The 97,840-nt window shown below is 70.4% G+C and carries 91 protein-coding genes and 1 tRNA gene (1 of these 92 running past the window's edge); 42 read left to right on the forward strand and 50 right to left on the reverse strand.

Annotated features, from left to right (window positions below; translation table 11 throughout):
• The 6 genes in view from AB4079_RS14685 to AB4079_RS14710 are tightly spaced (each overlapping or abutting the next) and all read right to left on the reverse strand, a layout consistent with a single transcriptional unit that may run on beyond the window.
• Nucleotides 1-175 carry the 5' portion of a sensor histidine kinase gene (locus AB4079_RS14685; protein ID WP_441788050.1) on the reverse strand. The gene continues 1,604 nt to the left of window position 1, outside the view, so 175 of the gene's 1,779 nt are visible here — the first part of the coding sequence; the start codon lies at nt 173-175; the stop codon falls past the left edge of the window.
• Nucleotides 172-579 (reverse strand): response regulator, encoded by a 408-nt coding sequence (locus AB4079_RS14690; RefSeq protein ID WP_441788051.1) that lies wholly within the window; start codon nt 577-579, stop codon nt 172-174. The genes AB4079_RS14685 and AB4079_RS14690 overlap by 4 nt, the downstream gene beginning before the upstream one ends.
• Nucleotides 572-730 carry a hypothetical protein gene (locus AB4079_RS14695; RefSeq protein WP_441788052.1) on the reverse strand — a complete coding sequence of 53 codons (159 nt, stop codon included), beginning with the start codon at nt 728-730 and terminating at the stop codon, nt 572-574. The genes AB4079_RS14690 and AB4079_RS14695 overlap by 8 nt, the downstream gene beginning before the upstream one ends.
• Nucleotides 727-1,527 (reverse strand): PHP domain-containing protein, encoded by an 801-nt coding sequence (locus AB4079_RS14700; protein ID WP_441788053.1) that lies wholly within the window; start codon nt 1,525-1,527, stop codon nt 727-729. Before AB4079_RS14700 ends, AB4079_RS14695 begins: the two co-directional genes overlap by 4 nt.
• Complete coding sequence (locus tag AB4079_RS14705; RefSeq protein ID WP_441788054.1) at nt 1,524-2,537, reverse strand: ATP-grasp domain-containing protein; 1,014 nt, start codon at nt 2,535-2,537, stop codon at nt 1,524-1,526. Before AB4079_RS14705 ends, AB4079_RS14700 begins: the two co-directional genes overlap by 4 nt.
• The gene (locus AB4079_RS14710; RefSeq protein WP_441788055.1) at nt 2,534-3,616 is read right to left on the reverse strand and encodes a response regulator; all 1,083 of its coding nucleotides are present in this window, start codon (nt 3,614-3,616) and stop codon (nt 2,534-2,536) included. Before AB4079_RS14710 ends, AB4079_RS14705 begins: the two co-directional genes overlap by 4 nt.
• Before the next feature lie 118 nt (nt 3,617-3,734).
• On the opposite strand from AB4079_RS14710, the gene AB4079_RS14715 reads away from it, so the two are divergent.
• Both AB4079_RS14715 and AB4079_RS14720 read left to right on the forward strand, forming a co-directional pair.
• A tRNA-Met gene (locus AB4079_RS14715) sits at nt 3,735-3,811 on the forward strand.
• 98 nt (nt 3,812-3,909) lie between these two features.
• Nucleotides 3,910-5,064 carry an ROK family protein gene (locus tag AB4079_RS14720; protein WP_441788056.1) on the forward strand — a complete coding sequence of 385 codons (1,155 nt, stop codon included), beginning with the start codon at nt 3,910-3,912 and terminating at the stop codon, nt 5,062-5,064.
• Nucleotides 5,065-5,077: 13 nt separating this feature from the next.
• Here the strand turns inward: AB4079_RS14720 and AB4079_RS14725 are convergent, their stop codons facing one another.
• The 4 genes from AB4079_RS14725 to AB4079_RS14740 form a co-directional block, all read right to left on the reverse strand.
• Nucleotides 5,078-5,563 (reverse strand): hypothetical protein, encoded by a 486-nt coding sequence (locus tag AB4079_RS14725; protein WP_441788057.1) that lies wholly within the window; start codon nt 5,561-5,563, stop codon nt 5,078-5,080.
• Entirely contained in the window at nt 5,563-6,756 is a 1,194-nt protein-coding gene (locus AB4079_RS14730) for an ROK family transcriptional regulator (RefSeq protein ID WP_441788058.1), read from the reverse strand. Before AB4079_RS14730 ends, AB4079_RS14725 begins: the two co-directional genes overlap by 1 nt.
• 21 nt (nt 6,757-6,777) lie before the next feature.
• Nucleotides 6,778-9,765, reverse strand: coding sequence for a UPF0182 family membrane protein (locus AB4079_RS14735; RefSeq protein ID WP_441788059.1), 2,988 nt, complete (start codon nt 9,763-9,765; stop codon nt 6,778-6,780).
• A gap of 106 nt (nt 9,766-9,871) precedes the next feature.
• Nucleotides 9,872-11,011, reverse strand: a complete 1,140-nt coding sequence (locus tag AB4079_RS14740; protein WP_441788060.1) for a YlbL family protein — start codon at nt 11,009-11,011, stop codon at nt 9,872-9,874.
• Between the two features lie 172 nt (nt 11,012-11,183).
• On the opposite strand from AB4079_RS14740, the gene AB4079_RS14745 reads away from it, so the two are divergent.
• Both AB4079_RS14745 and AB4079_RS14750 read left to right on the forward strand, forming a co-directional pair.
• Nucleotides 11,184-12,548, forward strand: coding sequence for a zinc-dependent metalloprotease (locus AB4079_RS14745; RefSeq protein WP_441788061.1), 1,365 nt, complete (start codon nt 11,184-11,186; stop codon nt 12,546-12,548).
• Between the two features lie 88 nt (nt 12,549-12,636).
• Nucleotides 12,637-13,443 carry a hypothetical protein gene (locus tag AB4079_RS14750; RefSeq protein WP_441788062.1) on the forward strand — a complete coding sequence of 269 codons (807 nt, stop codon included), beginning with the start codon at nt 12,637-12,639 and terminating at the stop codon, nt 13,441-13,443.
• On the opposite strand, the gene AB4079_RS14755 is transcribed toward AB4079_RS14750, so the two are convergent.
• Together AB4079_RS14755 and nudC are read right to left on the reverse strand one after the other, a co-directional pair.
• The gene (locus AB4079_RS14755; protein WP_441788063.1) at nt 13,388-15,214 is read right to left on the reverse strand and encodes an ATP-dependent helicase; all 1,827 of its coding nucleotides are present in this window, start codon (nt 15,212-15,214) and stop codon (nt 13,388-13,390) included. The two genes, AB4079_RS14750 and AB4079_RS14755, sit on opposite strands and share 56 nt — an antisense overlap.
• On the reverse strand, nt 15,211-16,230 hold the full coding sequence (nudC, locus tag AB4079_RS14760) for an NAD(+) diphosphatase (protein ID WP_441788064.1): 1,020 nt from the start codon (nt 16,228-16,230) through the stop codon (nt 15,211-15,213). The genes AB4079_RS14755 and nudC overlap by 4 nt, the downstream gene beginning before the upstream one ends.
• Before the next feature lie 61 nt (nt 16,231-16,291).
• Here nudC and AB4079_RS14765 point away from each other — a divergent pair, with 61 nt between their 5' ends.
• Nucleotides 16,292-17,365 carry a phosphotransferase gene (locus tag AB4079_RS14765; protein WP_441788065.1) on the forward strand — a complete coding sequence of 358 codons (1,074 nt, stop codon included), beginning with the start codon at nt 16,292-16,294 and terminating at the stop codon, nt 17,363-17,365.
• Here AB4079_RS14765 and AB4079_RS14770 read toward each other — a convergent pair.
• Entirely contained in the window at nt 17,296-20,667 is a 3,372-nt protein-coding gene (locus AB4079_RS14770) for a UvrD-helicase domain-containing protein (protein ID WP_441788066.1), read from the reverse strand. The genes AB4079_RS14765 and AB4079_RS14770 overlap by 70 nt on opposite strands.
• Nucleotides 20,664-23,831 carry a PD-(D/E)XK nuclease family protein gene (locus AB4079_RS14775; RefSeq protein WP_441788067.1) on the reverse strand — a complete coding sequence of 1,056 codons (3,168 nt, stop codon included), beginning with the start codon at nt 23,829-23,831 and terminating at the stop codon, nt 20,664-20,666. Before AB4079_RS14775 ends, AB4079_RS14770 begins: the two co-directional genes overlap by 4 nt.
• Before the next feature lie 126 nt (nt 23,832-23,957).
• Here AB4079_RS14775 and AB4079_RS14780 point away from each other — a divergent pair, with 126 nt between their 5' ends.
• Complete coding sequence (locus AB4079_RS14780) at nt 23,958-24,182, forward strand: DUF3107 domain-containing protein (RefSeq protein ID WP_441788068.1); 225 nt, start codon at nt 23,958-23,960, stop codon at nt 24,180-24,182.
• 10 nt (nt 24,183-24,192) lie between these two features.
• Nucleotides 24,193-24,495, forward strand: a complete 303-nt coding sequence (locus tag AB4079_RS14785) for a hypothetical protein (protein ID WP_441788069.1) — start codon at nt 24,193-24,195, stop codon at nt 24,493-24,495.
• Nucleotides 24,496-24,590: 95 nt separating this feature from the next.
• On the opposite strand, the gene AB4079_RS14790 is transcribed toward AB4079_RS14785, so the two are convergent.
• Nucleotides 24,591-25,307, reverse strand: a complete 717-nt coding sequence (locus tag AB4079_RS14790) for a ferritin-like fold-containing protein (RefSeq protein WP_441788070.1) — start codon at nt 25,305-25,307, stop codon at nt 24,591-24,593.
• Between the two features lie 125 nt (nt 25,308-25,432).
• Here AB4079_RS14790 and AB4079_RS14795 point away from each other — a divergent pair, with 125 nt between their 5' ends.
• The gene (locus tag AB4079_RS14795; protein ID WP_441788071.1) at nt 25,433-26,914 is read left to right on the forward strand and encodes a DEAD/DEAH box helicase; all 1,482 of its coding nucleotides are present in this window, start codon (nt 25,433-25,435) and stop codon (nt 26,912-26,914) included.
• Nucleotides 26,915-27,015: 101 nt separating this feature from the next.
• Here AB4079_RS14795 and AB4079_RS14800 read toward each other — a convergent pair whose 3' ends face one another.
• Nucleotides 27,016-28,089, reverse strand: coding sequence for a hypothetical protein (locus AB4079_RS14800; RefSeq protein WP_441788139.1), 1,074 nt, complete (start codon nt 28,087-28,089; stop codon nt 27,016-27,018).
• A gap of 107 nt (nt 28,090-28,196) precedes the next feature.
• Complete coding sequence (locus tag AB4079_RS14805) at nt 28,197-29,069, reverse strand: PHP domain-containing protein (protein WP_441788072.1); 873 nt, start codon at nt 29,067-29,069, stop codon at nt 28,197-28,199.
• Nucleotides 29,070-29,102: 33 nt separating this feature from the next.
• Here AB4079_RS14805 and AB4079_RS14810 point away from each other — a divergent pair, with 33 nt between their 5' ends.
• Nucleotides 29,103-30,614, forward strand: a complete 1,512-nt coding sequence (locus AB4079_RS14810) for an aminopeptidase P family protein (protein WP_441788073.1) — start codon at nt 29,103-29,105, stop codon at nt 30,612-30,614.
• Nucleotides 30,615-30,718: 104 nt separating this feature from the next.
• Here AB4079_RS14810 and AB4079_RS14815 read toward each other — a convergent pair whose 3' ends face one another.
• Nucleotides 30,719-31,360, reverse strand: coding sequence for a general stress protein (locus AB4079_RS14815; RefSeq protein WP_441788074.1), 642 nt, complete (start codon nt 31,358-31,360; stop codon nt 30,719-30,721).
• A gap of 77 nt (nt 31,361-31,437) precedes the next feature.
• On the opposite strand from AB4079_RS14815, the gene AB4079_RS14820 reads away from it, so the two are divergent.
• From AB4079_RS14820 to AB4079_RS14830, 3 genes are read left to right on the forward strand one after another with little or no spacing between them, the layout of a single operon-like run.
• A complete protein-coding gene (locus tag AB4079_RS14820) occupies nt 31,438-32,760 on the forward strand; it encodes a magnesium transporter MgtE N-terminal domain-containing protein (protein WP_441788075.1) in 1,323 nt (440 codons plus the stop codon).
• On the forward strand, nt 32,747-33,268 hold the full coding sequence (locus AB4079_RS14825) for a DUF1003 domain-containing protein (protein WP_441788076.1): 522 nt from the start codon (nt 32,747-32,749) through the stop codon (nt 33,266-33,268). The genes AB4079_RS14820 and AB4079_RS14825 overlap by 14 nt, the downstream gene beginning before the upstream one ends.
• Nucleotides 33,261-34,427 (forward strand): Mrp/NBP35 family ATP-binding protein, encoded by a 1,167-nt coding sequence (locus AB4079_RS14830; RefSeq protein WP_441788077.1) that lies wholly within the window; start codon nt 33,261-33,263, stop codon nt 34,425-34,427. The genes AB4079_RS14825 and AB4079_RS14830 overlap by 8 nt, the downstream gene beginning before the upstream one ends.
• 87 nt (nt 34,428-34,514) lie before the next feature.
• On the opposite strand, the gene AB4079_RS14835 is transcribed toward AB4079_RS14830, so the two are convergent.
• The 3 genes from AB4079_RS14835 to AB4079_RS14845 are packed head-to-tail and all read right to left on the reverse strand — an operon-like array spanning nt 34,515 to nt 37,784.
• A complete protein-coding gene (locus AB4079_RS14835; protein ID WP_441788078.1) occupies nt 34,515-36,011 on the reverse strand; it encodes a pyridoxal phosphate-dependent decarboxylase family protein in 1,497 nt (498 codons plus the stop codon).
• On the reverse strand, nt 35,998-37,365 hold the full coding sequence (locus tag AB4079_RS14840; protein WP_441788079.1) for an MFS transporter: 1,368 nt from the start codon (nt 37,363-37,365) through the stop codon (nt 35,998-36,000). Before AB4079_RS14840 ends, AB4079_RS14835 begins: the two co-directional genes overlap by 14 nt.
• A 53-nt stretch (nt 37,366-37,418) precedes the next feature.
• Nucleotides 37,419-37,784, reverse strand: coding sequence for a Sec-independent protein translocase TatB (locus AB4079_RS14845; protein ID WP_441788080.1), 366 nt, complete (start codon nt 37,782-37,784; stop codon nt 37,419-37,421).
• 98 nt (nt 37,785-37,882) lie between these two features.
• Here AB4079_RS14845 and AB4079_RS14850 point away from each other — a divergent pair, with 98 nt between their 5' ends.
• Nucleotides 37,883-38,515: an O-methyltransferase gene (locus AB4079_RS14850; RefSeq protein ID WP_441788081.1), complete on the forward strand. Its 633-nt coding sequence runs from the start codon at nt 37,883-37,885 to the stop codon at nt 38,513-38,515.
• Nucleotides 38,516-38,602: 87 nt separating this feature from the next.
• Here AB4079_RS14850 and AB4079_RS14855 read toward each other — a convergent pair whose 3' ends face one another.
• The 3 genes from AB4079_RS14855 to dapE all read right to left on the reverse strand — a co-directional run bounded on the left by AB4079_RS14855 (nt 38,603) and on the right by dapE (nt 41,212).
• Nucleotides 38,603-38,776: a DUF3117 domain-containing protein gene (locus AB4079_RS14855; protein WP_310128484.1), complete on the reverse strand. Its 174-nt coding sequence runs from the start codon at nt 38,774-38,776 to the stop codon at nt 38,603-38,605.
• Nucleotides 38,777-38,844: 68 nt separating this feature from the next.
• A complete protein-coding gene (locus AB4079_RS14860) occupies nt 38,845-40,146 on the reverse strand; it encodes a hypothetical protein (protein ID WP_441788082.1) in 1,302 nt (433 codons plus the stop codon).
• Nucleotides 40,115-41,212 carry a succinyl-diaminopimelate desuccinylase gene (gene dapE, locus AB4079_RS14865; RefSeq protein ID WP_441788083.1) on the reverse strand — a complete coding sequence of 366 codons (1,098 nt, stop codon included), beginning with the start codon at nt 41,210-41,212 and terminating at the stop codon, nt 40,115-40,117. The genes AB4079_RS14860 and dapE overlap by 32 nt, the downstream gene beginning before the upstream one ends.
• Before the next feature lie 17 nt (nt 41,213-41,229).
• On the opposite strand from dapE, the gene dapD reads away from it, so the two are divergent.
• A complete protein-coding gene (gene dapD / locus AB4079_RS14870) occupies nt 41,230-42,219 on the forward strand; it encodes a 2,3,4,5-tetrahydropyridine-2,6-dicarboxylate N-succinyltransferase (RefSeq protein WP_441788084.1) in 990 nt (329 codons plus the stop codon).
• 97 nt (nt 42,220-42,316) lie between these two features.
• Here the strand turns inward: dapD and AB4079_RS14875 are convergent, their stop codons facing one another.
• The 3 genes from AB4079_RS14875 to pdhA are packed head-to-tail and all read right to left on the reverse strand — an operon-like array spanning nt 42,317 to nt 45,905.
• Nucleotides 42,317-43,738 (reverse strand): dihydrolipoamide acetyltransferase family protein, encoded by a 1,422-nt coding sequence (locus AB4079_RS14875; protein WP_441788085.1) that lies wholly within the window; start codon nt 43,736-43,738, stop codon nt 42,317-42,319.
• Complete coding sequence (locus tag AB4079_RS14880) at nt 43,738-44,748, reverse strand: alpha-ketoacid dehydrogenase subunit beta (protein ID WP_441788086.1); 1,011 nt, start codon at nt 44,746-44,748, stop codon at nt 43,738-43,740. The genes AB4079_RS14875 and AB4079_RS14880 overlap by 1 nt, the downstream gene beginning before the upstream one ends.
• A complete protein-coding gene (pdhA, locus tag AB4079_RS14885) occupies nt 44,745-45,905 on the reverse strand; it encodes a pyruvate dehydrogenase (acetyl-transferring) E1 component subunit alpha (protein WP_441788087.1) in 1,161 nt (386 codons plus the stop codon). Before pdhA ends, AB4079_RS14880 begins: the two co-directional genes overlap by 4 nt.
• A gap of 185 nt (nt 45,906-46,090) precedes the next feature.
• Between pdhA and AB4079_RS14890 the strand changes: the two genes are divergently transcribed.
• A complete protein-coding gene (locus AB4079_RS14890; RefSeq protein ID WP_441788088.1) occupies nt 46,091-46,555 on the forward strand; it encodes an Lrp/AsnC family transcriptional regulator in 465 nt (154 codons plus the stop codon).
• Between the two features lie 74 nt (nt 46,556-46,629).
• On the opposite strand, the gene AB4079_RS14895 is transcribed toward AB4079_RS14890, so the two are convergent.
• The 4 genes from AB4079_RS14895 to AB4079_RS14910 form a co-directional block, all read right to left on the reverse strand.
• Nucleotides 46,630-48,918 carry a polyribonucleotide nucleotidyltransferase gene (locus tag AB4079_RS14895; protein ID WP_441788089.1) on the reverse strand — a complete coding sequence of 763 codons (2,289 nt, stop codon included), beginning with the start codon at nt 48,916-48,918 and terminating at the stop codon, nt 46,630-46,632.
• Nucleotides 48,919-49,281: 363 nt separating this feature from the next.
• Nucleotides 49,282-49,545: a hypothetical protein gene (locus AB4079_RS14900; RefSeq protein ID WP_441788090.1), complete on the reverse strand. Its 264-nt coding sequence runs from the start codon at nt 49,543-49,545 to the stop codon at nt 49,282-49,284.
• Nucleotides 49,546-49,626: 81 nt separating this feature from the next.
• Nucleotides 49,627-50,385 (reverse strand): fructosamine kinase family protein, encoded by a 759-nt coding sequence (locus tag AB4079_RS14905; protein ID WP_441788140.1) that lies wholly within the window; start codon nt 50,383-50,385, stop codon nt 49,627-49,629.
• 18 nt (nt 50,386-50,403) lie between these two features.
• On the reverse strand, nt 50,404-50,841 hold the full coding sequence (locus AB4079_RS14910; RefSeq protein ID WP_441788091.1) for a VanZ family protein: 438 nt from the start codon (nt 50,839-50,841) through the stop codon (nt 50,404-50,406).
• Nucleotides 50,842-50,859: 18 nt separating this feature from the next.
• Between AB4079_RS14910 and AB4079_RS14915 the strand changes: the two genes are divergently transcribed.
• Nucleotides 50,860-52,065 carry a low temperature requirement protein A gene (locus AB4079_RS14915; protein ID WP_441788092.1) on the forward strand — a complete coding sequence of 402 codons (1,206 nt, stop codon included), beginning with the start codon at nt 50,860-50,862 and terminating at the stop codon, nt 52,063-52,065.
• Between the two features lie 12 nt (nt 52,066-52,077).
• Here AB4079_RS14915 and AB4079_RS14920 read toward each other — a convergent pair whose 3' ends face one another.
• The 5 genes from AB4079_RS14920 to pdxR all read right to left on the reverse strand — a co-directional run bounded on the left by AB4079_RS14920 (nt 52,078) and on the right by pdxR (nt 57,443).
• The gene (locus AB4079_RS14920; RefSeq protein ID WP_441788093.1) at nt 52,078-53,955 is read right to left on the reverse strand and encodes a family 43 glycosylhydrolase; all 1,878 of its coding nucleotides are present in this window, start codon (nt 53,953-53,955) and stop codon (nt 52,078-52,080) included.
• Between the two features lie 143 nt (nt 53,956-54,098).
• Nucleotides 54,099-54,368 carry a 30S ribosomal protein S15 gene (gene rpsO, locus AB4079_RS14925; protein ID WP_441788094.1) on the reverse strand — a complete coding sequence of 90 codons (270 nt, stop codon included), beginning with the start codon at nt 54,366-54,368 and terminating at the stop codon, nt 54,099-54,101.
• Nucleotides 54,369-54,502: 134 nt separating this feature from the next.
• Nucleotides 54,503-55,270, reverse strand: a complete 768-nt coding sequence (locus AB4079_RS14930; RefSeq protein ID WP_441788095.1) for a VOC family protein — start codon at nt 55,268-55,270, stop codon at nt 54,503-54,505.
• Between the two features lie 54 nt (nt 55,271-55,324).
• Nucleotides 55,325-55,927 (reverse strand): acyl-CoA-like ligand-binding transcription factor, encoded by a 603-nt coding sequence (locus tag AB4079_RS14935; RefSeq protein ID WP_441788096.1) that lies wholly within the window; start codon nt 55,925-55,927, stop codon nt 55,325-55,327.
• A 7-nt stretch (nt 55,928-55,934) separates the two neighbouring features.
• Entirely contained in the window at nt 55,935-57,443 is a 1,509-nt protein-coding gene (gene pdxR / locus AB4079_RS14940; RefSeq protein WP_441788141.1) for a MocR-like pyridoxine biosynthesis transcription factor PdxR, read from the reverse strand.
• A gap of 42 nt (nt 57,444-57,485) precedes the next feature.
• Here pdxR and AB4079_RS14945 point away from each other — a divergent pair, with 42 nt between their 5' ends.
• Entirely contained in the window at nt 57,486-57,926 is a 441-nt protein-coding gene (locus AB4079_RS14945) for a carboxymuconolactone decarboxylase family protein (protein WP_441788097.1), read from the forward strand.
• Between the two features lie 83 nt (nt 57,927-58,009).
• On the opposite strand, the gene AB4079_RS14950 is transcribed toward AB4079_RS14945, so the two are convergent.
• Both AB4079_RS14950 and AB4079_RS14955 read right to left on the reverse strand, forming a co-directional pair.
• Nucleotides 58,010-58,384 (reverse strand): FKBP-type peptidyl-prolyl cis-trans isomerase, encoded by a 375-nt coding sequence (locus AB4079_RS14950; RefSeq protein WP_441788098.1) that lies wholly within the window; start codon nt 58,382-58,384, stop codon nt 58,010-58,012.
• Nucleotides 58,385-58,548: 164 nt separating this feature from the next.
• Nucleotides 58,549-59,946, reverse strand: a complete 1,398-nt coding sequence (locus tag AB4079_RS14955) for an FAD-binding oxidoreductase (RefSeq protein WP_441788099.1) — start codon at nt 59,944-59,946, stop codon at nt 58,549-58,551.
• A 91-nt stretch (nt 59,947-60,037) separates the two neighbouring features.
• Between AB4079_RS14955 and AB4079_RS14960 the strand changes: the two genes are divergently transcribed.
• The 6 genes from AB4079_RS14960 (at nt 60,038) to AB4079_RS14985 (ending at nt 65,092) form a co-directional block, all read left to right on the forward strand.
• Nucleotides 60,038-61,573 (forward strand): DNA-3-methyladenine glycosylase 2 family protein, encoded by a 1,536-nt coding sequence (locus AB4079_RS14960; RefSeq protein WP_441788100.1) that lies wholly within the window; start codon nt 60,038-60,040, stop codon nt 61,571-61,573.
• Between the two features lie 186 nt (nt 61,574-61,759).
• On the forward strand, nt 61,760-62,581 hold the full coding sequence (locus AB4079_RS14965; protein WP_441788101.1) for a glycosyltransferase: 822 nt from the start codon (nt 61,760-61,762) through the stop codon (nt 62,579-62,581).
• A gap of 55 nt (nt 62,582-62,636) precedes the next feature.
• On the forward strand, nt 62,637-63,512 hold the full coding sequence (locus AB4079_RS14970) for a fumarylacetoacetate hydrolase family protein (protein WP_441788102.1): 876 nt from the start codon (nt 62,637-62,639) through the stop codon (nt 63,510-63,512).
• Between the two features lie 36 nt (nt 63,513-63,548).
• Complete coding sequence (locus AB4079_RS14975) at nt 63,549-64,454, forward strand: alpha/beta fold hydrolase (protein WP_441788103.1); 906 nt, start codon at nt 63,549-63,551, stop codon at nt 64,452-64,454.
• An 82-nt stretch (nt 64,455-64,536) separates the two neighbouring features.
• Nucleotides 64,537-64,749: a hypothetical protein gene (locus AB4079_RS14980; RefSeq protein WP_441788104.1), complete on the forward strand. Its 213-nt coding sequence runs from the start codon at nt 64,537-64,539 to the stop codon at nt 64,747-64,749.
• A 58-nt stretch (nt 64,750-64,807) separates the two neighbouring features.
• Nucleotides 64,808-65,092 (forward strand): hypothetical protein, encoded by a 285-nt coding sequence (locus tag AB4079_RS14985; RefSeq protein WP_441788105.1) that lies wholly within the window; start codon nt 64,808-64,810, stop codon nt 65,090-65,092.
• Between the two features lie 170 nt (nt 65,093-65,262).
• Here AB4079_RS14985 and AB4079_RS14990 read toward each other — a convergent pair whose 3' ends face one another.
• The 4 genes from AB4079_RS14990 to AB4079_RS15005 form a co-directional block, all read right to left on the reverse strand.
• Nucleotides 65,263-66,837, reverse strand: coding sequence for an aspartate ammonia-lyase (locus AB4079_RS14990; RefSeq protein ID WP_441788142.1), 1,575 nt, complete (start codon nt 66,835-66,837; stop codon nt 65,263-65,265).
• A gap of 164 nt (nt 66,838-67,001) precedes the next feature.
• Nucleotides 67,002-68,384: an aldehyde dehydrogenase family protein gene (locus tag AB4079_RS14995; RefSeq protein WP_441788106.1), complete on the reverse strand. Its 1,383-nt coding sequence runs from the start codon at nt 68,382-68,384 to the stop codon at nt 67,002-67,004.
• Nucleotides 68,385-68,405: 21 nt separating this feature from the next.
• Nucleotides 68,406-69,089 carry a tRNA (guanosine(46)-N7)-methyltransferase TrmB gene (gene trmB, locus AB4079_RS15000; protein WP_441788107.1) on the reverse strand — a complete coding sequence of 228 codons (684 nt, stop codon included), beginning with the start codon at nt 69,087-69,089 and terminating at the stop codon, nt 68,406-68,408.
• 26 nt (nt 69,090-69,115) lie between these two features.
• Entirely contained in the window at nt 69,116-70,441 is a 1,326-nt protein-coding gene (locus AB4079_RS15005; protein ID WP_441788108.1) for an NCS2 family permease, read from the reverse strand.
• A gap of 241 nt (nt 70,442-70,682) precedes the next feature.
• Here AB4079_RS15005 and AB4079_RS15010 point away from each other — a divergent pair, with 241 nt between their 5' ends.
• Nucleotides 70,683-71,960 carry a uracil-xanthine permease family protein gene (locus tag AB4079_RS15010; RefSeq protein ID WP_441788109.1) on the forward strand — a complete coding sequence of 426 codons (1,278 nt, stop codon included), beginning with the start codon at nt 70,683-70,685 and terminating at the stop codon, nt 71,958-71,960.
• 69 nt (nt 71,961-72,029) lie between these two features.
• Here the strand turns inward: AB4079_RS15010 and AB4079_RS15015 are convergent, their stop codons facing one another.
• The 3 genes from AB4079_RS15015 to AB4079_RS15025 all read right to left on the reverse strand — a co-directional run bounded on the left by AB4079_RS15015 (nt 72,030) and on the right by AB4079_RS15025 (nt 76,306).
• The gene (locus AB4079_RS15015) at nt 72,030-72,362 is read right to left on the reverse strand and encodes a peptidase (protein ID WP_441788110.1); all 333 of its coding nucleotides are present in this window, start codon (nt 72,360-72,362) and stop codon (nt 72,030-72,032) included.
• Nucleotides 72,359-73,573 carry an anion permease gene (locus AB4079_RS15020; RefSeq protein WP_441788111.1) on the reverse strand — a complete coding sequence of 405 codons (1,215 nt, stop codon included), beginning with the start codon at nt 73,571-73,573 and terminating at the stop codon, nt 72,359-72,361. Before AB4079_RS15020 ends, AB4079_RS15015 begins: the two co-directional genes overlap by 4 nt.
• A gap of 135 nt (nt 73,574-73,708) precedes the next feature.
• Entirely contained in the window at nt 73,709-76,306 is a 2,598-nt protein-coding gene (locus AB4079_RS15025) for a DEAD/DEAH box helicase (protein WP_441788112.1), read from the reverse strand.
• 43 nt (nt 76,307-76,349) lie between these two features.
• Here AB4079_RS15025 and AB4079_RS15030 point away from each other — a divergent pair, with 43 nt between their 5' ends.
• The 9 genes from AB4079_RS15030 to AB4079_RS15070 all read left to right on the forward strand — a co-directional run bounded on the left by AB4079_RS15030 (nt 76,350) and on the right by AB4079_RS15070 (nt 84,904).
• Nucleotides 76,350-77,876, forward strand: a complete 1,527-nt coding sequence (locus AB4079_RS15030) for a molybdopterin-dependent oxidoreductase (RefSeq protein WP_441788113.1) — start codon at nt 76,350-76,352, stop codon at nt 77,874-77,876.
• Nucleotides 77,877-77,916: 40 nt separating this feature from the next.
• Nucleotides 77,917-79,047, forward strand: coding sequence for a ThiF family adenylyltransferase (locus tag AB4079_RS15035; protein ID WP_441788114.1), 1,131 nt, complete (start codon nt 77,917-77,919; stop codon nt 79,045-79,047).
• A gap of 47 nt (nt 79,048-79,094) precedes the next feature.
• Entirely contained in the window at nt 79,095-80,324 is a 1,230-nt protein-coding gene (locus tag AB4079_RS15040) for a molybdopterin molybdotransferase MoeA (protein ID WP_441788115.1), read from the forward strand.
• Entirely contained in the window at nt 80,321-81,328 is a 1,008-nt protein-coding gene (gene moaCB, locus AB4079_RS15045; protein WP_441788116.1) for a bifunctional molybdenum cofactor biosynthesis protein MoaC/MoaB, read from the forward strand. Before AB4079_RS15040 ends, moaCB begins: the two co-directional genes overlap by 4 nt.
• Nucleotides 81,325-81,738, forward strand: a complete 414-nt coding sequence (locus AB4079_RS15050) for a molybdenum cofactor biosynthesis protein MoaE (protein WP_441788117.1) — start codon at nt 81,325-81,327, stop codon at nt 81,736-81,738. Before moaCB ends, AB4079_RS15050 begins: the two co-directional genes overlap by 4 nt.
• 61 nt (nt 81,739-81,799) lie before the next feature.
• Entirely contained in the window at nt 81,800-82,204 is a 405-nt protein-coding gene (locus AB4079_RS15055; protein ID WP_441788118.1) for a TOBE domain-containing protein, read from the forward strand.
• Nucleotides 82,201-83,016 (forward strand): molybdate ABC transporter substrate-binding protein, encoded by an 816-nt coding sequence (gene modA, locus AB4079_RS15060; RefSeq protein ID WP_441788119.1) that lies wholly within the window; start codon nt 82,201-82,203, stop codon nt 83,014-83,016. The genes AB4079_RS15055 and modA overlap by 4 nt, the downstream gene beginning before the upstream one ends.
• 29 nt (nt 83,017-83,045) lie before the next feature.
• Nucleotides 83,046-83,846, forward strand: a complete 801-nt coding sequence (locus AB4079_RS15065) for an ABC transporter permease (RefSeq protein WP_441788120.1) — start codon at nt 83,046-83,048, stop codon at nt 83,844-83,846.
• Entirely contained in the window at nt 83,843-84,904 is a 1,062-nt protein-coding gene (locus AB4079_RS15070) for a sulfate/molybdate ABC transporter ATP-binding protein (protein WP_441788121.1), read from the forward strand. The genes AB4079_RS15065 and AB4079_RS15070 overlap by 4 nt, the downstream gene beginning before the upstream one ends.
• Nucleotides 84,905-85,000: 96 nt before the next feature.
• On the opposite strand, the gene AB4079_RS15075 is transcribed toward AB4079_RS15070, so the two are convergent.
• Nucleotides 85,001-85,246: a MoaD/ThiS family protein gene (locus AB4079_RS15075; RefSeq protein WP_441788122.1), complete on the reverse strand. Its 246-nt coding sequence runs from the start codon at nt 85,244-85,246 to the stop codon at nt 85,001-85,003.
• The gene (gene moaA / locus AB4079_RS15080) at nt 85,239-86,351 is read right to left on the reverse strand and encodes a GTP 3',8-cyclase MoaA (protein ID WP_441788123.1); all 1,113 of its coding nucleotides are present in this window, start codon (nt 86,349-86,351) and stop codon (nt 85,239-85,241) included. The genes AB4079_RS15075 and moaA overlap by 8 nt, the downstream gene beginning before the upstream one ends.
• Before the next feature lie 46 nt (nt 86,352-86,397).
• Here moaA and AB4079_RS15085 point away from each other — a divergent pair, with 46 nt between their 5' ends.
• From AB4079_RS15085 to AB4079_RS15095, 3 genes are read left to right on the forward strand one after another with little or no spacing between them, the layout of a single operon-like run.
• Complete coding sequence (locus tag AB4079_RS15085) at nt 86,398-86,991, forward strand: sulfite oxidase-like oxidoreductase (protein ID WP_441788124.1); 594 nt, start codon at nt 86,398-86,400, stop codon at nt 86,989-86,991.
• A gap of 14 nt (nt 86,992-87,005) precedes the next feature.
• Nucleotides 87,006-87,770 carry an FAD-binding oxidoreductase gene (locus AB4079_RS15090; RefSeq protein ID WP_441788143.1) on the forward strand — a complete coding sequence of 255 codons (765 nt, stop codon included), beginning with the start codon at nt 87,006-87,008 and terminating at the stop codon, nt 87,768-87,770.
• Nucleotides 87,767-88,033 carry a DUF6510 family protein gene (locus tag AB4079_RS15095; RefSeq protein ID WP_441788125.1) on the forward strand — a complete coding sequence of 89 codons (267 nt, stop codon included), beginning with the start codon at nt 87,767-87,769 and terminating at the stop codon, nt 88,031-88,033. Before AB4079_RS15090 ends, AB4079_RS15095 begins: the two co-directional genes overlap by 4 nt.
• 167 nt (nt 88,034-88,200) lie before the next feature.
• Here the strand turns inward: AB4079_RS15095 and AB4079_RS15100 are convergent, their stop codons facing one another.
• Nucleotides 88,201-90,261, reverse strand: coding sequence for an amino acid transporter (locus AB4079_RS15100; protein ID WP_441788126.1), 2,061 nt, complete (start codon nt 90,259-90,261; stop codon nt 88,201-88,203).
• Nucleotides 90,262-90,295: 34 nt separating this feature from the next.
• The gene (locus tag AB4079_RS15105) at nt 90,296-91,798 is read right to left on the reverse strand and encodes an SDR family NAD(P)-dependent oxidoreductase (protein ID WP_441788127.1); all 1,503 of its coding nucleotides are present in this window, start codon (nt 91,796-91,798) and stop codon (nt 90,296-90,298) included.
• Between the two features lie 29 nt (nt 91,799-91,827).
• On the opposite strand from AB4079_RS15105, the gene AB4079_RS15110 reads away from it, so the two are divergent.
• The 5 genes from AB4079_RS15110 (at nt 91,828) to AB4079_RS15130 (ending at nt 96,579) form a co-directional block, all read left to right on the forward strand.
• Nucleotides 91,828-92,253, forward strand: a complete 426-nt coding sequence (locus AB4079_RS15110) for a DUF1622 domain-containing protein (protein ID WP_441788128.1) — start codon at nt 91,828-91,830, stop codon at nt 92,251-92,253.
• A 234-nt stretch (nt 92,254-92,487) separates the two neighbouring features.
• Nucleotides 92,488-93,522: a YVTN family beta-propeller repeat protein gene (locus tag AB4079_RS15115; RefSeq protein WP_441788129.1), complete on the forward strand. Its 1,035-nt coding sequence runs from the start codon at nt 92,488-92,490 to the stop codon at nt 93,520-93,522.
• A 63-nt stretch (nt 93,523-93,585) separates the two neighbouring features.
• Entirely contained in the window at nt 93,586-94,221 is a 636-nt protein-coding gene (locus tag AB4079_RS15120; RefSeq protein ID WP_441788130.1) for a hypothetical protein, read from the forward strand.
• On the forward strand, nt 94,218-95,327 hold the full coding sequence (locus tag AB4079_RS15125; RefSeq protein WP_441788131.1) for a DNA glycosylase AlkZ-like family protein: 1,110 nt from the start codon (nt 94,218-94,220) through the stop codon (nt 95,325-95,327). The genes AB4079_RS15120 and AB4079_RS15125 overlap by 4 nt, the downstream gene beginning before the upstream one ends.
• The gene (locus AB4079_RS15130; RefSeq protein ID WP_441788132.1) at nt 95,314-96,579 is read left to right on the forward strand and encodes an MFS transporter; all 1,266 of its coding nucleotides are present in this window, start codon (nt 95,314-95,316) and stop codon (nt 96,577-96,579) included. Before AB4079_RS15125 ends, AB4079_RS15130 begins: the two co-directional genes overlap by 14 nt.
• Nucleotides 96,580-96,781: 202 nt before the next feature.
• Here the strand turns inward: AB4079_RS15130 and AB4079_RS15135 are convergent, their stop codons facing one another.
• The gene (locus AB4079_RS15135; protein ID WP_441788133.1) at nt 96,782-97,174 is read right to left on the reverse strand and encodes a DUF5997 family protein; all 393 of its coding nucleotides are present in this window, start codon (nt 97,172-97,174) and stop codon (nt 96,782-96,784) included.
• Between the two features lie 33 nt (nt 97,175-97,207).
• Here AB4079_RS15135 and AB4079_RS15140 point away from each other — a divergent pair.
• Nucleotides 97,208-97,840 (forward strand): LysR family transcriptional regulator substrate-binding protein (locus AB4079_RS15140; RefSeq protein ID WP_441788134.1); only part of this gene is annotated, 633 nt, incomplete at its 3' end.

The following is a 97,840-nucleotide window of genomic DNA, read 5'->3' on the forward strand; positions in this document are numbered from 1 at the left end:
CGACCGCGACGAGTGCGATGCCCGCCACGAACACCGGGCCGTTGCTGACGGGGACGCCATTCGGCACGGCTGCGATGATCGCCGCGATGGCGAAGCCGAGAATGGTCGGCACCTGCTTCATGAAGACCGACGGCGAGTCGATCGGGATGCGGCTGAGCCACCGGTCGAGGGTCATGCGGGCTCCCCCAGTTCGAGCATCTCGCGGATGCGGATCGACAGCAGTCGCGGACTGAACGGCTTCACGATGAAGCTGTCCGAGCGGTCGGCGACCACCCCGTGGTCGGTCAGCAGCTGCACGGACGCGGAGACCATCAGGATCAGCGTCGACCGGGTCAGCTCGTCGGCGCGGATCGCCTCCGCCACCTGCACCCCGTTGAGGCCGGGCATCGAGATGTCCAGGACCGCCAGGTCGACGCCCCCGCTGCGGACGGCGTCGAGCGCGGCCGTCCCGTTGTCGACGGCGGCCACGATCTCGACTCCTGCGCGGTTCGCGGCGATCGTCATCAGCCCGCGGATGTCGTCGTCGTCGTCCGCGATCACCACGCGCTTGCTGCGGAGGCCGCTCGTCGGCTCAGACATGCAGGAACACCACCCGCACGACCACGATCGCGGCGCAGATCAGCAGGGCGATGCCGCCGTAGAGCGGCAGCCGGTACTCCCACCGGCGGTTGCGCTCCAGTTCGTCCTGGATGCGCTCGCGCAGCTCGGTCGGCGGTTCGACGGGACTCATCGCGCTCCCTCCCTCGAGGTCGGCTCCCGTTCGCCGCCGACCAGGGCGGCTGCCGCGTCGAGGAGCGCCGGTACGCGCTGGTAGCGACCGACGTCGGTCGCGAGGTGGCTGTCGGTGGAGGCAACGATACGCGCACCGGCGCGCAGCAGGGCTGCGATCGCGGCCGGGCCGGGGCACTCCCACTTCTCGTTGACCTCGACGATGGTTCCGGTCGCTGCGGCGGCCTGCGCCCACGCGAGCAGGCGCTCGTCGCCCAGTTGCGCTTCGTCCAGGCCCACCTTGGGCAGGATGGAGAACCAGTGCGCGAGCTGCGCGTGCGGCGTCCCCCTCATCGTCCGGATGCTCGACTCGATAAGCAGGTCGAGAGCGTCGTCGTCGGAGAGGCCGGCGTCCAGTCGCTCGCGCGTGGCGCGCGGAGACCACGGGCCGTCCGTGCCGGGGAACTGGTGGTCGCCGATGACGACCGCATCCACCCCACCCGGTCCGACGACCAGATCGGCCGGTGTGTCCACCGCGCCCGAGGCGTCGAGCAGCTTGGCCTCCACCCCGGTCACGATGGCCAAACCCGCGGGGATGCGCTCCGCGGCCACTGCGGTGAGGAACTCGGGCACCCAGGTGGTCGAGGCGCGGACATGGTCGGTCAGCCGCACCGTCCTGAGCCCGGCCGCGGAGGCCGCGGCGATGTTCTCGGCCAGGGTGCTCCGTGCGTCGTCGGAGAACGTCGAGTGGACGTGGAAGTCGCCGAGCAGCAGGTCGCCCAGCGGGCCGGTCGGCCGGTCGGCCTCCGTTCCGCTCACTCCTCGGGACCCTCCGAGTGCGCGGCGTTCTCGGAGACGAGCACATCGCCCGGACGCAGGAAGACATCCTCGAGGAAGCGCACGTTCGCCAGCTCCTCGAAGTCGACCGCCGACGGGACCGGCCGGCCGAGCACGAGGTCGAGCAGCAGCGACGGCATGTCCACCCCCGAGGCGATGGTCAGCGGCATCGCCCCGGGGAAGCGCGGGTTCACCTCGAGCAGCGCGGGGACGCCGTCGGTGCTGTAGCGCAGCTGGACGTTCGCGACGCCGGTCAGGCCGATGGCGCGCGCGACGTCGGCGGCGGTATCCGACAGCTCGGGCCGGCGCACGGTGCGACCGGCGATCGAGACGCCGGAGTCGACGCGTTCACGGGATCGCGGAACGGCGGCGATCACGTCGCCCGTAAGGCCGGCGAGCACGTCCACCGAGAACTCCTCGCCCGGCAGGTTCTCCTGGATGATGATGCTCTCGTCGGTGCCGAGCGCCTCCAGCGTGCCGCGGTCCGGGATCAGCCGGACGCCGCGCGAGCCGGCGCCGGAGCGCGGTTTGACGATGACGGGGAAGGTCCAGTCGGCGCCGACGCCGTCCCGGTCGAGCAGTCGCGTGACCGGCACGCGCGCCTGACCGGCCACCCGCTGCACCAGGGCGAACTTGTCGAGGCAGGTCACCAGCGTCTCGTGCGACGGGGCAGCGAGCTTGGTGCCGACGGCCTCCAATTCGTCGCGGCGCGCGGCGAGGCCGGGCAGCTCGACATCCACCGTCGAGAACAGCACGTCGATGCCGTCGTCGCGGCTCATCCCGATCAGCGCGTCCACGAACCCCTCGGAGCGTCCGGGCGGCAGGATGCGCCGGCGGTCCTCGGGGACCAGGTACAGCCCGCTCGCCCAGCCGTCCATGTCGCCGGCGAAGACGTCCACGTCTGCGCGGGCGAGCAAGGAACGGATCACGGCCACGCCTGCGGGGCCGCCCGCGCCCGTGACCAGGACGCGGGTTCGTGTGGTGTCGGTCATTCGGCTGTCCTATTCAGTCGGGCGCCGGAGAGCCGGGCCGACACATCGAGCGAGGAGGCGGGCATCGAGATGTCCGCGGTGTCGCGGATCACCTCGAGGGGTTCACAGCTCTTGCCGCCGCCGAAGCGCGACCAGTAACGCGCTGTGGCGAGCACGAAGTCGGGCTCCAGGTAGGCGCGCAGCTCGGTCTGCGACCGGAAGCAGTCGATCAGCTGGAGCTTCGTCTCGGTGAAGCCGTCGATCGGCACGAAACGGGTGGGCCGGAAGTCGATCGTCGCCGAGGGGCTCTGGTAGCAGCAGACCGTTCGTACCGAGCGGGTGGCGACATCCGTCGCGGCGTGGACGGCCCGGTGGTCCTGGTGCCGGTCGTGCGCGGAGTGCGTGTAGACGATGTCCGGCTGGATCTCGGCGACCACGCGCTCGATGATCCCGACCGTCGGATCCGCGGCGGAGATCTGCGTGTCGTGGAGGTCCTCCAGGAACAGCCGAGCACCCAGAAGCTCGGCGGACGCGAGGGACTCGTGCTGCCGGTCGTTCGCATCCCCGCCGCGCGCGCCGCGCGACATGGTGAGGATGACCACCTGGTTGCCTGCGTCGCGGTGTGCCGCGAGGATGCCGCCGACACCGATCTCGACGTCGTCGGGATGCGCGCCGACGGCCAGCACGACCTGCTGCCGCTGCACCGAGCGCTTGACCCGGCCTTCGGCGGCCAGCCGGTTCACGATGGCGACAAGCTCGGCGGAGGCGATCGGCTTGGTGAGGAACTCGTCCGCCTGAGCGCGCAGCGCGGAGACCGCGTAGTCCACGGAAACGTGCGCCGTCATCACCACGACCGGCATCCCCGGATACTGGCTGCGCAGCTCCTTCAACAGCTCGAGGCCCGAGATCCCCGGCATCTCGATGTCGGTGATGACCAGGTCCGGTTCGAACTCCGCGATCCGGGCCAGGGCGACGGACGGATCGGTTACCGCGATCGCCACCGCATCGGCACGTTTCTCCAGAATCGTCTTCATGAAGAAGGCCACGTCCGGGTCGTCCTCGACCACAACCACCCGGAACTTCGTCACGGCATTCGCCATCGCATCCCCTTATCTGGGACTGACTCTAGTAGGACGACCGGTTCACACGGCGGAACGGCTCAGCGTCGTGTTTCGATTTCACCCCGTCCCGATCCCGTGCTAGAGTCAATTCTTGTGCCGCGGGGTGGAGCAGTTCGGTAGCTCGCTGGGCTCATAACCCAGAGGTCGCAGGTTCAAATCCTGTCCCCGCAACCAATGCAAGGCCCTCTGACCAGGAATCATCCCGGTCAGAGGGCCTTTTTGCTAGGTTCTGGTTTGTTAGGGTCGGTCGCAACGACACGGCGGGAGCAGCAGTGGCTGAGGAGCACGGCAAGGCGACGCAGGCCGCCGTCCGGGAACGGAACCTCACGACCGCCCTGCAACTGGTGCTGACCGGCAACGGGACGGCGACCCGCGCGGGCATCGCCCGGCGCACGGGACTCACCAGCGCGACCGTCTCGTCGCTGCTCGCCGGGCTCATCGCCGACGGGCTCGTCACCGAGGGGCAGCTGGCGGAGAGCACGGGCGGCAAGCGCGCCACCACCCTCCGGGTGGCGGCCGAGAACCACGTGCTGCTGTCGCTGATCGTTCAGCCGGGCCTGGTGCGCGGCGCGGTCGTCGACCTGCTCGGAGACGAGGTGGTGACCGCGGCGCAGCGCCCGGCGACACCGGGCTCCCTGGAGGACGTGCGCGTGGTCGTGCGCAAGCTCGTCGCCGCGACCTCGGCACGCATCGTCGCCGTCGGCGTGCAGGTCCCCGGCATCGCCGACGGGCCTCTCATCCGCGAGTCGGTGCAGCTCGGCTGGACGGACGTCGACCTCGGGCGCGAACTCTCCGGCATCGTGGCTGCGCCCATCCACCTCATCAACGACGCCGACGCGGAGGCGATCGCCGACTCCACGGCCGCAGACGACTCCGCCGTGGACGACTTCGGCGCGAGCCAGCTCTTCGTGTCGCTCAGCACGGGCGTCGGGGCGGCCGTCATCATCGACGGCGAGGTCGTCGCGGGGGCATCGCACCGGGCGGGCGAGATCGGCCACGTCCCCGTCCTGTTCGGCGCCGAAGCCCCGCTGTGCGCGTGCGGCAACCGTGGGTGCCTGGAGGAGGTCGTGTCGGTGACCAGTCTGCTCGGGCTCCCCCACGGGACCGACCTGGAAGCCCTCGACCTGGCTGCCCTGGCCGCCACTCCCGACTCCCGCCGGCGGATCGCCGACGGCGCGCGCGTCCTCGCCCGGGCGCTGCTGCTGGTCGGCGCGGCGCTGGATGTGCCGAACATCGTCGTCGGCGGCGCTGCGCCCCGGCTCGGCCCGGAGTTCATCGGACACCTGCGGGCGGAGGCGGCACGGCACCCGGTGAAGGCGGCCATGCCGCTCAGCTTCCGCTACGCCCGCGTCGCTCAGGACCAGCCGTACCGCGGTGCGGCGCAATACGCGCTCCGGTCGGCGCTCGGCATCAGCTGGGCGGGCTGAGCACGAGGAGTGTTCAGGATGCGGTGAGCAGCGTCAGCAGCGCGGCGCCGCGCCTCCGGTCGTGGCCGAACGTCGCGATGTCGGCGTACGACGGGTCCGGGCGCGCGCCCATGTCGACCACCAGGACGGAGCGGCAGGTCGCCCTCACCGCATCCACCACCTGTCGCGTCCACCACGCGGCGGCGTTGTCGGCGCCGACCACGACCACCGGGGTGCCCGTGGCGAGCACGAGCTCCGGGTCGTCCGCCGGGCCGACCGAGACGACCGGATTGCCGCCCCAGAGCTGGGCGACCGGGCTTCCCGGCTCGGCCCACGCCTCCTGAAGGGTGTACCAGCGCGGCACGCCCAGTACGTCATTGTCGAGCGTTGCGAGGCGTACCACCGTGCAACGGCCCTGGAAGCGTGCGAGCGACTCCCGCACGCCGGGAGCGAAGCCCAGCCGCACCGGGAGCTCGGCGCGGACCTCGGCGCGGACCTCCGGCTCCGCGACCAGCGTCATCAGGACACCCCCAGCTGCGCCGAGAGCACCATCACCACGCAGCCACGGAGGACGATGTCGCGGCCCAGGCTCGTCATCCGGATGGTGACGCCGGAATGGAACCCCGCCATCGTGCGGTTCCGCAGCGTCTGGCCGACGGCCTCCAGGAGGACCCCGTCGATGAGGTCCTCCGGGCCGCTCAGCACCACCTCGGAGAGGTTGAGCGCGCCGACGATGGGTGCGAGGGCGACGCCGAGACGCTGGCCTGCCTCGCGCAGCACGGGTGCAGCGGACTCACCGGCCGCCTCCGCTGCGGCGACACGCGACTCGAGTCGTGGGACGGCGAGCCAGGCCTCCAAGCACCGCTCCCGGTCGTACGGAGCGTCGGGGTCGCCGTCGGTGCCGACCATGACCTGGCCGATCTCGCCCGCGGCGAACCGACTTCCGAAGACGAGGGCGCCGGCGACCAGCAGGCCGGAACCGACGCCGTGCCCGACCTTCACCAGCATCATGTCGCCCTGCGCGTCGGCGAACCCGTGCTCGGCGAGCACCGCGACGTTGGCGTCGTTCGCCACGAATACCGGCAGGCCCGTCCGCTCGGCGACCCGGCGCTGCAGCGGTTCGTCGACCCACCCCAGGTTCGGGGCGGCGGCGACGGTACCCTCGGCATCCACAATGCCCGGGGATCCGATCCCGATGCCCAGCACGGGTGCGGTCGTCGCGGCGACGAGGCGGTCGACCAGTCCGAGGACCTTCTCGGTCGCCTCCTCGCCCCGGCTGCCGGCCAGCTCGACTTCGACGGCGCTCAGGATGCGGCCGTCCATGTCGAGGACGGCACCGCGGAACACGGCGTGCTCGCTCAGGTCGACGCCGATGATCTGGGTCGCTCCGCGGTTCACGTCGAGCAGCACGGCCGGCTTTCCGGGGCGGGCGTCGTCGCGCTGGCCGAGTTCGACGACGAGGCCTTCGGCGATCAGCTCGCCGATCAGGTCGGAGATGGTGACGCGGGTGAGGCCTGTCGTGCGGGCGAGATCGGCACGGCTGACCCTCCCCGACCGGTACAGCGACTGGAGCACGAGCGAACGGTTGTGCCCCCGGGCGTGCTCCGGCAGCACCTTCGTGTGCGGGCGGAGCGCCCGGCCCGGGACGAGCCCGCGGTCGGACGGAGCGCCCCGGTCGGCGACGGTGGAACGCGTGCCCTGGTCGATCACCATGTTTGTTAGTAAAGCTGACAATCAACGTCTGCGCAACCATTCGGCCGCACTTTTTCTGTGACAATCGAACGCGGCGGGTGCTCCACGACGCCGCATGACCGCTACTTCGGACGGCGCCCGAACATAGCGAGGCGGCCCGCGCTTCGTGCGGGCTGCGCCGTAGGCGGCCCAGTCACCGGCCTTCAGCGCCGCCTGACTGTCGGAGAGCGCCTGGTTTGCCCGCTGCAGCGCAGACTGCAGGGCGGTGTTACCGGCAGTCGAACCGGCGCCGGTCCCTCCCCCACCCGACTGACCGCTGCCGGTCTGGCCGGTGCTTCCGCCCGTCGACGGAACGTTGTTGTCGCCGGCGTTCGCACCCGAGTCGCCCCCGAACAACGCATCCAGAGCCTGGTCGAGCGTGTCCTCGAACTCGATCTTGTCGCCGAAGGCCACGAGGACCTTCTGCAGCAACGGGTAGCTGGTCTCACCCGACGACCGGACGTAGACCGGCTGCACATAGAGCAGACCGCCACCGACAGGCAGGGTCAGCAGGTTGCCGTTGATCACCTCCGACTTGCCCTGCCGCAACAGGTTCAACTGTTGCGACACGGTGGGATCGGAGTCGAACTGGTTCTGCATCTGTCCGGGCCCCGGGATGGTGTCGCTCGACGGCAGTTGCAGCAGCCTGAGCTTGCCGTAGCCGGAGGCGACCTTCCCCTTCGTGTCGCCGGCGTCCGCATCCACGGCCAGATAGCCCTTCAAGACGGATCGACTCGACTCGCTGGTGCCCGCAGGGATGAATGTTGAATACAGCGAGAAGGCGGGGGCCTTCTGACCCGGCATCTTCATCGTCAGGTAGTACGGCGGCTGGAGCGCCGGGTTGCTCGACGGCGACGTCGGGTCGTTCGGCGTCGTCCAGGCGTCCTCACGCGAGTAGAACGAACCGGCGTCGTTCACGTGGTACTGACCGAGCACCGACCGCTGCACCTTGAACAGGTCCGACGGGTAGCGCACGTGACTCATCAGCTGCGCGCTCATGTCGCTCACCGGCTTGACCGTCGCCGGGAACACCTTCTGCCAGGTCTTCAGCACCGGGTCGGAGGTGTCCCAGGCGTACAAGGTCACCGAGCCGTCGTAGGCGTCGACCGTGGCCTTCACCGAGTTCCGGATGTAGTTGATGTCGTCGAACGCGTAGGCGGGCTTGGGCGTGTCCTTGTCGGCCGTCGCTTCGCTCAGGCTGCCGACGTGCGAGTACGGGAACTGATCGCTCGTGGTGTAGCCGTCGACGATCCACTTGACCCGGCCGTCCACGACCGCCGGATAGGCCTGCGAGTCGACCGTGAGGTACGGGGCCACCTTCTCTACCCGCTTGACCGGGTCGCGGTCGTACAGGATCTGCGAGCTGCTGTTCACGGCGTCCGACAGCACGATCTGCTCGTCCTGGAACTTCAGCGCGTAGACGAGCCGCTTGAAGACGTTGTCGAGAGTCGGGCCGCCGTTGCCGTTGAACGTCGTGTAGGTCTGCTGCGCGCCACCGGAGCCGCCCGGGTAGTCGAGCTCGACCGCCTTGCCACCCTTCGGACCGCCGACGATCGAGTACGTCGGCGACTGCTCGCCGAAGTAGATGCGCGGCTGATAGGTGCCCAGCGTCCCGGTGGTCGGGATGCCCGACTCCATGAACACGGGCTGGCCGTCAGGCGATCGCTGGTTGCCGTAGGCGGCAACGAGTCCGTAGCCGTGCGTGTACACGATGGTGTCGTTGAACCAGTTCCGGGTGCCGCCCAGGCCGGACTGCTGCAGTTCGCGCACGGCGACCACGGCATCCTGCTGCGTGCCGTTGAGGTCGTAGCGGTCGACGTTCAGCTTCTCGGGGAACGCGTAGTACTGGCGGAACTGCTGCAGCTGACGGAAGGACGGGCTGACGACCGCTGGGTCGAGGATGCGGATCTGCGCCGTGGTCTGCGCGTCCTGGCGCAGGGCGCCCTGCTCGGCCGTGGTCTTCGCGTTGTACGGGATCGTCTCGATGTTGCTGAGGCCGTACGCCTCGCGGGTGAAGTCGATGCCCTTCTGAACGTAGGGCGACTCCAGGGTCTTCTGGCTGGGGTCGACCTGGAAGCGCTGCACGACCCACGGCACGATGGCGCCGACCACGAGTGCGGCGACGATCAGCAGTGCCGTTCCGACCATCGGGAAGCGCCAGCGGCCGATGAAAGCGGTCATCACGAAGAGGATCGCGACGAAGACAGCGGCTCCCGCGAGCACGGCGCGACCCGGGATGGTGGCGTTCACGTCCGTGTACGCCGCTCCATTGATCATGTCGTTGACGTTGGAGTCGGTCACCGTGGCGTAGCGGTCGAGCCAGATGCTGACGCCCTGCAGCAGCAGGTAGAGGGCGGCGATGACGGAGATCTGGATGCGGGCAGCGCGCGAGATGCGCACCTCCCGGCCGCTCACCCGGATCGACCCGTAGAGGTACGTGGTGGCGAGGGTCGCCAGCAACGAGATGAGGACGACGGCGGAGGCGAAACCAACCGCACTGCGGTAGAACGGCAGCGCGAAGAGGTAGAAGCCGATGTCGAGGTGGAACAGCGGGTCCGTCTTGCCGTACGACGTGCCGTTCAGCCAGAGCGCTGCCGTCTGCCAGCGACTCGCCGCCGAGACGCCGGCGAAGATGCCGAACACGATCGGGATGCCGTACATCGCCAGCCTGCGCAGCGGCTCGATGACCTGCTGGTAGCGGTCGAGCTGCGAGTTGAGCTTGGCGTAGACCGGGCGCAGCCGGTACGCGAGCTGGATGGACAGCCAGAGCGGCAGTGCCATGCCCAGGAAGCCGATGAAGAACATCGAGATCCCCGCGAACCACTGCGTGGTCAGGACGTTCAGATACCCCAGCTGCTGGTACCAGAGGATGTCGGCGTACAGTCCGGCGAACACGAAGAAGAGGATGACCACCGCGACGATCACCCCGAGAGTGATCCAGACGGCCGCGCGCCGGCGGCCAGGGGGTCGGACTGCAGCTGTTGAACTCACGTATGGCCTTCTTGGTCTCGCGCGACGGGGGCGAGAACCATCCTAGGCAGCCGACGCTTGGAGAACGCTGCGCCGTGCACAGGGTCTCCGCCGCCGGGCCGCTGGGTCAGCCGGCGGCGCAGGTCGCGAGGCCGGCTGTGCTGGAGCCGTCGCGCACGGCCTGCAGCACCTTGAGCGAGTCGGCCAGCGTCTTCACCGCGAAGACTTTCAGTCCGGAGGGGATGTGGCCGCTGACCTCGTCGCAGTTCGACTGCGGAGCGAGGAAGTACGCCGCCTTTCCGATGTCCCGCGCGGCGTACATCTTCTGGCGGATGCCGCCGATCGGCCCGATCTGCCCGGCATTGTCGATCGTTCCTGTGCCTGCGATGCGCTTCCCGCCGTTGAGCGATCCGGGGGTGAGCTTGTCCATGATGCCCAGCGCGAACATCTGGCCGGCGCTCGGTCCGCCCACGTCGTTCAGCTGGATCTTCACGTCGAACGGGAAGGTGTAATCCATCCCTGCCCCGATTCCGAGCACGACTTGGCCCTGCGTCTCGGTCGGAGTGATGGCGACGGTCGAGGCGGCGCCGTCGCGCACGATGCCCAGCTCCGCAGGAGTGCTCGTGCCGTTCGCCTTCACCGCGCTGCGCAGTGCATCGATGCTGCTGACGCTTTTCCCGTTCACGGTGGTGATCTCGTCGCCGACCTTCAAGACGTCGGAGGCGGGGGTTCCCTTGATGAGCTGCTTGACGGCGACGTTCTCGGGAAAGGTGTAGCCGAGTTCGCTGAGTGCGGCGGCGATCGCATCCTGCTGGGAGTCGACCATCAGTGCCGCGTTCTCCGCGTTCGACTGCTCGGTGGTGGTTCCCGGCGGGAACACGCTCTCCAGCGGGAGCACCGCCTTGCTCGGCTGGAACCAGGCGCGCGCGATCTCGAACCAGCTCGGGCGCTGCTCCGGATTTCCGACGACAGAGACCGTCAGGAGGTCCAGGGAACCGGACGTCGGGTAGGTCTTCTGGCTCGGGATGCTGATGAGCTCCTTGGCATCCTTACCGGGCGCAGACCCGACCTCCTGGTCCGTGCCCAGGGTGTTGAAGACGGGGCCGGGCTGCTCGATGACGAAAGGGGCGGGCACGAGGGCGAGCACCAGCGCGAGGACGACAGCGACACCGATCGCCACCCAGCCGATGATGACGCGGCGCGGCGGCGCGACCCGGACCGGTTCCTCCCCCTGCAGCGTCGGGTGGTCGTCGCTGAACAGGGTCACAGGCCCGTCCTCTCGATCGGTGTTCGCCACGGGCGCACGGCCCGAAGGCGAGCATAGGGCAATTCCCATGCGCCTCCCCGGCGCCAGCGGCTAGCGTAGATGACGAGCCTGAAGCCGAGCCGACGGCTCTTCACCCGACGGCCGGCTCACTTCGAGAAGAGGGACGCTGACCATGGCCGACGATCGGAACGACGACCGGGACCCGGACCGCGACGACGACGAGTTCCGCGACATGCTGAGCCAATTCCTGTCGGGGAACGGCGCGTCGATCGACCCCAGCCGGCTCGCCGGCGCCGCCGGGCTGCCGAACGACCCGGCCAGCATCCAGGCGCTGCTGGGCCAACTGCAGAACGCGCTGATGAACCCGGGCGGCGGCATCAACTGGGACATCGCCGAACAGCAGGCCCGCCAGCTCGCCGCGGAAGACGGGCACTCGGTCACCCCGGCCGAGCGTGCCTCCCTCGATCAGGCCTTCCACGTCGCAGCGCTCTGGCTCGACCAGGCGACCGGCGTCGCCGGGCTCAGCAGCACGCCGGAACTGATCGGCCGCGCCGAGTGGGCGCGCCAGACGATGCCGCTCTGGACGCAGCTGGCCGAGCCTGTCGCCCTCAGCATCTCCGACGCGCTGACCCGTGTGCTCTCCGAGCAGGCGCCGGAGGAGATGCAGGCCATGCTGCAGAACGCCGGCCAGGTGATGCGCTCGATCGGGGGCGCCCTGTTCGCGATGCAGCTGGGCCAAGTGGTCGGGCAGCTGTCCAAGGAGGTCGTCTCGGGAGGCGACATCGGCATCCCGCTGCTTCCGGACGGTCAGGCGGCGCTCGTCCCGCAGAACGTGGCCGGATTCGGCGACGGCCTCGACATCCCGGAGGACCAGGTCCAGCTCTACCTCGCCGTGCGCGAGCTCGCGCACGCGCGGCTGTTCCGGCACGCGAAGTGGCTGCGTCTGCAGCTGATCACGCAGATCACGGCCTTCGCGAAGGGCATCACGATCGACACCGACGCGCTGGAATCGCTGGCCGAGAACTTCGACCCCTCGAACCCGGAGGAGCTGCGGGACGCCATGGTGAGCGGGCGGCTGATCCCGCCGCGCACCGAGGAGCAGCAGGAGGCCCTCGCGCGACTGGAGACGGTGCTCGCCCTGGTCGAAGGGTGGGTGGATGTCGTCACCGCGAATGCGACGCGACTGCTGCCGCGCGCCGACGCGATCGCCGAGACCGTGCGCCGTCGCCGGGCCTCCGGAGGGCCGGCCGAGTCTGCCTTCTCGACCCTCGTCGGGCTGGAGCTGCGACCCCGTCGTCTGCGTGAGGCCGCCGCGATGTGGCAGGCCGTCACCGAGGCGGTGGGGATGGACGCCCGCGACGACCTCTGGTCGCACCCGGACCTGCTCCCGCAGTCGACCGACCTCGACGATCCGTCGGGGCTCGTCGCACGGCTGACCGCCGCTGCCACCGGACAGGAGCAGGAGCAGGATGCGCTCGACCAGGCGATCGAAGATCTGCTGCGCGACGATCGCGACGACCGGCCGACCGAGGGCTGATCCGGGCACGCGCTGTGGATTGATCCGGCTGCCGGTCCGCCCTGTGGACAACCGCTGAACGGGTTCCGGCGTCGGGCAGGATGCCGTCATGGTCCTTGCACTCGATCCCGGCATCACCCGCGTCTGGCGCACCCCGGACAGCATCCAGTTCGGGGTGGATGAGCCGGTGCTCGTCCTCGACGGCATCACCTCGGCGGATGAGCGGATGCTGGTTGCCCTCGCCGCCGGGGTCACAGCGGAGGGGCTGCGCCTGGTCGCCGACCGTGCCAGGGCGCCCTCTGGCGCCGTTGCGGCGCTGCTGGACCGCGTTGCGCCGGTGTTGGCGCCCGATCGACGAGAGCCGCCGCCGACTCCCCCACTCGTCGTGCTCGACGGCGCCGGTCCGACGGCTGTCGCTCTTGGGGTGCTGCTCTCGGATGCGGGCGCCGACGTTCGCAGCGGACTCGACTGGTCCGACGCGGCCGTCGAGCGCGCGGATGTCGCGGTGATCGTGGCATCGTACGCGGTCGAGCCGCAGCGCCAGGCGCGATGGCTGCGGCGCGACGTGCCGCACCTGCCGATCGTGTTCGGGGATGCCGGGGTCACCGTGGGGCCGTACGTCCGGCCCGGGTACGGCCCATGCCTGCGCTGCGTCGACCTGCACCGGACGGATGCCGACCCGGCCTGGCCGGCGATGGCGACGCAGCTGCACACCCGCGATGCTCCCGGCGAGACGGCGATCGTGGTGGCTGCGACGGCAGCGCTAGCGGCCGCGTTACTCCTCGCGGCGAGCGCAGAGCCGCCACACGGGCCCGACCCCGGCGTGAGCGCCCGGCTGCCGCGGGGCAGGTGCGACTGGGTCAGCCGCGCGTGGGCGCCGCACCCCGAGTGCGGGTGCCTCGGTCTTCCCCCGTGACGGGTTGAGCCGGGAGGGACGACGGTGCGGCGGATGGACCAGCGACCGACGGTCGTGGCGCGGCCGGCCGGAGCTCGGCCAGGAAACGCGACGGCTGGCGGAGGGACGGACGACCCGGCTGGTTACTGCGGGCCGACCAGCTCAGGCGCAGGCGGCGGCGAGCGCGGGTGATGCCGACGTAGAGCAGTCGGCGTTCCTCATCCACTTGGTCGAAGGTCCCGGCGTAGCTGATCGGGACCAGACCCTCGCTCAGCCCGACCAGGTAGACGGACGGCCACTCGAGTCCCTTCGCGGCGTGCAGGGTCGCCAGGGTGACGGCGGACATGGTCGGCTCGTGCTGCCCGGCCTGCCGGGCCAGAAGCTCGTCGGTGAAGCCGCGCATCGTCTGCCCGGGCGGCTGCTCGTCGACGAGGCCCATGATGGCGTTCAAGGACTCCCACCGATCGCGCACGGCACCGCGCACGTCGGGTGGCTGCACGGACCAGCCGAGCGAGCGCAGCACGTCGCTCACCGACTTGAACAGCGGGTCCGCGGTCGACACCAGGCTCGCGGCACGGAGCGACATGACGGCCTGGCGCACCTCCGGCAGGTCGAAGAACCGCTTCGAGCCGCGGATCTGGTAACTGATCCCCCGATCGCCCAGCGCCTGCTCGAGCGCCGCGGCCTGCACGTTGACGCGGTACAGCACGGCGATATGCTCGGGCCGCGCGCCCCCGGCGAGCTCGGCAGCGATCTGGTCGGCGACGGCGCGTGCCTCTGCGCGGTCGTCCTCGTAGGCCGTGGGCTCCGGCACCGGCTCGATCACGCGATCGTCACCCTGCGCCACGTCGGCCGGACGCAAGGTGAGAGCCCCGGATCGGCCGCGCATCAGCCGGTTCGCCGTGTCGATCACCGGAGGCGTCGAACGGTAGTTCTGCTCCAGCCGGACGACCGTGCCCCCGGGATGCTCGTGCTCGAACCCGAGCAGGTAGTCGCTGCGCGCACCCGCGAAGGAGTAGATCGTCTGGCTTGCGTCGCCGACCACGCACAGGTCGCGACGGGTGCCCATCCACAGGCCGAGCAGTTGGTGCTGCAGCGGGGAGACGTCCTGGAACTCGTCCACCGTGAAGAACCGGTACTGCTCCCTGACCTGCAGGGCGACCGCGGGCTCGCTCTCGATCATGCCCGCGCAGGCGAGCAGCACATCTTCGAAGTCGATCTGCTTGCGCTCGTCCTTGAGCTCCTCGTAGCGCTGCAACAGCGCGGCCACCTGCTCCGGCGAGAGCGACCCGGGAGTCGGCCGCCCGGCCGTCGTGTACTGTTCGATCCCGAGCCCGGAGACTTTGCGCCACTCGATCTCGGCCGCCACATCGCGCAATGTCGCGGTGTCGACCTTCAGTTTGAGCGTCTCTGCGGCGTGGCCGAGGATGCGGCCCTTCCCGTCGAGCACCGACGGCAGCTGCCCGCCCACCACCTGCGGCCAGAAGTAGTTGAGCTGGGCGAGAGCCGCGGAGTGGAAGGTGCGCGCGGAAACCCCTCCGGCACCGAGCTGGCGCAGGCGGCCTCGCAGCTCCGCGGCCGCGCGGGCCGTGAAGGTGAGCGCCATCACGCGGTTCGGGGCGTACGCGCCCGAGGCGACACCGTACGCGATCCGGTGCGTGATCGCCCGCGTCTTGCCCGTCCCGGCACCCGCCAGGATGCAGACCGGGCCGAACAGCGCCTCGGCCGCCACCCGCTGCTGCGCGTCCAGACCGGCCAGCAGTTCGTCGGGACCGGCGACGGCAGCGCTCACGGCGCCGGCGGCTCGCCGAGCGGGCCGCCGTACCAGTCCTCGATGAGGGCGCGTGCGATCGACGACCCACCCGGCAGGATGATCTGCTCCCGCGCCGCCCACAACTCCTCGCGGCTGAACCACCGGACGTCGAGGATCTCGTCCCCGTCGGGGTCGAGCTCCGATGCCGGCTGGTCGTCGGCCAGACGTGCCGTCATCCCCACCATCACGGAGGCGGGGAACGGCCATGGCTGCGAGCCCTTGTAGCGCGCATCCACGACCCGGACGCCGGCCTCTTCGAAGATCTCGCGCTCGACCGCGCCCTCGAACGACTCCCCCGGCTCGACGAAACCGGCGAGCAGCGAGTAGCGGGACTGCTCCCACATCGCGTTCGAGCCGAGCAGCAGCCGATCGTCCGCATCCAGCACCGTGACGATCACCGCGGGGTCGGTGCGAGGGAACACCTCGGAGCCGTCCTCCAGGCAGCGGCGCACCCAGCCGGCCTGCTCCACGACCGTCGGAGACCCGCAGCGCGGGCAGTGCGTGTGCGAGGCGTGCCAGTTGGCCATCGCCAGCGCCTCGGTGAAGAGCCCGGCGTCGCGGTCGCCCAGCGCCGTCGCGACCGTGCGGAGGTTGCCCCAGCGGGTCTCGTCGGGTTCCAGCTCCAGCGCGGCGGCGTCCGTCAGGACCTGCAGAACGACGGCGGTGCCGGCCTGCTCGGTGGGCGTGGCCACGGTGGTCCGTCCGAGATAGACGCGGATGAGCGCCGAGGTGACCCGGTCCACCGGGAGGAGTTCGAGCGCCGCCGGGCCTGCATCCGGCGACGACCAGCCATCGGCAGCGGGAGTCGCGGCCGCGACGCTCTCCGCGGTCAACAGCGCCCGGCCCTTCCACAGCGCCAGCACCCGCGTGCCCGGCTCGCTCCACAACTCGTCGAACAGCGCCGGACGCGAGCGTGCCGCATGGTCGCGGTCGGTCGCGTGGCGCGACAGCGGAAGCGCGGCCAGCGGGAGAGAGGGAGTCAGGGCGGACGACATCGAGGTCCTTTCGGGGCGTGGCGGACGGCCGTCGCAGGTGAGGTCCAATTAGCCTAGATGCATGGCCAGATCCCATCTCACTCTAGCCGCGCTGGCCGCTTCGGCCGTCCCCGGCCTCGACGTCACCGGCGCTCGCAGTCACAGCGCCGGAGGCTCCGGCGACTTCGACTCCGCGCTGCTGAACACGAGGGACGGCGCGACCGTCATCGTGCGCGTCCCCGCGACCCAGGTCGCGGAGACCGAGCAGAGCGCCGACCTGGTCGCCCTGCGCGCGCTGACCACGGGCATCCGCAGTCGGCTGCCGTTCGACGTCCCTCGATACCTGGGGCAGGCCCCCGTCGCCGGAACCCGCGCGATCGTCTACGACTACCTGCCCGGTCGGCACATCACCGTCGAGGAGGTTCCCCCGGGCGACGGCCTGGCCGGGTCCATCGGGCACGCGATCGCGGCCATCCACGCGCTCCCCACCGCGTTCGTCGGCGAGGCCGGGCTGCCCGTGCTGTCGGCGGCCGAGTGCCTGACGGCGGCGAACTCGGTGATCGAGTCCGCCGCATCCACCGGCCTGCTGCCGACGGCGCTGCGCGACCGCTGGCGCACCGCGGCGGCCGACCACTCCATCTGGCAGTTCCAGCCCACCGTCATCAACGGCTCGCTGACGGCCGAGTCGATCCTGGTCGAGGACGACGTGGTCACCGGCGTACTGGGCTGGTCGGCGCTGCGCGTCGGCGACCCGGCCCGCGACCTGCACTGGCTGCTGGCGATGAACCCGGAGGCGACCGACGGGGCGCTCGGCGCGTACGCCTCCACCCGGCAGGTGGCCACCGACCGGCAGTTCACGCAGCGCGCGATGCTCTACGCGGAGTTGGAGGTCGCCCGCTGGCTGCTGCACGGCCGCGAGGTCCGCGATCAGATGATCGTGGATGACGCGGTCGAGATGCTCGACGGCCTGGTGGATCGGGTGCACAGCAATGCCATGAACCCGCTGTCGACCGCCACCGGGCCGATCATGGCCATCGGCGACGTCGAGGCGATGCTCGACCGCACGCCGGGTGACCGGCCGGAAGGCTACAACCGCTCCGGCGGGATGAAACCGGTGGCCGACGACCAGAGCGACGTCAGCTCCTCCTCGGCGTAGAGCCGTTCCGGCCGCACGACGCGGTCGTCGGTCACGAAGTAGAAGACGGCGTCGATTCGCTCGGGGTCGATGCCTGCATAGCGCGCGTAGGCGAGGCGGTACAGCGCGAGCTGGAGCTGCTTGCGCTCCAGGTCGTCCGCGTCGCGCGGCGCCTTCCCGGTCTTCCAGTCGACGATCTGGTAGTCGTGGCTGCTGTCCTCCGCCCGGTAGATCGCGTCCAGTTTGCAGACGACCACCTGCCCGGCCAGGGTGATGTGGATCTCCAGCTCGACCTCTTCCGGACGCCGGCCCGACCATTCGCTGCGCTCGAAAGTCGCCTTGAGTTCCGCGAAACGCTCCGCCTCGAGGATGTCGCCAGCCGGATCGTCCAGTTCCGCGCTGCTGGCATCGAGCGCATCCGTCGCGCCGGCGATCGTGCCGAATCGCTCCTCCACCCACCCGTGGAACAGCGTGCCCAGCCGGGTCTGGCGGTAGGGGCGCTCCGGCATCGGGCGCCGCAGTGCCGAGGCGACGGCGGCAGGGTCAGTGACGTAATCCTTGAACCGGGAGGCCGGGATGCGGGCGGGCAGTTCGACGAGGCCCGCCTCCTGCTCGCGGCGCGCCCGCTCGGCGAGCAGCAGGTCGAGGTCGCGGGCGTACACGCCGCCATCTCCCGCTCCGTGCTCGCGTGCGCGGAGCACGGCCGCAGCGGCGGCCTCCACCCGGGTGCGGCGCGCGCCGAGCGGCTCCAGCGGCCAGGTCACGGTCGCCGAGGTCAGCGCGAGCGGGTTCTCGTCGGGCTCGTCGCAGTCGGGGAAAGCGTCCGCGGGCAGCAGGCCGGCCTCCTGCAGCTCGCGCAGGTAGGCGCCGGGACCGCGTGGCTTCGTCTGCGTCGACCAGTAGGAGCCGGTCAGCAGCAGCCGCCGCCGGGCGCGGGTGACCGCGACGTAGATCAGACGGCGCTGCTCGTCGAGGTGGCGGGCGACATTCTCGTCCTCGAAGGCGACGATCGAGTCGTTCACATCCTTCTGCGTCTCGGCCGTCCGCCAGGCGACGACCGGGAGCTCGGCGGAGTCGCCGCGGAACTCGTTCGGCAGCTGCCCGAACGACAGCCAGCCCTTGCGGCTCTGCGGCGGTCCAGGGAGCTCGCCGTCGACGAGGCGGGGAATGGCCACCACATCCCATTCGAGCCCTTTGGCGCCGTGGATGGTGAGGATCTGCACCGTGCCCGGTTCGGCGTCCTCACTGCGCGGGGCCAGGTTGTCGCGCTGTTCGGCCTCGGCGAGCCAGGAGAGGAAGGACCCGAGAGTCGCCTGGTCGTCGGCCGCGAGGTAGGAGGCGACCTGCTCGGCGAATGCGTCGAGGCTGGCCTGGCCGAGCTGTGCGGCCTCGTTCGCCGCGACCTCGATGTCGAGGAGGAGCTCCTGCTGAACGAGCGTTACCAGGTCGAGCAGGTCGAGGCCGACGCGGGAGCGCAGGTGGTCGAGGCGTCGGGCGGCGTCGCGCATCCGTTCGAGACCGGCCGGGCTGAACCCCTCCAGTCGCCCGTGACCGTCGGGTGCTTCGAGCACGAAGTCGAGGGCGTCGACGAGGGAGGCCCCTTCCTCGCCCGCGACCGAGCGGCGGAGCCGGTCGCGCAGTTCGGGGTCGAGCCGCTGGTGCCGGTGGTCGCGCTCGGCCAGCCAGGAGGCGACATCGCGCAGGGCAGCGATGTCTTTCGGTCCGACCCGCCACTTCGCGCCGGTGAGCAACCGGATGAGCTCGGAGCCCGCGGTCGGGTCGTGCATCACCCGCAGGGCGCTGACCAGGTCGGCGATGACCGGCTGCTCCAGCAGGCCACCGAGGCCCAGGACGTGGTACGGGATGCTGCGCCGCGCGAGCGCACTCGTGAAGACGTCGATCTTCTTCAGCGACCGGCAGAGCAGCGCGGCGCTCGGCGGGACGCCGGTGGCGTCGCGCTCGCTCAGACGCTCGCCGAGCCAGCGCGCCACCGTCTCCGCCTCGTCGGCGACCGTCTGCTCGAATGCTGCCGTCAGCTCGCCGAGAACAGCGCCAGGACGCGGCTGAAGCTGTTCGACATGCACTGGTGAAGCGGCAGTGAGAGGCGCCACGAGCACATTCGCCGCATCCAGGACGCGCGTCGGGTTGCGCCAGCTGGTGCTGAGCACGTACTCATCGGCTGCGCCCGGCGCACCGGGACGCTCTCCGGTGAAGTCGGCCGAGAATCGGCCCAGGTTCGCGGCGCTGGCGCCGCGCCAGCCATAGATCGACTGGTGCGGATCGCCGACGGCCATCACCGGCTGGCCGGCGAACAGGCCGGAGAGCAGCCGGGTCTGGACGACCGACGTGTCCTGGTACTCGTCGAGCAGCACGACGCGGAAGCGGCGGCGATAGTCGGCCACCACCTCGGGCTGACGTTCGCAGACGGCCAGCGCCAGCGCCACCTGGTCCGAGTACTCCACGAACCCCCTGCGCCGCTTCTCGTCGGCGAAAGCCCGAGCCAGATCGAGCAGCGGCGGGAGGGAGCCGACCGCCTCCACCGCGGATCGGACCGACGCGTACAGGTCTTTCACCCGACCGTTGCCCGTCGGCAGTTCGGCGATGCGCCCGAACTGCTCGACCATCCGCTCCACCTCGGCAGCATCGGCGACGTTCTCACTGAGTGCGCGGCTGAGGCCGACGACCGCGCTGGTCACGGGCTCCACCCCGCGGTCGAGCTCGACCAGGCGATCGTCTGCGCTGGTCACCACCAGACGTCGGGCGAGCTGCCACGCGGACGCCTCGCTGAGCACAGCCGACTCGGGCTCGCGCCCGATGAGGAGCGCGTTCTCGCGGAAGATCGCGTTCGCGAAGGCGTTGTAGGTGGCCACTTCCGGCGCCTCGAACGGGTCGAACGTGACATCCGTCACACCGGAAGCGACCAGCTGCTCGATGCGCGTGCGGATGCGGCCGGCGAGTTCGCCCGCTGCCTTGCGGGTGAAGGTGAGGCCGAGGATCTCCGGCACGCGGACGTGCCCGTTGGCCAGCAGCCAGACGACCCGGTTCGCCATGGTCTCGGTCTTGCCGCTGCCGGCGCCTGCCACGACGATGGCCGGCCGCAGCGGCGCTTCGATGACCGCCTGCTGCTGCAGTGTCGGCGTCGGGAGGCCGAGCGCCTCCGCGATCTCGGCCGCGCTGAGCGGCCGCAGCGATCGCCTGGACGCGGCACCCGTCTCCTCCATGTCCGCCAGCGAAAAAGCCTGCTCCACCAGGTCGAGGTCGGCCTGCTCTGTCGCCCACTCCAGCAGGCCGTCGTCGTCGAGGTGCGTCGCTTCGTCCGTCATGCTGCTCCTCCCGCGCTGACCGCCGGCACCAGGTGGATGCGGTACTCGTACTTTCCGTGCGGGTCGCGTTCGCCCAGGTCGACGACACCCGCGAAGGTCGCGGCGGCCATCCCGTCGGCGGCTCGGGTCACGCGGTCGCGCAACCGCTGGAGGCCCGCCTCGTCGACGCGGTCCTGCGCCACCTCGCGGTAGCCCTTGCCGCGGACGCCCTTCGCGACGAACAGCAGCTTCGCTCCCCCGGACGGCAGTTCGCCGGCCTGCTCGATCACCCCGTGCTCCATGGCCAGCTGGTAGGCGCCCAGCTGGGCGTGCTCGGCCGCCTCCGCGGCGGACGGCGTGCGGTTGCCGGTCTTGAGGTCGACGATGACGACCGTGCCGTCGGGAGTGTGCTCGACGCGGTCGATCGTGCCGCGGACGAGCGCTCGTCCGATCCGGAGCTCGAACGCGCCCTCGGAACCGAGCAGCGTCCCACCGGCGCGCTCGAAGTCCCGCAGGTACTCGGACACCCCGGCGGTCAGCGTGCGCGTGCGCCTGCGCTCCTTCTCCTCCAGCCACGGCGACTCGAAGGCCAGCTCGCCCCAACGCCGCTCGATGCCCTGCCAGAGCCGTTCGACACTCAGGTCGCGGTCATCGCTCGTGCTCGCCTCCTCCATGACGGCGTGCACGACCGTGCCGATCCCGGCGGCGAGCCCGCTCGGCGAGGCCGCCATGGTGTCGACGAACCAGGCGAGCGGCGACTTCTCGAAGGTCTCGAGTCGTGAGGGCGAGACCCGGACGATCGCCTCCGGATCGTCGAGATCGACCAGCGGCTCCGCGGTCGACGGTTCGAGCAGGCCGTACCAGGACGACGGATCGGCGCCCTCGACCTCGGCGTCGGCGAGACGGGCGAGAGCCTGAGCGGCGTCGGCCGAGCCGGTGGTCACCAGTCGGCGCCGCAGCCGCCCGACCATGCCGCGCAACGAGAGCGGATGGGCGCCGTCGTCCTCGTCGTCGACCGCGAGTTCCCCCGCGAGACGGAGGAACGGCGACGGCTGCTCGTCGTCGTTGGCCGTCGCCGTGAGCAGCACCTGGCCGCGGGATCGGGAGACGGCGAGCGCGAACATCCGCAGCTCGTCGCCCAGCACCTCGGCCCGCGCGTCCTCGGTCTCGGTCGCGCGTCCCTCCACCGCATCGGCGAGTTCTTGCGGGTGCAGCAGGGAACCGCGCAGGCGGAGGTTCGGCCAGACGCTCTCCTGCAGGCCCGCGACCGCGACCACCTCGAACTCCCGGCCGATCGCAGCGCTGGGCGTGCAGACGAGGACGGCGTCTCCGGCGGTCTGGGCGGCCAGGGTGTCTTCCGGAACCTCGGCACCGAGCAGCTCGACGACGAAGTCGGACGCCGGGCGCTCGGGATAGCGCTCCACGAACCGTCGCGCCGCCGTGAAGAGCGCGACGATCCCGTCGAGGTGACGGTTCGCCTCGTCCGCGACGATTCCACTCCGCTCCGAGTGCGCCAGCCAGCGCGCGGCCAGCCCGCTGCGCTCCCAGGCGTGCCAGAGCAGTTCCTCGACGGAGGCGCCTTGCGCTGCCTTCTCGCGACCCGATCGCAGCGTCTCGGCCAGCCGTCCGGCACGGCGGGCGGGTGACGCATCGATCGTCGCCAGGTGTGCGGGATGCTGGAGCGCCTCCACCAGGAGCTCGTCTCCTGGACGGTTGCCGTCCCCGGAGAGCTCCTCTTGACGCAGGGCGAGCCGCAGGCGGCGGAGGCTGACGCTGTCGAGACCGCCGAACGGTCCGAGCAGGAGCTCCGTCGCGACGATCGGCGTGAGCTCGATCGCGCCGAGCTGGACGCCGACGACGGTGACCAACTGTCGCGCCGCGAAGTCGTCGCGCAGTGCACGTCCGGCGATGCTCGTCGTGGTCGGCACCTCGGCGACGGCCAGTGCGCGGGACAGCGCGGGCACATGAGCGCCGGACCGCACGATGACGGCCATCGCACTCCACGGGACGCCGTCGAGCAGGTGGCGTTCGCGGAGCTTACGGGCCAGCCGCGCTGCCTCGGCAGGGGCGGAGGAGGCGACGAGGCGGACGATCTCGGGACGCTGGTCCGCTGGAGCGGGTGCCTGCGCCGGTTCCTGCCCGGCTTCCGGCTCCGGCCGCCCGGCGGCCGCCATCCGCTGCACTCCGGCCGCAGCCGTACCGATCCGTTCGGTGACGCGCGCCGTCAGCTCCCGCAGGGCGGGGGTCTGCCGGTGCGCCGTCGTGAGCACGAAGCGGGTCACCGGTACGCCGAGCCGCGACTCCAACTGGCCGAGTGCCGTCGTCTCGGCACCGCGGAACGTGGTGGAGGCGACGTCCGGATCGCCGAACGCGATGACGGCGACGCCGCGTTCGGCGAGAGCACGCAGCAGCGCCAGGGTGGCGACCGTGGCCTCCTGCAGGTCGTCGACGAACACCGCGCGCAGACTGTCGAGCGAGCTCCCCTCGCGGACGACCGTCACCGCCGACGCGATCAGCTCCGCCGAGTCGACGAAGCCGCCGCGGTAGCTGTCGACCACCAGCTGGTACTCCGCGATGAACCGCGCGGCGGCGCGCCACTCGTCGCGGCCGGTGATCGCGCCGAGCTCCGACAGCCGCGACGGCGTGACGCCACGCTCCGCGCAACGGGCCATCAGCTCGCGCAGCTCGGTGCGGAAACCGCGCAGTGCCCGCACCTCCTCGACGAGAGGTTCGGGCCAGTTGGGGCCAGTGCCGTCCTCGATATGGCCGTTGAGCAGTTCGGCGATGATCTGGTCCTGCTCACCACCGGTCAGCAGCCGCGGCGGTTCGGCCCCGGTGCGGCGCGCGTGCTCCCCCACCAGCTGGAACGCGAGCGACGTCGCCGTGCGTGCCAGAGGACCGTTGGTCGGAACGTCGAGCCGCAGCGCGATGCGGTCGCGCAAGGCGGTCGCTGCGGCTCGGGATGCGCTGAGCGCGAGCACCTCGTGCGTCTCGTAGCCGCGGCCGAGCACACGCTCCGCCACCGCCTCCACGAGGGTCGTCGTCTTGCCCGTCCCGGGTGCTCCGAGAACCGCAGCGGACGCGCCGTCGGCCACGGTGAGCACCTCCGCCTGGGCGCCGTCGAGCGCCGGAGCGCCCGCGATGGCGCCCCGTTCTGCGCGCATCCGGAAGCCTGACGTGGTCATGCCTTTCACGCTATCGGCGTCCGCCGACAGAGAACGCGAGCGGGGGCCGCGAGCCGTGTGCCGTAGTCTGAACTCACACCCGCCGGTCAGACTCGAAATGGCCCAGAACACCCGAAAGGTACTGTCGTGGAGATCCGCATCGGAATCGTCAACGCCCCCCGCGAGCTCAGCTTCGAGTCCTCGCAGCCGGCCGAGCAGCTCACCGGGCAGGTGAAGACGGCTCTCACCGACGGCGGCGGCGTGCTGGAGCTTACCGACGACAAGGGCCGCCTCTACGTGGTCCCCACCGCCGGCATCGCGTACGTCGAGTTCGGCACCGAGGAATCGCGCCGCATCGGCTTCGTCGGCTAGCCTCCCTCTCGTGGAACTGCTCTTCGTCGTCCTTGGCGGCGCCATCATCGGCCTCGCCGGGCGCTACTTCCTGCCGCACCGTCACACGCACGGCTCCGCCCTGATACCGGCGGTCGGCGTCGCTTCGGCCTCGATCCTCTGGGTCGCCCTCACCTGGGCCGGCCTGAAGTGGGACGACGGCTGGATCTGGTGGATCACCCTCCTCGGTACGGCCCTCGTCGTGGCCGTCACCGACCTGCTCGTCGGTCGCCTCCGCACCACGGGCGACGACCGGCTGCTGCATTCCCTCACGAAGGGCGCGGTCGCGCGCTGACGCATTGGCGGCTGACGCAGCGACCGCTGTCGTTCGTCACGAATGCCGCTGCGCGCCGCGCCGCTGACGCGACAAACGTCGGCAAACCGTGACCGCTACGCGGTGAGGCCCAGCGCGTCCATCCGTCGGGTGTGGGCGGCGATCAGCTCGGTGAAGATCGGCTCGATCCGCTCCTCGTCCGTTGCGCGGTTGCCGGACAGGTGCAGCGCCGAGCGTGCGACGAGCAGTGTGTCGCCGACGAGACGGCGACCCCACATCGCCAGCCGGGACTTCAGCAACGGATCCGCCCCGATCTCGGCGCGGAGCACCTCCAGCACGCCCTCCTGACCGGACTCGGAGCCGAGCAGGTGCGCGATGCGCGGGCCCACATCCCCGGGCAGCCCTGCGGCCAGCCGGATGAAGAAGTCGTCGAGCAGACCACCGGTCACGATCGCCGACAGCAGGGTTTCGCGCCAGTCGGCCCCCACGATGAGCGCACTGAAACCCTCGATCGCGACGGCGAACGGTTCCATCGCCGCGGCGGGGTCGTTTCCGCGCCGGCGGATCTCGGCGACGATGCCCTGGTGCTTGGACAGTGCGTGCCCTGCGGCGGCCGAGATGAGGCCTTTCGCATGCAGGTCGTCGGATTCGGCCGCGACGCGCGACAGCGTCTCGAACTGCTCCAGCTGCAGGTACGCGGCCTGACCGAGGTACGGCAGCAGCTCGGGCATCACCTCGTGCAGGTCCACGCGCACGGTGGCGACCGGCCGCGGGCGCGGCGTCAGGCGCGGGAGTTCGACGGAGGGCCGTCGCCGGGTGAACCAAGTTGACACGCTCAGCAGTGTATCGGGACCGTCCAGTAGGCTTGTGTCGCCGTCGGCGCAGGATCGACGGCCCTACGCCTGCGACAGAGAAGAGGGCGTAGACACTCCGATCGAATCGACAGGCAAACTCCCCAGTGACTTTCTCAGAACTGAACATCGACCAGGACATGGTCGACGCCCTCGCGGCCAAGGGCATCATCGAGCCGTTCCCCATCCAGACGCAGACCATCCCCCTCGCCCTCACCGGCCAGGACATCATCGGCCAGGCGAAGACCGGAACCGGTAAGACCCTCGGCTTCGGCCTCCCGCTCATCCAGCGCCTCGGCCTGGACCCGGAGCCGGGCGTGAAGGCCCTGGTCGTCGTGCCGACTCGCGAGCTGGCCATCCAGGTCTACGAAGACCTCGAGACGGCCGCCTCGGGCCGCCCCACCTCGATCGCCGCCATCTACGGCGGAAAGGCCTACGAAGGCCAGGTCGCGCAGCTCAAGGCCGGCGCCCAGATCGTCGTCGGCACGCCCGGGCGTCTGCTCGACCTCGCCGGCCAGCGCTTGCTGAGCCTGGCGAACGTCAGCGAGATGGTGCTCGACGAGGCCGACAAGATGCTCGACCTCGGCTTCCTCGCCGACATCGAGAAGCTGTTCGCGCAGACCCCCGCCACCCGGCACACCATGCTGTTCTCCGCGACCATGCCGGGCCCGATCGTCGCGCTCGCCCGCCGGTTCATGAGCCGCCCGGTGCACATCCGCGCCAGCGACCCGGACGAGGGCCAGATCCAGGCGAACATCAAGCACCTGGTCTACCGTGCGCACTCGATGGACAAGGACGAGGTGATCGCCCGCATCCTGCAGGCGGATGGCCGCGGCAAGACCGTCATCTTCACCCGCACGAAGCGTGCAGCCGCGAAGCTCGTCGAAGAGCTCAACGACCGCGGCTTCAACGCGGCGGCGGTGCACGGCGACCTCAACCAGGAGCAGCGCGAGCGCGCCATGGCCTCGTTCAAGGCCGGAAAGCGCGATGTCCTGATCGCCACCGACGTCGCCGCCCGCGGCATCGATGTGGACGATGTCACGCACGTGATCAACCACACGATCCCCGAAGACGAAAAGACCTACCTGCACCGCGTCGGCCGCACCGGCCGCGCCGGAAAGACGGGCATCGCGGTGACGTTCGTCGACTGGGACGACCTGCACAAGTGGGCGCTGATCAACCGCGCCCTCGAGTTCGGGCAGCCGGAACCCACGGAGACCTACTCGTCGTCACCGCACCTGTTCACCGACCTCGATATCCCGCAGGGCGTCAAGGGCCGGCTCAAGCCGACTCCGGCGGTGAAGGTTCCGGACGTCCCGCGCGGCGGTCGAAGCGATTCCACCGGTCCGGAGGGCGAGCGCTCGGGCGATCGTCGCCGTCGCCGCACGCGCGGCACCTCGGGTCAGGATGCCCCCGCGCAGGTCTCGGCCGAGTCATCGCACGACACGGCGGCAGCCGAGGGCGGCGAGCAGAAGACCGCGAGCGGCACCCATGACGGCGGCGGATCCCAGCACCGCGACGGCAACAGCGCACCGCGCCGTCGTCGCCGCCGTTCGCGCGGCGGATCGGCCGCGACGCCCGCCAGCTGACCGCATCCGGCGCAACCGCCACGCAGAGAGCTCCCGCGTACTTCGATCGACGCCCGTCGCCGAGTCGAAGAACGCGGGAGCTCTTCGCGTTCGTGCCCCGCTCAGTACCAGTTGGGGTCGTGGCTCATCTCGAAGTTCCACGCCGCGCACGGTGAGCCGTACGCACGATCGATGTAGTCGAGTCCCCAGTTGACCTGCGTGTTCTGGTTGGTCATCCAATCGGGCCCGGCGCTCGCCATCTTGCTGGCCTTCCAAGCCTGCGGGATGCCGTAGGCGCCGCTCGAGGTGTTGTATGCGTCCGCGCGCCAGCCGGACTCGTGGTTCCACAGCTTGATGAGACACGGCATCTGGTCGCCGCCCCAGCCGTACGCCGGCAGGCGACTCGCGGCATAGGCCTGGGCTGCCGCGGGGTCGACGACCATCCCGGGCGGTGGTGCGAACCCGTCCGAGCCGCCGCCGGGGTTGGCTGCCGCCGCGGCCGCGGCGGCAGCGGCCTGTCCGGCCGCGTACTGCTGCTCGACCGATGCCTCCGTGTTCTTGAGGCTCGCGAGCTGCGCGTACAGGGTGTCCGCGTGCTGCTTCTGGTCGGCGAGCTGCGCATCCGCCGCTTGCTTCGCCGCCGTGGCGACATCGAGGGCCTTCTTGGCGGCGGTGGCGAGCTGATCGCGGATGGTCTGGGCGTTCGCGGCCTGCGCGCTCAGCGAGGAGGCCAGGTTCTTCTGAGCGCTGGCCTGGGCGAACAGGGCGCTAGAGCGGTCAGCGAGCTTGGAGACGGCACCCAGCTGGTACAGCAGCGACTCCGAGCTCGATGCGCTGGGGCTGAGGAACAGCCGGAGCGACACCGACGACGTTCCAGCTCGGGTCAACTGCTCAGCGAGTTTCCCGCTCTGCGACTTCAGTTCGTCCGCCTTGGCCGTCGCGTCCTGCGCCCTCTGCGCGAGGTCCTGCGCTTTCGCGGTGGCGTTCTGCAAGGCGACCTCGGCCTGGCCGTACTCGCCCATCCGCTTCACCGCGAGGTCGCCGGCGGCGTTGGCTGCGGTCTGGAGGCTCTGCAGCAGCCCGTTGATGCGGTCCACTTCCGCCTGTGCGGCTGTGGCGTTGTTCTTGGCGGCCTGGACGTCGTCCCACGAGGGGTAGCTGTCGGCGCTGGCCGGAGCCGCGCCTCCCGCGATCACCAAAGCAGCTGCTAACGCGGCCGCGACCGCTGATCCTCGCCAGAACCGTCTCACCCGTGCACCTCGCTTCCCGATTCCCCGCCGGGGTCCAGGCTATGTGCTGCGGGTCACGGAGCGTAGAAAGGCGCCGCGCCTGTCGCTTCTTCGATCATCGCGTCGAGAACGGCCGGGTCGGTCGTGTTCTCACCCAGCCGGTTCGGCTTCCCCGCGCCGTGGTAGTCGCTGGAGCCGGTGATCCGGAGGCCGTAGCGCGCCGCCAGCTCGCGGAGCCGCGCGACGCCGTCCGGCGTGTTCTCGCGGTGGCCGAGCTCGAGGCCGAACAGGCCGGCGTCGACCAGCCGTCGCAGCCGGTCTTCCGGGATCACGCGCCCACGGCCTCCTGTGGCGGGGTGTGCGAGCACGGGAAGCCCGCCTGCTCCACGGATCAGCCGCACACCGGTCAGCGGCTCCGGGGCGTAGTGCGGCTGGAAGTAGCCGCTCCGCCAGTGCAGGATGCCGGCGAAGGCCGCGCTGCGGTCCGCGGCCAGGCCGCGGGCGACGAGTGCGTCCGCGATGTGCGGGCGTCCCACCGTGGCGCCCCTGGTCGCCTGGGCGAGCACATCGTCCCAGGTGATGTCGTAGTCCTCGGCGATGTGGCGCACCATGTCCTCGGCCCGGCGCATCCGGCCCTCGCGGATCCGCTTCGTCTCGGCGGCCAGCGCTTCGTCGGCGGGGTCGAAGAGGTAGCCGAGCATGTGGACGCTCGCGAACTCGATGCGCGTCGACAGCTCCATGCCCGGGATCACCGTGATGCCGGAGCGAGCGGACTCGGCGGCGGCGTCCGGCCAGCCCGCTGTGGAGTCGTGGTCGGTGAGCGCGACGGTGCCCAGCCCGGCAGCCGCCGCCGCTCGCACCAGTTCGGCCGGCGTCTCCGTGCCGTCCGAGACGCTCGAATGCGTGTGAAGGTCGACGGGACCACGGAACCGTCGCTCATCAGCCATGCTGACCATCCTAGGAGTGGAAGAATGGTCGGCATGTCGCAGTCCACCGAAGCCCCGACCGACCAGGCGCCGCGCGCCACCGAGAACCGCTCAACCACCCCGCGGTCGGACGCGTTCCGGCAGTACATCGGCAGCGGATGGGCGGAACGGCCGGAGATCCTTCCCGAGCCGCGTCGTCAAGCGGAATACGCCGCGGCCCGTCGTGCACGGGTCTCGGAGCTCTTCCCGGGCAAGCGCCTCATCATCCCGGCCGGCGGTTTGAAGCAGCGCAGCAACGACACGGACTACCCGTTCCGGGCGCACTCGGCGTTCGCGCACCTGACCGGTTGGGGGTCCGATTCGGAACCAGGCAGCGTGCTCGTGCTCGAGCCGACCGCCTCCGGCCACGAGGCGACCCTCTACTTCCGCGAGCGCGCCGGCCGCGACTCCGACGAGTTCTACGCGAACCCGGAGATCGGCGAGTTCTGGATCGGCCCGCGCCCGTCGCTGGCGCAGGTGGCGAGCGACCTCGGCGTCCCCACGCGCGGCATCGCCGACGTGCGCGCGGTGCTCGACACGGTCGACGGTGAGACGGTCGTGCTGCGCGAGGCGGACTCCTCGATCACCGACGAGGTGGATGCCGCCCGGATGCTGCTGTGGGACGACACCGACGGCGACCGCGACCCGGAGGACCATGGCGAAGACGACCGGCTTGCCCGCGACCTCTCCGAACTGCGCCTGATCAAGGACGACTTCGAGGTGGGCGAGCTCCGCGCGGCCGTCGAGGCCACCGCGCGCGGCTTCGACGATGTGATCGCCGACCTGCCGCGCATCACGACGCACCCGCGGGGCGAGCGCCTGGTCGAGGGCGTCTTCAACGGGCGGGCCCGCGCCGACGGAAACACGGTCGGCTACGACACGATCGCCGCGAGCGGACCGCACGCGTGCATCCTGCACTGGACACGCAACGACGGTCCTGTGGTGCCGGGCGACCTCATCCTGATGGACGCGGGGGTCGAGTTGGACAGCTACTACACCGCCGACATCACCCGCACCTTCCCCATCGACGGCAGCTTCAGCGAGACGCAGCGGCTGATCTACGAGGCGGTGCTCGAGGCGGCGGACGCGGCGTTCGCGATCGTGCGCCCCGGTATCCGGTTCCGCGAGATCCACGCGACCGCGATGGGCGTCATCGCCCGGCGCACCGCCGAGTGGGGGTTGCTGCCGGTGACCGCGGAGGAGGCGCTGGAGGTCGACAACCAGCAGCACCGCCGGTACATGGTGCACGGCACCAGCCACCACCTGGGGCTGGACGTGCACGACTGCGCGCAGGCGCGCCGCGAGCTCTACCTGGACGGCGTCCTGGAGCCGGGGATGGTGTTCACCATCGAGCCGGGGCTGTACTTCCAGCCGGACGACCTGACGGTGCCGGAGCGGTTCCGTGGGATCGGCGTGCGGATCGAGGACAACATCCTGGTCACCGCGGACGGCGCCGAGAACCTGTCGGCAGCCATCCCGCGTACCGCGGACGACGTGGAGGACTGGGTCCGCCGCCTCACCCGCTGAGGCGGAACCGGAGGAGAGTCGGCGTCGTTGCCGGCGTGGCGCCGGCATACGGAGGCGGTTAGACGCGGTTCGGCCGCGAGACTCCTCCTATTGCCCGAGGCCCGTCAGGCCGGTGGCGCGGCCGGCGGTTCGTCGCCGGCCGGCGGCACGACCGGAGGAACGACAGGCGGCGCGGCCGCGGGCGGTGCGGGCGGCGGGTCGGACGGGTGCTGCGGCTGCGCGGGCGGCGTCCATCCCTGCGCTGCGGCCGGCTGCTCCGCTCCCCCGCTCTGCAGGAGGTTGCGGGCGCGGTTGCCGAGCTCCGAGTCGACGAGGACGGAGTAGCTGGTCGCGATCACCTGCTGCACCGACGTGAAGTCGCGACGACGGCGGTTGACCCCGTACGTGACCAGGCCCCACAGCATCCCGAAGCCCGCGCCGATCAGCAGCGCGGCGAGAACGAAGGCCAGGCTCACCGACGGCGAGAAGATGATGAGCAGCAGGCCGAAGAAGATGCCGAGCCAGGCGCCGGATGCTGCACCCGCCAGGGCGACGCGGCCCCAGGTCAGTTTGCCGGTGACGCGCTCGACGCTCTTCAGGTCGCTCCCGATGATCGACACCTTGTCGACCGGGAAGTCGGCGCGAGCGAGCACATCCACCGCCTCCTGCGCCTCCGGGTAACTGTCGAAGGTGGCGACCACCTCACCGCGAGGAAGGGTCGGAAAGGAGGTACGGTCGCGTCCGCTCAGGGGCCCGGGTGTGCTCATCCCCCCATTGTTCCATCCGGGCCGCTCCAGAGCACAGGAACAGCCGTCGTTCACCCGTGAGGGCTTAGGTTTATAGGGTGAGTGCCGCCAGAGTGTTCGTCGCCCGACTCGCCGGGACGACCGTGTTCGACCCCGTGGGTGACCGGGTCGGGAAGGTGCGCGATGTCCTGGTGGTCTACCGCAAGAACGACCCGCCGCGCGTCGTCGGTCTGATCGTCGAGATCCCCGGCAAACGTCGCGTCTTCCTGTCGATCGGCCGGGTCACCAGCATCGGCAGCGGCCAGATCATCACCAATGGCATCATCAACGTCCGTCGCTTCGAGCAGCGGGGCGGTGAGGTGCGGGTCATCGCCGAGCTGCTCGGCCGACGGGTGGTCTTCGCCGACGGCACAGGCGAGGCCACCATCGAAGACGTCGCCATCGAAGAGACGGAGACCGGGGACTGGGCAGTCAGCCAGCTCTTCGTGCGGAAGCCGAAGACCGGCCCCTCCCCCTTCGGCAAGGGCGCCACCACGTTCGTATCGTGGAACGAGGTGCGCGAGAAGCAGAACCGCGGGGAGGCGCAGTCGGCCGAACAGCTGATCGCGACCTATTCGGAGCTCAAGCCCGCCGACCTCGCGAACACCCTGCTCGACCTTCCGCAGCAGCGGATGCTCGAGGTGGCCGAGGAACTCCCCGACGACCGGCTCGCCGACGTGCTGGAGGAGATGCCCGAGAGCGAGCAGGTGCAGATCCTCGCCCAGCTGAACGACGACCGCGCCGCCGACGTGCTCGACCAGATGCAGCCGGACGACGCGGCCGACCTCATCGCGCAGCTCTCCGACGAGCGCGGCGAGCACCTCCTCGAGCTCATGCAGCCGGAGGAGGCGGAGGACGTCCGCATGCTCCTCAGCTACAACCCGGACACCGCCGGCGGTCTGATGACGACGGAGCCGATCATCGTCTCGGCGGACGCGACCGTCGCCGAAGGCCTCGCGCTCATCCGGCGGCACGAGCTCGCGCCCGCACTCGGCGCGGCCGTCTGCGTGACCCTCCCGCCGTACGAGGCGCCGACCGGGCGCTTCCTCGGCGTCGTGCACTTCCAGCGGATGCTGCGCTACCCCCCGCACGTGCGCCTGGGCACCCTGCTCGACCCCGGGCTCGAGCCGGTGACCGCCGACACGTCCGCCGCGGAGGTGTCGCGCATCCTAGCCTCGTACAACCTCGTCTCCGTCCCCGTCGTCGACGAGAAATACCGACTTGTCGGAGTGGTGACGATCGACGACGTCCTCGACTATCTGCTTCCGGACGACTGGCGAAGTCAGGACGAGGACGACCCGGTGAAACGCGCGGAGCCGTCCGACGAGACCGGCAGCATCCGCATCGTGAACGGGAGGAGGGGCGGAAGTGGCACGAGGTAGGCAGGACGCGGGGCTGGACGCCCCGAAGGGGCTCCGCACCCCGGTGCTGCGGCGCGACCGGTTGGAGTCGCGGGACCGCTTCGGGCGGTTCACCGAGTGGATCGCGCGCGCCATGGGCACACCGTGGTTCATCCTCGGGCTGACCGTCTTCGTCCTCGCGTGGATGGCCTGGAACACTCTCAGCCCGAGCGCGTGGCGCTTCGACTCCGCCGCGCTCGGCTTCATCGCCCTGACCCTGGTGCTCTCGTTGCAGGCCTCGTACGCCGCGCCGCTCATCCTGCTCGCCCAGAACCGGCAGGACGACCGCGACCGGGTGCAGATCGAGCAGGACCGCCAGCGGGCCGAGCGGAACCTCGCCGACACGGAGTACCTGGCGCGCGAGGTGGTCGCCCTGCGGCTGGCCGTGCGCGACATGGCGACGAAGGACTTCATCCGCGCCGAACTCCGTTCGCTGCTGGAGGACCTCGAGAAGAGCGACCCGGGCGAGGGCGAGAAGGCCCGTGCCTGACGGCGCGCCTGACACCGCCGCCGGACTTTCGGCGGCGGTGCGGAGTGCGCTGGCCGCCGTCCTCGATCCCGAGATCCGCAAGCCGATCACCGAGCTGGACATGGTGGGCGCCGTGTCGGTGGATGCCTCCGGCCGCGCGTCCGTCGGCATCAAGCTGACGATCGTCGGCTGCCCGGCCGCCGACGCGATCGAGCGGGACGTACGCGCAGCCACGGCGTCGGTGCCCGGAGTCACGGCCGTCGGCGTCGACATCTCGGTGATGACGCCGACCGAGCGGCGGGCCCTCACCGAGAAGCTCCGGGCCGGGCGCCCGGCGCGGGGCCAGCAGTTCGGGCCCGAGTCGCTGACGCGCGTCTACGCGGTGACGAGCGGGAAGGGCGGCGTCGGCAAGTCCACCGTCACGGCCAACCTGGCGGTCGCCCTCGCCGAGCGCGGCCTGCGCGTCGGGATCGTGGATGCGGACGTGCACGGCTTCTCGATCCCCGGCATCCTTGGCCTCACCGACGAGAACGGCGTGGCTCCGCGGCCCACCCGTGTGGATGACATGATCCTGCCGCCGGTCGCGTACAGCGTGAAGGTGGTATCGATCGGGATGTTCGTCGACTCCGCGTCCGCCGCGGTGGCGTGGCGCGGGCCGATGCTGCACCGCACCATCCAGCAGTTCCTGACCGACGTGTACTTCGGCGACCTGGACGTGCTGCTCCTCGACCTGCCGCCGGGCACCGGCGACGTCGCGATCTCGGTCGGGCAGCTGCTGCCGACGGCGGAGGTGCTGGTGGTCACCACGCCGCAGCCGGCCGCCGCGGATGTGGCCGAGCGCAGCGGCGTGGTCGCGCGCCAGACCGGCCAGAAGGTGATCGGCGTGATCGAGAACATGGCGGGGCTCGTTCAGCCGGACGGCAGCATCCTCGAGCTGTTCGGCTCGGGAGGCGGAACCGAGGTGGCACGTCGGCTGTCGGAGGGACAGGGCGAGGATGTGCCGCTGCTCGCGAGCGTGCCGCTCAGCATCCCGCTGCGGGCGGGCGGCGACGCGGGCGCGCCGATCGTGGTGACGGACCCCGCGGACCCGGCCGCGGTCGCAATCCGCGCGGTCGCGGACCGCCTCGCGACGCGCAGCCGCGGCCTCGCGGGCCGCAAGCTCGGCCTGTCCGTCCGCTGACGCCTCCCACGCGCGCCGAGGTGCTCGTACCTGCTCGGCCGCACGGCGTGTCGGGCGCGAGTGCGAGCACCTCGCGCAGAGACGGGGTCAGGCGTCGGGCGGCTCCACGGCGCGGGCGAGGAGCTCGACGAGGAGGCGCTCGGCGACGGGATGCGGCAGCGCCTCGACGAGGGCGAGCAGCGGCGCCTGGTCGTCGGGGAGGCCCGGCGTGGTTCCCCCGGCCAGGCCGAGCGAGCCGAGGATGTGGGCGGCCGTCGCCGAATCCAGTCCTGAGGCGGCGAGGTCACCGGGCGGGGCCGCCAGTACCGCCGTGCGGTCGACCGGCGGCACTCCGCGCGCCTCGTCGGCGGCTCCGCGCAGGGCGGCCTCCAGCTCGTCGATCCGCCCCTCCGTGACCGGGGTGATCGTCAGGTGCGTCGTGTGCGGGAGGTGCGTCCCGTCCGGCTGTTCCAGCCCGGGCTGCAGCTGCAGCACCCACCCCCGGCGGCGGACGCGGTCCGCCCAGTGGTGCGGGTCCACGCGGCGGGACTCGGGCACGGAGTCGTCGGTGGCCACCGCGAGCAGCGGCCCGGTCGGCTCACCGACGACGCGCAGACCCTCGATGTCGCCCACGATGTCCTGCAGCCCGCGCGTCGCCCGCCGGCACGACTCGGCCAGGGCAGCGAACCCGCGGGCGCCGAGAGCCTGCACGATGGCCCAGGATGCGGCGAGCGCGGCCGCCGACTTCGACCCGAGCAGTGTGGAGTTCACCACCGGGTAGCCCGGCCATCCGGTCGTCGCGAAGTACTGGCGGCGTTGCCGATCGCGGTCGCGCTGCAGCAGTACGCTCGCACCCTTGGGGGCGTAGCCGTATTTGTGCAGGTCGGCCGACAGGCTGGTGACTCCGGGGACGCGAAAGTCCCAGGCGGGGACAGCCGAGCCGTCCGCCGCTCGCCAGAAGGGCAGGATCCACCCGCCGATGCACGCGTCGACGTGGCAGGCCACACCCGCCTCCTCGCACGCGGCGGCCACCTCCTCCACCGGGTCGAGGGTCGCGTACGGGTACGACGGCGCAGACACCACGACCAGCGCGACGTCCGGCGCGATGCGCTCGACCAGCGCGGCCGCATCCAGCCGTCCGGTCACCGGATCGACCGGCACCAGGTCCAGCGTCAGATCGAACAGGGCCGCCGCTTTCTGGAACGCCGCGTGCACGGTCACCGGCGCGAGGAGTCGTGGCGTGCCCGATCCGCCTGCCGCCCGCCACACCTCCCGCGCGGTCTTCACGGCCAGCAGGCACGACTCGGTGCCGCCCGAGGTGACCGAGCCGACGACATCGTCACCGCCGTGGAGCAGCTCGCGCGCGAAGCCGATCACCTCGCGCTCCATCACGGCCACCGACGTGAACGTGGTCGGGTCCAGTCCGTTGACCGGCTGCACCAGGCGCATGGCCTCCGCGGCCAGCGCGTCGATCTCGGGCATCCCCGAGTCGTACACATAGCTGAGCACCCGGCCGCCGTGGGTGGGCGCGTCGGCCGCGCGCAGGGCGGCGAGCCTCCCGAGGATGGCCCGCGCAGCGTCGGCGCGGAGTTCAAACGACCCCATCGATGTCTCCCTTCCGCAGCCGGTACCGCGCCAGCGGCACCAGGCTCACCGCGATGATGACCGCGGGGATGAGGCTGAAGCTGAGCGCGATCCCGGCGACCGCGCTCCCCGGCTGGGCTGCCTCCGCCGCGGCCGCACTGCGCGAGACGTAGCCGCTCGCGGCCAGCACCACGCTGAGCACGGTGGCGCCGAGCGCCATGCCGGTCGTCTCCCCGGCCGTCCACATCCCGCCGAAGGAGCCGGCACGGCCGTCGCCGTTCCGCCGGGCGTCGTGCGAGATCACATCCGGAAGCATCGCCATGGGCAGCGACTGCATGCCCGCGTACGCAGCGCCGGCGACGGCGACCGGCGCGTAGACCCAGGCGCCGGGCGCCCACAGCAGGGCGACCATGGACAGCGCCGCGACGCCGAAGAGGATGCTGGAGATGGCGAAGCCGCGCTCCTTGCCGATCCGTCGCGCCACGACGCCCCACAGCGGCGTCACGATCAGCGCGGGCGCGATCAGGGCGATGAACAGGAACGTCACGGCATCCTCCGAGTGCAGCACCCACGTTGCGACATAGTTGGCACCGGCGAGCATCAGCCCGGTGGCCAGCCCCTGCAGCAGGAACGTGAGCAGCAGCGCGCGGAACGGCTGGCTGTCGCGCAGGACGTGCATCCCGGCCGCGTAGTTCGAGCGCAGCGTTGCGAGGATGCTCTCCCGCGGTGCGAGCACACCGGCAGGCAGCCCGCGCGGCGCCACGAACGCCGACACCAGCATCCCGACGCCGATCACCACGCCCGCGACGAGGGCCATCAGAAGGTAGCCGGTGAATGTGTTGCCGCCGCCCAGCGCGCGTAACGCGGGGCCGCCGGCGCCGAACAGCAGGATGGCGAAGGTCAGCACCACCACCCGCCAGGTGAGCAGCCGGGTGCGCTGGTCGTAGCCGGATGCCAGCTCGGCCGGCAGGGCGATGTACGGAACCTGGAACAGGCTGAACGCCGTCGCGGTGAGCACGAACGCGCCCAGCACCCAGACCGCGGCGACTCCGGGAGCCGTCCCCGGCAAGACTGCGAAGGTCAGCAGGAAGAACACCGGAAGGCCGATCGCACCGGCCAGCATCATCGGCCGCCGCGAGCCGTGCTGCGCCAGCATCCGGTCGCTGCGTGCGCCGATCACCGGGTCGATGAGGACGTCCCACACCTTCGCCACCGTGACGACGGCGCCTGCGGCGATCGCGGCAACGCCGAGGGAGTCGGTGAGGTAGTAGACGAGTACGAGGCCGGGGAGGGTGGAGAAGCCGCCCGTCCCCAGCGATCCGACGGCGTACCGCGTGACGGTCGCCCGGGTCAGCGACTGCTCCGTTGCGATCATGTCCGCAGCGTAGTGGATGCGCGGCGCCTCGGCCCTGCGACCCGGTCAGCGGCTCAGGTGGACTCGGTGTCGTACGGCGGCACGGCGCCCGCCGCGAGCGGCATCCTGCGCTGCGCGTAGGCGGACTGGGTCACCGGCTTGATCGCGCCCGCCGCCTCGGCGGGCGAGTCCTCCAGCAGCGCCTCGCGGATGATGCGCCGCGGGTCGTACTGGCGCGGGTCGAGCTTCTTCCAGTCGACCTCGTCGAACTCCGGACCCATCTCGTCCCGCATGCGGTCTTTGGCACCGTTGGCGAAGTCTCGCAGGGAACGCACCAGCTGACCGAGTTTCGCCGCGTAGGTCGGGAGGCGCTCGGGGCCGATGACGAACGCCGCGATCACCGCCACGATCAGCAGCTTGTCGAAGGTCAGCCCGAACACCATTCCAGGGTATCGCGGCGGTGCCTCCACGAATGCCGCGTAAGCCGACCGTATCCTCGGAATTGGCCGACTGAAGCAGGCCGATCGACGGGAGCGCTGTGTCAGACAAGGACTCGAACTGGAGGTTCGCCGACGACGTCGTCGTCGAGAGCGAGGTGATCGTCCGCGCGCGGCAGCAGTCGCTCGAACTCGGAATCGACCCGATCGCCCCCTCGACCGGCGCGCAGGTGGCCGTGGTCGTCGCGGCGACCCGCGCAGAGAACGTCGTCGAGATCGGGACGGGGGTGGGCGTCTCCGGCCTCTGGTTGCTGACCGGCGGGACCGAGGCGCACCTGACCTCCATCGATGTCGAGGTGGAGCACCAGCAGCACGCGCGCGCCTTCTTCACCGAGGCGGGCATCCCCTCGAACCGGGTGCGCCTCATCCCGGGCCGCGCCCTCGAGGTGCTCCCCCGGATGAACGAGAACTCCTACGACATCGTCTTCATCGACGCCGACCCGCAGTCGGTGATCGAGTACGTGGAGCACGGCCTGCGCCTGGTACGCCCCGGTGGGACGGTGCTGGTCGCCCGTGCGCTGTGGCGGGGACGCGTCGCAGACCCGGCGGCGCGCGACGAGGTCGCCACCGGCTTCCGCACGCTCATCACCGAGACCTCGGCCTCTGGAGCGGTCATCAGCGCCCTGTCGCCGGCCGGCGAGGGTCTGCTGCAGATCACCAAGCTCGCGCCGTGACCGACGCCGGCGCATAGCCGTCGCCGCGCCGACAGACGCAGGAAGGGCCCCGATCGTGACGATCGGGGCCCTTCTCAGTACAGCAGTTCAGGCGGAGGTCACGACATTCGCGAGCGCGTCGTGCAGCTCTTTGGCTTCCGCGTCGTTGACGGAGACCACAAGTCGTCCCCCACCCTCGAGCGGCACGCGCACGATGATGAGCCGTCCCTCCTTCACAGCCTCCATTGGCCCGTCCCCGGTCCTCGGCTTCATGGCCGCCATGCAGCTCCCCTTTCGTGGATGTCCTTCTATTATCCGACATCCTTGCGGGCCTGCGGAAATCGTAGGGATCACGGAGGTGACCAATCGGATCCGTCGATCGACCAGCAGATCGCCACCCAACCCACTTGCAGTGCGACGAAGAGCAGCACCATGCCGATCCGGTAGACGCGGCTGCGCGGCAGTGCGAGCGCACCGAGCAGCGGAAACAGCGGCATGAGCAGCCGGAAGGTGCTCGACTGCGGGAAGAACACCGCGAACAGGTAGAGCGAGTAGGCGACCACCCAGAACCGCAGATCGGGGCCGAGACGACGCACCGCCGGCGAGAACAGCAGGACACCGAACAGCGCGGCGATGACGACCAACGCGGCGATGCCGACCCACCCGGGCACGCCCAGCATCACGCTCGCCCACCAGTCCGCGCCCTGGAACCACGGGGTGAACGGCAGGAGATCGGTGAAGCCGATGTACGGGGCGCGCCAGGCCAGCTCGGTGTCGGTGTACGCGCTCCACGACCCGGTCGCGATCCCGGCGATCGCCGGCCAGGCCAGCCCCGCCAGTCCACTGAAGACGGCCAGAGAGACACCGAGCACGCGCTCCCGCACCGGGAACGGGTCGCGGCGGCGACGCACCCAGCGGTAGACCACGTGCATCGCCAGGGCGAGCGCGAACGCCAGCCCGCTCGGCCGCGTGAACGCCATTGCGAGCACGACCGGGAACAGCCAGCCGTACCGTCGCTCCACGAGCAGCAGGAGAGCCGTGACCAGCAGGAGCGTGTACAACGACTCCGCGTACGCGACCTGGAACAGCGGCGAGACCGGGGCGACGCAGAACAGCACGACCGCGAACAGGCTCTGCGAAGCGCTGAGCCCCACCCGGCGCATCAGCCGGTGGAACACCAGCGCGGCGCCGGCGCCCGCGAGGAAGGAGACCAGCACGGCGGCGACCGGCCAGGGCAGGCGGGTCACGAACATGACGGCGTCGACCACGCCGGGGAAGCCCGGCAGGAAGGCCCAGGCGTTCTCCGTGACGTGCACGCCGTCGCTGGTGGGCAGGGTGGCCGGGTAGCCGAGCGCCGCGACGATCTGGTACCAGCGGCCGTCCCAGATGTTGGCGAAGGTGAAGTAGTCGGGCCGTGCTGAGGTCCAGGCGTTCGTCCCCTCGCCCGCGGCGAAGCTCAGCAGGATGACGGTCGACACGACGCGCGCCGCGACATAGACGGCGAGCACGCGCACCCACCACAGCGTCCACCACGGTCCGCGCTGGAGGGCGAGGTCGCCGTCGGTCCGGAGGTGGCCGTCGGTCCGGCCGTCGGGGTCGTTGTCGCTCAGAGCGACCCGCTCAGCGGGCGCCGGCACCGGTGAGCCACGCACGCAGGCCCTCCTCGACCGCAACGATCTGCTCCACGTCGACGCGCTCGTCGTCGGCGTGGGCCTTGAGCGGGTCGCCCGGGCCGTAGTTGACCGCGGGGATGCCGAGCGCGCTGAAGCGGGCCACATCCGTCCAGCCGTACTTCGGCTTGGCCACCCCGCCGACCGCGGCCACGAACTCCTGCGCCAGGGGCGCATCCAGGCCCGGGCGGGCGCCGTCGGCCCGGTCGACGACGGTGATCTCGTAGTCGCCGAACAGCTCGTGCATGTGCTCGATGGCCTCCTGCGAGCTGCGGGAGGGTGCGAACCGGTAGTTGATGTGGACCATGCACTCGTCCGGGATGATGTTGCCCGCGACTCCGCCGGAGATGCCGACGGCGTTGAGGCCCTCCTTGTACACGAGGCCGTCCACCTCCACCTCCCGGGCCTGGTACGACGCCAGGATGTCGAGGATCGGCGCAGCCTTGTGGATGGCGTTGTCGCCGACCCAGCCGCGGGCGGAGTGTGCGCGCAGCCCGTAGGTGCGGACCTCGACGCGCAGGTTGCCGTTGCAGCCGCCCTCCACCACGCCGTTGCTGGGTTCGCCGAGGATGCCGAAGTCGCCGACGAACAGGTCCGGGCGGTTGCGGGCGAGCCGGCCCAGGCCGTTCAGCTCGGCGTTGACCTCCTCGTGGTCGTACCACATCCAGGTCACGTCGACGGCCGGGTCGGTGAGCTCGGCGGCCAGCTTCAGCTGGACGGCCACTCCGGCCTTCATGTCGACGGTGCCGCGGCCCCAGAGGTAGCGGATGCCGTCGTGCTCCTCGAACCGCGTCGGCAGGTTGCCGTTCAGCGGCACCGTGTCGATGTGGCCGGCGATGAGCGCGCGACGCTCGCGCCCCAGGTTCGTGCGCGCGACGATCGTGTCGCCGTCGCGGATGACCTCCAGGTGCGGCAGCCCGGCAAGGGCCTCCGCGATGGCGTCCGCCAGCGTCCCTTCGTTGCCGGAGACCGACTCGATGTCGCAGAGCTGACGGGTCAGCTCGATGGAGGTGGCACGGAGGTCGAGGGGCACGCTGCTGATCGTCACCCTACTAACCTAGAGGCATGCCTTCCGACGTGCCTGAAAACTCCGCCGTGCCCGCCGCATCCCGCTCGGCGTGGGGCTACGGTCTCGCGACGGTCGCCGCCGACGGCACCGTGCTCGACACTTGGTTCCCGGAGCCGAAGCTCGGCGCCCTGCCCGCCGGGCGTGACCGCTGGATCGCCCCCGCCGAGCTGGAGGAGCTGGCCGGGGAGGACGCGCGCCGGGCGGTCCGCATCGACATCGTCACGGTCGAGGTCGAGTTGGATGCGCCTCCCGCCTCCACCCCGGATGCGTACCTCCGCCTGCACCTCCTCTCGCACCTGCTCGTGCAGCCGAACGGCCTCAACCTGGACGGCATCTTCGCGCACCTGCCCAGCGTCGCCTGGACGAACGCCGGCCCGGTGAACCCGGCCGACCTCGACCGGCTCCGTCCGCGGCTGCAGCGGGCGGGCATCCAAGTCTCGGGGATTGACAAGTTCCCGCGCCTGCTCGACTACGTGACGCCGGAGCGGGTGCGCATCGCCGACGCTTCGCGCGTGCGGCTGGGCGCGCACCTCGCGCCGGGGACCACGGTCATGCACGAAGGCTTCGTCAACTTCAATGCGGGCACACTCGGCACCTCCATGGTGGAGGGCCGCATCTCGCAGGGCGTCGTGGTCGGCAACGGCTCCGACATCGGCGGCGGCGCATCCATCATGGGGACGCTGTCCGGCGGCGGCAGCCACCGCGTGTCGATCGGGGAGCGCGCGCTGCTCGGAGCGAACTCGGGCATCGGCATCTCGATCGGCGACGACTCCGTTGTCGAGGCCGGGCTGTACGTGACCGCCGGGACGAAGGTCGTCGTGGTCGGCGAGGCACCCACCGCCGACGGACGCCCGCACACGGTCAAGGCGGCCGAACTCTCCGGGATGCCCGGCCTGCTGTTCCGACGCAACTCGCTGACCGGCGCCGTCGAGGTACTGCGCCGGGCCGGCACCGGCGTCGAACTCAACGCCGCGCTGCACGCCTAGCCGCCACGCCGCCCGCCGCCGCCGCCCGCCGTCTGGTTGACGCAACACGCCGTCGGGCGGCTCGCCCGGACGGCGTGTTGCGTCAAGCAGATCGTGGTCAGACCATCGCGAGGACCGAGGCGGGGTCGGTCAGGATGCGGCCGATGTCGGCGAGGAAGCGCGACGCCTGCTCGCCGTCGACGATGCGGTGGTCGAACGTCAGGGCGAGGGTGAGCACCTCGCGCAGGGCGATGCCGCCCTCGTACTCCCACGGCTGACGCCGGACCGCGCCGACCGCCAGGATCGCCGCCTCCCCCGGCGTCAGGATGGGCGTTCCAGCATCCACGCCGAACACGCCGACGTTCGTGATGGTGATCGTTCCGCCGCTGAGGTCGGCGGGGGCGGTTCGGCCGGCCCGCGCCGTCTCGGCGAGCTGCCGGATCGCGGCCGCCACTCCCCCGAGTGTCAGCGCGTCCGCATCCCGGATGACGGGGACGAGCAGTCCGCGCGGCGTCGCGGCCGCGATCCCCAGGTGGACGTACTCCGCCTGCACGATCTCGTTGCTGGCGCCCTCCCAGCGCGAGTTGACCTGCGGTGTCCGGCGCACGGCCAGCAGCAGCGCCTTCGCGACGACCGCGAGCAGGCCGGGACGGGCCTCCGCCAACTCGGGCAGCGCACGCAGCCGCGCGATCAGCTCGGTAGTGGCCGTCACATCCACCGTCAGGAACACGGTCGCCTGCGGTGCACCGAACGCGCTCCGCATCATGGCATCCGCGGTGGCCTTGCGGACGCCGCGGATCGGGATGCGCGTCTCGCGCGACCCGTCGGCGCGCGACGTGGCCTGCGGCGCGTCGGTCGCCGTGCCGGCTTCAGCGCTGGACTGCACCTCCGCGAACGACTCCACGTCGCCTCGCGTGATCAGCCCGCGGTCGCCGGAGCCCACCACGGACGCCAGGTCGATTCCGAGCTCGCGCGCGAACTTGCGCACCGGCGGAGTGGCCCGCGGGCGCTCGGCGAGCACCGTCGGCGCGGCGGCATCGGCGGGGACGGATGCAGTGGGGACGGATGCAGCGGGGACGGATGCAGTGGCGACCGATGCAGTGGCCGCCGCGCTGGGCGCGACGGCCGCGCGCCCTGCGGACTCCCGACTCAGCGCCAGGCCCGGCCGCTTCCGGCGCGCCGGCCGGTCGCGGGACTCCGGTCGCGCACCGTAACCGACCAGGGTCGGCTCGCGCACTTCCGCCGCGGTCGCACCGTCGTCCGGCGATTCGTCCCCGCCTGCAGGGTCGGGCTCTCCCGCATCCACCTCGAACGCCACGAGCGGCTCCCCCACAGCCACCGTGACGCCCGGCTCGACGAAGAGCCGCGACACCCGACCGTCGTACGGGGCGGGCAGCTCCACGAGCGCCTTGGCCGTCTCCACCTCCGCGATGATCTGGTTCAGCTGAACGGTGTCGCCGACAGCGACCTTCCACTCCACGAGCTCCGACTCGGTGAGGCCCTCACCGAGGTCGGGCAGCGCGAACTCCCTGACCGCCATCAGTCCTCCACCCCGCTCAGCGAGTTGGGCCGGTCCAGGGCGCGGTCGATGCCATCCAGGATGCGGTCGAGGTCGGGCAGGTGGGCCGCCTCCAGCCGGGCGGGCGGGTAGGGGATGTCGTGCCCGGTCACCCGCACCGGTGCGTGCTCGAGGTGGTAGAAGCAGCGCTCGGTGATGGAGGCGGAGATCTCGGCCGCCAGGCCGCCGGACAGGGCGGCTTCGTGCGTCACGACGAGCCGACCGGTCCGCTTCACCGAGGCGACGACCGTGTCGAGGTCGAGAGGCGACAGCGAGCGCAGGTCGATCACCTCGACCGAGACGCCGTCGTCGCCAGCGGCGACCGCCGCATCCCGTGCCAGCTGCACCAGCCCGCCGTAGGTCACCAGCGTGACGTCGGACCCCTGGGCGACGACCCGCGCGGTGCCCATCGGGCGGGCGTCGGCGAGTGGAGCATCCTCGTCCACGTCGCCCTTGGCGTGATAGCGGCGCTTCGGCTCGAAGAACAGCACAGGGTCGTCGGACGCGATCGCCTGCTGGATGAGCGTGAAGGCGTCCTGCGGATCGGAGGGACTGACGACCCGCAAGCCCGCGGTGTGGGCGAAGTACGCCTCGGGCGAGTCGGAGTGGTGCTCGGCCGAGCCGATTCCGCCCGCGAACGGGACCCGGATGACGATCGGCATCCGTACGGCGCCCTGCGTGCGGTAGTGCATCCGCGCCACCTGGTTCACGATCTGGTCGAAGGCGGGGTAGATGAAGCCGTCGAACTGGATCTCGACCACCGGCCGGTAGCCGCGGTACGCCATCCCGACCGCAGTGCCCAAGATCCCGGACTCGGCGAGCGGCGAGTCCATCACCCGCCGCGGGCCGAACTCGGTCTGCAAGCCGTCCGTGACCCGGAAGACGCCGCCGAGGGTGCCGATGTCCTCGCCCATCAGGACGACGCGGTCGTCGTCCGCGAGCGCGCGGCGGAGGCCGGCGTTGATCGCCTTGGCCATGCTGAGGGCCGTCATCGTCCGTCACCCCCGACGAAGGTGCGCAGGTAGCGCGAGTAGTGGTCGCGCTGGCGCGCGATGCCGGTGTGCGGCTCGGCGTACACGTTGTCGAAGACGGACAGCGGGTCCGGGTCGGTGAGCGCGGTGATGCCGGAACGCATCTCGGCGGCCACCGCGTCGGCCTTCCCGACGATCGCGGCCATCCGCTCGTCCGTCAGCGCGCCCTGCGACCTCAGGTACGCCTCCACCCGGGCCACCGGGTCCTTGCCGCGCCACTCTTCGAGCTCGGCCGCGTCGCGGTAGCGCGTCGGGTCGTCGGCGGTGGTGTGCGGACCCATCCGGTACGTGACCGCCTCGATGAAGGTGGGGCCGCCGCCGGAGCGCGCACGGTCGAGCGCCGCACGGGTCACGGCGAGCACGGCGAGCACGTCGTTGCCGTCGACGCGGACACTCGGCACCCCGAATCCGGGCGCGCGGTCGGCGATGGGACGCTGCGCCTGCAGCGAGACCGGCTCGGAGATCGCGTACTGGTTGTTCTGGCAGAAGAAGATGACCGGGGCGGCGTAGGTCGCCGCGAAGATCAGCGCCTCGTTCACATCCCCCTCGCTCGTCGCGCCGTCGCCGAAGTACGCCACCGCCACAGCGTCCGTGCCGTCGGCCTGGATGCCGAGGGCGTACCCGGTCGCATGCAGGGTCTGCGCGCCGATGATGACCTGCGGGGTCGCCATGTTGATCTCGTACGGGTTCCAGCCGCTCTGCGTCGTCCCGCGCCAGACGCGCAGCAGGTCGACGAGGCCGGCGCCACGGCAGTAGGCGACACCGTGCTCGCGGTAGCTGGAGAACACGAAATCGTCGCCGCGCAGCGCGCGCCCCGAGCCGATCTGGGCGGCCTCCTGGCCGAGCAGCGGCGGCCACAGGCCGAGCTCGCCCTGACGCTGCAGGGCGGTCGCCTCAGCGTCGATGCGGCGGATGACGCGCATGTCCTCGTAGAGTGCAAGAAGTTGGTCGGGGCCGATGTCCGAGACCCAGGCGTCGAACCGGTCGTCCTCATGGCGGACGCCATCGGCGTCGAGCAGGCGGACGAGGTCGATGCCGGTGAGTCCGGCCTCTCCGAGGGAACCGAGGTCCGTGTGGGATCCGCCCCGGCGGGTGGCAGGCTGATTGTCGATCGTCACGGTTCACGCAACCTTCACTCTCGCGCCCGGCCGGCACAGCTTGTGGCGTGCACGACCGGCTTCCGGCCTCCTTGCCGGAATTAATGGGAAGGCTACGCTGTCAGGTCAGCGCGCACAACCAGCGGCGTGTCGACTGTGCAGGATGCTCTATCCAGCACGATCGTCGGCCTGCTAGTTTTCGCACTATGCGCAACTTCGACACCACCGATCGACGGATCCTCCTGGCCCTGGCGGACGACCCGCGATCGACCAACGTCTCGCTCGCCGACCGTCTGGGGCTCAGCCGCAACACCGTGCAGGCGCGTGTGGCGGAGTTGGAGCGCAGCGGCGCGTTCCTGTCCTTCGAGCGGCGCATCTCCGCCCGCGTCGCCGGCTATCCGCTTGCGGCGTTCGTCAACGTCCACGTGCGGCAGCAGCGGCTGGCGGCGGTCGTGGAGAGTCTTGCGGCGATCCCCGAGATCGTGCAGGCGCACGGCCTCTCCGGCCCCTCCGACCTGCTGCTCCGCGTGGTCTGCGTCGACGCGGAGGACCTGTTCCGGATCACCGGCATCATCCAGTCCACGGACGGCGTCGACCGGGCCGAGACGTCGCTCGACATGGGCGAACTCATCCCGTACCGCCTCCGCCCCCTCCTCACCCGCGACGCCTGACCTGACCGGCAAGCGACCGGAAACGCGCGAAGGCCGCGTCGACGGTGTCGACGCGGCCTTCGGTGCAGGGTGAGTTACGCCTCGGCGGGAGCCTCAGCGGTCTCGACGGGGGCCTCCTCGGAGGCGGCCTCCTCGGCGATCACCGGAGCGAGCGACAGCTTTCCGCGGTCGTCGATCTTGGTGATCTCGACCAGGATCTTCTGGCCGACGCCGAGCACGTCCTCCACGTTCTCCACACGCTTGCCACCGGCGAGCTTGCGGACCTCGGAGATGTGCAGCAGGCCGTCCTTGCCCGGGAGCAGCGAGACGAACGCACCGAATGCGGCGATCTTGACGACGGTTCCGAGGAACTGCTCGCCGACCTCCGGGTTGGTGGGGTTCGCGATCGCGTTCACCTGGGCACGGGCCGCCTCGGCCGACGGGCCGTCGGTGGCGCCGATGTAGACGGTGCCGTCCTCCTCGATGGAGATGTCGGCGCCGGTCTCGTCCTGGATCGCGTTGATCGTCTTGCCCTTCGGGCCGATCAGCTCGCCGATCTTGTCGACCGGGATCTGGACCGAGATCACGCGGGGCGCGGTCGGGGCCATCTCGTCCGGACGGTCGATGGCGGCGTTGAGCACGCTCAGGATGGTCGTGCGCGCGTCCTTCGCCTGCTTCAGCGCGCCGGCGAGGACCGACGACGGGATGCCGTCGAGCTTCGTGTCGAGCTGGATCGCGGTGACGAACTCGCTGGTGCCGGCGACCTTGAAGTCCATGTCGCCGAGCGCGTCCTCCGCGCCCAGGATGTCGGTGAGGGCCGCGTAGCGGGTCTCACCGTCGACGACGTCGGAGATCAGGCCCATGGCGATACCCGCGACCGGGGCGCGCAGCGGCACACCGGCGTTGAGCAGCGACAGGGTGGAGGCGCAGACGGAACCCATCGACGTGGAGCCGTTGGAGCTCAGCGCCTCGGACACCTGGCGGATCGCGTAGGGGAACTCCTCGCGACTCGGCAGCACCGGCACGAGTGCGCGCTCGGCGAGGAAGCCGTGCCCGATCTCGCGACGCTTCGGCGAACCGACCCGGCCGGTCTCACCGGTCGAGTAGGGCGGGAAGTTGTAGTGGTGCAGGTAGCGCTTCTTGGTGACCGGCGACAGCGAGTCGATCTGCTGCTCCATCTTGAGCATGTTCAGGGTGGTGACACCCAGGATCTGGGTCTCGCCGCGCTGGAAGATCGCCGAACCGTGGACACGCGGGATGACCTGCACCTCGGCGTCGAGCGGACGGATGTCGGTCAGGCCACGGCCGTCGATGCGGATGCCCTCGCGCAGCACACGGCCGCGCATGACCACCTTGGACACCGACTTGTACGCCGCCGAGAACTGGGTGAGGACCTCGGCGTCGATGACTCCGGCCTCCACCTTCTCGGTGAGGGACGCCTTGACGCGCTCCTTGAGGGCGTCGTCGGCGTTCTGGCGCTCGATCTTGTCGGCGATCTGGTAGACGCGGACGAGCTCGTCGTAGGCGAGGCCCGCGACGTTGTCGTACGTGCTCTTCGCGTAGGGCAGGAACACCGGGTAGTCGGCGATCGCCTTCGCGGCCTGCTCGGCGATGACATTCTGCGCAGCGACCAGCTGGCGGAGGAACGGCTTCGCGGCCTCGAGGCCCTGGGCGACGATCTCCTCGTTGGGCTTGACCGCACCGGCCTGGATGAGGTTCCAGCTGTTCTCGGTGGCCTCGGCCTCGACCATCATGATCGCGACGTCGCCCTCGGAGCCGTCCTCGTTGGTGAGGACGCGGCCGGCGACGATGAGGTCGAAGACGGCCTCCTTCAGCTGCTCGGCCTTCGGGAAGGCGATCCACTGGTCCTCGTGGGCACCGTTGCCGGGCATGAGCGCGAGGCGCACGCCGGCGATCGGGCCGGAGAAGGGCAGTCCGGAGATCTGCGTGGAGGCGCTGGCCGCATTGATGGCGAGCGCGTCGTAGAACTCGTCCGGGGCGATGCTCAGGACGGTGATGACGATCTGGACCTCGTTGCGGAGGCCCTCGACGAACGACGGGCGCAGCGGCCGGTCGATCAGACGGCAGACCAGGATCGCCTCGGTGGAGGGGCGGCCCTCGCGCCGGAAGAACGAACCGGGGATCTTGCCTGCGGCGTAGGAACGCTCTTCGACGTCGACCGTGAGCGGGAAGAAGTCGAAGTTGTCCTTCGGGTGCTTGCTGGCGCTGGTCGCGCTCAGCAGCATGGTCTCCTCGTCGAGGTAGGCGGCGACTGCGCCCTGTGCCTGCTGGGCGAGGCGTCCGGTCTCGAACCGGACGGTGCGGGTGCCGAAGCGGCCGTTGTCGAGCACGGCTTCGGCGAACTTGATTTCAGGACCTTCCAAGAGGTCTTTCTCCTTTGTTTAACGTCGCGGTCCCGTGTGGACGCGACTTCATCCAAGGAGCAGGAAACAGGCAGTTCGACACGTTCTGTGTACGCGACAATGCCATGCGGGTGCGTGGGCTGAGCCCGTCTGGCCATCAGTAGAAATACACGGTTGCGTCACCGCCGTTGTGCTTGAACACAGAGTGCGGACGCATCCGGATACCACCACCGAGGACCAGCTTCTGCCGGCCTGCTCCGGTCGATCGGCGCACTGCCGACCACCAGCATCCTATCAGTCATGGCGCGGCAGGGGGATGCCGGAGGCGGCCTCCGGGTCCGCGGTCCGCGGGCGCACGGGTCGGCGGGCGCCCGCGGTGTCCGGTCAGACGTCCCGCTCGACCTCGTCGGCGCCGTCCTCGTGCTCGGCCTTGGGGTAGTTTCCGATGCGCTGGTGTGTGCTGCGCACCACCGGCGGCTCACCGTCGTCGTGCTCCGAGCCGACGTACGCGCCGAGGATCTCCGATTCCGCGGGGATGTCCTCCGCCGTGCCGGTGTACCGGCCGTGCACTTCCCTGAGTTCTGCCGTTTCGGGCTGAGCCTGCGTGTAGCGGCCTTCCACGAGGTCGCGTTCTTCGCTGTCGCCCATGATCATCGCCTCCTTACTTGCGATGACGCAATCGTCCCTCATCCGCGGTCGCAAGGGAAGGGGTGCAGCCTGCCGATCCGGTCAGAGTGCCAGCGTCGCGCGTGCCGCGTCCGCCAGCGCGCGGCCATACGCGGGGCCGTACCCGGCGGCGTGCACGGCGAGCGGATGCAACTGGTGCAGCGGGATGCGATCCCGCCAACCGGCACGCAGCGGCCGCGCGGCGTCGTAGCCGGTGACCAGCTCGTCGAGGAAGGGCGCACCGAACAGCGCCAGCATCGCCAGATCCGTCTCGCGGTGGCCGCCGTGCGCGGCGGGGTCGATGAGCACGCCGCCGCGCGCATCCCACAGGAGGTTGCCGTTCCACAGGTCGCCGTGGATGCGCGCCGGCGGCTCGTCGTCGTCGAACTCCCCCGCCGCAACCCGGTCGACGGCTTCGCGGATCACCGGAAGCTGGGTGCTGGTCACGCTGCCCGCATCCACGGCGATACCGAGGTACGGGAGGATGCGGTCGCGCGCGTAGAAGAGGCCCCACTGGGTCTCATCCGCCACCGGCAGCGGCCGTCGGCCGATGAAGATCGGCCCGTCCCAGCCGTCCGGCGGTGCGCCGAAAGCGGCGGCTCCTGCGGCATGCGTCACCGCGAGCGCCGCCCCGAACGCACGCGCGGCGTCCTCCGTCGGTCTGCCGTCGTGGATGCGCTCCAGCGCGATCCGACCGGGCCGCACCGACGCCACGCGGGCCACACGCGCTCCCCCTGCGGCCTGCGCCTCGCCGAGCCAGCGCAGTCCGGCCGCCTCCGCCTCGAAGAACCGCGCGGGCGCATCCGTCCGCTCCTTCGTCACCGTCTCCACGCCGCCACCCTACGTCGCACGTCGGCGGCTGCTGCTGCGGCTGCTGCGGCGACGGGACGACAGCAGGACGAGGGCGACGCCGAGCAGCGTGCCCAGCGTGTTGGCGAGCAGGTCGCGCGGGTCGCTCACCCGCTCGGGCAGGAACAGCTGCACGAACTCGATGACCAGTGTCGCGACCACTCCGATCGCGACGGTCAGCCACCACCTCCAGGCGCCGAGGAGCACGGTGAACAGCAGCCCCATGGGCACGAACAGCAGCACATTCGCGGAGAACTCGGCGACGTCGTAGTCGACCCAGTGCAGCCCCGGCACGGCGGACACAGCGCGCAACAGCGCGCGGAGCAGCGGGTTGCCTGCAGGGTTCCCGGGCACCGGGCTCAGGGTGATCCAGGCGACCGCGGCCAGATACCCGGCGATCAGGAGGGGGAGCACGGCACGACGGCGCATCCTCCTATGCTGGCGCACATGACCAGTCCGTTCCGCATCCCGATGACCGGACGCTCGACCGACGAACGGCATCGCGTCTCCAGCCCGCTGGAGCTGCTGTTCGACCTGACCTTCGTGGTGGCCATCGCCCAGGTGGCCGGGCAGCTGGCGCACGCGGGCGAGCAGGGGCACATCCTGGAGCGGTTGCCGTTCTACTTCATGGTGTTCTTCGCCATCTGGTGGGCGTGGATGAACTTCACCTGGTTCGCGTCGGCGTACGACACGGACGACGTGCCCTACCGGGTGATGACCCTGGTGCAGATGGGCGGCGTGCTTGTGCTGGCCGCGGGGGTCCCTGCAGCGTTCGATCAGGATGACTTCACCGCGATCATCATCGGCTACCTGATCATGCGGTTGGCCCTCGTCGGCCAGTGGATCCGCGCCGGCGTGGAGCACCCGGCGGGCCGGAGGACGGCCTTCCGCTACGCGGCCGGCGTCGCCGCGGTCCAGGTGCTCTGGGTGGCGTGGGGCTTCCTCCCGCCGCACACCGCGGTCTGGCTGTTCGGGATCGGCGTCGTGCTCGAACTGTCGGTGCCGATCTGGGCCGAGCGCACCGGCATGACGTCGTGGCATCCGCACCACATCGCCGAACGGTACGGGCTGTTCACCATCATCGTGCTCGGCGAGTCGGTCTCGGCGGCGGCGCTCGGCGTCCAGCGCTCCCTGGCGGAGAGCGGGTTCTCCGCAGCCCTGGTCTGGATCGCATCCGCCGGGCTGGTGCTGCTGTTCAGCCTCTGGTGGCTGTACTTCCTCGAGCCGGCCGCCGAAGGTCTTCAGAGCAAGCGCGGCCGGTCCTACTACTGGGGCTACGGTCACTACTTCGTGTTCGCCTCGCTCGCCGCTCTCGGCGCCGGGCTGGAGGTGGCGGTCCAGGCGGGCGCCGCGCACACGGCGGCCTCCGAAACGGCGGCGGAGTACGCGATCGCGGTGCCGGTCGCGGTCTTCCTGCTGATGCTCTACGTGCTGCACGCCCCGCTGGTTCCGGAGGTGATCATCCGGCCGCTGAAGACGGTCATCGCGATCGCCCTGGTGCTGCTGCTGCCGCTGGCCTCGCCGGTGATCGGACTGGTCGGCGTGACCATCGGTGTCGCCGTCGTCACGTCAGCGCTCGTGGCCGTGACGCTGGTCGACCAGGCGGTGTCGGCGCGCGCCGCCGGCACGGCGATCGCGGGTCCACTCCCCTGAATTCCGGTCAGGTCACGAGCCGCCGCCCTTTCCGCGGGGAGCGCCGTACACGCGGACGTAGTCGAACGTTGTGGTGAAGCCCGCTGCGGCCATCGAGACCAGCCCCAGGCGCGGCGGTGTGGCGGAGAGCGGGGTCGTCCAGGTGCCTGCCGTGTCCCACGTCGCGCCGTCGTCACGACTGGTGGATGCGGTGTACACGTTCTCCGTGGCCGTATGCGACCTCGTCAACCGGAGCACGGTCCACTCGCCCACCGGGCCGCCGACGGAGTTGCCGTACGTGGGATAGCCCGGCCCCTCGGCGGTCTCCCGCTTGCCGAACTCCGTCTGCCGGGTCTCCCAGATGGACGTGACGGCCAGCTTCACGAAGTTCGCGTCGTCCTGGTAGATCACCAGGCCACCCTGGGCGTAGTTCTGGCAGCAGCCGTCGCGCGGGACGGTCGTGGAGACACGCGTCTCAACGGTGTAGTCGCCAGTCGGCAAGGCCCGCAGCGGCAGTCCGGCGGCGCCCGCATCGGGCCCGAGGTCGGCCTGCTGCATCTGCCACCTCAGCACTCCGCCGGAGACCGACCGGGTGGCCGGACCCGGGTCGCGCAGCCAGGTCCAGGCCGGATCCATCGAGTGACCGCCGAACTCGTCGGAGTACGCCGGGAGCTTCGGCCCGCGCGGGAGCGGGCCGACGAATGTCGGCAGGTACGCAGGATGGTGTCCGGCGACGACGGCCGGCGCGGGCTGCGGGCTGTCCGACGGTCCGGCACCGCCGCGGACCACCGGCCAGCCGTCCTTCCAGTCGAGCGGGTCCATCAGAACCGGCCGCTTCGTGTACGTGCCGGCACCCGCCACGTACGGGTCGGTGCGGTCGACCGCGTGATACAGCATCCATTCCTGGCCGGCCGCATCCACCGTGCTGGTCACGTGACCGGGTCCGACCCAGCGGTTGCCGTTCTGGTGCAGCACGGGGGTTCCACCGACGCGGGAGTCGAGCAGCGACGCGCCCGTACGGTCGACGAACGGCCCGGTCGGCGACGTGGAGCGCCCGGCGAAGACGCCGTAGCCGGTGAGCGGGCCGTTGCAGCAATTGGTGGCCGAGCCGAGCAGGTAGTACCAGCCATCGTGCTCGATGACGTGGGTGCCCTCGTACCGGTTCGGGATGGCGACCTGCACCTGGCTGGCCGGGTCGGAGTGGAGGCCGTCGGCACTCAGGCGACGGACGGAAAGCCCGCCGTAGTAGCTGCCGAAGTACAGGTAGTGGGCGCCTCCGACGGTGAGCAGCTCGGGGTCGTACACCCAGCGCCGGTCGTTGGGGTCGGTGCTCCCCGGCGTGGGCATCGGCTCGACGACCGGACCGCCGGAATCGACCCACGGGCCCGCCGGGCTGTCGCTGGTCGCCACGCCGATCGCCGAACCGCCGCCCGGCGCCACCGTGTTGGTCGCCGTGTAGTAGAGCAGGTAGCGGCCGCCGACGTACGCGACGTCCGGTGCCCACATGTCGCCGTTTCCGATCCACGCCGGCCGGGTGGGGAGAGCCTCGCCGACGAACGACCAGTGCACCAGGTCGGTGGAGCGGTAGCTCGGGATGCTGGAGAAGACCAGCGATCCGTCTGGATTGCGCAGGGACGAGTCGATGACGTCGCGCGTGCAGTAGAGGTACCAGGCGGGGTCGGAGGGGTTCTGCGAACGGATGACGTCGGGATCGGCGCACTGCTCGGCGGTGCGGCCGCCGCCCAGGTCGAGCGGGAGCGGGTTGGTGTACGTGGCGGACGCCGACGGCGTCTGCGTCGTCGGCGCTGCAGCAGTCGCGGATGCGGCTGCGGGCGCGGAGGCCACCGGGATGCCGACGCCGAGCGCCAGCGCTGTAATCACCGAGAGGATGGACGTCGGCAGATGACGCATGGTCGCAGCTCTCCTTCGAGACGGGATGTGCGTCACACCTTACGGCGCTGTAAAGCCGATGCCAAGGCTCTCGAGACGACAAAACGGGCCGCCACCCGAAGGTGGCGGCCCGTCTGCTAAGAAGTTCGCGGAGTCGTCGAAGACTAGCGACGAAGGCCGAGACGCTCGATGAGAGCGCGGTAACGGCTGATGTCGATGTCTGCCAGGTAGCCCAGCAGACGGCGACGCTGACCGACCAGCAGAAGCAGGCCACGACGCGAGTGGTGGTCGTGCTTGTGCTCCTTGAGGTGCTCGGTGAGATCCTTGATCCGCTTGGTCAGGATCGCGACCTGCACCTCGGGGGATCCGGTGTCACCGGGGTGGGTAGCGTACTCTTCGATGATCGCCTTCTTGGTGTCTGCATCCAGCGCCATAGAGGGATCCCCTTCCTGCTCGTTGCGCGGTGCCCGGGGCCGTATGCCTGGGCTCTCTTGATCCGCGGCCGTTCGACGGCAACTGCACGAGTCTACCAGAAGCGGCGGGCGCGACCGTCCGCGCGGGGCACCCCTCAGAGCGGCTCGGGCTCCGGTTCGAGCAGCGCGAACACCGCGCCCTGCGGGTCGACGATCTCCGCCCAGCGGCCCACGCCGGGAGCAGAGAGCGGCTCCGTGCGCAGAGTGCCCCCGAGCTCGGTCGCGCGCACCACACCGGCGTCGAGGTCGGCGACGTTGAAGTACACCAGCCACGCGGCCGGGGCGGAGCCGTCGGAGGCGTAGGCGCCGGCCACACTGGTGTCGCCCACGTCGAAGAGCCCGTACGGCTGCTCCCCCACTCGCATCTCGCTGACGCCGACGCCGAGCACGGACTCGTAGAAGCCGAAGACGGCCTCGGGCTCCGGTGCGACGAGTTCGAGCCAGTCCACGGCGCCCGGCTCGTCCCTCAGCCACGGATCGTTCTGCTCACGGCTCTGCCAGAGGCCGAACGCGGCGCCGGCGGGGTCGGCGACGATGGCGAGGCGGATGCCGGGCACCGGCTCCCCCGGCTCCAGCAGCACCGAGCCTCCCGCGGCGAGCGCGGCGTCGGCCGCCGCCTGCAGGTCATCGACGGAGAAGTACGCGGTCCACGCCGTCGCGGCGTCCGCCGAGGGCAACGGGCCGAGCGCCGCGACCGCGACACCGCGCGCGGTGGCCAGGGCGAAGTCGCCGGTCTCCGGGAGGGCTGGGCCGACCTCCCAGTCGAACAGGCGGCGATAGTACGTGGCGGCGGCAGGCGGGTCCGCGCTCTGCAGGTCCACCCAGATGGGAGTGCCGTGCGGGAACATGTCTTCGATCGGCATGGCCTCACCGTACTCGTCCGCGACGCGTCCGGTCGAGAGGCGAAGCCCGGCGGTTCAGATGCCGCGCAGGACTTCGTCGATGGCGGCGACGACGACGGGCGCCGGCGGACCGTCGTCGTGGCGCGCCCACCAGAGCAGTGCCGAGAAGTTGGCCGCGGTCAGCGCGTCCGCGATCACCTGCACCCGGAGGCTGAGCGGATCGAGGGAGAGCCGGCCGGCCAGGAAGCCGACCAGCAGTTCCCGCTGCGACGCCATCCCGACCAGGCCGAAGCCGATGAGCGACGGGTGCGTCCCCATCAGGGCGAGCCGGCGCCGGGTGGCCTCCTCCGACTCCGGAGTGAGGGTCAGCGAGCTCAGCACGGCGGCGGCGAGCACGTCGCGGATCGACTCGCCGGCGGGCGCCTCGTCGAGGACGGCGTGCATCCGCCCGACCACCGGCTCGATCCCGCCCCAGACCAGGGCCGGCTTGCTCGGGAAGTAGCGGAACAGCGTCCGCCTCCCGATACCGGCGAGGGCGGCGATATCGTCCATCGTCGTCTGCTCGTAGCCGTACTCGTCGAAGTGCCGCAGCGCGAGCAGGGCGACGCGTTCCGGGTCGACGTCGGCGGGTCGTCCACGACGTCGCGGCGGTGCGGCGGGGACCTCCGGCGAGCTCATGCTTTGATCATCGCACCCGGTCCCCCGAGTCGCGGACCTGCTCCCGCCCGATCGCCTCCGCGAGCGTCCGGAGACCGTCCGGGATGTGCGCCGCCGGGATGCCGCCGAAACCGAGCAGGATGCCGTCCGGCCCATGCCCCCGACGGAACCGGGAGACCGGCAGGAAGGCGACGCCGGCGACGCCCGCGCGCTCGGCCACACGCCGGGCATCCAAGCCCGCACCGACTCCCGTTCTGCCTGCAGGCTGACCCGGCTCGAGGAGGGCGACATGCAGCCCTGCGGCGGACGGCACGAGTTCCAGCTCCGGCAGGAGCTCTCCGGCGGCCCGCACCAGCACCGCGTGCCGCTCCTCGTAGACGCGGGTCGCCGCACGTACGTGCCGCGCGAAAGCGCCGGTGTCGAGCAGTCGAGCCATCGCGCGCTGGGTCACGGTCTCGTTGTGCCAGTCGGTGAGTCGCTTGGCGTGCCGGAGCGCTGAGAGGATCGCCGGCGGCGCGATCACGAACCCGAGACGGAGGGCGGGCAGCATCGTCTTGGAGAACGTACCGACGTACACCACCCGTCCGTCCGCATCCAACCGTTGCAGCGGGTCGAGCGGACGCGAGCCGAAGCGGTACTCACTGTCGTAGTCGTCCTCGATGACGACCGCGTCGTGGCGGGCGGCCCATTCGAGCAGTGCGACGCGTCGCTCCAGCGGCAGAATGCCGCCGAGCGGGAACTGGTGCGACGGCGTCACGTACACCAGCCGCGCCGGCGGCAGCAGATCCACCCGCAGGCCGTGCTCGTCGACGGGCACGGGCACGACACGCGCACCCGCCATCTCGAACAGCTGCCGCACGGGCGGGTAGCCAGGGTCCTCCACGGCGACCGTGTCCCCCGGCTGCAACGCGACACGCGCGAGCAGGTCGAACGCCTGCTGCGCGCCGCTGGTCACCAGCACGTCGTCTGGCCCGGCCTCCACGGATCGGGCCACCCCGAGATGCCGTGCGATCGCCTCCCTCAGGCGCTCGACGCCCGCGGGGTCGCTATAGGAAGAGTTCCGCACGAAACCCGCGCGCAGCTCGGCGGCGACCGAGGTGCGCCAGGTCTCGAGCGGGAAGAGGGCGGGGTCCGGCGAGCCGATGCTGAAGTCGTACGCGATCGGTCGCGACTCCACCCAGAGCGGGTCGTCGAGGTCCCGCCAGGCCTGCGTGGGCTGGGCGGCGGCGCGCCTCGGCGCCGGAAGGGGCCCGCCGGAGGCGCCCGCATAGGCGACGAACGTTCCGGCACCGACCCGTGCGGCGAGGTAGCCCTCCGCGGTCAAGCGCTCGTACGCCGTCGAGACCGTCGAGCGCGAGACCTGCAGCCGCTCGGCGAGCTCCCGCGTGGCCGGCAGCCGCTCGCCGCGGCGCAGGCGCCCGTCGAGCACCGCATCCCGGAGCTGCCGGTAGATGCGGTCGGCGCGGTCACCGCGGCCGCCGATGGCGACATGGAGGTCCAGGATGCTCCCGAATGGTCTGATCAGAATCCGACGAATTGGATCTTACAGCGCACCATTGACCTTCGTAGCGTTGCTTCCATGACAGAACGAATCCAGATCCCCTCGATCGCCCCCGAGGGCTACCGCAAGGTCATCAACCTCGACGGCTACGTCGGCGGAGTCGTCGAAGAGCCCCTCGGCGACCTCATCAAACTGCGCGCATCGCAGATCAACGGCTGCACTTACTGCGTCGACATGCACTCCGTCGACCTGCAGGGCCGGGGCGTGCCGCTGCGCAAGGTGTTCGCCGTCTCCGCCTGGCAGGAGTCGCCCTGGTTCACCGACCGCGAGCGGACGGCCCTCGAGCTCACCGAAGCCGTGACGCTCATCCACCAGGACGGTGTCCCGGATGAACTGTACGACCGGGCGCTCGCGGAGTTCGGCGAGGACGGGCTCGCCAACTTGCTGCTCGCGATCGCGACCATCAATGTGTGGAATCGGATCGCCATCCCCACCCGGATGCAGCCGGCCAGCCTCTGAACTGCCAGCCTCCGAATAGCCCCGAAACGACGAAGCGCTCCCCCGGCCGAAGCCGAGGGAGCGCTGGAGCGTCCGGGATCGACTCAGCTGACGCCGAGCAGGTCGATCACGAAGATCAGGGTCTTGCCCGACAGCGGGTGACCGCCGCCGACCGGACCGTAGGCGAGCGCCGGCGGCACGGTGAGCTTGCGGCGTCCGCCGACCTTCATGCCGGGGATGCCGTCCTGCCAGCCCTTGATGAGGTTGTTCAGCGGGAAGTTGATCGACTGGCCGCGGCTCCACGACGAGTCGAACTCCTCGCCGGTCTCGTACTCGACGCCCAGGTAGTGCACGTCGACCTTGGAGCCGGCCGTCGCCTCCGGGCCGGAGCCCTTCACGATGTCGACGATCTCGAGGGTCTCGGGAGCCGGGCCCTCGGGCGCGTCGACTTCGGGCTTCTGGTTGGTGTTCTCTGCCATGAGACCCATCCAACCGGTGCGGCGGTGCTGCGTCAAAGTGCGTTCGCTCACCGCGCATCCAAATCCAGGGTTGCGTTCGCCGCCCTGCGGGGGCATCCTTAAGGCCATAACTCGTTCCCCCGGTTGAGCTGCAGGCAGCGCCGCACCACCGGGGGTCGAGTCTGTTAAGGGCCGCCGAAGACCTTCCCCGGGTTGAGGATTCCGAGCGGATCGAACACCGACTTCAGCTTCACCTGGAGGTCGTAGGAGTCCGGCCCCAGCTCGTCCGCCAGCCAGCGGCGCTTCAGAACGCCGACACCGTGCTCGCCGGTCAGCGTGCCACCGAGCTCGATCGCCGTGCGGAACAGGTCGTTGGCGGCGTCCCACACCTCCGCCGGGACGGTGTCGCCGGTGTACACGAAGTTGGGGTGCAGGTTGCCGTCGCCCGCGTGCGCCACGGTGGGGATGGGGATGCCGTACCGCGCCGAGATGCGCTCGATCGCCGCGAACATCTCGGGCATGCGCGAGCGCGGCACGGCCACATCCTCGATCAGCACCTCTCCGCGGGAGGCGAGCGCCGGGTGGAACGCCCGGCGAAGGGCGAGCAGGCGTTCGCCCTCTTCGGCATCGGCGGCGACGCGGACGGTGCCGCCGGTCTCGGTCAGGACGTCCGCCGCTGCGCCCGCGTCGGCCGCGGCCGTCGCCCCGTCGAACTGGACCATCAGGTAGGCCGCCCCGCTGCTCGCACCGAACGCCTCCGCGATGCGCTCCTCCCCCAGGTACGCCGAGATCCGCTCCAGAGCCTGCGCATCCAGCAGCTCCATCACGGCCGGGCGCAGTCGCGCCGCGGTGATGCGCGCGGAGGCCTCCGCCGCCGCACGGACGTCGGCGAACAGCGCGCCGAGCGTGACGGGCTCTCCCGGCGGGATGGGCTGCACGCGCACGGTCGCCCCGACGATCACCCCGAGGGTTCCCTCCGATCCGACAAAGAGAGCCGTGAGGTCGTAGCCGGTCACGCCCTTCACCGTGCGGTGCCCTGTGTGGACGATCCGCCCGTCGGCGAGCACCACCGTCAGGGCGAGCACCGCCTCCCGCGTGACACCGTACTTGGCGCAGAGCAGGCCGCCGGCGTTCGTCGCGATGTTGCCGCCGATTGTCGAGATGGCCTTGCTCGCCGGGTCGGGGGCGAAGAACAAGCCGAACGGTTCCAGCGCCGCGTTCAGGTCACTGTTGATGACGCCCGGTTCGACGACCGCCAGCTGGTCCTCCGCGGAGATCTCGAGGATGCGGTTCATCCCGGAGACATCGAGCACGATCGAGCCGTCCGTCCCATTCGCGCCGCCGGCGAGGCCGGTGCCGGCTCCGCGCGGCACCACGGGGACGCGGAACTCGCTCGCCGCGCGCAGCACGGCCTGCACGTGCTCGACGGAGCGCGCGGTGACGATGGCGCGCGGGGCGCCGGGCGCGATCCACCCGGAGCGGTCGGTGCGCGCCGCATCCAGCAACGCCGGATCGGTCGTGAGCACACCGGCGGCGAGCGCCTCTTCGCCGAGGGCGGCCGAGAGCCAGTCGAGTACGTCCATCCCCTCAGGCTAGCGAGCGCGCGGAGGCACGCTGCGAGGTCATGTCCGATTTCCGCTATCGTCTGTCGGTGGGCGGTGTCAGGCTGAGGGTATGAGAACCGAAGCGACCGCCATGGCGGCCACCGACCGAACCTCGGAGGGCCCGCTCGCCGACCCGGTCTTCGCCGAGCGGTACCGGGCGATGAGCGCACGGGATGCGCGGTTCGACGGCCAGTTCATCACCGGCGTGCATTCGACCGGCATCTACTGCCGCCCGAGTTGCCCGGCGGTCACACCGAAGCCCGGAAACGTCTCCTTCTACCTGACCGCCGCTGCGGCCCACGAAGCCGGACTGCGGGCCTGCAAGCGCTGCCTGCCCGACGCCGTCCCCGGCTCGCCGGAATGGAACGTCCGCGACGACCTCGCCGCGCGCGCCATGCGGCTCATCGCCGACGGGACGGTCGAACGGGAGGGCGTCCCCGGCCTCGCGCGACGCCTCGGCTACACGTCGCGGCATCTGAACCGCGTGCTCACGGCCGAACTCGGCGCCGGACCGCTGGCGCTCGCGCGAGCCCATCGTGCGCAGACCGCTCGGCTGCTCCTCACCGGCACCGACCTCCCGATCACCGACGTCGCCTTCGCAGCCGGCTTCAGCAGCGTCCGCCAGTTCAACGAGACGATGGCCGAGGTGTACCGGCTGACGCCCGGAGCCGTGCGGGCGGCGGCGCGCCGCTCCCCCGCGGCGGTGCACCGCCAGCAGGGCGCCGTCACGCTGAGTCTTCGGCTGCCCGCGCGGGCGCCGTTCGACGGCGCCGGGCTGCTCGGGTTCCTGGGGGCGCGCGCGATCGAGCGCGTGGAGTCCACGACGACCGGCCCGGACGGGCCGGGCTATGCACGAGCCCTCCGGCTGCCGCACGGCCCTGCTGCGGTGCGGCTCACGCTGACCGGCTCGGCCCAGGCGCCCGCGGTGCAGTGCGACGCCGCCCTGGCCGACGTGGCGGACCTGGCACCTCTGGTGGCGCGGGTTCGGCGACTGCTCGACCTGGATGCGGACGCCGAAGCGATCGACGCTGCACTCGCAAGCGACCCCGCGCTCGCCCCGAGCGTCGCCGCCGCCCCGGGCCTCCGCCTTCCCGGAGCGGTGGACGCCGACGAGATCGTCTTCCGTGCGCTCATCGGACAGCAGGTGTCCGTGGCGGCGGCGCGAACTGCGCTCGCGCGGCTCACCGACGCGCTGGGCGAACCGATCGCCCTCAGCGCGCCGGTCTCCTTCAGCCGACTGTTCCCGACCGCGACGGCTATCGCCGAACACGGCCGGGACGTGCTGCGCGGGCCGGCCCGACGCATCGACGCGATCATCGGTGTCGCGGAGGCCCTCGCCGACGGCAGCCTCAGCATCGACGTCGGCGAGTCGCGGGACGACCTGGAGCGGCGGCTGCTCGCCCTGCCGGGGATCGGCCCGTGGACGGCCGGCTACATCGCGCTCCGTGTGCTGGGCAGCCCCGACATCCTGCTCACCGGCGACCTTGCGTTGCGGCAGGGAGCGGCACGGCTGGGGCTGCCGTCCGAGCCGCGCGCACTCGCTGCGTACGGTGCGCGCTGGGCGCCGTGGCGGAGCTACGCGGGGTTGCATCTGTGGCGGGTGTGACGGTTGGGCGGGGTGGGGTGCCGTACGTTACCTCGGTCGCAGGCTCCCTCGGCGCTGGGGTCGCGGCATCGCTCCGCGCTGCCCTGAGCTCCACCGCGCGGCATCGCTCCGCGCTGCCCTGAGCTCCACCGCGCGGCATCGCTCCGCGCTGCCCTGAGCTCCACCGCGCGCGCGTAGGATCGGCTCGTGCCCACCGTCTCCGTCGTCATCCCCGTGCTCGACGACTCCGAGATGCTCGCCCGCTGCCTGAGCGACCTCGCCGCCCAGCTGCGGCCCGCCGACGAGATCGTGGTCGTCGACAACGGCAGCACCGACGACACCGCTGCGGTCGCCCGCGCCGCCGGTGCCCGCGTGATCGACCAGCCGCTGCGCGGAATCTGGCCGGCTGCCTCCGCCGGGTACGACGCCGCCACCGGCGACATCATCGCCCGCCTCGACGCCGACTCCCGGCCGCCGGCCGACTGGCTGCTGCACATCGAGGCGGAACTCATCAACGCCCCCGAGATCGGCGTCCTGACCGGTCGCGGTGTCTTCTACGACGGCAACCCGCTCGCCGCCGGCATCGGACAGGTGCTCTACATCGGCGGCTACTTCTGGTCGATGGAGCTGTGGCTCGGCAACCCGCCGATCTTCGGCTCCAACTTCGCCATGCGACGCGACATCTGGCGCGACGTGCGCACCCGCGTGCACCGCGACCGGGGCGACATCCACGACGACCTGGACCTCTCCTTCCACCTCGACCTCGGCACGGTGGTCCGCTACGACGACCGGCTGACGGTCGGGATCTCGGCGCGACCCTTCGCCAGCTGGAACGGACTGGGCCGTCGCCTGCGTTGGGCTTACACCACGCTGAGCATGCACCTGCCCGAGCAGTCCCCGTGGCGACGCCGCATCATCCGGCGACGGCAGGCGCGCGCGCGGTGGAGCTCAGGGCAGCGCGGAGCGATGCGCGACCCCAGCGCCGAGGGAGCCTGCGACCGAGGTAACGAACGGCACCCTGCGGCCTGACGGAGCAAGCGACTGAAGTGACGTACACCGGTCGCATCCCCGATAGCCTGTATCGGTGAGATTCTCGCACCTCAGCACCGCCGCAGATCCCGGGCCCCGCCTGGCCGCCGTCATCGCAGACGGCGCCCTCTTCCTCGACGAGGTGATGGAGCATCCGCCCCGCGACCTGCAAGAGCTCATCGAACGCGGCGACGAGGGCCTGGCCGAGGTGCGCGCCGCGGTCGCCGACGCGGAGGCCACCGGGCGCGAGCTGCCGTCCGTCCACGAGCTGCGCCACGCTTCAGCGGTGCTGCGGCCACCGCACGTCATCGCCATCGGCGCCAACTACGCCGCACACGCGTCCGAGCTGAAACTCCGCAGCGAGAAGGCGGCAACGGTGTTCAACCTGTGGCCGAATTCGCTGGCCGGCCACGGGGGTACGACCACCTGGCCCGCCGACCTGTCCACCCAGGTCGACTACGAAGCGGAACTCGGCGTGATCATCGGCAAGCCGGCCCGCAACGTCCCCGTCCGTGACGCCCTCGACTACGTCTGGGGCTACACCGTCGTCAACGACATCACGGCCCGCGACCTCCAGTTCTCCGAGGCGCAGTGGGCGCGATGCAAGTCGTTCGACGGCTTCACGCCCAACGGCCCGGTCGTCGTGACGGCCGACGAGATCCCCGACCCGCAGGACCTGTGGCTGACCACGAACGTCGACGGCGCCATCCTGCAGGACGCATCCACGGCGGACATGGTGCGGACGGTCGCGGAACTGGTCGAGTTCCTGTCCCGCTCCGCCACCATCCCGCCCGGCACCCTGATCTCGACCGGCAGCCCCGGCGGCGCCGGCTACTCCCGCAACCCGCCGGTCTTCCTGCGCGACCGTTCCACCGTCACGGTGTCCGTCGGCGGGATCGGCTACCTCACGACGTACTGCCGCGTCACCTGAGCCCCGCCAGGCGCGACGGTGGTCTAGCGTAGCTTCGTGTCCATCGGAGAGCGGCGACCCGTCACGGGCGGAGACGACGAGGCAGCACGCCTCGACGCCGCCCTGCCCGACGTCGACTGGTCGGTCGCTCCGGTCGGGACGGTGTTCTCACGCTTCGACGCCCCGAGCGGGCAGCTGGCGGTCGCCTCCCTCGGCGACCCGGCCGACCCGCGCGTCGTCCTGATCCCGGGAGTCACCGGCTCCAAGGAGGACTTCTACCTTCTCGCGCCGGTCCTCGTCGCCGCCGGCTACTACGTGCAGAGCTTCGATCTGGCCGGGCAGTACGAGTCCGCCGATGCGGGACCTCCAGCGGGCGAGCGCTACACCTACGCGCTGCTCACCGGCGATGTCGTGGCCTTCCTCCGCGACGGCGGCCCGGCGCACGTGCTCGGCTATTCTTTCGCGGGCATCCTTGCGCAGCTCGCGCTGGTGACGCATCCCGAGCTCTTCCGCTCCCTCACCCTGCTGACCGCCCCTCCGGAGCCGGGGCAGGCATTCCGCGGCGTGCGCGTGATCGGCTGGCTCAGTTGGCTCACCACGGCGCACCAGGGGGCTTCGCTGATGATCTGGGGGATCACGACGAACAAGAACCGGGTTTCCGAAAGCCGGCTCGCCTTTGTGCGCTCGCGTTTCGCCCTGACCCGTCGCTCCAGCGTGGATGACATCGTCGGTCTGATGAAGCGGGTCCCGGATGTGCGTGCCCGCGTTGCCGCGACGGGCATCCCCCTGCTCATCGCGACGGGCGACCACGACCTCTGGCCCACCCATCTCCACGCGGCGAACGCGCAGGCGCTGCGGGGCCGGCTGGCCGTGTACCGAACTGGTCACAGCCCGTGCGAGACCGCGCCGCACCAGCTGGGCCGGGACATGATCGCCCTGTTCCACGAGGCCGAATTGCGCTGACGTGTCCCCCGTTTAGGGGATAGACGCACGGATCACCGCCGACCGACGATGAGCGGGCAGCGAGGGAGGCGAGGATGTAGAGATGTCCGAAGACGACGCCATGCACCCGCCGCACGCGCCACGGATTCGAGAGCACGTCGGGATGGTCCGCTGGCAGCGCACCGGCGACGGCGACTGGTGCGCCGAGACCGCCCTCGGCCAGTACGTCGGCGGCGACAGCCATCGCTGGCGGGTTCGACTCTACTCAGGCGTCGAACTGGAATACGACCTCGCGGTGTGGGCCCCGTTCCAGTGACGGCGTCCTCCCGAGAGGGGGGTCGACCGAGCCCGCCGGCACCGCTAGGGTTCGGTGCATGAGTTTGCATGCATCTGGCGCATCGATGCTCCGCTGCGTGCTCGTCGCGGAGGACGGCACCGAGAACATCCTGACCGTTCCCTCGTTCGCACCGGAACCGCCGGCGCGCATCCGCGTGCCCGGCTCCCTGGGCGGAGCGGCGGTCTCCGACGTCTTCGCGCTGTCCCACACCCGCGAACAGCCACCCGAGGCCGTCTACATGTACGTCGCCACCGTGCCCCGCAGCACCGACGAGCTGCCGGACGCGGAGCCCGGCGAGCAGGGGCCGCTGCTCCCGGACTGACCTTCACGGAGCATCGGGTGCCGGCGCCTGGTGCAGCGAGGTACTCACGACACCGGCACCCTTGCCGTCGTGACCGCACGACGACCTCTGTTCAGGTCCATGGCCAGCTTGGCCGTCCGCAGAGCAATCTGGCTAGAGGCGGCTCAGCCGTCGACCGCTCGAGCGGACTGCTACTCCGACTCCTGCCGCGCCTCCGCGATGGCATCCGCCTCGATCACCGGGATGGCCGTTGTGATGACCTCCAGGCCGCTCAGGCGTGCTGGGGACAGCAGCCGGGTGACCTCCTCCCGGCTCATCAGCTTCGCCTCGACGACCAGGTCGGCGACATTGTGGCCGGTGAGCAGCGCCGACTTCGCGAGAGCAGCCGAGGCTGCGTAACCGATGTGCGGGGTCAGCGCCGTGATGACACCAACGGACGAGCCGACCATCGCGCCGAGGCGCTCCTCATTGGCGGTGATGCCGTCGACGCAGTTGACGCGCAGCGTGTGGAACGCCTGGGTCATCCACGTGACGCTCTGCAGCAACGAGTGAGCGATGACCGGCTCGAAGGGGTTGAGCTGCAGCTGGCCGCCCTCCGCCGCCATGGTGACCGTCACATCCGCGCCGGCCACCGAGAAGGCCACCTGGTTCACGACCTCGGGGATGACCGGGTTGACCTTGCCCGGCATGATGCTGGAGCCGGCCTGGCGGGCGGGCAGGTTGATCTCACCGAGGCCGGCCTGCGGGCCGGAGGAGAGCAGACGGAGGTCGTTGCAGATCTTCGACAGCTTGATCGCGCTGCGCTTGAGCGACCCCGAGAACGACATGAACGCGCCGGCGTCGCTGGTCGACTCGATCAGGTCGGGAGCCGTCTCCAAGTTGAGGCCGGTGATCGCGTTGAGGTGCCGGACCGCCGCTGCAGCGTAGCCGGGGTCGGCGGTGATGCCTGTGCCGATCGCGGTGGCGCCGAGGTTGATCTCGGCAAGCAGCCACTTCGTCTCGGTGAGACGCGCGTGGTCCTCGGTGAGCGTGGTGGCGAAGCCGTGGAACTCCTGGCCGAGCGTCATCGGCACGGCGTCCTGCAGCTGCGTGCGGCCGACCTTCAGGATGTTGCGGAACTCCTTGCCCTTGCTCGCGAAGGAGTCGCGGAGCAGCGCCAGCTCGTCGAGCAGGTGGGCGAGCGCGAACGTCAGCCCGATCTTGATGGCGGTGGGATAGGTGTCGTTGGTGCTCTGGCTGCGGTTGACATCGTCGATGGGGTGCAGGTGCGCGTAGTCGCCCTTGGGGTGGCCGTCGAGCTCGAGCGCGATGTTCGCGATGACCTCGTTGGCGTTCATGTTGGTGGAGGTGCCGGCGCCGCCCTGCATGACGCCCACGACGAACTGGTCGTGGAAGCGGCCGTCGATGATCAGCTGGCAGGCCCGATCGATCAGGTCGGCCTTGTGCGGCTCCAGCACGCCCGTCTCCAGGTTCGCGCGGGCAGCGGCCTGCTTCACACTGGCCAGCGCGACGATCAGGTCCGGGTAGACGGAGATCGGCCGCTTCGCGATTTGGAAGTTCTCGAGCGCTCGTGAGGTGTGGACGCCCCAGTAGGCGTCGGCCGGGATCTCACGGCTGCCGAGGGAGTCGGTCTCGGTTCGGGTTGCGCGCCCGTCCGCGCTCGGTGTCGGGACGTCGGAGACGTTCTCGGATGCGTCTGTGACTGCTTCTGCGACGTTCTCGCTCTCGGCGACGACGGGGATGGGGGCCGTCTTCGGTTCGTCCATGGTTGCTGTCGGGTTCACGGTTGGCACCGTTGCCTCTCGTTGTGCGTTGGCATGCGTTCATGCCGGATGTTCGTGGCTCCGGCAGTGCCGAGCCTACCCCCGCCTCCACACCGTTCGGTGGACGCGCTGTACCGCGTCCGGTGGCCCGTTCGACAGCGTGTCGATCAGCCGAGCTTGCGCAGGAGACCCCGCGCGAAGCGATCCTTCGCTTCGGTGTACGGCGGGTAGACGAGCTGCAAGGTGTCGGGACTCAGCGGCTTGCTCAGCACCGCCTTCTCGTGGCTGAACGTCCGCAGCGACCGCTCGCCGTGGTACGCGCCCGCACCGCTCTCCCCCACTCCGCCGAACGGGAGCCCGGCCACGGCGAGGTGCGCCGCGGGGACGCCGAATCCGACCGCGCCGGAGCTCGTCTCGGTGAGGATGCGGCGGCGCACGGTGGCGCTGGACGTGAACACGTAGAGGGCGAGCGGCTTGTCGCCGGCGCGGATGAACCGGATGGCGTCGTCCACGCCGTCGACCGGCAGGATGGGGAGGATCGGCCCGAAGATCTCCTCCGCCATCGCCGGTGACCCCTCGGCCACATCGGTCAGCACGGTCGGCCCCAGATATCGGGTGGCCGCGTCATGGTCGCCGCCGACGACGGCGGTGCCCGAGCCGAGCATCCCGGTCAGGCGGGCGAAGTGCCGGTCGTTGACGATGCGGCCGTAGTCGGGGCTCAGTGACGGGTCGTCGCCGTAGAGGTCGCGGACGGCCTCGCGGAGCGCTGTGGCCAGCCGGGGGGCGACATCCCGGTCGGCGAGCACATAGTCCGGCGCGACGCAGGTCTGCCCAGCGTTCATGAACTTGCCCCACGCGATGCGCCGCGCGACCGCTGCCACATCCACCGTGCGGTCGACGTACACCGGCGACTTGCCGCCGAGTTCGAGCGTGACCGGGGTGAGGTGCTCGGCCGCCGCGGCGGCGACGATCCGGCCGACGCGGCCGTTCCCGGTGAAGAAGATGTGGTCCCAGCGCTGCGCCAGGAGGTCGGTCGTGTCCTCGGCCCCGCCTTCGACGACCGCTACAGCGCGGGTGTCCAGGTATTCCGGGATCAGGCGGGCCATGACGGCGGAGGTCGCCGGCGCCAACTCGCTCGGCTTCAGCACCACGGCGTTCCCCGCGGCGAGAGCGCCGACCAGTGGCGCCAGCAGGAGCTGCACGGGATAGTTCCAGGGGGCGATCACCAGCACCACCCCGACCGGCTCCAACACGGTGAAGGCACGCGCCGGCAGCAGCGCGCCGGGGACGGACACGCGACGCGGACGCAACCAGCGCCGCAGGTGCTTCACCGTGTGGTCGATCTCGCCCACCACGAAACCGATCTCGGCGATCTGCGATTCGGTCGGGTTCTTCGCGAGGTCCGCGAGCAGCCCATCCTCGATGTCCGCTGCCCGCTCGGTGAGCATCCGCCGGAGGGCCCGCAGTTGGGCCAGGCGCCAGGCGAGCGGCTTGGTGGCCCCCCGCTCGAAGGCGGACCGGAGCTGCTCGACCGTGCGCGCGTGCGTCATGCGCCCATCCTAGGGAGGCGGTCAGCCGGCGGGCCGGTAGGCGAGGTCGAAGATGGCGTGGCCGAGGCGCTCGCCCCGACGCTCGAACTTGGTCACCGGGCGGTCGTCCGGACGCGGCACGAAGTGTGCGTCGCCCGCCAGGTTGACCAGGCCGGGCTCGGCATCCAGTACCTCGATCATGTGCTCGGCGTAGGGCTCCCAGTCGGTGGCCAGCCGCAGCACGCCGTCCGGGGCGAGGGCGTGCAGCAGGATTCGCGCCACGTCGGGCTGGATCAGCCGCCTGCGGTGGTGCCGCACCTTCGGCCACGGGTCGGGGAAGAAGACGAGGATCTCGGCCACCGACCCCGCCGCGATCCCGCGCTCGAACACCTCAACGGCGTCATGCCGCACCACCCGGATGTTGCCCAGCCCACGATCCCGGATCCCCGCCAACACGCGGCCGACGCCAGCGCCGTGCACCTCGATGCCGAGGAAATCGCGGTCCGGATGACGTTCGGCCAGGGTCAGCAGGTTCTCGCCGTTGCCGAAGCCGATCTCGACGACGCGCGCTGCGCAGCGGCCGAACACGGCGTCGAGGTCGAGCGGCGAACCGTCGAAGTCGACGCCGAACGTCGGCCACAGCTCATCGATGGCGCGCTGCTGCGCCTCGGTCTTGCGTCCCCGGACGACGAAGCTGTGCGGCCGGACGAGGGGGGATGGTTCCATCCCCCCATTGTCCCAGACGCCCCCGCTCAGACCTGCCCGAGCAGTCCTTCGATGGGGCCGCGCGCGAAGTAGATCAGGAAGCCGGCCGCGACGATCCACAGCAGAGGGCTGATCTCGCGGCCCTTGCCGGCCAGCGAGCGGATGAGCACCCAGCTGATGAAGCCGACACCGATGCCGTTCGCGATCGAGTAGGTCAGCGGCATGACGATGATCGTCAGGAACACCGGCAGCACGACCGAGAACTCGGTGAAGTCGATGTGGCGGATCTGCACGACCATCAGAGCACCGACGACGACCAGGGCGGCCGCGGCCACCTCGAGCGGCACCACCTGGGTGAGCGGCGTGAAGAACATCGCGAGCAGGAACAGGGCTCCGGTGACGACACTGGCGAAACCGGTCTTGGCGCCCTCACCGATGCCGGAGGCGGACTCGACGAACACCGTGTTGGACGACGACGATGTGCCACCGCCGACGATCGCGCCGACACCTTCCACGATCAGCGCCGACTGCAGGCGCGGGAACGTGCCGTCCTCGTTCGCGAGACCCGCGCTGCGCGCCAGCCCCGTCATCGAGCCCATGGCGTCGAAGAAGTTGGTGAAGACGAGCGTGAAGATCAGCATCGTCGCGGCCAGCGCGCCGATACGGCCGAAGGCGCCGAACAGGTCGACCTGGCCGACCAGGCTGAGGTCGGGCAGCGAGACGAGCGAGGTCGGCAGCTGCGGGACCGTGAGGTTCCAGCCGGCCGCGTTCTTGCCCATCGAGGGTCCGACGTGCCAGATCGCCTCGGCGATGATCGCGACGACGGTCGCGGCCACGATGCCGATGAGCAGTGCGCCCTTGACCTTGCGCGCCATCAGCACGCCCATGATGACCAGTGCGATCAGGAAGGTGATCGTCGGCAGCGTCGCGATGGACCCGGCCTCGCCGAGCTGGACCGGCGGCGACGACAGCGTGGTGGTACGCACGAACCCGCTGTCGACGAAGCCGATGAACGCGATGAAGAGACCGATGCCGACGGTGATCGCCGTCTTCAGCTGGGCCGGGACCGCGTTGAAGATGAGTTTCCGCAGCCCGGTCGCCGACAGCAGCACGATGATGATGCCGTTGATGACGACAAGGCCCATGGCCTCCTGCCAGGTGAGGATCTTCACCACGTTGACCGCGAGGAACGAGTTGATGCCGAGACCCGCGGCGAACGCGAACGGGAGACGCGCCACCAGTCCGAAGAGCAGGGTCATGACGCCGGCACTCAGCGCGGTCACCGCGGCGACCTGCGCCGTTCCGAGCGTGTGGCCCACCACATCCTTCGTCCCGCCCAGGATCAGCGGGTTCAGGATGACGATGTACGCCATGGTGACGAACGTCAGGACGCCGCCACGCACCTCCGTGCCCCAGGTGGTTCCGCGGGCAGTGATCTCGAAGAAACGGTCAAAGCGCCCGGTGACTTTCGTGGGCGGCGCGCTGGTCGAAGTGGAAATGATGCACTCCCGTAGGATCTTGGGGGCGGTGGCCCGGCGGGCATTCAGGTTCGTCGAGTAACGCGCGAATGCGCAGCACAAGCCTATTCCGACTCGAGACCGGTGAAGGACACGCATGACACTGCCCTGGACGCTGCACGGCGACGGCAAGAAGGTGGGCGCACACGAGATCGTGCTGCCCGGGGAGCGGCTCACCTGGTCGCGGACCATCGGGCTGGGTGCGCAGCACGTGGTCGCGATGTTCGGCGCGACCTTCCTGGTGCCCCTGCTGACCGGCTTCCCGCCGGCGACGACGCTGCTGTTCTCCGGTGTGGGCACCCTGCTGTTCCTGGTGATCACCGCCAACCGGCTGCCCAGCTACCTCGGCTCGTCGTTCGCCTTCATCGTCCCGATCGTCGCCGCCACGAAGGCGCACGGGATGCCGTCAGCCCTGTTCGGCATCCTGATCACGGGCATCCTGCTGGCGATCGTCGGCCTCATCGTCATCGGCACTGGGACGCGCTGGATCGACGGACTGATGCCGCCGGTGGTCGCTGGCGCGATCGTCGCCCTGATCGGCTTCAACCTGGCGCCGGCCGCCGGCGCGAACTTCGCCAAGGCGCCCATCACGGCGCTGGTCACACTGGCGGCGGTCATCCTGTGCACGGTGCTGTTCCGCGGGATGCTGGGACGGCTGTCCATCTTCCTCGGCGTCGCCGTGGGCTACGTGTTCGCCGTGCTCGCCGGCCAGGTCGACTTCAGCGGAGTCGCCAAGGCCGACTGGATCGGCCTCCCGCAGTTCACCCTGCCGGCGAACCCGTTTACCGCGCCGGCTTCGACCTGGGGCATCCTGCCGGCGTTCCTGCCGGTCGTGCTCGTGCTCATCGCCGAGAACGTCGGGCACATTCGCGGTGTCGCACAGCTCACCGATCCGTCGGTCAACCGCCTCACCGGCCGGGCGCTCCTCGCCGACGGGGTCGCCACCACGATCGCGGGCTTCTTCGGCGGCTCCGGCACGACGACGTACGGCGAGAACATCGGCGTCATGGCGGCGACCCGCATCTACTCGACGGCCGCGTACTGGGTGGCCGGAGTCGTCGCCATCCTGCTCGGCCTCTCCCCCAAGGTCGGGGCGGTCATCAATACCATCCCGGCCGGAGTCCTCGGCGGCGTCACGACAGCGCTCTACGGCCTGATCGGCATCATCGGCGTGAAGATCTGGCTCGACAACAAGGTCGACTTCTCCAAGCCGAAGAACCAGTTCACCGCAGCCACCGCCCTGATCATCGGCATCGGCGACTTCACCCTGAACCTCGGCCAGCTGACCTTCAACGGCATCGCGCTCGGCGCCATCGCCGCGATCGCCGTCTACCACGCAATGAACGCGATCGCCCGGGTGCGGGGCACGGACTGACCACAGCTATATGACGCAACACGCCGTTTCACCAATGGGTGAGACGGCGTGTTGCGTCACATAGATCGCCTACTGGTGGAAGAACGGGATGATCAGGTACAGCCCGTAGAGAACGGCCAGGGCGCAGGCGGTGAAGCAGGCGTAGGCGCCCGTGAGCGCCAAGCGCTTCTGGCCGGGCGTGAGCGGGTTCTTGCGCTGGGCCTTCTCCGCCTTGCGCTGCAGCTTCGCCGCCCTCTCGGGCGTGATGACGGTGATGGCGTCGGTGAACTCGACCGGCTCGACGAACAGGGCGCGTCCGGCGGCGGCCAGCAGACGGGTGCCGAGCGCGTAGAACGCCACGACGAAGCACGCGCCGAGCAGGGAGGCGGCGAAGACGAGGACGAAGGCTGCCCAGTCGATCATGCGGACTCCTTCCGGGGGCGATCCCGCCTGAGCGGCTTGACCTTCGTGATCCTGACCGCCTTGCCGGAGGCGGCGACCTCGCTCTTGCCCTGCAGCGGCAGGGGCTTCACCGCGTTCTCGCTGGTGACGCGATTGCGGCGGGCGCGCCAGAAGATGTAAGTCACGACGGCCGCCCCGACGACGAGGTCGATGACGACGCCGATCGGACCGACGTCCGCGAGCAGCGCGGCGCCACCACCGACGATGGCGGCGGACGGGAGAGTGAGCAGCCAGCCGACCCCGATCCGCCCGGCTGTGCCCCAGCGGACGGACGAACCGCGACGCCCGAGACCGGAACCGATGACGGAGCCGGATGCCACCTGCGTCGTCGAGAGCGCGAAGCCGAGGTGGCTGGAGGCGAGGATCGTGGCCGCGGTGCTGGTCTCCGCCGCGAAACCCTGTGCCGGCTTGATCTCGGTCAGGCCGCGGCCGAGCGTGCGGATGATGCGCCAGCCGCCCGAGTACGTTCCGATGGCGATGGCGAGGGCGCACGCGATGACGACCCAGATCTCCGGGCCGGAGCCGAGCGGTTGCAGGCCCGCGGAGATCAGCGTGAGCGTGATGACGCCCATCGTCTTCTGCGCATCGTTGGTGCCGTGCGAGAGGGCGACCAGCGAGGACGAGAAGATCTGGCCGTAGCGGAAGCCGCCGCGGCCATCCGGTCGCCCGTCGTAGCGGCGAGTGATCCAGTACGCCAGCTTCGTCGCACTCCACGCGACCACTCCGGCCGTGAACGGGGCTATGACCGCCGGCAGGATCACCTTGTCGAGCACCACGACGAAGTCGACGGACTGGATGCCCGTGCCGACGATCGCCGCGCCGATCAGGCCGCCGAACAGGGCGTGGCTGGAGGACGACGGCAGGCCGTAGAGCCAGGTCACCATGTTCCAGACGATGGCTCCGACCAGGCCCGCGAAGATGAGCACCGGCGTGATCTGCACGCCGCCTTCACCCTCACGGATGATCCCGCCCGAGATGGTCTTGGCCACCTCCGTGGAGAGGAACGCGCCGACCAGGTTGAGCACGGCGGCGAGCGCCACGGCCACTTTCGGCCGCATCGCACCGGTCGCGATGGGGGTCGCCATCGCGTTGGCGGTGTCGTGGAAGCCGTTCGTGAAGTCGAAGAAGAGCGCCAGCAGAATGACCAGCACGACGATGAGGGTGAGGTCCACCGTTCCCCTTCTTGCAGTTAGGTCGCCTCGTGTCGGATGCCGTCCCACCCGACGTAATCATTCATCGGGTGTTCGTGCAAGGGACCTGGCGCCGTGTGGACACCGTGACGATACTCACACGGCGTCAGCGCCGGGTCAAACTGATGCGAGCGGCCCGACCGAGGTGACCCGCACCACGGCGACGCCCTCGCGCGCCGAGTCCTCGAGGAGGACATCCGCGCTGATGCCCCAATCGTGGTCTCCGGCGGGGTCGGCGATGATCTGCCGGACCCTCCAGATGCCGTCTTCGCCGTCGGGCTTCTCGTCGACGAGGATCATGGATACAGCCCGCGCGGAAGCATCGGTGAGGATCTCGTCGTGCTGCGCGTAGTACGCCTCGAGCGCGTCGTCCCACTGGGCTTCGGTGAACGGCGACACCGCCTCCGCGAGCACTGCCGCCTCCGCCTCCAACGCGCCGAGGTCGTGCACGCGGTCGAGGGCGGCCAGCTGAACGCGACGGAACAGCTCGTTCCGCACCAGCACGAAGAACGCACGCCGGTTGGTCGTGACGTTGCGCGGGGCCGGCGGGGCGAGCTCGGTGGACTCTGCCGCATGGCGGGCGGCATCCGGGTGAACCAGCTCCTCCCACTCGTCGAGGAGGCTGGAGTCGACCTGCCGGACGAGCTCGCCGAGCCACTCGATGATGTCGCGCAGGTCCTCCGTGCGCAGCTCCAGCGGAACCGTCTGGTTGAGGGCGCGGTAGGCGTCGGAGAGGTAGCGCAGGACGACGCCCTCGGAGCGGGCCAGCTTGTAGAACGCGATGAACTCCCCGAAGGTCATCGCGCGCTCGTACAGGTCGCGGACGACCGACTTGGGCCGAAGCTCGAAGTCGGCGACCCACGGCTGGCTCGAGGCGTACGTCGCGAACGCCTCGTGCAGCAGCACGTCGTGCGGTTTGGGATGCGTGACCTCTTCGAGCGCCTCCATCCGCTCCTCGTACTCGATGCCCTCGGCTTTCATCGCCGCCACGGCCTCGCCGCGCGCCTGGTACTGCTGGGAGGAGAGCACCGGGCGCGGGTCGTCGAGGGTCGCCTCTACGACGGAGACGATGTCGAGCGCGTAGACCGGCGACTCGACGTCGAACAGTTCGAAGGCGGCGAGCGCGAAGGGCGACAGCGGCTGGTTGAGGGCGAAGTTCGGCTGCAGGTCGACCGTCAGCCGGATCTGCACCTCGCCACCGGTCCGCACGGCCTCGACGACGCCGGCCGTCAGGAGGGAGCGGTAGATCTCGAGCGCACGCCGCGCCAGGGCGAGCTGGCGCTTCCACGGCTCGTGGTTGTCGAAGACGAGCGCGCGGACGTGACCGTACACGTCGCCGCCGCGCCCGATCACGTTGATCAGCATGGCGCTGGTGATCTGCATCGAGGAGGTGAGCGTCTCGGGCTCCGCCTCGATCAGCTTGCGGAAGGACGGCTCCCCCCAGGAGACGAAGCCCTCCGGTGCCTTCTTCCGCACGATCTTGCGGCGCTTCTTGGGGTCGTCTCCGGCCTTCTCGATGGCCTTCAGGTTCTCGGACTCGTGCTCGGGCGCCTGGGCGACGACGGTCCCCGCAGTGTCGTAACCCGCCCGGCCGGCGCGGCCGGCGATCTGGTGGAATTCGCGCGCATTGAGCTGCCGCATCCTGGTGCCGTCGAACTTGGTCAGCGCGGTGAGCAGCACGGTACGGATGGGCACGTTGATGCCGACGCCGAGGGTGTCCGTTCCGCAGATCACACGCAGCATCCCGCGCTGGGCCAGCTGCTCGACGAGGCGGCGGTACTTGGGCAGCATCCCCGCGTGGTGCACGCCGATGCCCTGGCGCAGCAGGCGCGACAGGGTCTTGCCGAAGCTGGTCGTGAACCGGAAGTCGCCGATCAGGTCGGCGATGGCGTCGCGCTGCTCCCGGGTGGCGATCTTGGCGCTGGAGAGGGACTGCGCGCGCTCCAGCGCGGCGAGCTGCGAGAAGTGGACGACGTAGATCGGCGACTGCCCGGTGTGGAGCAGGTCCTCGATCGTCTCGTGCACCGGGGTGAGCTCGTAGTAGTAGTGCAGCGGAACCGGGCGCTCAACGCCGGTGACCGTCGCGGTGGGCCGCCCGGTGCGGCGCTCGAGGTCGTCGGCGAGCGCTGACACGTCGCCGAGGGTCGCGGACATCAGCACGAACTGCGTGCGCGGGAGGGCCAGCAGCGGTACCTGCCAGGCCCAGCCGCGCTCCGGGTCGGCGTAGAAGTGGAACTCGTCCATGACGACCTGGCCGACGGGCGTCTCGTCCCCGTGCCGCAGCGCGAGGTTCGCCAGGATCTCGGCCGTCGCGCACATGATCGCCGCGTCCGCGTTGACCGCTGAGTCTCCGGTCGTCATGCCCACGTTCTCGGCGCCGAAGATGTCGACCAGGGAGAAGAACTTCTCGGACACCAGCGCCTTGATCGGCGCGGTGTAGTACGTCCGTTCGCCCCGCGCCAGAGCCGCGAAGTGCGCGCCGACGGCGACGAGCGACTTTCCGGTGCCGGTGGGGGTGCTCAGGATGAGGTTCGCTCCGCCGACCACCTCGATCACCGACTCGTCCTGGGCCGGGTACAGCTGGATGCCGCCCCGCTCGACCCACGCCACGAAGGTGTCGTAGACGGCGTCTTCCGTGACCGAGCCGGGACCCGCCCAGCCGGGGATGTCCTCGACGCGGAGTCGGCGGTCTACGGTCGCTGCGATGTCGGACATGGTGCCTCCACCCTTTCACAGCCGACGGCCCTAGATTTGCGGCATGACGGACTTCTGGCGGCCGGTGAGCGCCGGCGTGGCGAGCGTGGTCGCGGGGGTCGGCGTCGCCGAGCTGGTGAGCGCCTTCGTGGTGCAGAACGGCAGCCCTGTGCTGACCGTCGGTGCCCTGGTCATCGACCTCGCTCCTCCCTGGCTCAAAGAGGGCGTGATCGCGGTGTTCGGCACGGGCGACAAGGCGTTCCTCATCGTCTCGCTCGCCGTGGTCGTGCTCGTCGGCGCCGGCGTCGCCGGCTGGCTGGAGCGCAAGCGGCCCCCGCTGGGCAGAATCCTCATCGGGATCGGCGGGGCGGTGGGTGTGCTGGCCGCCCTGACGCGTTCCGGAAGCGGGATCGTGGATGCGGTCCCGTCCGCTCTTGCAGCCGTGGTCGCCATCCTGCTGCTGGGCTGGCTCGCCGGGATGCTGCGCGGCACCGAGCCGTCCAGGGTGGCACCGGGCGGACGGGTGAGCCGCCGGCGGTTCGTCGGGGCAACCGCGGCGACCGCGGCGGGCGGCGCGATCGCGCTGGTGCTCGGGCAGGTCATCGCGGGCGGGTTCCGCGCGGCGACGGCGACGCGCGCGGCGATCCGGCTTCCGGCCGCGGCCAAGACGGCCCCACCCATCCCGGCAGGCGCTTCGTTCGACATCCCGGGGCTCTCGCCGATCGTCACCCCGAACGCCGACTTCTATCGCATCGACACGGCGCTGCAGATTCCCGGGATCGCTCCGCAGGACTGGCGGCTGCGGATCACCGGCATGGTCGAGCACGAGGTCGAGTTGACGTTCGCCCAGTTGCTCGCCCTGCCCTTGGAGGAGTCGACGACGACCCTCACCTGTGTCTCGAACGAGGTGGGCGGCGACCTGATCGGCAACGCGACCTGGCTCGGGTACCCGATCCGGCACCTGCTGGCGAAGGCGAAACCGTCCGCGGACGCCGACATGGTGCTGTCGACGAGCCAGGACGGCTGGACGGCGAGCACACCGCTTCCCGCCCTGACGGACGAGCGCAACGCGATCCTCGCGGTCGGGATGAACGGACAGCCGCTGCCGCTGGAGCACGGCTACCCGGTGCGGATGGTCGTCCCCGGACTCTACGGCTACGTCTCGGCCACCAAGTGGGTCGTGTCGCTGGAGGTGACCCGCTTCGATCGGCACACGTCGTACTGGACCGACCGCGGCTGGTCGGAGCGCGGGCCGGTCAAACTGTCGTCGCGCATCGACGTGCCGGCGGCGGGCCGCCAGGTCAATTCGGGCACTGTCGCCGTCGCGGGCGTCGCCTGGTCCCAGCACGTCGGCGTGAGCGCCGTGCAGGTGCGGGTGGACGACGGACCCTGGCAGGCGGCGACCCTCGCCGACGCCATCTCTCCCGACACCTGGCGGCAATGGCGATTCGGGTGGGATGCGACGCCCGGGACGCACACCCTGCGCGTCCGCGCGACCGACGCCAACGGTCTCGTGCAGACGGCCGTCGAACGCGACGTGGTGCCGGACGGCGCGACCGGCCTGCACACCATCCAGGTCACCGTGGCGTGACGGTGATGCAACCGTAAGCGCTCTGTGGTTGGCTGAGAACATGGCCCTCCCGCCCCTCGTCGAGCCCGGCCCCGACCTCTCCCCCGAGCGCACCGCACGCTACGCCCGAACGACGCAGCTGCCCGGGTACGGGCCGGTCGCGCAACGCCGGCTGCGCACCGCCCGGGTGCTCGTCGTGGGCGCCGGAGGGCTCGGGTCCGCGGTCCTGCCGTTGCTCGCCTCCGCCGGCTTCGGCACCATCGGCATCGTCGACGACGACCAGGTGGAGGCCAGCAACCTGCCGCGGCAGAGCATCCACACGCCGTCCGACATCGGCCGGTCGAAGGTGGAGTCGGCCGCGGACGCAGTGCGGGCGCTCGACGACGAGATCGACCTGCGGCTGTTCGCCGAGCGGCTGACGGCGCAGAATGCTGAGCGCATCCTCTCGGAGTTCGACCTGGTCCTCGACGGCAGCGACAACTTCCCCACCCGCTACCTGGTGGACGACGCCGCGACGCTGGCCGGCATCCCCGTCGTGTGGGGTGCGGTGCACCAGACCGGCGGGCAGGTCGGCCTGAGCTGGGCGGCGAAGGGACCGACCTACCGCGACCTGTTCCCCGTGCCGCCTGCCCCCGGGAGCGTCGCGAACTGCGCCGAGGCGGGCGCGCTCCCCTCCGTGTGCGGCGTGATCGGCAGCCTGATGGTCGGCGAAGCGCTGAAGCTGGTCACCGGCACCGGCGAGCCGCTCCTCGGCCGGGTGGTCGTGCACGATGCCCTGCGCGGATCGTTCCGTGAGCTCGGCTACGAGCGCGATCCACAGGCGACGCCGGTCACCGGGCTGATCGACTACGACCTGTTCTGCGGGGTCAGCGACACCATGTCCCCGGCGGAGCTCCACGCCCGCCTGATCGCGGGCGAGCCGCACACCCTGCTCGACGTCCGGGAGCCCTGGGAGGCCGACATCGTCGAGCTGCCCGGCTCGCTGCTGGTCCCGCTCGGGGTGGTGCAGAGCGATCCCGCCGGGGTGGCCGCGCGGCTGCCGCGGGACCCGCTGGTGATCGTCTGCCATTACGGGATCCGCGCGGAGACCGCCCGGCAGCTGCTGGCTGAAGCGGGACTCCCCGGCGTCGTGCTCGCCGGGGGTCTCGACGCCTGGGCGCGCGACGTCGACCCGCAGATCGCGCGATACTGACCGGGCGATACTGACGGCACGCCTGTCGCTCGCGGGATACTGAAGGCATGACACGCGACCCATCCGCGCAGCCACGCAGCGTCGAGGACCACGCCGGACTCGTCGCACGGATGCTGGAACCGCTCTCCGACGAGCCGGCGATGGAGTCCGTGCCCCTCGACCGCGCACTCGGACGGGTGACCGCGGGCGAGGTGCGGTCGGAGGTGGACCTTCCGCTGTTCCGCAACGCCCAGATGGACGGCTACGCCGTGCGCGCCGCGGACGTCCGGTCGGTGCCGGTCGCGCTGGAGGTGAGCGGCGACATCCCTGCCGGGCACACGAGCCCGGTCTCGCTCATCCCGGGGACGGCCCTGCGGATCATGACGGGCGCTCCGGTGCCGACCGGGGCGGACGCGATCGTCCCGGTGGAGGACACCGAGCTGGTACTCGGCCGCGACGACGACCTGTCCGGCGCGATCGTCGAGATCCGGCGTCCGCGCGAGAGGGGCGAGTACGTGCGGGAGCGCGGGAGCGACGTGCGCCGCGGCGACGTCCTGCTCGCCGCCGCGACACGGCTTGCCCCACGGCACCTCGCGGCCCTCGCCGCCGCCGGCGTGGAGACGGTGAGCGTGCGCTCGCGGCTGCGCGTCGGGATCCTGACCAGCGGGACGGAACTCGTCGCCGGCGGGAAGCCGGGCTTCGGCCAGGTCTACGACGCGAACGGCATCGCCCTCGCGGCTCTCGTCGAAGAGGCCGGAGCAATCGTGTCGGTGCGTGCCAGCAGCGGCGACGACCCGGAGGCGTTCGCCCGCATCCTGGACGACGCCCTCCACCGCAGCGATCTGATCATCACGTCGGGCGGCATCTCGAAGGGCGCGTACGAGGTGGTCCGCGAGGTGCTGCTGCCGCGCGGCGCCGACGTCACCACCGTCGCGATGCAGCCGGGCGGCCCGCAGGCGACCGCCGTGGTGGGCGGTATGCCGGTCTTCGCCTTCCCGGGCAACCCGGTGAGCACTCAGGTGTCGTTCATCGTCTTCCTGCGCGGTCCGCTGCGCGCGGCGGCCGGTCTGCCCGAACTCAAGCCGCGCGAGGTCGCACTGACGGAGCCGCTGCGGTCCGTCCCGGGTCGCCGGCAGTTCCTCCGTGGGCTGCTCGACGGCGAGGGCGCCGTCGTTCCCGTTTCCGGGCCCTCCTCGCACCTGGTCGCCGGGATGGCTCGGGCGGACGTGCTCATCGACGTGCCCGCCGAGGTGGAGGCCCTGCAATCGGGCGCCGCCGTGACAGTCTGGACGCTATGACACAGCTCACCCACCTCGACGCCGACGGCCGCGCCCGCATGGTCGACGTCGGCGGAAAGCAAGAGACCGACCGCGAGGCCGTCGCGCGTGGCCGGTTCGTGACGACACCGGACGTCGTTCGGCTCGTCGCCGCCGACGATCTGCCCAAGGCCGACGTGCTCGCGACGGCTCGGATCGCCGGGATCGGCGGGGCGAAGCGGACCAGCGAGCTGATCCCACTGTGCCACCCGCTCCCCCTGAACAGCGTGCGCGTCGACTTCGAGCTGGATGCCGAGGCGGGCGCGATCGAGATCGAGGTCGTCGCGCGCACCCACGGCCGCACGGGCGTCGAGATGGAGGCGCTCACCGCCGTCACCGTCGCGGGACTCACCCTGCACGACATGGTCAAGGCGGTCGACCCGGCCGCGACGCTGACCGACGTGCAGCTGGTCGCCAAGAGCGGCGGCAAGCGTGGCGAGTGGACGCGGGACGAGTGGATGCGGGAGAGGGACGAAGCGTCGGCCGGTGTCGCGTCCGCGCCCGAGTCTCCCACGCCCGACGTGGCCGCCGTCGTCCTCGTCGCCTCCACCCGGGCGGCGACCGGGGTCTACGAGGACATCACCGGCCCCGTCATCGCCGACTGGCTGGCGGAGCGCCGGCTGCCGGCGGATGTCCGCGTCGTCGCCGATGCCGACGTGGACGCAGCCATGCGCGAGGCCGTCGCAGCGCACCCGCGGGTACTCATCTCGACCGGCGGCACCGGTGTCTCGCCGACCGACCGAACCCCCGAGGCCACCGCAGCGGTGCTCGACCGGGAGCTGCCGGGAGTCGCCGAAGCGCTGCGTGCACGCGGCGCCGCCGCCACCCCGCTGGCCGCGTTGAGCCGCGGCCTGGTCGGCATCGCCGGCCCCACGCTCGTCGTCAACCTGCCCGGCTCGCGCGGCGGGGTGGTCGACGGACTCGAGGTGCTGGACGGACTTCTCCCGCACCTGCTCGACCAGTTGCGAGGAGGCGACCACGCATGAACGACATCCTGGCGGCCGTGACCGGCGACCCGTTGGACCCATCGAACGTCGACGAATTCGTGTGGCGCGCCGAGGCGGGCGCGGTCGTCTCGTTCCAGGGCATCGTCCGCGACCACGACGGCGGCCGGAGCGTGGTCTCTCTCGACTATCGCGCGCATCCCGAAGCGGAGACCTTCCTGCGGGAATGCTGCGAGGAGGTGGCGCGCACGACCGGACTCCGGGTCGCGGCGCAGCACCGTGTCGGCTCGCTCACCATCGGCGACCTGGCCCTCATCGCGGCCGTCGCCGCCCCGCACCGCGCCGAGGCGTTCGCCGCCTGTTCGGAGCTCGTCGAGATCATCAAGGCACGGGTCCCGATCTGGAAGCGCCAGCACTTCACCGACGGCGCCTCCGAGTGGGTGGGCCTGTAGACGTTCTCCGCAAGATTCTGTAACCTTTCGTATCCTCATCCGCGGCTCTACGATAGGTTTCATGCCGCAGATACGGATCAAGGATGCCGCGCTCTACCTCGGGGTGAGCGATGACACCGTCCGCCGCTGGATCGACGCGGGGGTCCTCCAGAGTGAGCACGACGGCGCCGGCCGCACGGTGGTGGACGGTCTGGAGCTGGCCCGTCTGGCCAAGCAGAACGCGGTTCTGCCCGTCGATCCGTCGGGGCTGCCCGGTTCGGCACGCAACCGCTTCGTCGGCCTGGTGACCGACATCGTCGCCGACCGTGTCATGGCGCAGGTGGAGCTGCAGTGCGGGCCGCACCGCGTCGTCTCGCTGATCAGCAGCGAGGCCGTCCGCGAGCTGGGCCTGGAGCTCGGCTCGGTCGCCGTCGCCGTGATCAAAGCGACCAACGTCATGGTCGAGGCGCCGGCGGCGAACCAATGAGGAGGTCCCTCTTGCTCAACTCCGCCGTGGTGAGGGCGGCGACCGTCGCGGCGCTCGTCGGCGCCGCGTTGACCGGCTGCAGCGCGACCTCCGCCGGCGCGCCCGCCGCCGCAGGGAGCGCCTCCGGAAAGCAGGTCACCGGCACCGTGACGGTCTTCGCGGCGGCCTCGCTGGCGAAAACGTTCACCGAGCTCGGTTCCGAGTTCGAGGCCGCGCATCCCGGGACACGGGTCGCCTTCTCGTTCGCCGGCTCCTCAGACCTCGTCTCGCAACTCGCGGCCGGGGCTCCCGCCGACGTCTTCGCCTCCGCCGACGAGGCGAACATGACGAAGGCGATCGCGACGAAGGTCATCCAGGGTTCGCCGTCCGACTTCGCCACCAACGTCCTCGCGATCGCCGTGCCGCCCGGCAACCCGGCGCACGTCCGGAGTTTCGCCGATCTCGCCTCCCCGAAGGTCACGACCGTGATCTGCGCCCCGCAGGTTCCGTGCGGGGCCGCCACGGCTGCTGTGGAGAGGTCTGCTGGCATCACCCTGTCGCCGGCCAGCCAGGAGTCGTCCGTCACCGATGTCCTCGGCAAAGTCAGCTCGGGCGAGGCCGACGCAGGCATCGTCTACCGGACGGATGTGAAGGGCGCGGACGGGAAAGTGGAGTCGGTGCCATTCCCGGAGGCCGCGACGACGGTCAACGTCTACCCGATCGCTACGGTGGCGCACGCTCCCGACCCGGACGGGGCCGCCGCTTTCGTCGCGTTCGTGAAGGGCGCCGAGGGACGGAAGGCCCTGACCGCCGCGGGCTTCGGGATGCCGTGAGCGCGCCGCGGACCGCACGGGTTGCGCGCTTGGACGTCCCCCGCTGGATCGTCGCCATCGCCGCGGTCGGAGCGCTCTTCGTCCTGCTCCCGCTGGTCGCCATGGCCGTGCGGGTCGACTGGAGTCACTTCATCCCCCTGATCACTTCGCCGTCGTCGGTGGATGCGCTGCTGCTGAGCCTGCGCACCTCGCTGCTGGCGACGGCCGGCTGCCTCGTGCTGGGCGTCCCGATGGCCGTCGTCCTCGCACGCGTGCCGTTCGCCGGACACCGGGTGATTCGTGCGGCGGTTCTGCTGCCCCTGGTGCTTCCGCCGGTCGTCGGTGGCCTCGCGCTACTGGCCCTATACGGCCGCCGCGGACTCCTGGGCGGCGCACTCGACGTCGCGTTCTCGACGCCGGCCGTCGTGATCGCGCAGACCTTCGTCGCGCTGCCGTTCCTGGTGCTCAGCCTGGAGGGCGCTCTGCGTTCCGCCGGTGAGCGCTACGAAGCCGTGGCAGCGACGCTGGGCGCACGGCCGTCGACCGTGCTCTTCCGGGTGACTCTGCCCCTTGTACTCCCCGCCGTCGTGTCCGGCGCCATCCTGTCGTTCGCCCGCGCCCTGGGCGAATTCGGCGCGACGCTCACCTTCGCCGGCAGCCTGCAGGGCGTGACGCGCACCCTGCCCCTCGAGATCTACCTGCAACGGGAGAACGACCCGGATGCGGCAGCCGCACTGTCTCTGGTCCTGGTCGCGGTGGCGATCGTCGTGGTCGCCGTCGCGCACGGGGCCGGAGAGCGTGTGCGGCCCTGGCGGTCGAGGTCGCGGCCGGCCATCGGGACGTCCGCGTGAGCATGCGGATCGCCGCGTCGCAGGCGGCGCGCGACGTGTCCATAGACCTTTCGGTCTCGAACGGTGAGACGCTCGTCCTGCTCGGCCCCAACGGCGCAGGGAAGTCCACGGTGCTCGGGATGCTCGCCGGACTCGTCCGCCCCGACCACGGTCGGGCCACCCTGGGCGACGACCTGCTGTTCGACATCCCGGCGGTGTGGACGCCGCCGCACCGGCGCGGCGTGGCCCTCCTGGCGCAGGACGCCCTGCTCTTCCCGCACCTGAGTGTGCGCGCGAACGTCGCCTTCGGACCGCGGGCGACAGGGTCGTCGCGCGGCGAAGCGGAGCAGCGGGCTGACGAGTGGATGCGCCGCACCGGCACGACCCCGTTCGCCGACCGCCGGCCCTCGGAACTCTCGGGCGGGCAGGCTCAGCGGGTCGCCATCGCCCGTGCCCTCGCGGCCGAACCGAGCCTCCTGCTGCTCGACGAGCCGCTCTCCGCACTGGATGTGGCCGTCGCGGCGGACATCCGCGGGATGCTCGCCGACGTCCTCACCGAACGCACGACGGTGCTGGTCACCCATGATGCGCTGGACGCGTACCTCCTCGCCGACCGCGTCGCCGTCATGCACGAGGGCCGCGTGGTCGAGGAGGGCCCGACGCGTCAGGTGCTCGAGCGGCCGCAGCATCCCTTCACGGCGGAGCTCTCCGGACTCACGCTGCTGACCGGAATCCGGACCGCCGAGGGATTGCAGACGGCGGACGGGATGCAGGTCCGCGGCGACGCGATCGGCCCGGTCGGTGTCGGCGCCCGTGCCCTGGCCGCGGTGCGTCCGTCGGCGGTGCGGCTGCGTGCGGCGGGCGCCGCTGGCTCCTCGGCTGCAGCGGGCCTGGCGGGTTCCACCTCCGTGGCTGCGAGGGTCACCGCGCTCGAACCGCAGGCCGACCTCGTCCGCGTGCGGACCGACCGCCTGGACGCACTGGTCCCTCCTGCGGTCGTCGCCGACCTCCGCCTCCGCATCGGGGACCCCGTCGACCTCGACGTCCCGCCCGACGCCGTCGCCGTCTACCCCGCCTGACGCCCGGCGACTCACCCGAGTCGCGACATCATGTCACCACTCGGCGCACTTTGCGCCATCTACTCACGGCTCGAGGCCCCGCGCGCAGGCGCGGCGTCAGCCGCCGGCGAAGGGCGGGAGCACGTCGACAGTGCCGGACAGCTCGCGGGACGGGTCGCGCGACACGATGCCGCCGACCAGGAACGAGCCCGAGCGGACCACGCGCTCCATCGGCTCGCCGTAACGGGCGACGAGTTCCGCCTGGAGACCGCCGACGGTCGCCTCCGCGACCTCGACCCGCTCCTCAGGGCGCCCCGCCGCGTCCTCTGCCGCCGCGAAGTACCGCACCAAGACTTCAGCCACCGATCGCCCCCATGCTCCGCACCGGCGGCGCAAAGCCGGCGGCGTCCATCCCGTGCCCCGCCTGCTTGCCCCACATCGCGGCGCGCCACCAGCGGGCGATCTCGGCGTCGTCCGCCCCGCCGCGCAGCAGCCCGCGCAGGTCCGTCTCGTCGTCACCGAACAGGCACGACCGCACCGTGCCCTCCGCCGTGACGCGCGTCCGGTCGCATGCCGCGCAGAACGACCGCGTCACCGAGGCGATGATGCCGACCGTCGCGGGGGCGCCATCCATCGTCCACCCCTCGACGCGCCACTCCTCGGCAGGCGCGTGCGGGTCGTCGCGGCCGGCCTCCACCAGGGTGAAGCGCTCCCCGAGCACGGCCAGCAGCTCCTCGGCCGGGACCATGTTCTCGCGCAGCCAGGAGCGGTCCGCGTCGAGCGGCATCTGCTCGATGAACCGGAGGCGACAGCCGTTCTCCAGCGCCCACGCCAGCAGGTCGGGCGCGTCGGCCAGGGTGTCCCGCATCATCACGGCGTTCAGCTTGAGTGGCGACATCCCGGCCTCGTGCGCAGCGCGGATGCCGGCGAGCACCGCGGGCAGCCGGTCGCGGCGGGTCAGCCGGGCGAAATGCTCCCGGTCGACGGTGTCCAGCGAGACGTTCACGCGGGTGAGCCCTGCGTCGACGAGCGAGCGGATGCGGTGGTCCAGGCCGATGCCGTTCGTGGTGATCGAGAGGTCGATCCCGGGGGCGGCGGCCGCCGACAGGCCGATGATCTCGGCCAGGTCGGCGCGCATCAGGGGCTCGCCACCGGTGAACCGGACCTCCCGGACACCCAGGTCGCGCACGCCGATCGCCACCAGACGAGCGATCTCCGTCGCCGTCAGCAGGTCGTCTCGCGGAATAGCGGGCAGCCCCTCGGCCGGCATGCAGTACGTGCAACGCAGCGAGCACTTCTCGGTGACCGACACACGCAGGTCACGCGCGACCCGCCCGAACCGGTCGAGCAGGCCCGAGTTCTCCGGCCGGCCCTCCATGCTGGGTGGCACGGACGCGCTCGGCGCGGTCGAGCCCGGCGCAGGCGGCAGAGTCGCCCGCAGCGGGAGTCCCAGGTTGACGGCGGTCACCCCTTCACCATAGACCGGCCGGGACCACAGACCATAAGCTTCCCCCATGGGTATCATTTCGTCCGGTTTCAGCGGCCGTCGGAGGACCGACGACCCCCGCCTCCCTCCCGGCCAGTACCTGACCGAAGGCTTTCCCGTCCTCTCCGCCGGCCCGACGCCCCGCATCGCCAAAGACGACTGGGCGTTCACCATCACGACGGAGAAGGGCGACGTCCACCGCTGGAGCTGGGACGAGTTCCTGGCCCTCCCGCAGGAGGACGTGAGCACCGACATCCACTGCGTCACCAGCTGGTCGAAGCTCGGGACGTCGTGGCGCGGCGTTTCGCTCGACACCCTCTTCAAGGATGTCGACACGACGTTCGAATACACGATGGCGCACAGCTACGGCGGCTACACCACCAACGTCCCGCTCGCCGATCTGCTCGACGGCAAGGCGTGGGTCGCCCACAGCTTCGACGGTCACGACCTCGAGCCGGAGCACGGCGGGCCGGCCCGGCTGCTGGTGCCCCACCTGTACTTCTGGAAGAGCGCCAAATGGGTGAACGGCCTGCAGATGCTGCCGCAGGACCAGCCCGGCTTCTGGGAGCAGAACGGCTACAACATGTACGGGGACCCGTGGAAGGAACAGCGCTACTGGTGAGCACCGTATGGCGAGTGGCCGACGTGGTCGATACGCGCATGGAGACCCCCACGGCCCGCACCATCCGGTTGCGCATCCCCGGCCTGCACGGCCACCTCGCGGGGCAGCACGTCGACATCCGGCTGACGGCCGCGGACGGCTACCAGGCGGTGCGGTCGTACTCGATCGCGTCCGGCGGCGGTCGCGGCGCACTCGAGCCGCATGATCTGCCCGACGATGAGCTGGAGCTGACCGTCGAGGAGCTCGTCGACGGCGAGGTCTCGCCGTACCTGGTGCGCGGTCTGCAGAACGGCGACCAGCTGGAGGTGCGCGGACCGGTCGGCGGCTGGTTCGTGTGGCGTGACGGCGACTCCACCCCGGTGCAGCTGATCGCCGGCGGCTCTGGCGTGGTACCGCTGATGTCGATGGCACGAGCGCACTCGGCGGCCGGCAGCTCGGCGCCGTTCCGGATGCTGTACTCGCTTCGCACACCGTTCGCCGGCTATTACGCCGACGAGCTGACCGCCCTCGCCGCCGACGCCGCCGCGCCCCTCCGGGTCGACTACATCTACACGCGGCAGGCGCCCACCGCCTCGGAGACGGCCTCGGAGACGAAACCGGGACGCCTCACCGCCGAGGGCCTGATGCAGCGCGTGCTGCCGGCCTCCGACTCCCCCACCTTCTTCATCTGCGGTTCGACGCCGTTCGTCGAGGCGGTCTCCGGCTGGCTGGTCGAGGCCGGCCACGACCCCGCCCGGGTCCGCACCGAACGCTACGGCGGCATCGGAGGCACGCCATGACCGATCAGGACTACCTCGACGGGAACGCAGCCGCCGGCCTGCTCTCGGAGGTCTTCGCGGCCGACGTCACCACGGCGGTCGGCTGCTGCGCCAACTGCGGCGACCAGTCGGTCGTCGCGCGCGGCCGCGTCTACGTCGACCAGCACGGCCTGGTGATGCGCTGCTCGGTCTGCGGCGACGTGCTCGCCGTCGCCGCGGAGCGGGCCGGCCGCCTCTGCCTCGACCTGCGGGGCCTCGCCTGGCTGGAGTTCGCGGTCGAGTAGCGCCGCGCGCGCCGCGCCCTCGCCCCTTCGGTCGGAGATCCGGCCCCACCGAAGGAGATCCCCGGCCGGCGCGCTCCGAATCTCCGCCCTACCGCGGACGGTCGGAGATTCGGCAGCCGATCTCCGACGTTAGCCTCGACGGCGCGCGGTCCACTTCCGCCGACCCGTCACGACACGTGAACCGCCGGGCGCCGCTTCACGTCCCTCTCCGCCTCGCGCAGCACCTCGCGGGTCACGGGGGCGACCTCGCCAACGCCGGTGATCAGGTAGCGGAACATGTTGGAGATCGGGTTGCCTTCCGTCCACTCGAAGTAGATGGTCGGGACGACGCCGGTGATGTCGCGGATCTCGATCAGCACCGCCGCGATCGTGTTCGGCACGTTGCCGCTCCTCACCTGCAGCACGCGGTAGCCATGCTTGACGACGCCGTGCACTTCCAGGTCCTCCTCGAAGTCGGAGGAGTCCGACGGCAGCACCTCGAGGAAGATCGTGCGCGACCGCTGCGGGATGTGGCTGAACTTGCGCTCGTCCCTGTCCTTCTGCGCGTACTCCGTGTTCGTGTCCACGTCGGGCTCGTGCGAGATGATGCGGACCTCGCCCTCCTCCGCGTCCTCCAGAAGGAAGTCCAGGGCGGTCACATCCAACGTCACCGACGTGGCACGCAGCTGGAACGACCGGCCGACGCGCGAGACGATCGACACGACGAGGATGCCGAGGATGAACAGGGCGGCGATCCGCAGGCCGTCGGGCCGCTCGATGATGTTGTCGATGGTCGTGTAGACGAAGATCGCCGTGATGACGGCGAAGGCGATCATGCGCTTCCGCTGCCGCTTGCGCCTGGCAGAGATCGTCACCGCCAGGGAGGCCGACGTGATGAGCACCAGCACACCGGTCGCGTACGCGCCGCCCTGCGCATCTACACTCGCCTGGAAGATCAGCGTGATGAGGAACCCGATCGCGGTGAACACCAGCACCAGCGGTCGCACAGCGCGCGCCCACTGCGGCGCCATCCCGTAGCGCGGCAGGTAACGCGGCACCAGGTTCAACAGCCCCGCCATCGCGGACGCGCCGGCGAACCAGAGGATGAGGATGGTGCTGATGTCGTACACGGTGCCGAAGCCGTTGCCCAGGTACTCGTGCGCCAGGTACGCGAGCGCGCGGCCGTTCGCCGGGCCGCCGGGCTGGAAGTCCCGCTGCGGGATGAGCAGCGTCGTGGTGAAGCTCGACGTGATGAGGAACACGCTCATGATGATCGCGGCCGTCGTGAGCAGCCGTCCCCCGCCGCGGATGCGTCCCTTCGGGTACGCCGGATCGTCGTCGGGACGGCCCTTGATCTGCGGCATGACGGCGACACCGGTCTCGAACCCGGACAACCCCAGCGCGAGCCGCGGGAACACGATCAGCGCGACGCCCACCACCACGAGCGGGTCGCCGTGCTGCTGGAAGAGGGCGGCCCACCAGTCGTCGACGGCGGTCGGGTGAAGGAACACCTGGACGATGGAGGTGGTGACCACGACGACGTTGAGCGCCAGGTACACACCGACCAGCACCACCGCGATGCCGATCGCCTCCTTGAACCCGCGGAGGAAGACCGCGCCGAGGAGAGCGAGCAGCACCAGTGTGATGATCACGTTGTTGCCGTGGAACCAGGACGGTGCGAAGGGGTTCTCGATGGCGTGAGCCGAGGCATCCGCGGCGGACAGGGTCATGGTGATCATGAAGTCCGTCGCGGCGAAGCCGAGCAGCACCAGTACGAACAGCTTTCCCGCCCACCACGGCAGCATCCGCTCGAGCATGGCGATCGAGCCGGAGCCGCGGAAGCTCTCCCGTGCCACCCGGCGGTAGACCGGGAGGGCGCCGAGCAGGGTCAGCGCGACCAGGACCAGCGTGGCGAACGGCGAGACGAGCCCGGCGGCGAGCGCCGCGATGGCGGGCTGATAGCCGAGGGTCGAGAAGTAGTCGACGCCGGTCAGGCACATGACCTGCCACCACGAGTGCGTGTGCTCAGGACTCTGGCCGTGCGGACCCTGCTGCGTGCCGCGCTCGTCGACCAGACCGGTGAGCAGCCAGTGACGCAGTCGACCGCCCCGCGCTACCGACGGGATGGGTCGCGCCTGCCCGGGAACCGGGATGTCGTCGCGCGGAGTCACCCGCGGGAGCGGAGTCGGTGCCTCGCGGCCCGCCTCGGCGTGCGCCGGGTCCGCGGCCTGTTCCGGAGTGCTCGGCATCCGCATCCCTTCGACGTCGTGCTGATCGTACCGCTCACCAGGCCGAGGCACGGTAGTCCTTCAGGAAGACCCCGTGCAGGTCCTCGCCCGCCTCCCCGCGGACGATCGGGTCGTAGACGCGGGCTGCGCCGTCGACCAGGTCGAGGGGGGCGTGGAAGCCCTCCTCCGCCAGCCGCACCTTGGTGTGGTGCGGACGCTCGTCGGTGATCCAGCCGGTGTCGACGGCGGTCATCAGGATGCCGTCGGTCTCGAACAGCTCGGCAGCGCTGGTCCGCGTGAGCATGTTGAGGGCCGCCTTCGACATGTTGGTGTGCGGGTGGCCCGGGCCTTTGTAGCGGCGGCCGAATACCCCCTCCATCGCCGACACGTTGACGATGTACGACCGGCCGGCCGCGGCGAGCGAGGGCCGCAGGCGGTCGATCAGGATGAACGGCGCGGTCTGGTTGCACAGCTGCACTTCGAGCAGCTCCAGGGCGTCCACCGAACCGATGGTCTGCGTCCAACTGTTGATGTGCGCGACGTCCGGCACGAGGCCTCCCGCGTCGATGGCGGTGCCGTCGGCGTGCCGGGCGAGCGACGATGAGCCGGCGGCCATGGCCGCGGCAGCCAGGTCGTCGGCCGTGAGAGCGCCGGCACCGACGAGTTCGGCGACGGTGCCGCGGACGTCGGCAGCGGAGAGCAGCGGGTGCGAGGCGACGGACCGCTCCAGGGCGAGTGGATGCGGGTCGGCCGTGTGACCAAAGGTCTCGAGTTCGGGCAGCGGGCCGTCCGGCAGCGGCTGCGTCTCCGCCTCGGCCAGGAGCGAGTACGAGCCCGGCGAGCGGCGCACGGTCTGTGCGGCGTTGTTGATCAGGATGTCGAGGGAGCCGCGCTCGGCGACCGAGTCGGCCAGTGCGATCACCTGGGCCGGGTCGCGCAGGTCGATGCCGACGACCCGCAGGCGGTGCAGCCACTGCCCCGCGTCCGGGAGCTGCGAGAACCGTCGCACCGCATCGCGCGGGAACCGGGTGGTGATGGTGAGGTGCGCACCGTCGCGCAGCAGCCGGAGGGCGATGTGCATCCCGATCTTGGCGCGGCCGCCGGTGAGCAGGGCACGCTTGCCGGTGAGGTCGGTGCGGGCGTTGCGCTTCAGGTGGCTGAAGGCGGCGCACGACGGGCAGAGCTGGTGGTAGAACCAGTCGACATCGGTGTACGGCTGCTTGCAGATGTAGCAGGCGCGCGGGGTGATGAGCGTTCCGGCGGAGTGCGACCCGGTCGAGCTGGAGGTCAGCTCCCGTCCGCGCGTCTCGTCGTCGATGCGGTCCGGTGCGCCCGTGGCGGTCGCCGCGATGACGGCGCGGTCCGCATCCTGCACCTGCTGGCGCAGCTCACGGCGGCGGGCGACCTTCGACGCCTTGAACATGTGGGAGGTCGCCTGGCGCACGGTCACGTAGTCGGGGTGCTCGCGGTCGAACTCGTGCAACTGCGCGAGCACGCGGAGGGTGGCCGCGAGATCGTCGGGGTCGAGGCCGGAGGAGGCCGGGGTTTCGGGAGGCACCGGAGAATTCTACGTGGCACGATGAGCGCATGGATGCGCACGCACTGTTCGGAGTGACGGCCACCGCGTTCGAGTTCGCCGGAGTCGCCGCGATGGCCGTCGGTTTCGTGGTGGCGATCGGGCTGGGGCTGGTCGCGTGGCGACGTCAGCGCAGCGGCGCTGCGGCGTTCCGGACGTTGCGGGAGAGCTTCGGCGGCGTCATCCTGCTGGGACTCGAGATCCTGGTCGCGGCCGACCTGGTGAGGACCGTGACCTCGACCCCGTCGCTGACCGACGCGTTCGTCCTCGGGATCATCGTGCTCATCCGCACGGTCCTCAGCTTCTCGCTGCAGATCGAGATCGACGGGGTGGCGCCGTGGCGGCGGGCGCTGGTGACCGGGCCGGAGGCGCTGGCACGGACGGCGCGCTCGGCGGCGCGGACGCCGGACGGGGCGGGCGAGGCGCCTGGCGTGTAAGCGTGCGGCCACCCACAATCGGAATCGACTAGCGCGCGAGCCGCATGTCTTTGACCGCCGCTCATTCCTGGTAAGCAGGGATCTGGCCATGACCTCCACCGCGCGAGACAGGCGCGCAGGCGCAGGAGTCGCCGTACCAACATGCTCTGTATGAATACTGAAATGCCTGTATTTATGTCCCCTCTAGGCTCCAAGCACCGTCGATTCCGATGGAACGAGTGCTGAGGAGTAACAGTGATCGAGATCTACTCAACCGACACCGATTCTGGTCAGTTGACCGTATTGCGCAAGGATGGCGACAGTTACAGCACGGCGGCTGCAATCCGTGTTGGAAACGCGCCGCGCGGTAGCGTGAAGTTCACCGCCGACGGCCGCGGATTCGTGTCGAACACGAGCACGAACACAGTGTCGGAGATCGACGCGGTGACCCACGAAGAAGTCGGACGCATCATTGTCGGTTCCGGGCCGCGAGGTCTGCATATCGTCCCTGGAGATCGCTATCTGCTTGTATCGAACTCGGGGTCGGACACCCTCTCGATCGTTGACCTGAAACGGCGTGAAGAGGTCCGCCAAATTCCGATAGGACGCGACCCTCGCCATATGGCTGTCATTGCTGATGCGGCCTACGTTTGTCTGTGGGGAGACGGCGCACTTGCAAAGCTCGACATCACCTCGCTGGAGTCTGGCGATGTGAATGGCGTCGTTCAGACCGGGACAATCATGCTCGGGCCCGACACCTTCCCCTACAGCGTGAATGTTGACCGGAAACGCATGACTGCGCTGGTCGCATGCAACGCCATCCAGAGCGTTCCAGTGATCGATTTAGCGACGGATAGCCTCATTGCAGACGTCGAGATCCGGGCCGGCGGTGCGCGCGCGATCGCGTTCAGCTCAGACGAAGATTACGCATTCGTCACACTGGAACGCGATTCCAGCATCGCCGTGGTAGACCTCGATCAGAACCGTGTCAGTCGCTACATTCAGGTGGGACCGGGACCACGCGGAGTGACCGTCGACCCCGACGGCGTGGTGTACGCGGCCGCTTTTTCTCGCCCAATCGTCACCATGTTTCCTGTCGAGAACTACGCTTCGCACAGTGTCACAGTCATCGACCCCACCCGCGCCGACTTGAGCCGTGATGGGGACGATGTGACGGTGACGAGCGTTGGCGTGGGGTTCGGACCGTGCAGCGTTTCAGTGTTCGACCCGGCAAAGGCTGAACTCGTGCGATCAAAAACCTCGAACTCGACCATCGCGGTCGACGCGTAGTTGACCGTTCGCACCGATGGGCGATGTGTCCTCGTCGCCCATCGGAGCGGTTAAGGACTCGGCATGTACTTTGAAGAGCTTCAGCCGTGGGCACTGATCCCACGCAAATTCTCTCCCGACCTCAAGGCCGCCCGGGCGAAACGCGATCTTCTGCGCGACAACTTCGCACACTACCGCGCCGAACGCCTCCCGGAGTTTTGTCCGCCGTGGGTGCAGGGGCAGACAATTGGGTGGCGCGTTGCCAGCCCGGTCGATGTGCGGCTGACGCCACTTGAGCAGTTTGAGATCCCAGCAGCCGCCGATCGTGCTGCCAGTGCACGCGCCATGGGTGGGCAGAGCCACGTGTGGCATCGCGATAAGGCCGCGTTGGCAACCATGTCCCCTGCCTGGCTGAGTGGGTATGAGTTTCTCGACAAAGGGGAACGCCACAGTATGTTCTTGCCGAACGGTCTGGACACAGTCGAATGGCGGCTCGGATGGAGCGTCGCCGAACCGAATGAGTTCGGGCTGCTCATAATCCCATCGGCTGAAACACCCGATCTTGGCACTCAGGTTGGATTCCTGTCGGCGAAGACGCTTGAACGCATCGCCGGCAAGGGAACCAGTATTGCGGTGGCGCCGCGCCAGACTGTCTCGATAGCCCGAGGGCAAGAGATCGCACGGATCATTCCCATCAGCGCCGAAGCGCTGGCACTATGACCGTGCACAGCGTCAGCCGCCAAGAAGCTCGGACGATCGCCGTGCATGCGCAAGCGCTGAGAGGCGCAGACGGCCTCACTACGTCTGAAGCGCTCGACCAGCTGGGTTGCGTGCAGATCGACGCGATCCGAGCAGTCCGTCGTTCACACGAACTCGCATTCCTTTCCAGGGGTCATGATCCGGGTGACGGTTTCGGGCCGTCCCACGTAAACGGCTTCGAGACCTGGGGACATGCGCATTCGGTCATCGCGCTCAAGTACTGGCCGCTCCTTGAATCCCGCCGGCGTGCCATCCGCGAGCATGGCCTAACCGGACCGCAGGTCGACACCGAGGTATGCGAACGGGTGCTCGCCACGATCAGGAACGAAGGGCCGAAAACGCTCACAGAACTGGAAAATGCTCGGGGAACGGGGTGGGAACGAAGCTCACCGAGTCGAGCGGCCTGTGAGTGGCTGCTGAGTGTGGGCGATCTCGTCGTTTCAGACCGCAATGAGAAGTGGCAACGGGTGTACTCGCTAGCGCGTGAGGCCATCCCGGCGCCACTACTTCGCGACGAGCTTTCCGATGAAGACTGCAGGCGCGGGTTGGTCGACGTCAGCCTTCGAGCCCTCGGCATCGCAACCTCGCGGCACATCGCCGACTATTTCCGCATCCACCACCCGAGCGTTCAGCGGCTTCTGCGCGGATCTGACGCGCTGACGGCCACGGTGGATGGTTCCGACGAAGTCTGGTATCTCCATTCTGAAACGATGCCCGCAACGCTGGACGACGACAGCATCACTCCCCTTTCACCTCTGGACTCGCTGGTATGGACCCGCCAGCGGCAGCGCGAACTATTCGATCGGGACTATCTGCTCGAGAGCTATAAGCCCGCAGCGAAAAGGCAATTCGGCTATTTCGGAATGCCCATGCTCCAGAACTACCGGATCGTTGGGCGGGTCGCAGCACGCCGGGCCGGATCGGCCTTGACCGTCGAGGCACTGCAGTCCGATGTTCCGTTGTCGACGGAGAGCATGGACGACCTTTGCCACTTGCTGATGAGCTGGACTGCGTGCGAAGCGGTCGACACAACGACGACGAAATGGATGGTCGATGACCTACCGTGAGTTACTGCGCCGCCGAGATATCGCGCTCATGCTCAGCGTGGTCAATATCTCGCGCCTCGCAAGCGGACTGATTCCGTTCGGGATCATCGCCTATTACACGTCCGAGAATGACTATGCCTTGGCAGGGGCCGCATCGGCCATCTTTCTCATCGTTACGGCGATCAGCGCACCCGCCAAAGGGCGATTCATCACCCGGTGGTCACCGCGCAGCGTCGTAATGCCGATGGTGCTCGCCTATGGCGCTCTATGCGGTGCATCGACACTCGTCGCCCAGGCAGGCGCGCCCACCCTTGTACCGCTGGCGATGATTGCGGCCGGAAGCCTGATCGTTCCACCGGTCGGTGCGCTGGTCCGCTCATCTTGGAACCGACTTGCACCAGGCGGAGATGAAAGTAGGACTCTACATGCCCTTGATTCGGTGACAGAAGAGCTCACGTTCGCCGTTGCTCCAGTCCTGACATCCGTGATCTGGGTGACGTGGGGTGCCGCATGGACCGTTACCACTGGCGCAGCATCCGCAATCATCGGTACGGCGCTCATCCTGGCGGCGGGATTGCGCCGCTCGTCCGGGGTTCGAAGCATCTTCGCGGATCGGGCCCTTGTGCTCGCCCCGGCTGCAGGTAGGCCGTGGTTCACCCGTCTTGCGTCAGGGCTGAGGATCTATAGCAGTCGCCGAACAGCAGGGTTACTAGCGCCCATGTTCGGATTGGGTGTCGCTATGGGTGGTCTCAGTCTCGTCCTTCCGGACTGGTCGCAACGACATGTGGGGCAGGCAGCCTTCTCGGGAATCCTGCTCGGCGTCATCTCTTTGTCTGGCACTGTAGTTGGCGCACTGGCGGGTCGTCTGCCCACCAGGGTGCTCTCGGACGTCAGGCAATATCAACTTGCATGCGGCCTCACTGGCCTCGCCATGATCCTGTTCGCGGCCGCGGACGATGTCGTCGTGGCGGTGATCGCGAGCGTCATCCTTGGCGCAGGAATGACCCCGATGTTCATAGCATCCTTTGTGATCGTCGGTCAGGTCATCCCTGTCCACAGTCATACAGAGGTCAATGCTGCATTGGGTTCCGGGTTCAATCTCGGCAATGGCTGCGCCACTCTCAGCGTCGGAGTACTCATCGCAGCGCTCCCCGGTTCGATGACACTCGCCGTAGCAGCCCTCATTGTCGTCGCCGCCTGCGGCATGAGCTTGTTGCTGCCTTCCACTCGTCGTTCGAAACTCGACCAGATTCCAATTGCCGACCCTCGATGAACCGGCTACTCAACCGGGTGGCGTCACGCCTTGGAGTCACGCACATTCCGATGGCTCCCTGCTCTCGCCTCGCGCGCATCTTCGATGACTGCGGGAACGCAGACCATTCGTCCCAGTGGCCCCGGACCTGATCGCGCGACGCTTTGCAACGTCCATGACAGCGCTCGGACTAGTCGATTTGTAAGGACCCGCCTCGCGTGCGTTAAGCGCGGTCGGCCGCCCGACGCGCGGCACGCTCGGCGTCACGCTGCTTCACCCGCGCGTTCTCGGCGTGGACCGCGGCCTGCCGGGCGCGCTCCTCGACCAGCCACTGCGGCGGGTTTTCGAGCAGCGCTTTGATCTCCGCCGTCGTGAGCGCCTCGGTGACTCCGCCGCGAGCGAGCCCTGAGTTGGAGACGCCCAGCTTGTGCGACACCACGTCGCGCGGGTGCGGGCCCTCCGCGCGCAGGGTGAGCAGCCACTCCGGCGGGTTCGCGGCGAATTCGTCGAGTTCGGTCCTGCTGATCTCGCGGTCCCGGAAGTCCTCGGGCGCCGCCGGCAGGTAGATGCCGAGTTTCTTGGCCGCTGTGGCCGCTTTCATGGTCTGCGCCTTCATGCTTCCCAGGCTACCGTTCGCTACCCTCGTCAGGTGTCCTCCCGTTTCGCCATCGCCTTCCCGCTCGGTGTCACCGTCGGCAAGTGGACGCGCGCCTTCGAGCAGAGGTTCCCGGACGTGGACCTGGTGGTGCGGCCGAGCGACGACCCCGTCAGCGTGCTGGCGGCAGGCGAGGCCGACATGGTGTTCGCCCGCGACGCGGAGCCGGACGACGGCCGGCACCTGATCCCGCTCTACGCCGAGGACATCGTGGCGGTGATGCACCACGAGCACCTGCTGACCCTCGAGGAGGAGCCGCTGCACCTCGCGGACCTCGACGACCAGCCGCGGGTGACCGGCGAGCCGTCGGAGGCGTTCATGCGCAGCATCGCCGAGGGCCAGGGCATCGCGCTGCTGCCCGCCTCGGTCGCGAAGGCGCTGCGGCGGAAGGATGTGGTGGCGATCCGCGTCGAGGACGCGCCGCAGAGCCGGATCGGCCTCACCTGGCCGCGCGAGGGGCAGCATCCACTCGTCGACGACTTCATCGGGATCGTGCGCGGCCGCACCGCCCACAGTTCGCGGAACCCGGAGGTGGCCGCCCAGGAGGCCGCAGACGGCCGCAAGGCCGGCACGCCGCGCAAGCCGCCCACGCCGCGCAAGCCCGCCGCCCCCCGCGCGGGCGGCGCG

It is taken from the genome of Leifsonia sp. 2MCAF36, from assembly GCF_052115525.1.
In the GTDB taxonomy this organism is placed as follows: domain Bacteria; phylum Actinomycetota; class Actinomycetes; order Actinomycetales; family Microbacteriaceae; genus Leifsonia.

Coding starts and splice junctions, on each gene's coding strand:
- AB4079_RS14690 (WP_441788051.1), bottom strand. CDS start 579: ATGTCTGAGCCGACGAGCGGCCTCCGCAGCAAGCGCGTGGTGATCGCG.
- AB4079_RS14695 (WP_441788052.1), bottom strand. CDS start 730: ATGAGTCCCGTCGAACCGCCGACCGAGCTGCGCGAGCGCATCCAGGAC.
- AB4079_RS14705 (WP_441788054.1), bottom strand. CDS start 2,537: ATGACCGACACCACACGAACCCGCGTCCTGGTCACGGGCGCGGGCGGC.
- AB4079_RS14710 (WP_441788055.1), bottom strand. CDS start 3,616: ATGGCGAATGCCGTGACGAAGTTCCGGGTGGTTGTGGTCGAGGACGAC.
- AB4079_RS14725 (WP_441788057.1), bottom strand. CDS start 5,563: ATGACGCTGGTCGCGGAGCCGGAGGTCCGCGCCGAGGTCCGCGCCGAG.
- AB4079_RS14730 (WP_441788058.1), bottom strand. CDS start 6,756: ATGGTGATCGACCAGGGCACGCGTTCCACCGTCGCCGACCGGGGCGCT.
- AB4079_RS14745 (WP_441788061.1), top strand. CDS start 11,184: ATGGCCGACGATCGGAACGACGACCGGGACCCGGACCGCGACGACGAC.
- AB4079_RS14750 (WP_441788062.1), top strand. CDS start 12,637: ATGGTCCTTGCACTCGATCCCGGCATCACCCGCGTCTGGCGCACCCCG.
- nudC (WP_441788064.1), bottom strand. CDS start 16,230: ATGTCGTCCGCCCTGACTCCCTCTCTCCCGCTGGCCGCGCTTCCGCTG.
- AB4079_RS14765 (WP_441788065.1), top strand. CDS start 16,292: ATGGCCAGATCCCATCTCACTCTAGCCGCGCTGGCCGCTTCGGCCGTC.
- AB4079_RS14770 (WP_441788066.1), bottom strand. CDS start 20,667: ATGACGGACGAAGCGACGCACCTCGACGACGACGGCCTGCTGGAGTGG.
- AB4079_RS14775 (WP_441788067.1), bottom strand. CDS start 23,831: ATGACCACGTCAGGCTTCCGGATGCGCGCAGAACGGGGCGCCATCGCG.
- AB4079_RS14805 (WP_441788072.1), bottom strand. CDS start 29,069: ATGGCTGATGAGCGACGGTTCCGTGGTCCCGTCGACCTTCACACGCAT.
- AB4079_RS14810 (WP_441788073.1), top strand. CDS start 29,103: ATGTCGCAGTCCACCGAAGCCCCGACCGACCAGGCGCCGCGCGCCACC.
- AB4079_RS14815 (WP_441788074.1), bottom strand. CDS start 31,360: ATGAGCACACCCGGGCCCCTGAGCGGACGCGACCGTACCTCCTTTCCG.
- AB4079_RS14835 (WP_441788078.1), bottom strand. CDS start 36,011: ATGGGGTCGTTTGAACTCCGCGCCGACGCTGCGCGGGCCATCCTCGGG.
- AB4079_RS14840 (WP_441788079.1), bottom strand. CDS start 37,365: ATGATCGCAACGGAGCAGTCGCTGACCCGGGCGACCGTCACGCGGTAC.
- AB4079_RS14855 (WP_310128484.1), bottom strand. CDS start 38,776: ATGGCGGCCATGAAGCCGAGGACCGGGGACGGGCCAATGGAGGCTGTG.
- dapD (WP_441788084.1), top strand. CDS start 41,230: ATGCCTTCCGACGTGCCTGAAAACTCCGCCGTGCCCGCCGCATCCCGC.
- AB4079_RS14875 (WP_441788085.1), bottom strand. CDS start 43,738: ATGGCGGTCAGGGAGTTCGCGCTGCCCGACCTCGGTGAGGGCCTCACC.
- AB4079_RS14880 (WP_441788086.1), bottom strand. CDS start 44,748: ATGACGGCCCTCAGCATGGCCAAGGCGATCAACGCCGGCCTCCGCCGC.
- AB4079_RS14890 (WP_441788088.1), top strand. CDS start 46,091: ATGCGCAACTTCGACACCACCGATCGACGGATCCTCCTGGCCCTGGCG.
- AB4079_RS14900 (WP_441788090.1), bottom strand. CDS start 49,545: ATGGGCGACAGCGAAGAACGCGACCTCGTGGAAGGCCGCTACACGCAG.
- AB4079_RS14910 (WP_441788091.1), bottom strand. CDS start 50,841: ATGCGCCGTCGTGCCGTGCTCCCCCTCCTGATCGCCGGGTATCTGGCC.
- AB4079_RS14915 (WP_441788092.1), top strand. CDS start 50,860: ATGACCAGTCCGTTCCGCATCCCGATGACCGGACGCTCGACCGACGAA.
- AB4079_RS14920 (WP_441788093.1), bottom strand. CDS start 53,955: ATGCGTCATCTGCCGACGTCCATCCTCTCGGTGATTACAGCGCTGGCG.
- rpsO (WP_441788094.1), bottom strand. CDS start 54,368: ATGGCGCTGGATGCAGACACCAAGAAGGCGATCATCGAAGAGTACGCT.
- AB4079_RS14930 (WP_441788095.1), bottom strand. CDS start 55,270: ATGCCGATCGAAGACATGTTCCCGCACGGCACTCCCATCTGGGTGGAC.
- AB4079_RS14935 (WP_441788096.1), bottom strand. CDS start 55,927: ATGAGCTCGCCGGAGGTCCCCGCCGCACCGCCGCGACGTCGTGGACGA.
- AB4079_RS14945 (WP_441788097.1), top strand. CDS start 57,486: ATGACAGAACGAATCCAGATCCCCTCGATCGCCCCCGAGGGCTACCGC.
- AB4079_RS14950 (WP_441788098.1), bottom strand. CDS start 58,384: ATGGCAGAGAACACCAACCAGAAGCCCGAAGTCGACGCGCCCGAGGGC.
- AB4079_RS14955 (WP_441788099.1), bottom strand. CDS start 59,946: ATGGACGTACTCGACTGGCTCTCGGCCGCCCTCGGCGAAGAGGCGCTC.
- AB4079_RS14960 (WP_441788100.1), top strand. CDS start 60,038: ATGAGAACCGAAGCGACCGCCATGGCGGCCACCGACCGAACCTCGGAG.
- AB4079_RS14980 (WP_441788104.1), top strand. CDS start 64,537: ATGTCCGAAGACGACGCCATGCACCCGCCGCACGCGCCACGGATTCGA.
- AB4079_RS14985 (WP_441788105.1), top strand. CDS start 64,808: ATGAGTTTGCATGCATCTGGCGCATCGATGCTCCGCTGCGTGCTCGTC.
- AB4079_RS14990 (WP_441788142.1), bottom strand. CDS start 66,837: ATGGACGAACCGAAGACGGCCCCCATCCCCGTCGTCGCCGAGAGCGAG.
- AB4079_RS14995 (WP_441788106.1), bottom strand. CDS start 68,384: ATGACGCACGCGCGCACGGTCGAGCAGCTCCGGTCCGCCTTCGAGCGG.
- trmB (WP_441788107.1), bottom strand. CDS start 69,089: ATGGAACCATCCCCCCTCGTCCGGCCGCACAGCTTCGTCGTCCGGGGA.
- AB4079_RS15005 (WP_441788108.1), bottom strand. CDS start 70,441: ATGGCGTACATCGTCATCCTGAACCCGCTGATCCTGGGCGGGACGAAG.
- AB4079_RS15010 (WP_441788109.1), top strand. CDS start 70,683: ATGACACTGCCCTGGACGCTGCACGGCGACGGCAAGAAGGTGGGCGCA.
- AB4079_RS15015 (WP_441788110.1), bottom strand. CDS start 72,362: ATGATCGACTGGGCAGCCTTCGTCCTCGTCTTCGCCGCCTCCCTGCTC.
- AB4079_RS15025 (WP_441788112.1), bottom strand. CDS start 76,306: ATGTCCGACATCGCAGCGACCGTAGACCGCCGACTCCGCGTCGAGGAC.
- AB4079_RS15030 (WP_441788113.1), top strand. CDS start 76,350: ATGACGGACTTCTGGCGGCCGGTGAGCGCCGGCGTGGCGAGCGTGGTC.
- AB4079_RS15035 (WP_441788114.1), top strand. CDS start 77,917: ATGGCCCTCCCGCCCCTCGTCGAGCCCGGCCCCGACCTCTCCCCCGAG.
- AB4079_RS15040 (WP_441788115.1), top strand. CDS start 79,095: ATGACACGCGACCCATCCGCGCAGCCACGCAGCGTCGAGGACCACGCC.
- moaCB (WP_441788116.1), top strand. CDS start 80,321: ATGACACAGCTCACCCACCTCGACGCCGACGGCCGCGCCCGCATGGTC.
- AB4079_RS15050 (WP_441788117.1), top strand. CDS start 81,325: ATGAACGACATCCTGGCGGCCGTGACCGGCGACCCGTTGGACCCATCG.
- AB4079_RS15055 (WP_441788118.1), top strand. CDS start 81,800: ATGCCGCAGATACGGATCAAGGATGCCGCGCTCTACCTCGGGGTGAGC.
- modA (WP_441788119.1), top strand. CDS start 82,201: ATGAGGAGGTCCCTCTTGCTCAACTCCGCCGTGGTGAGGGCGGCGACC.
- AB4079_RS15085 (WP_441788124.1), top strand. CDS start 86,398: ATGGGTATCATTTCGTCCGGTTTCAGCGGCCGTCGGAGGACCGACGAC.
- AB4079_RS15095 (WP_441788125.1), top strand. CDS start 87,767: ATGACCGATCAGGACTACCTCGACGGGAACGCAGCCGCCGGCCTGCTC.
- AB4079_RS15100 (WP_441788126.1), bottom strand. CDS start 90,261: ATGCCGAGCACTCCGGAACAGGCCGCGGACCCGGCGCACGCCGAGGCG.
- AB4079_RS15110 (WP_441788128.1), top strand. CDS start 91,828: ATGGATGCGCACGCACTGTTCGGAGTGACGGCCACCGCGTTCGAGTTC.
- AB4079_RS15120 (WP_441788130.1), top strand. CDS start 93,586: ATGTACTTTGAAGAGCTTCAGCCGTGGGCACTGATCCCACGCAAATTC.
- AB4079_RS15125 (WP_441788131.1), top strand. CDS start 94,218: ATGACCGTGCACAGCGTCAGCCGCCAAGAAGCTCGGACGATCGCCGTG.
- AB4079_RS15130 (WP_441788132.1), top strand. CDS start 95,314: ATGACCTACCGTGAGTTACTGCGCCGCCGAGATATCGCGCTCATGCTC.
- AB4079_RS15135 (WP_441788133.1), bottom strand. CDS start 97,174: ATGAAGGCGCAGACCATGAAAGCGGCCACAGCGGCCAAGAAACTCGGC.